General features: G+C 53.4%; 109 protein-coding genes and 2 pseudogenes (1 of these 111 cut by a window edge). 47 read left to right on the forward strand and 64 right to left on the reverse strand.

Annotated elements, in window-relative coordinates; all coding sequences use genetic code 11:
- Window positions 1-381 precede the first annotated feature (381 nt).
- Window positions 382-1,548: a ribonuclease D gene (rnd, locus tag AMM48_RS00325; RefSeq protein WP_102782469.1), complete on the forward strand. Its 1,167-nt coding sequence runs from the start codon at window positions 382-384 to the stop codon at window positions 1,546-1,548.
- A gap of 86 nt (window positions 1,549-1,634) precedes the next feature.
- Here rnd and AMM48_RS00330 read toward each other — a convergent pair whose 3' ends face one another.
- Window positions 1,635-2,213: a TetR/AcrR family transcriptional regulator gene (locus AMM48_RS00330; protein ID WP_102782470.1), complete on the reverse strand. Its 579-nt coding sequence runs from the start codon at window positions 2,211-2,213 to the stop codon at window positions 1,635-1,637.
- A 178-nt stretch (window positions 2,214-2,391) separates the two neighbouring features.
- On the opposite strand from AMM48_RS00330, the gene AMM48_RS00335 reads away from it, so the two are divergent.
- Entirely contained in the window at window positions 2,392-2,940 is a 549-nt protein-coding gene (locus tag AMM48_RS00335; RefSeq protein WP_102782471.1) for a carboxymuconolactone decarboxylase family protein, read from the forward strand.
- A 110-nt stretch (window positions 2,941-3,050) separates the two neighbouring features.
- Entirely contained in the window at window positions 3,051-3,515 is a 465-nt protein-coding gene (locus AMM48_RS00340; RefSeq protein WP_102782643.1) for a DUF1348 family protein, read from the forward strand.
- Window positions 3,516-3,704: 189 nt separating this feature from the next.
- Here AMM48_RS00340 and AMM48_RS00345 read toward each other — a convergent pair whose 3' ends face one another.
- Window positions 3,705-4,571: an SDR family oxidoreductase gene (locus AMM48_RS00345; RefSeq protein ID WP_102782472.1), complete on the reverse strand. Its 867-nt coding sequence runs from the start codon at window positions 4,569-4,571 to the stop codon at window positions 3,705-3,707.
- Window positions 4,572-4,676: 105 nt separating this feature from the next.
- On the opposite strand from AMM48_RS00345, the gene AMM48_RS00350 reads away from it, so the two are divergent.
- Entirely contained in the window at window positions 4,677-5,591 is a 915-nt protein-coding gene (locus AMM48_RS00350) for a LysR family transcriptional regulator (RefSeq protein WP_102782473.1), read from the forward strand.
- Window positions 5,592-5,763: 172 nt separating this feature from the next.
- Here the strand turns inward: AMM48_RS00350 and AMM48_RS22520 are convergent.
- From AMM48_RS22520 to AMM48_RS00400, 10 genes and pseudogenes are all read right to left on the reverse strand, one after another.
- A pseudogene (locus tag AMM48_RS22520) lies at window positions 5,764-5,967 on the reverse strand (CatB-related O-acetyltransferase); the annotation flags it as partial.
- A gap of 283 nt (window positions 5,968-6,250) precedes the next feature.
- Window positions 6,251-7,150: an NAD(P)-dependent oxidoreductase gene (locus tag AMM48_RS00360; RefSeq protein WP_102782475.1), complete on the reverse strand. Its 900-nt coding sequence runs from the start codon at window positions 7,148-7,150 to the stop codon at window positions 6,251-6,253.
- Window positions 7,147-7,683: a dTDP-4-dehydrorhamnose 3,5-epimerase gene (gene rfbC / locus AMM48_RS00365; RefSeq protein ID WP_102782476.1), complete on the reverse strand. Its 537-nt coding sequence runs from the start codon at window positions 7,681-7,683 to the stop codon at window positions 7,147-7,149. The genes AMM48_RS00360 and rfbC overlap by 4 nt, the downstream gene beginning before the upstream one ends.
- Window positions 7,680-8,912 carry a class I SAM-dependent methyltransferase gene (locus AMM48_RS00370; protein ID WP_102782477.1) on the reverse strand — a complete coding sequence of 411 codons (1,233 nt, stop codon included), beginning with the start codon at window positions 8,910-8,912 and terminating at the stop codon, window positions 7,680-7,682. The genes rfbC and AMM48_RS00370 overlap by 4 nt, the downstream gene beginning before the upstream one ends.
- The gene (rfbG, locus tag AMM48_RS00375; RefSeq protein WP_102782478.1) at window positions 8,909-9,994 is read right to left on the reverse strand and encodes a CDP-glucose 4,6-dehydratase; all 1,086 of its coding nucleotides are present in this window, start codon (window positions 9,992-9,994) and stop codon (window positions 8,909-8,911) included. Before rfbG ends, AMM48_RS00370 begins: the two co-directional genes overlap by 4 nt.
- Window positions 9,995-9,997: 3 nt before the next feature.
- Window positions 9,998-10,768, reverse strand: coding sequence for a glucose-1-phosphate cytidylyltransferase (rfbF, locus tag AMM48_RS00380; protein WP_028791857.1), 771 nt, complete (start codon window positions 10,766-10,768; stop codon window positions 9,998-10,000).
- A gap of 43 nt (window positions 10,769-10,811) precedes the next feature.
- Window positions 10,812-11,705, reverse strand: a complete 894-nt coding sequence (locus AMM48_RS00385; RefSeq protein ID WP_102782479.1) for a glycosyltransferase family 2 protein — start codon at window positions 11,703-11,705, stop codon at window positions 10,812-10,814.
- Window positions 11,706-11,855: 150 nt separating this feature from the next.
- Complete coding sequence (locus AMM48_RS00390; RefSeq protein WP_102782480.1) at window positions 11,856-13,133, reverse strand: DUF1835 domain-containing protein; 1,278 nt, start codon at window positions 13,131-13,133, stop codon at window positions 11,856-11,858.
- Window positions 13,134-13,314: 181 nt separating this feature from the next.
- Entirely contained in the window at window positions 13,315-14,793 is a 1,479-nt protein-coding gene (gene ppx, locus AMM48_RS00395) for an exopolyphosphatase (RefSeq protein WP_102782481.1), read from the reverse strand.
- A gap of 45 nt (window positions 14,794-14,838) precedes the next feature.
- On the reverse strand, window positions 14,839-16,986 hold the full coding sequence (locus AMM48_RS00400; RefSeq protein WP_022733394.1) for an RNA degradosome polyphosphate kinase: 2,148 nt from the start codon (window positions 16,984-16,986) through the stop codon (window positions 14,839-14,841).
- A 200-nt stretch (window positions 16,987-17,186) separates the two neighbouring features.
- On the opposite strand from AMM48_RS00400, the gene AMM48_RS00405 reads away from it, so the two are divergent.
- From AMM48_RS00405 to AMM48_RS00420, 4 genes are all read left to right on the forward strand, one after another.
- Window positions 17,187-17,723: a histidine phosphatase family protein gene (locus tag AMM48_RS00405; RefSeq protein WP_102782482.1), complete on the forward strand. Its 537-nt coding sequence runs from the start codon at window positions 17,187-17,189 to the stop codon at window positions 17,721-17,723.
- Between the two features lie 226 nt (window positions 17,724-17,949).
- Window positions 17,950-19,737 carry an aspartate--tRNA ligase gene (gene aspS, locus AMM48_RS00410; RefSeq protein ID WP_102782644.1) on the forward strand — a complete coding sequence of 596 codons (1,788 nt, stop codon included), beginning with the start codon at window positions 17,950-17,952 and terminating at the stop codon, window positions 19,735-19,737.
- Between the two features lie 173 nt (window positions 19,738-19,910).
- A complete protein-coding gene (locus AMM48_RS00415; RefSeq protein WP_102782645.1) occupies window positions 19,911-20,873 on the forward strand; it encodes an SPOR domain-containing protein in 963 nt (320 codons plus the stop codon).
- Window positions 20,874-20,875: 2 nt separating this feature from the next.
- Entirely contained in the window at window positions 20,876-21,724 is an 849-nt protein-coding gene (locus tag AMM48_RS00420; RefSeq protein WP_102782483.1) for a DUF1849 family protein, read from the forward strand.
- A 111-nt stretch (window positions 21,725-21,835) separates the two neighbouring features.
- Here AMM48_RS00420 and AMM48_RS00425 read toward each other — a convergent pair whose 3' ends face one another.
- A complete protein-coding gene (locus AMM48_RS00425) occupies window positions 21,836-22,150 on the reverse strand; it encodes a metalloregulator ArsR/SmtB family transcription factor (RefSeq protein WP_022733399.1) in 315 nt (104 codons plus the stop codon).
- A gap of 721 nt (window positions 22,151-22,871) precedes the next feature.
- Between AMM48_RS00425 and AMM48_RS00430 the strand changes: the two genes are divergently transcribed.
- The 5 genes from AMM48_RS00430 to dxs all read left to right on the forward strand — a co-directional run bounded on the left by AMM48_RS00430 (window position 22,872) and on the right by dxs (window position 28,101).
- The gene (locus tag AMM48_RS00430; protein WP_102782646.1) at window positions 22,872-23,801 is read left to right on the forward strand and encodes a histone deacetylase family protein; all 930 of its coding nucleotides are present in this window, start codon (window positions 22,872-22,874) and stop codon (window positions 23,799-23,801) included.
- Window positions 23,802-23,928: 127 nt separating this feature from the next.
- A complete protein-coding gene (locus AMM48_RS00435) occupies window positions 23,929-24,192 on the forward strand; it encodes an exodeoxyribonuclease VII small subunit (RefSeq protein ID WP_022733402.1) in 264 nt (87 codons plus the stop codon).
- Window positions 24,193-24,203: 11 nt separating this feature from the next.
- Complete coding sequence (locus AMM48_RS00440) at window positions 24,204-25,100, forward strand: polyprenyl synthetase family protein (protein ID WP_244271064.1); 897 nt, start codon at window positions 24,204-24,206, stop codon at window positions 25,098-25,100.
- A gap of 11 nt (window positions 25,101-25,111) precedes the next feature.
- Complete coding sequence (locus AMM48_RS00445; protein WP_102782484.1) at window positions 25,112-26,080, forward strand: alpha/beta fold hydrolase; 969 nt, start codon at window positions 25,112-25,114, stop codon at window positions 26,078-26,080.
- Between the two features lie 101 nt (window positions 26,081-26,181).
- Window positions 26,182-28,101 carry a 1-deoxy-D-xylulose-5-phosphate synthase gene (gene dxs / locus AMM48_RS00450; protein ID WP_102782485.1) on the forward strand — a complete coding sequence of 640 codons (1,920 nt, stop codon included), beginning with the start codon at window positions 26,182-26,184 and terminating at the stop codon, window positions 28,099-28,101.
- 58 nt (window positions 28,102-28,159) lie between these two features.
- On the opposite strand, the gene AMM48_RS00455 is transcribed toward dxs, so the two are convergent.
- The 7 genes from AMM48_RS00455 to dctP all read right to left on the reverse strand — a co-directional run bounded on the left by AMM48_RS00455 (window position 28,160) and on the right by dctP (window position 35,090).
- Window positions 28,160-28,942 carry a glucose 1-dehydrogenase gene (locus AMM48_RS00455; RefSeq protein ID WP_102782486.1) on the reverse strand — a complete coding sequence of 261 codons (783 nt, stop codon included), beginning with the start codon at window positions 28,940-28,942 and terminating at the stop codon, window positions 28,160-28,162.
- A 158-nt stretch (window positions 28,943-29,100) separates the two neighbouring features.
- Window positions 29,101-30,627 (reverse strand): malonyl-CoA synthase, encoded by a 1,527-nt coding sequence (locus AMM48_RS00460; RefSeq protein ID WP_102782487.1) that lies wholly within the window; start codon window positions 30,625-30,627, stop codon window positions 29,101-29,103.
- Between the two features lie 11 nt (window positions 30,628-30,638).
- Window positions 30,639-31,955, reverse strand: coding sequence for a malonyl-CoA decarboxylase (locus tag AMM48_RS00465; RefSeq protein ID WP_102782488.1), 1,317 nt, complete (start codon window positions 31,953-31,955; stop codon window positions 30,639-30,641).
- A complete protein-coding gene (locus AMM48_RS22445; RefSeq protein WP_279627464.1) occupies window positions 31,955-32,758 on the reverse strand; it encodes a TRAP transporter large permease in 804 nt (267 codons plus the stop codon). Before AMM48_RS22445 ends, AMM48_RS00465 begins: the two co-directional genes overlap by 1 nt.
- Entirely contained in the window at window positions 32,646-33,269 is a 624-nt protein-coding gene (locus AMM48_RS22450; protein WP_279627460.1) for a TRAP transporter large permease subunit, read from the reverse strand. The genes AMM48_RS22445 and AMM48_RS22450 overlap by 113 nt, the downstream gene beginning before the upstream one ends.
- A 12-nt stretch (window positions 33,270-33,281) precedes the next feature.
- On the reverse strand, window positions 33,282-33,971 hold the full coding sequence (locus tag AMM48_RS00475; protein WP_102782489.1) for a TRAP transporter small permease: 690 nt from the start codon (window positions 33,969-33,971) through the stop codon (window positions 33,282-33,284).
- 111 nt (window positions 33,972-34,082) lie between these two features.
- On the reverse strand, window positions 34,083-35,090 hold the full coding sequence (gene dctP, locus AMM48_RS00480; protein ID WP_101303564.1) for a TRAP transporter substrate-binding protein DctP: 1,008 nt from the start codon (window positions 35,088-35,090) through the stop codon (window positions 34,083-34,085).
- Window positions 35,091-35,408: 318 nt separating this feature from the next.
- Here dctP and AMM48_RS00485 point away from each other — a divergent pair, with 318 nt between their 5' ends.
- Together AMM48_RS00485 and AMM48_RS00490 are read left to right on the forward strand one after the other, a co-directional pair.
- Window positions 35,409-36,086, forward strand: coding sequence for a GntR family transcriptional regulator (locus AMM48_RS00485; RefSeq protein ID WP_022733412.1), 678 nt, complete (start codon window positions 35,409-35,411; stop codon window positions 36,084-36,086).
- Window positions 36,087-36,141: 55 nt separating this feature from the next.
- A complete protein-coding gene (locus AMM48_RS00490) occupies window positions 36,142-36,882 on the forward strand; it encodes a TlyA family RNA methyltransferase (RefSeq protein ID WP_102782490.1) in 741 nt (246 codons plus the stop codon).
- 43 nt (window positions 36,883-36,925) lie between these two features.
- On the opposite strand, the gene AMM48_RS00495 is transcribed toward AMM48_RS00490, so the two are convergent.
- The 3 genes from AMM48_RS00495 to AMM48_RS00505 all read right to left on the reverse strand — a co-directional run bounded on the left by AMM48_RS00495 (window position 36,926) and on the right by AMM48_RS00505 (window position 38,650).
- Complete coding sequence (locus AMM48_RS00495; RefSeq protein WP_101303568.1) at window positions 36,926-37,354, reverse strand: heme-binding protein; 429 nt, start codon at window positions 37,352-37,354, stop codon at window positions 36,926-36,928.
- A gap of 150 nt (window positions 37,355-37,504) precedes the next feature.
- Window positions 37,505-37,972: a DUF2269 family protein gene (locus AMM48_RS00500; RefSeq protein ID WP_102782491.1), complete on the reverse strand. Its 468-nt coding sequence runs from the start codon at window positions 37,970-37,972 to the stop codon at window positions 37,505-37,507.
- A gap of 72 nt (window positions 37,973-38,044) precedes the next feature.
- Window positions 38,045-38,650 (reverse strand): TetR/AcrR family transcriptional regulator, encoded by a 606-nt coding sequence (locus AMM48_RS00505; RefSeq protein WP_102782492.1) that lies wholly within the window; start codon window positions 38,648-38,650, stop codon window positions 38,045-38,047.
- Window positions 38,651-38,833: 183 nt separating this feature from the next.
- Between AMM48_RS00505 and AMM48_RS00510 the strand changes: the two genes are divergently transcribed.
- The gene (locus AMM48_RS00510; RefSeq protein WP_102782493.1) at window positions 38,834-39,340 is read left to right on the forward strand and encodes a hypothetical protein; all 507 of its coding nucleotides are present in this window, start codon (window positions 38,834-38,836) and stop codon (window positions 39,338-39,340) included.
- A 259-nt stretch (window positions 39,341-39,599) separates the two neighbouring features.
- On the opposite strand, the gene AMM48_RS00515 is transcribed toward AMM48_RS00510, so the two are convergent.
- The 3 genes from AMM48_RS00515 to fabI all read right to left on the reverse strand — a co-directional run bounded on the left by AMM48_RS00515 (window position 39,600) and on the right by fabI (window position 42,859).
- Window positions 39,600-40,724: a hypothetical protein gene (locus AMM48_RS00515; RefSeq protein ID WP_102782494.1), complete on the reverse strand. Its 1,125-nt coding sequence runs from the start codon at window positions 40,722-40,724 to the stop codon at window positions 39,600-39,602.
- Between the two features lie 103 nt (window positions 40,725-40,827).
- Window positions 40,828-41,931 (reverse strand): chorismate synthase, encoded by a 1,104-nt coding sequence (gene aroC, locus AMM48_RS00520; RefSeq protein WP_102782495.1) that lies wholly within the window; start codon window positions 41,929-41,931, stop codon window positions 40,828-40,830.
- A 97-nt stretch (window positions 41,932-42,028) separates the two neighbouring features.
- Window positions 42,029-42,859 (reverse strand): enoyl-ACP reductase FabI, encoded by an 831-nt coding sequence (fabI, locus tag AMM48_RS00525; RefSeq protein WP_102782496.1) that lies wholly within the window; start codon window positions 42,857-42,859, stop codon window positions 42,029-42,031.
- A 203-nt stretch (window positions 42,860-43,062) separates the two neighbouring features.
- Between fabI and AMM48_RS00530 the strand changes: the two genes are divergently transcribed.
- A complete protein-coding gene (locus tag AMM48_RS00530) occupies window positions 43,063-44,421 on the forward strand; it encodes a YihY family inner membrane protein (RefSeq protein WP_102782497.1) in 1,359 nt (452 codons plus the stop codon).
- Window positions 44,422-44,472: 51 nt separating this feature from the next.
- Here the strand turns inward: AMM48_RS00530 and AMM48_RS00535 are convergent, their stop codons facing one another.
- The 3 genes from AMM48_RS00535 to AMM48_RS00550 all read right to left on the reverse strand — a co-directional run bounded on the left by AMM48_RS00535 (window position 44,473) and on the right by AMM48_RS00550 (window position 47,817).
- Window positions 44,473-45,819 carry a mechanosensitive ion channel domain-containing protein gene (locus AMM48_RS00535; RefSeq protein ID WP_102782498.1) on the reverse strand — a complete coding sequence of 449 codons (1,347 nt, stop codon included), beginning with the start codon at window positions 45,817-45,819 and terminating at the stop codon, window positions 44,473-44,475.
- Window positions 45,820-46,023: 204 nt separating this feature from the next.
- Window positions 46,024-46,965 carry a J domain-containing protein gene (locus AMM48_RS00540; RefSeq protein ID WP_102782499.1) on the reverse strand — a complete coding sequence of 314 codons (942 nt, stop codon included), beginning with the start codon at window positions 46,963-46,965 and terminating at the stop codon, window positions 46,024-46,026.
- Window positions 46,966-47,325: 360 nt separating this feature from the next.
- Window positions 47,326-47,817, reverse strand: a complete 492-nt coding sequence (locus tag AMM48_RS00550) for an RT0821/Lpp0805 family surface protein (protein WP_244271065.1) — start codon at window positions 47,815-47,817, stop codon at window positions 47,326-47,328.
- A gap of 129 nt (window positions 47,818-47,946) precedes the next feature.
- Here AMM48_RS00550 and pdxH point away from each other — a divergent pair, with 129 nt between their 5' ends.
- Window positions 47,947-48,567: a pyridoxamine 5'-phosphate oxidase gene (pdxH, locus tag AMM48_RS00555; protein WP_102782501.1), complete on the forward strand. Its 621-nt coding sequence runs from the start codon at window positions 47,947-47,949 to the stop codon at window positions 48,565-48,567.
- 98 nt (window positions 48,568-48,665) lie between these two features.
- On the opposite strand, the gene AMM48_RS00560 is transcribed toward pdxH, so the two are convergent.
- Entirely contained in the window at window positions 48,666-48,974 is a 309-nt protein-coding gene (locus AMM48_RS00560; RefSeq protein ID WP_101303594.1) for a metalloregulator ArsR/SmtB family transcription factor, read from the reverse strand.
- 343 nt (window positions 48,975-49,317) lie between these two features.
- On the opposite strand from AMM48_RS00560, the gene AMM48_RS00565 reads away from it, so the two are divergent.
- The gene (locus AMM48_RS00565) at window positions 49,318-50,175 is read left to right on the forward strand and encodes a universal stress protein (protein ID WP_102782502.1); all 858 of its coding nucleotides are present in this window, start codon (window positions 49,318-49,320) and stop codon (window positions 50,173-50,175) included.
- Window positions 50,176-50,389: 214 nt separating this feature from the next.
- Window positions 50,390-50,578, forward strand: coding sequence for a hypothetical protein (locus tag AMM48_RS00570; RefSeq protein ID WP_102782503.1), 189 nt, complete (start codon window positions 50,390-50,392; stop codon window positions 50,576-50,578).
- A 99-nt stretch (window positions 50,579-50,677) separates the two neighbouring features.
- On the opposite strand, the gene AMM48_RS00575 is transcribed toward AMM48_RS00570, so the two are convergent.
- A complete protein-coding gene (locus AMM48_RS00575; RefSeq protein ID WP_102782504.1) occupies window positions 50,678-51,373 on the reverse strand; it encodes an SOS response-associated peptidase in 696 nt (231 codons plus the stop codon).
- A gap of 213 nt (window positions 51,374-51,586) precedes the next feature.
- Here AMM48_RS00575 and AMM48_RS00580 point away from each other — a divergent pair, with 213 nt between their 5' ends.
- On the forward strand, window positions 51,587-52,330 hold the full coding sequence (locus AMM48_RS00580) for an SDR family oxidoreductase (protein ID WP_022733429.1): 744 nt from the start codon (window positions 51,587-51,589) through the stop codon (window positions 52,328-52,330).
- A gap of 86 nt (window positions 52,331-52,416) precedes the next feature.
- Here the strand turns inward: AMM48_RS00580 and AMM48_RS00585 are convergent, their stop codons facing one another.
- The 8 genes from AMM48_RS00585 to AMM48_RS00620 form a co-directional block, all read right to left on the reverse strand.
- Window positions 52,417-52,923 (reverse strand): N-acetyltransferase, encoded by a 507-nt coding sequence (locus AMM48_RS00585; protein WP_102782505.1) that lies wholly within the window; start codon window positions 52,921-52,923, stop codon window positions 52,417-52,419.
- A gap of 87 nt (window positions 52,924-53,010) precedes the next feature.
- The gene (locus tag AMM48_RS00590) at window positions 53,011-53,550 is read right to left on the reverse strand and encodes a hypothetical protein (RefSeq protein WP_102782506.1); all 540 of its coding nucleotides are present in this window, start codon (window positions 53,548-53,550) and stop codon (window positions 53,011-53,013) included.
- Between the two features lie 241 nt (window positions 53,551-53,791).
- Window positions 53,792-55,009 carry a 5-aminolevulinate synthase gene (gene hemA / locus AMM48_RS00595; protein WP_101303605.1) on the reverse strand — a complete coding sequence of 406 codons (1,218 nt, stop codon included), beginning with the start codon at window positions 55,007-55,009 and terminating at the stop codon, window positions 53,792-53,794.
- A gap of 528 nt (window positions 55,010-55,537) precedes the next feature.
- A complete protein-coding gene (locus AMM48_RS00600; protein WP_102782507.1) occupies window positions 55,538-56,941 on the reverse strand; it encodes an aspartate aminotransferase family protein in 1,404 nt (467 codons plus the stop codon).
- A gap of 199 nt (window positions 56,942-57,140) precedes the next feature.
- A complete protein-coding gene (locus AMM48_RS00605; RefSeq protein ID WP_102782508.1) occupies window positions 57,141-57,983 on the reverse strand; it encodes a universal stress protein in 843 nt (280 codons plus the stop codon).
- Between the two features lie 161 nt (window positions 57,984-58,144).
- The gene (locus tag AMM48_RS00610) at window positions 58,145-59,215 is read right to left on the reverse strand and encodes a DUF4062 domain-containing protein (protein WP_102782509.1); all 1,071 of its coding nucleotides are present in this window, start codon (window positions 59,213-59,215) and stop codon (window positions 58,145-58,147) included.
- 27 nt (window positions 59,216-59,242) lie between these two features.
- A complete protein-coding gene (locus AMM48_RS00615; protein WP_102782510.1) occupies window positions 59,243-59,854 on the reverse strand; it encodes a hypothetical protein in 612 nt (203 codons plus the stop codon).
- Between the two features lie 178 nt (window positions 59,855-60,032).
- Window positions 60,033-60,899 (reverse strand): LysR family transcriptional regulator, encoded by an 867-nt coding sequence (locus AMM48_RS00620; RefSeq protein WP_244271066.1) that lies wholly within the window; start codon window positions 60,897-60,899, stop codon window positions 60,033-60,035.
- Window positions 60,900-61,031: 132 nt separating this feature from the next.
- Here AMM48_RS00620 and AMM48_RS00625 point away from each other — a divergent pair, with 132 nt between their 5' ends.
- Complete coding sequence (locus AMM48_RS00625) at window positions 61,032-61,403, forward strand: VOC family protein (RefSeq protein ID WP_102782511.1); 372 nt, start codon at window positions 61,032-61,034, stop codon at window positions 61,401-61,403.
- Between the two features lie 72 nt (window positions 61,404-61,475).
- Window positions 61,476-62,186, forward strand: coding sequence for a glutathione S-transferase family protein (locus tag AMM48_RS00630; protein WP_158246412.1), 711 nt, complete (start codon window positions 61,476-61,478; stop codon window positions 62,184-62,186).
- 18 nt (window positions 62,187-62,204) lie between these two features.
- Here AMM48_RS00630 and AMM48_RS00635 read toward each other — a convergent pair whose 3' ends face one another.
- Window positions 62,205-62,828, reverse strand: coding sequence for a TetR/AcrR family transcriptional regulator (locus tag AMM48_RS00635; protein ID WP_102782513.1), 624 nt, complete (start codon window positions 62,826-62,828; stop codon window positions 62,205-62,207).
- 93 nt (window positions 62,829-62,921) lie between these two features.
- Here AMM48_RS00635 and AMM48_RS00640 point away from each other — a divergent pair, with 93 nt between their 5' ends.
- Window positions 62,922-63,542, forward strand: a complete 621-nt coding sequence (locus AMM48_RS00640) for an NAD(P)H-dependent oxidoreductase (protein ID WP_102782514.1) — start codon at window positions 62,922-62,924, stop codon at window positions 63,540-63,542.
- 93 nt (window positions 63,543-63,635) lie between these two features.
- On the opposite strand, the gene AMM48_RS00645 is transcribed toward AMM48_RS00640, so the two are convergent.
- The gene (locus tag AMM48_RS00645) at window positions 63,636-64,325 is read right to left on the reverse strand and encodes an orotate phosphoribosyltransferase (protein WP_102782515.1); all 690 of its coding nucleotides are present in this window, start codon (window positions 64,323-64,325) and stop codon (window positions 63,636-63,638) included.
- Between the two features lie 258 nt (window positions 64,326-64,583).
- Here AMM48_RS00645 and AMM48_RS00650 point away from each other — a divergent pair, with 258 nt between their 5' ends.
- The 3 genes from AMM48_RS00650 (at window position 64,584) to AMM48_RS00660 (ending at window position 67,618) form a co-directional block, all read left to right on the forward strand.
- A complete protein-coding gene (locus tag AMM48_RS00650; RefSeq protein WP_101303621.1) occupies window positions 64,584-64,874 on the forward strand; it encodes a helix-turn-helix transcriptional regulator in 291 nt (96 codons plus the stop codon).
- 77 nt (window positions 64,875-64,951) lie between these two features.
- The gene (locus AMM48_RS00655) at window positions 64,952-66,658 is read left to right on the forward strand and encodes a SulP family inorganic anion transporter (protein ID WP_102782516.1); all 1,707 of its coding nucleotides are present in this window, start codon (window positions 64,952-64,954) and stop codon (window positions 66,656-66,658) included.
- Between the two features lie 174 nt (window positions 66,659-66,832).
- On the forward strand, window positions 66,833-67,618 hold the full coding sequence (locus AMM48_RS00660; RefSeq protein WP_102782517.1) for an enoyl-CoA hydratase-related protein: 786 nt from the start codon (window positions 66,833-66,835) through the stop codon (window positions 67,616-67,618).
- Between the two features lie 9 nt (window positions 67,619-67,627).
- Here the strand turns inward: AMM48_RS00660 and AMM48_RS00665 are convergent, their stop codons facing one another.
- From AMM48_RS00665 to AMM48_RS00695, 7 genes are all read right to left on the reverse strand, one after another.
- Window positions 67,628-68,137, reverse strand: coding sequence for a DinB family protein (locus AMM48_RS00665; RefSeq protein WP_102782518.1), 510 nt, complete (start codon window positions 68,135-68,137; stop codon window positions 67,628-67,630).
- A gap of 25 nt (window positions 68,138-68,162) precedes the next feature.
- Window positions 68,163-69,434, reverse strand: a complete 1,272-nt coding sequence (locus AMM48_RS00670; RefSeq protein ID WP_102782519.1) for a multidrug effflux MFS transporter — start codon at window positions 69,432-69,434, stop codon at window positions 68,163-68,165.
- Between the two features lie 361 nt (window positions 69,435-69,795).
- Window positions 69,796-71,205, reverse strand: coding sequence for a TRAP transporter large permease (locus tag AMM48_RS00675; protein ID WP_102782520.1), 1,410 nt, complete (start codon window positions 71,203-71,205; stop codon window positions 69,796-69,798).
- A gap of 21 nt (window positions 71,206-71,226) precedes the next feature.
- On the reverse strand, window positions 71,227-71,793 hold the full coding sequence (locus AMM48_RS00680; protein ID WP_102782521.1) for a TRAP transporter small permease: 567 nt from the start codon (window positions 71,791-71,793) through the stop codon (window positions 71,227-71,229).
- A 41-nt stretch (window positions 71,794-71,834) separates the two neighbouring features.
- Entirely contained in the window at window positions 71,835-72,827 is a 993-nt protein-coding gene (locus AMM48_RS00685) for a TRAP transporter substrate-binding protein (protein WP_102782522.1), read from the reverse strand.
- A gap of 316 nt (window positions 72,828-73,143) precedes the next feature.
- Window positions 73,144-74,520 (reverse strand): sigma-54 dependent transcriptional regulator, encoded by a 1,377-nt coding sequence (locus AMM48_RS00690; RefSeq protein ID WP_102782523.1) that lies wholly within the window; start codon window positions 74,518-74,520, stop codon window positions 73,144-73,146.
- Window positions 74,521-74,581: 61 nt separating this feature from the next.
- Window positions 74,582-76,576 carry an ATP-binding protein gene (locus AMM48_RS00695; RefSeq protein ID WP_102782649.1) on the reverse strand — a complete coding sequence of 665 codons (1,995 nt, stop codon included), beginning with the start codon at window positions 76,574-76,576 and terminating at the stop codon, window positions 74,582-74,584.
- Between the two features lie 241 nt (window positions 76,577-76,817).
- Here AMM48_RS00695 and AMM48_RS00700 point away from each other — a divergent pair, with 241 nt between their 5' ends.
- A complete protein-coding gene (locus tag AMM48_RS00700; RefSeq protein ID WP_102782524.1) occupies window positions 76,818-77,813 on the forward strand; it encodes a mitochondrial fission ELM1 family protein in 996 nt (331 codons plus the stop codon).
- Window positions 77,814-77,817: 4 nt separating this feature from the next.
- On the opposite strand, the gene AMM48_RS00705 is transcribed toward AMM48_RS00700, so the two are convergent.
- Window positions 77,818-78,744, reverse strand: coding sequence for a LysR family transcriptional regulator (locus tag AMM48_RS00705; protein WP_181951535.1), 927 nt, complete (start codon window positions 78,742-78,744; stop codon window positions 77,818-77,820).
- Between the two features lie 159 nt (window positions 78,745-78,903).
- Between AMM48_RS00705 and AMM48_RS00710 the strand changes: the two genes are divergently transcribed.
- Together AMM48_RS00710 and AMM48_RS00715 are read left to right on the forward strand one after the other, a co-directional pair.
- Window positions 78,904-80,085: an MFS transporter gene (locus tag AMM48_RS00710; protein WP_102782526.1), complete on the forward strand. Its 1,182-nt coding sequence runs from the start codon at window positions 78,904-78,906 to the stop codon at window positions 80,083-80,085.
- Between the two features lie 117 nt (window positions 80,086-80,202).
- Window positions 80,203-81,135: a DMT family transporter gene (locus AMM48_RS00715; RefSeq protein WP_102782650.1), complete on the forward strand. Its 933-nt coding sequence runs from the start codon at window positions 80,203-80,205 to the stop codon at window positions 81,133-81,135.
- A 74-nt stretch (window positions 81,136-81,209) separates the two neighbouring features.
- Here the strand turns inward: AMM48_RS00715 and hemN are convergent, their stop codons facing one another.
- The 4 genes from hemN to AMM48_RS00735 form a co-directional block, all read right to left on the reverse strand.
- Window positions 81,210-82,565, reverse strand: a complete 1,356-nt coding sequence (gene hemN, locus AMM48_RS00720) for an oxygen-independent coproporphyrinogen III oxidase (protein ID WP_102782527.1) — start codon at window positions 82,563-82,565, stop codon at window positions 81,210-81,212.
- 70 nt (window positions 82,566-82,635) lie between these two features.
- Window positions 82,636-82,992: a DUF3088 domain-containing protein gene (locus AMM48_RS00725; RefSeq protein ID WP_102782528.1), complete on the reverse strand. Its 357-nt coding sequence runs from the start codon at window positions 82,990-82,992 to the stop codon at window positions 82,636-82,638.
- 61 nt (window positions 82,993-83,053) lie between these two features.
- The gene (locus AMM48_RS00730) at window positions 83,054-83,482 is read right to left on the reverse strand and encodes an HIT family protein (RefSeq protein ID WP_102782529.1); all 429 of its coding nucleotides are present in this window, start codon (window positions 83,480-83,482) and stop codon (window positions 83,054-83,056) included.
- Between the two features lie 109 nt (window positions 83,483-83,591).
- The gene (locus AMM48_RS00735; protein WP_102782530.1) at window positions 83,592-84,635 is read right to left on the reverse strand and encodes an NAD-dependent epimerase/dehydratase family protein; all 1,044 of its coding nucleotides are present in this window, start codon (window positions 84,633-84,635) and stop codon (window positions 83,592-83,594) included.
- 101 nt (window positions 84,636-84,736) lie between these two features.
- Here AMM48_RS00735 and AMM48_RS00740 point away from each other — a divergent pair, with 101 nt between their 5' ends.
- Complete coding sequence (locus tag AMM48_RS00740; RefSeq protein WP_244271067.1) at window positions 84,737-85,681, forward strand: LysR family transcriptional regulator; 945 nt, start codon at window positions 84,737-84,739, stop codon at window positions 85,679-85,681.
- A gap of 163 nt (window positions 85,682-85,844) precedes the next feature.
- The gene (locus tag AMM48_RS00745; RefSeq protein ID WP_102782532.1) at window positions 85,845-87,134 is read left to right on the forward strand and encodes an NAD(P)/FAD-dependent oxidoreductase; all 1,290 of its coding nucleotides are present in this window, start codon (window positions 85,845-85,847) and stop codon (window positions 87,132-87,134) included.
- 23 nt (window positions 87,135-87,157) lie between these two features.
- On the opposite strand, the gene AMM48_RS00750 is transcribed toward AMM48_RS00745, so the two are convergent.
- Window positions 87,158-87,847: an NAD(P)H-dependent oxidoreductase gene (locus AMM48_RS00750; RefSeq protein WP_102782533.1), complete on the reverse strand. Its 690-nt coding sequence runs from the start codon at window positions 87,845-87,847 to the stop codon at window positions 87,158-87,160.
- Between the two features lie 123 nt (window positions 87,848-87,970).
- On the opposite strand from AMM48_RS00750, the gene gcvA reads away from it, so the two are divergent.
- Entirely contained in the window at window positions 87,971-88,879 is a 909-nt protein-coding gene (gene gcvA / locus AMM48_RS00755) for a transcriptional regulator GcvA (protein ID WP_102782534.1), read from the forward strand.
- Window positions 88,880-88,946: 67 nt separating this feature from the next.
- Complete coding sequence (gene otnI, locus AMM48_RS00760) at window positions 88,947-89,738, forward strand: 2-oxo-tetronate isomerase (protein WP_102782535.1); 792 nt, start codon at window positions 88,947-88,949, stop codon at window positions 89,736-89,738.
- 21 nt (window positions 89,739-89,759) lie between these two features.
- On the opposite strand, the gene AMM48_RS00765 is transcribed toward otnI, so the two are convergent.
- Both AMM48_RS00765 and AMM48_RS00770 read right to left on the reverse strand, forming a co-directional pair.
- Window positions 89,760-91,022, reverse strand: coding sequence for a glycerate kinase (locus tag AMM48_RS00765; RefSeq protein ID WP_102782536.1), 1,263 nt, complete (start codon window positions 91,020-91,022; stop codon window positions 89,760-89,762).
- A 60-nt stretch (window positions 91,023-91,082) separates the two neighbouring features.
- On the reverse strand, window positions 91,083-91,832 hold the full coding sequence (locus AMM48_RS00770) for a FadR/GntR family transcriptional regulator (RefSeq protein WP_102782537.1): 750 nt from the start codon (window positions 91,830-91,832) through the stop codon (window positions 91,083-91,085).
- A gap of 317 nt (window positions 91,833-92,149) precedes the next feature.
- Here AMM48_RS00770 and AMM48_RS00775 point away from each other — a divergent pair, with 317 nt between their 5' ends.
- The 4 genes from AMM48_RS00775 to AMM48_RS00790 all read left to right on the forward strand — a co-directional run bounded on the left by AMM48_RS00775 (window position 92,150) and on the right by AMM48_RS00790 (window position 94,991).
- Window positions 92,150-92,950 carry an N-formylglutamate amidohydrolase gene (locus tag AMM48_RS00775; RefSeq protein ID WP_102782538.1) on the forward strand — a complete coding sequence of 267 codons (801 nt, stop codon included), beginning with the start codon at window positions 92,150-92,152 and terminating at the stop codon, window positions 92,948-92,950.
- 1 nt (window position 92,951) lies between these two features.
- Complete coding sequence (locus AMM48_RS00780; protein WP_244271068.1) at window positions 92,952-94,121, forward strand: carboxylate-amine ligase; 1,170 nt, start codon at window positions 92,952-92,954, stop codon at window positions 94,119-94,121.
- Window positions 94,122-94,222: 101 nt separating this feature from the next.
- Window positions 94,223-94,468 carry a DUF2312 domain-containing protein gene (locus AMM48_RS00785; RefSeq protein ID WP_022733469.1) on the forward strand — a complete coding sequence of 82 codons (246 nt, stop codon included), beginning with the start codon at window positions 94,223-94,225 and terminating at the stop codon, window positions 94,466-94,468.
- 76 nt (window positions 94,469-94,544) lie between these two features.
- The gene (locus AMM48_RS00790) at window positions 94,545-94,991 is read left to right on the forward strand and encodes an MmcB family DNA repair protein (RefSeq protein ID WP_102782540.1); all 447 of its coding nucleotides are present in this window, start codon (window positions 94,545-94,547) and stop codon (window positions 94,989-94,991) included.
- Between the two features lie 54 nt (window positions 94,992-95,045).
- Here the strand turns inward: AMM48_RS00790 and AMM48_RS00795 are convergent, their stop codons facing one another.
- A complete protein-coding gene (locus tag AMM48_RS00795; RefSeq protein ID WP_102782541.1) occupies window positions 95,046-98,528 on the reverse strand; it encodes an indolepyruvate ferredoxin oxidoreductase family protein in 3,483 nt (1,160 codons plus the stop codon).
- Between the two features lie 391 nt (window positions 98,529-98,919).
- Here AMM48_RS00795 and AMM48_RS00800 point away from each other — a divergent pair, with 391 nt between their 5' ends.
- From AMM48_RS00800 to sulP, 6 genes are all read left to right on the forward strand, one after another.
- The gene (locus AMM48_RS00800) at window positions 98,920-99,366 is read left to right on the forward strand and encodes a VOC family protein (RefSeq protein ID WP_102782542.1); all 447 of its coding nucleotides are present in this window, start codon (window positions 98,920-98,922) and stop codon (window positions 99,364-99,366) included.
- 119 nt (window positions 99,367-99,485) lie between these two features.
- Window positions 99,486-100,139: a Crp/Fnr family transcriptional regulator gene (locus AMM48_RS00805; RefSeq protein WP_102782543.1), complete on the forward strand. Its 654-nt coding sequence runs from the start codon at window positions 99,486-99,488 to the stop codon at window positions 100,137-100,139.
- Window positions 100,140-100,389: 250 nt separating this feature from the next.
- Window positions 100,390-100,821: an MBL fold metallo-hydrolase gene (locus AMM48_RS22455; protein ID WP_279627461.1), complete on the forward strand. Its 432-nt coding sequence runs from the start codon at window positions 100,390-100,392 to the stop codon at window positions 100,819-100,821.
- Window positions 100,818-101,273: an MBL fold metallo-hydrolase gene (locus AMM48_RS22460; RefSeq protein WP_279627462.1), complete on the forward strand. Its 456-nt coding sequence runs from the start codon at window positions 100,818-100,820 to the stop codon at window positions 101,271-101,273. The genes AMM48_RS22455 and AMM48_RS22460 overlap by 4 nt, the downstream gene beginning before the upstream one ends.
- Window positions 101,274-101,291: 18 nt before the next feature.
- Window positions 101,292-102,965: a bifunctional protein tyrosine phosphatase family protein/NAD(P)/FAD-dependent oxidoreductase gene (locus AMM48_RS00815; RefSeq protein ID WP_102782544.1), complete on the forward strand. Its 1,674-nt coding sequence runs from the start codon at window positions 101,292-101,294 to the stop codon at window positions 102,963-102,965.
- Between the two features lie 62 nt (window positions 102,966-103,027).
- On the forward strand, window positions 103,028-104,812 hold the full coding sequence (sulP, locus tag AMM48_RS00820) for a sulfate permease (protein WP_102782545.1): 1,785 nt from the start codon (window positions 103,028-103,030) through the stop codon (window positions 104,810-104,812).
- Between the two features lie 52 nt (window positions 104,813-104,864).
- Here the strand turns inward: sulP and AMM48_RS00825 are convergent, their stop codons facing one another.
- Both AMM48_RS00825 and AMM48_RS00830 read right to left on the reverse strand, forming a co-directional pair.
- Window positions 104,865-106,040: a benzoate/H(+) symporter BenE family transporter gene (locus AMM48_RS00825; RefSeq protein WP_102782546.1), complete on the reverse strand. Its 1,176-nt coding sequence runs from the start codon at window positions 106,038-106,040 to the stop codon at window positions 104,865-104,867.
- A 115-nt stretch (window positions 106,041-106,155) separates the two neighbouring features.
- Window positions 106,156-107,310 (reverse strand): GNAT family N-acetyltransferase, encoded by a 1,155-nt coding sequence (locus AMM48_RS00830; protein WP_102782547.1) that lies wholly within the window; start codon window positions 107,308-107,310, stop codon window positions 106,156-106,158.
- Between the two features lie 227 nt (window positions 107,311-107,537).
- Here AMM48_RS00830 and serA point away from each other — a divergent pair, with 227 nt between their 5' ends.
- Complete coding sequence (serA, locus tag AMM48_RS00835) at window positions 107,538-108,779, forward strand: phosphoglycerate dehydrogenase (RefSeq protein ID WP_102782548.1); 1,242 nt, start codon at window positions 107,538-107,540, stop codon at window positions 108,777-108,779.
- Window positions 108,780-108,862: 83 nt separating this feature from the next.
- Here serA and AMM48_RS00840 read toward each other — a convergent pair whose 3' ends face one another.
- From AMM48_RS00840 to AMM48_RS22525, 5 genes and pseudogenes are all read right to left on the reverse strand, one after another.
- On the reverse strand, window positions 108,863-109,345 hold the full coding sequence (locus AMM48_RS00840; protein WP_102782549.1) for an N-acetyltransferase: 483 nt from the start codon (window positions 109,343-109,345) through the stop codon (window positions 108,863-108,865).
- A 42-nt stretch (window positions 109,346-109,387) separates the two neighbouring features.
- On the reverse strand, window positions 109,388-110,035 hold the full coding sequence (gene aat, locus AMM48_RS00845; RefSeq protein ID WP_102782550.1) for a leucyl/phenylalanyl-tRNA--protein transferase: 648 nt from the start codon (window positions 110,033-110,035) through the stop codon (window positions 109,388-109,390).
- A gap of 256 nt (window positions 110,036-110,291) precedes the next feature.
- Window positions 110,292-111,632, reverse strand: a complete 1,341-nt coding sequence (accC, locus tag AMM48_RS00850; protein WP_022733479.1) for an acetyl-CoA carboxylase biotin carboxylase subunit — start codon at window positions 111,630-111,632, stop codon at window positions 110,292-110,294.
- Between the two features lie 17 nt (window positions 111,633-111,649).
- Window positions 111,650-112,093, reverse strand: coding sequence for an acetyl-CoA carboxylase biotin carboxyl carrier protein (gene accB / locus AMM48_RS00855; protein WP_022733480.1), 444 nt, complete (start codon window positions 112,091-112,093; stop codon window positions 111,650-111,652).
- Window positions 112,094-112,104: 11 nt separating this feature from the next.
- A pseudogene (locus tag AMM48_RS22525) lies at window positions 112,105-112,322 on the reverse strand (type II 3-dehydroquinate dehydratase); the annotation flags it as partial.
- Between the two features lie 342 nt (window positions 112,323-112,664).
- Between AMM48_RS22525 and AMM48_RS00865 the strand changes: the two are divergent.
- Both AMM48_RS00865 and thiS read left to right on the forward strand, forming a co-directional pair.
- Window positions 112,665-113,486, forward strand: a complete 822-nt coding sequence (locus AMM48_RS00865; protein WP_102782551.1) for a hypothetical protein — start codon at window positions 112,665-112,667, stop codon at window positions 113,484-113,486.
- A 14-nt stretch (window positions 113,487-113,500) separates the two neighbouring features.
- Window positions 113,501-114,217, forward strand: the 5' portion of a protein-coding gene (gene thiS, locus AMM48_RS00870) for a sulfur carrier protein ThiS (RefSeq protein ID WP_102782552.1). It continues 282 nt past the right edge of the window; only the first 717 of its 999 coding nucleotides appear in the window; its start codon is at window positions 113,501-113,503; the stop codon falls past the right edge of the window.

A 114,217-nucleotide genomic window follows, 5' to 3' on the forward strand; every position in this document is an offset into this window, starting at 1 on the left:
CCTAGTTATCTATAGTTTTGAGTTTAAGAATAAGGCCTCATTTTGCAAAGCTAAGATGAGTTGCCTGATGAGAATGGTATACTCAGAGTAGCACCGCGCGGGTGGATTGCAACACTATCAGGAGTGTGAAATCCATTTTCCCCCAACGGCGTGTCCGATCAATAAGGCCTTTATGATCAACTGCTGCAGGTGTCAGAACATCAAGTGACCCTCTGTTTGTCACATATCCTGATTCAGTGCCGAATTTCTGTCGTAGTTTTGGTGGCGAATGGCGTTTGATTTACGCCGTTTTGGTGGTTGTGCGTGCCGTAGATCAGACCTGCGCTGCGGCACTGCATTGCCCACTGGCGATTTGCGGCGTGCAATGCTATAGAAAATCTTATGGAACCAATTACAACTACAGAAGAACTTCGCGTACTTTGCGAAAAGCTGCGGACGTTCGAATATGTCACGGTCGATACCGAATTTATGCGGGACTCGACCTATTGGCCGCAACTGTGTCTTGTGCAGCTTGCCAGTCCCGAACCGGGTGATAACGGTGCGGCGGTTGATCCGCTGGCCGAGGGTATTGACCTTACCCCGATGTTTGATCTGATGCAGGACGAAAGCGTGATCAAGGTGTTTCACGCTGCCCGTCAGGACATCGAAATTTTTGTCCATCTGTCGGGCAAGGTCCCCCATCCGGTGTTTGATACCCAGGTGGCGGCGATGGTGCTGGGCTATGGCGATCAGGTTGGCTATGAAACGCTGGTCAATAAGGTCACGCGCAAAAGTGTCGATAAATCCATGCGGTTTACCGATTGGTCGCGCCGGCCGTTATCAACCAAGCAAATCAGTTACGCGCTTTCGGATGTTACCCATTTGCGGGTGATCTTCGAAGAATTCCATGAGCGGCTTGAAGCCAATGGACGTGCGATCTGGCTGCGTGAGGAAATGGACCGTCTGACCGATCCATCGATCTATTCAATTGATCCGGCAGAGGCGTGGAAGCGGCTTAAAACCCGATCCAACAGCCCGAAATTCCTGGCGGTCGCCCGTGCGCTTGGCGAATGGCGCGAAACTGAAGCCCAGCGCAAAAATCAGCCACGCAATCGCATTTTGCGCGATGATACGTTGCTTGATATTGCCGCACGTCAGCCCATGACCGAAGGCGATCTTGATAAGACGCGCGGTGTGGGACGCAACTTTGGCAGTTCCAAACCCGGTCAGGCGATTATCGATGCCATCAAGGCCGCCCTTGATAGCCCGCAAGATCAGTGGCCCACCCCAAAGCAGCGGACCGAACTGCCTGCCGGTATTGGCCCGACGGTTGAGCTGCTTAAGGTTTTGCTGAAACTCTGTGCCGAGGAAAAGGGCGTTGCCCAACGTCTTGTCGCATCGAGCGATGATTTGCAAAACATTGCCGCGGATGATGAAGCCGATGTGCCGGCCATGCGGGGTTGGCGCCGTGATTTGTATGGTCAATATGCCCTGCGGCTTAAACACGGGCAGCTTGGCCTTAAGCTTGAAAAGGGTGAAGTGACGCTGGTTGAGCTTGGCGACAATTAAGGCCAAAAACCGACATTCTGACGGAACGCAAAAACGGGGCCCCTTTGGCCCCGTTTTGTGATTCTGGTTGTCGTTCTGTTGTTGCTTTAAGCGGGGAGGGCCGCGTCAAGCAGTCCGGTGGCAATTGTTTTCGCCAGTCTGGCCGCTTCGGGCATCCCGCGGACATGTGCCGTGACGATTGCACCTTCCTTAAGCAGGGCGAGTTGTTCGGCCAAGGTTTCAGGATCAGTAGCCCCCGCCTTGGTGCAAAGCTTGGCAAGATGGTCGACGATCTCTTGCTTATGCTGTTTGGCGATGCGGTGGGCGGGGTGGTCGGGATCGGTAAACTCACCAGAAGCATTGATAAACGCACAGCCCGCAAATCCCAAATCCTTGAATGCCTGCCCCCGAAACCATTTTTCCAGAGCGTCAAACAGGGACAGGAGCTGTGCGCGGGGATCGGGTGATGCTGTTTCCATCGCATTTGTCAGCCAGTCGCGAAATTGTTCATCACGCCGGGTAAGGGCGGCCAAAATCAATTCGTCTTTCGAGCCGAAATGCTTATAGAGCGTCATTTTGGCGACGCCGGATTCGGACAGGATTTTGTCGATTCCAGTCGCGTTAAAGCCCTGTTTGTAGAACAAACGCAGGGCTGTATCGACAAGTTCGTCGCGGCGCGATTTCAATTTTATATCTCCAGTAGTCAGACCGTTCTGTATATATATGTGCTATAGGGCACAGAAAATCAACGATTTTCCAGTGATGGAATGACCGTTCAAAAATTAATTTGACAAATAGACAGATCGGTCTGTATATATATTTCCATAGTTGAGAGTTCTTCTCCACACACAAAGGAAAATGACCATGACCCGTATTTCACTTCCTGCTTCTATCGATGCTGCTCCGGCAGGTGCCCAGCCGCTTCTTGAAGCTGTAAAAAAGCAGATTGGATCTGTGCCGAACCTGTTTCGTCTGACGGCAAACAGCCCGGCCGGCCTTGAAGGCTATCTTGGTTTGAGTGGTGCGCTGGCAAAGGGGGCGCTTGATGCCCAGACGCGTGAGCGTATTGCCCTTGCGGTTGCCCAGATCAATGGCTGTGACTACTGCCTGTCGGCGCATACCTATATTGGTAAAAACCTTGCCAAGCTTGATGATGCCGAGATCGCGGCAAACCGGAATGGTCGTTCGACCGACGAGAAGGCGGATGCTGCTGTGCGTTTTGCCGTTGCGCTTGTACAGAACCGCGGACAGGTCAGCGAAGACGATGTCAAGGCGGTTAAGGCGGCAGGCTACGGCGATGCTGAGCTTGTCGAGATTGTTGCCCATGTCGCCTTGAGCACCCTGACCAACTACCTAAACGAAGCATTTGATACGCCGATTGACTTCCCTGCGGTGCATGCCGCTGCTGCGTAGGGGTGACCCTGCGTTCGGGAATGCCCCGGTCGATGGTTCCCCCCAACCGCATTATTGCCCAAAATCGACCGGGGTATCTTTTTTCGCTTCAGCATCAAGGAAACCAAACAATGTCACGACCACCGTTGCCTCCATTCACCGAAGAAACGGCCAAGCAGAAGGTCCGCATGGCCGAAGATGGCTGGAACAGCCGCGATCCTGAAAAGGTTTCTTTGGCCTATACGCCCGACAGCAAGTGGCGCAACCGCGCAGAGATTTTTGAAGGGCGTGAGAATATTGTCTCCTTCCTGACCCGTAAGTGGCAGAAAGAAATCGAGTATCGCCTGATCAAGGAACTTTGGGCATTTCATGAAAACCGCATCGCGGTGCGGTTTGCCTATGAATACAGCGACGATAGCGGCAACTGGTTCCGGGCCTATGGCAATGAGAACTGGGAATTTGATGAGGACGGTCTGATGCGCTATCGCGTCGCATCGATCAATGACAAGCCGATCACCAACGCGGAACGCTTGTTCCACTGGCCGCTTGGCCGTCGCCCCGATGATCATTCGGGACTTTCCGAGCTTGGTTTGTAGTCCCCAACGGTCTCCCTTCGCCACGTATTGATGCCCGACAAGCTAAGTAAAACCTTTTCTACACCGGCATGCATTGCAGCGCGCCCCTTACGTCGTGAGGGCAGTTTCGAATGCCTCCCTGAAAAACGCGAACGGGGCCGTGATGGCCCCGTTTCTTTGTTGCTCTGTCACGAACTATTCCGCAATTGATCAGGAGGCCAAAGCCCTTTTCAGGAAGGCTTCAACTGACTCTGCCGGACGTCCAAGCAGGCGTTCGATATCCTTGCTGACAGTTTCGTAATCGCCTTTTTTCGCACCGACATAAAGACCGGCCAGAGCTTCGACCAGATGGCCGGGCAGGCCGAGGCTGGTGAGAATGCCACTGTGGATTTCTGCGGGCAGGTCGACATGACTGACCGGTTTGCCGGTTGCCGCGGCGATGTAGCTTGCGATTTCGGCGTGGGTGACTGCCTTGCCACCGGTCAGGTCATAGGTCGCATTGATGTGATTTTCTGGGGTGGCAAGCACGACGGCGGCGGCTTCTGCCAGATCATTGCGTGGGATGTAGGTGATTTTTGCATCGCCTGCCGGGGCGCCAAAATCACCGGTTTCAAGCGCATGCGGCACACCGGCCATCAACAGATCGGCATAGAAGCTGTTGCGTAAAAGCGTATAACGCAGCCCGCTTTGCTTGATGTAATTTTCGGTATCAAGGTGAATGGCCGAATAGGTGAAATCGGCATCGGCTTTGGGGTCGATGATGCTGGTATAGACCAGATGTTTGACCCCGGCGGCCTTGGCGGCATCAACCGCAGTGCGGTGTTGGGCAATGCGCGTGGCATTGTCGGCTTCACCCGAAATGATCAGGGCGGTGTCGATATCCTTGAAGGCCGCGGTCATCAAAGCAAGGTCATCAAAGTCGCCATGGCGGACGTCAATGCCTTTGGTCGCCAGATCATCGGCCTTGGATGGTGTGCGGACACTGACCGCGATGTCGCTTGCGGGGATGCGGTTAAGCAGGTGCGCGACAACGAGGCTGCCGAGCTGGCCGGTGGCGCCGGTAATCAATGTTTTCATTTTGTATTCTCCGATGTGTGGTGGTCAGGCTATCGCCTGTTCATGGGAGAAATCTGGACCGAATAACGCATATGATCAATTCGATGGGTGTGATAATATGTATGTATGAAAATCGATGAATTGGACCTTGATTACCGGTTGCTGCGTTTGTTTCTGACGATCTATGACGAAGGATCGGTGACAGGGGCGGCAAACCGTCTTGGTGTTGGGCAACCCACGGTCAGTCATGGGCTGGACCGGTTGCGTCAGATTATTGGTGATCCATTGTTTGTGCGGTCGGGGCGGAACATTTCACCAACCGCACATGCCGATGAAATGGCGGTGCGGGTCCGCGCCTTATTGCAAGACATGCGTAATTTGACGCGGGTGGGGGCATTTGATCCACAGAACCCTGATCATGGCGCACGGTTTGTTTTGGGCACCAATGATTATGAGGTGGCGGTTATCTTACCGGCCTTAATAAAGCGCATTCGATCCTGTGCAGCGGACATAAGGCTTAAGGTCGTGCCGGTGACGGGGGGCGAGCAGGTTGTTGAGCTGTTGCGCGAGGGCAAGCTTGATCATGCGATTTGCCTTCAGCTTGCGGGTAAGTTTGGCGATATTGCTCAACAAGCCCTGTTGAGCGAGCACATGAGCTGTTTTTATGATGCGGCGTTTCATCCAGTACCACCTGATACGGCTGACCGTTTTTGTGCTGCTGCCCATGCCCGCGTGATGCTGGGAAATAATGATACGTCGGCGGTGGATGAAGTGTTGCACGCCCAAGGCCGATCACGCCGCACAGTGTTGCAGGTGTCAAACTTTGCCAGTGTCGCCAGTTTGATGCGCGGCACGGATGTGATTGCGACCTTGCCGTCGCGTCTGGCCGGGGGCGTTATGCAGGGATTTGGCCAGTGCGATTTCCCGTTTGATTTCGCGGCCTATAAATTCAGCCAGATATGGCACGTACGCAATGCGGAAAATGCCGCGCATAAATGGTTGCGCGGCGAGATTTTCAGAGCGACACGCAATTTGCCGTAGCAGGACTTGGGCGATGATCTGCTCTTTGACAGTGCAGTCCAGTCATCTTGGCAGTATCGATGGGGCGTCACGAACACTTAGTCGATGGTTACTTATCTTGAAATGCGTCGAGAAAATTTTGAACATTGCCGTAAAGCAAGGTTTCTTTTTCCTTTAAATCTTCGTCATTTAGCTCCCACCAACGAGTTTCCAGAAGTTTTTCGATTTTGTCATCGTCAAAACGCTTTCGGATCAATCGAGCGGGGTTTCCTCCTACAATAGCGTATGGTGGCACATCTTTCGTGACTATGGCGCCAGCAGCGACAACAGCACCTGTACCGATTTTTACGCCAGATAGAACGATGGCTCTCGCGCCAATCCACACATCGTGACCAAGACTGATTGAACCCTTGGTAATAGCGTCCTTGTTGCCCTTATCGGTATTCCACAACAGCGTTTTGAAGGGAAATGTGCTTGGGAAATCCAGAGGATGATCCACCTTACACAAAAAAAGCACGTCAGGACCGATAGAGCAATAAGACCCAACGTTGAGCTGGGCGTCTATAGATGCCCCAGCGACCATATTCTTTTTCAGTCCGTATGAATGTCGACCGACCGATACATGATCCGGGAGTTTTGACGATTTAGGCGAAACGCCGAAAATCTTTCGCAAACGATCTTTAAATTTCATGGGCTTGCCACCAATCAACGCAGGTTTTTAGTGCAGCTTTCAGATCATACTTTGGACGAAAACCAATTTTTTGTTCAAGGAGGGTTGTGTCGGCGACGAGAAAAGGCGGTTCATCCGGGCGGTCGGGCATACTGCCCGGGGCGAGCGTTCCCTGGCCAATAATTGCTCTGAGCAAATTTGCAACTGACAGTAGGCTGTAGCCTTCGCCACTTGCGATATTGACAATTCCTTTGAAATCGTTGTGTTCAAAGACTTGTGCAAATGCCTCACCAGCATCCGCGACATGCATGAAATCACGGACTTGGTTTCCCGAACTCATCTTTGCTGATTGATCATCAAGGAGGGCATTGGTGATCGCCGGCACAAAACGACCGGGGTTCTCATGCGGGCCACACAACAGGAACAGTCGGCCCCACGCGATAGAGGCCCCTTCTTGTGTGTTCAGGTCGAGACAGTGATGGGCAAGACGGAGCTTTTCTTGCCCATATAATGTAGCGGGCAGGCAATTAGCACTTTCACCGAGCTTTTCGGTGCAGTTTTGCCAATCGTATTCGGCGCAGCTGCCCGCGATGGTCGCTCTTTTGCCGCCGTGATCATGAAAGCGGTTTAACAAGTCGATGCTTGCATCCCGCCAGTCCGGATTGTCTTTCGCATTCCAGAAATGGCCGTGCGTGGTTTGCCAAGCCAGATGAAGAAGGCCATCGGGTTGTTCTGTGCGAATAATTGTCTTGCGAAATTCTGCGTCAAGAAGATCACCGACGATGTGGTGACTGGCTTTTGCATTTATTTCTGAACGGCTACAGGTGATCACATCATGACCGGCGGAGGTCAAAGCCGCGCAGGCATGCGGTCCAATGAGGCCGCTGGCACCGGTGACAAGAACCTTCATTTTTGCGGCTCGTAGTCGGGATAATTTGCGTCGCGATCATTGATGATCGTCGGATTTTCCGGCCACGTGATGGCAAATGCCGGATCATTCCATCGAACGCCTGCAGCAAGTTCGGGAACGAATGGTGCACCCATGAGATACAGCACCTCGGTATCTGGTTCCAGCGTCAGGAAACCATGTGCGCAGCCCTGGGGAATGATGAATGATTTACGGTTGGTCGCAGACAGTTCTTCTGCCGTCCATTTGCAGTATGTAGGCGAGTCTTTACGCAGATCGATCACAATATCGATAATCCGGCCGGCAATGCAGCGAACGATTTTGGGATCGCCTACGGGGGATTTTTGATAATGCATGCCGCGCAATGTTCCTGCCTTGTAGTTGAAGGACAGGTTGGCCTGCTTTATTTCGAAATCATGGCCGTTTTGGGATAATTCTTCTGCACAAAATGTACGTGCAAAGAACCCCCGATCGTCCTCGTGTTTTTCGAGATTGATCAGTTCGACACCAGGGATTTCTGTCTTGGTGATTTTCATCCCACAACTTCTACTTCTGGAACCGCCACAAGAAACTGTCCGCCCCAGTCCTTAACATAGGAGACGTCTTTCATGATTTCGTTCTGAAGGTTCCATGGCAGGATCAGAACGTAATCCGGTTTGGACGCTTTAAGTTTGTCCGGGGCATGGACAGGAATATGGCTTCCCGGCAAAAGGGTGTTCTGTTTGTGGGGATTCGCATCGACAACGAAATCGATTAGGCCGTTATCAATGGCGCAGTAATTCAAAAGTGTGTTGCCCTTTGCCGCCGCACCGTATGCCGCAACGGTTTTCCCCGCAGTCTTTGCCTTTTGAAGGAAGTCCAGAAGGTTCCTGCGGATCGCGCGCACCTTGGTGTCAAAGCCGTCGTAGCACGCAAGCGTGGCAATACCTGCCTTGGTTTCCTTCGCGCGAAGGTCTCGCAAGTTCTGAGTTTCAGAACGTGTGCCCGCTGCTTTTTGAGCCCAAACACGCAGGCTGCCGCCATGTGTTGGCAGTTCTTCGACATCAAAGACCTTAAGGCCATTCAGCTCAAAACATTTTTCAACAGCATAGAGCGAAAGATAAGAGAAATGTTCGTGGTAGATCGTATCAAACTGCGTTTTCTCAAGCAGGTTCAAAAGGTGTGGGAACTCAAAGGTCGCAACACCGTCATCCTTGAGAACGGTTGCAAAACCCGACACGAAATCGTTGATGTCAGGAACATGCGCGAGAACGTTGTTGGCGGCTGTCAGGTCAGCATGGCCGTATTCTGCGACAACCCTTTGCGCAGTTTCCGTGCCAAAGAACGCAACGAGGCTGCGGACACCTTTTTTCTCTGCTTCTGCGGCAACATTTGCAGCAGGCTCGACCCCAAGAACGGGCACGGACTTCTGAATGAAATGCTGCAATAGGTATCCGTCATTTGAGGCAACCTCGACGACGAAAGATTGGCCATTCAAGTCTAGTCTTTCTGCCGCTTTTTGGCAGTATTGGCGGGCGTGTTCAACCCAGCTTGTCGAGTAGCTTGAGAAGTAAGCATAGTGACTGAAAATTTCTGACGGCGGAACCACGTCGTCAACTTGAACCAGAAAGCACGTGTCGCAAACACGAGCGTGCAACGGATATCGTGGGTCTTCTGTGTCTGCGCGGTCATGGGAAACATATGAGTTGGCAAGAGGGCTCAGCCCAAGATCGACGAGGGTATGCTTAAGGTCAGTTCCGCATGCGCGGCAAGTTGGCGTTGTCATTTTATATCCATCATCGATTCAAACGAGGTGACTTGTGCCTCGGTTATTTCGCGCATATTCTGCCCGTCTACGTGTGCTTTATGCCAGTCAATAATCCATTGGACGCATGAGGGCAAATCAAGGCGTGGTTGCCAAGACAATGTTGACGCTGCCAGGCTTGAGTCCAATGCAAGGGTAAGCGCCTCTTTGCGGGCATTTGTCGTATCCTGCTGCGCAGTTCCCATGCGGCTGCCCCATGCAGTGAGTAGCAAACGTGTCACATGCTCAACTGTATGCGAGCCGTTCGGGCCGAAGTTCAATGCGGGCAGAGATGTTTTGCCTTCGACAGCAGCCTGCAAATACATCAAATAGCCTGAAACAGGTTCAATTACATGCTGCCAAGGGCGGGTTGTCGCGGGGTTTCTGAGTTCAACGGCCTGATCATTTATGGCGGCCGCGATGATATCGGTCATTAACCGATCTTCAGACCAGTCTCCGCCGCCGACGACGTTGCCTGCACGTGCCGTAACCACAGGAATATGTCGTTCACGGAAATAGCTTTGCGCAAAGCTGCGCGCGACAATTTCCTGACACCCTTTCGACGCGCTGTAGGGATCACGTCCGCCAAGTGGGTCGTCTTCGCGGAAAATGATCTCGCCTTTGGCCTGATCATAACTGTCGTTGTCATAGGCCTTGTCGCTTGTAACAACCAAAACGCCTGCCAGATTTTTACAGTCGCGTAAAGCGTCGAGCAAGTGTGCCGTTCCCATGATATTGGTCGCCATGGTCTCGACCGGCTCTCGGTAGGCGCGGCGTACGAGTGGCTGTGCTGCCATATGCAAAACAAGTTCCGGTTCAACTTTGTCGACCATCTTTTTGACAGCAGCGTGGTCTCGAAGATCGGCAATCGTCTCCGAGGCATATGATAGGTCAAGCAAATCGTGAAGATTTGGGGTTGTTTCGGGAGCAAGCGCAAAGCCGTGAACCTCGGCCCCCATCTGCATCAGCCACGTTGCGGTCCAACTGCCCTTAAAACCAGTATGGCCGGTCAGCAAAACACGTTTTCCGGACCAAAACTGACGAAGGTTTTTACTTGGCAGCATCTTTTACCAGACCTTCCAAGGTGCGTTGCCCGCAGACCAGAGCTTTTCCAGCAACTGTTTTTCGCGCAGGGTATCCATTGGCTGCCAGAAACCATCATGGCGCCAAGCGGAAAGTTCATCACGCTCAGACAGGTTGCGCAGGGGATCTGCTTCCCAGACAGTTTTGTCTTCAGTGATTTCGTTCAGAACCGATTTTTCGCAGACAAAGAATCCGGCGTTGATTCGTGCGCCATCCCCAAGCGGTTTTTCCTGAAATGCGGAAACCCTGTCGCCGTCAAGGACAGTTGCACCAAAACGACCTGGCGGGGAGACAACCGTCATTGTTGCTTTTCGACCCTGCTTCTTGTGGAACTCGATGCTGGCAGAGATGTCGACATTTCCAAGGCCGTCGCCATAGGTCAGACAGAAAGGTTTGTCGTCATCCAGGTAATCACCAACGCGTTTGATACGCCCGCCTGTCATACTGTCTAAGCCTGTGTCGACCAAGGTGATCTTCCAAGGTTCGGCAGTGGCATTGTGATACTCAAGACTGTTTGAGGCCATATCAATCGTGAGGTCGGCGTGATGCAGGAAGTAATTGGCAAAATATTCCTTGATCACATAGCCCTTATAGCCAAGGCATATGATGAATTCGTTCACACCATGTGCGGAATAGATTTTCATCAGATGCCATAAAACCGGTTTTCCGCCGATCTCGACCATCGGTTTTGGCTTAATCGACGTTTCTTCGCTGAGCCGACTGCCGTAACCGCCTGCTAGAATTACTGCCTTCATAAGAAAAGGGTTCCACTCATTCAGTTTTATGCGCCAAATGCTGCTATCGAATATTTGCCGGGGGCAGCTTGGATGCTCTTACACCGATCACGGCTGCTAGCGAACCGGCGGACCTTGCCAAATCACGCCAGCCTTTTTTACGTTGCAAAGTTAGTCCATGCAGTAGTGCCTTACCTGCAAAGCGGGCGCAATATGTTACGCCAAGGTAAGCGCCTGCCGGACGTCCTTTGTACTTGGTTTCAAAGTATATTCTTGACCAAGCAATGTTCCAGAACTTTTCCCAGTAGTACGCTCGGTTCGGTCGTACGGACCCACCGTTCAAATGTGTTACAACCGATGCTGAGACGAGTATAAGGCTGTGGCCTGCCTTGCGTAAACGCATGCACATATCGTCATCTTCAAAGTAAAGATATATCTCGGGATCATAGAAGCCAACCGTCGATAAAACGTTCATACGGACGAGGTTGACGGCACCCGAAAGAAATTCGACACAAGCAGGGCCTTCTGGTGCGCATTCATAGGCCAACTTGCCATGTGACCTTCGCTTCCACAGTTCTACATCGTGGCTGAGTTCAAGGTCGCCATTTGCATCCTTGTGGATCGGTCCAAACATCGCAGCTTCGCGGTAGGTGTCTGCGGCATCGACAAGTGCATCAATGGCGCCTTCGGCCATCACGGCATCTGGATTGGCCAAAAGGGCAAATTCAGTATCAACCTTTGCAAGTCCCTGGCTGGCGGCAGCACCGTAGCCAAGCCCTTTGCTGTTTCGAATGATCAGCGCATCTGGCCGAATTTCGGAAACAATATCAAGGCTATCATCAGTTGATGCGTTATCAACAACGATCAATGGAATTTCTTTGGGCAACGACTTCAAAAGGCCACCAATGACAAGGCCGCCGTTATGGGTAATCGTAACTACTGTTGTTCTCGCTGCCATCAATATTCCCTGCAAAATGCGTATTTCTTGCCAATGGCGGTGAACATATTCAATCTAACAATAATGTCCAATGAGAGATTGCAGTCTGCTCCATAAATTGCAGCATTCCTTTGGTCATTCTAGGGTTTTCGATGTTTTTCCGGCATAAAATTATATGGAACTGCGCCCAACAACCGAAATACCGCCGACCCAGCGTGTGCCGGTGAAGTTATCGAGGTAGTTGCGTTGTCCGGCCAATGTTTGGTGCCCGGTGTCGGTTAGGGTGACGGTGCGTTCTGCCCAGTTCGCATCCCTGTCATCGGATGTGATGGTGAAAAGGGGATCGACGCAGGTCATCATCCGTTGCACATCGGCCCAGAACATCAAATCACCGAGATAAGGTAATGGATCATAGGTGCGCATCAGGTGGCCAAAGGTTTTGCTGACCGTGATGGAACCATGGTCCGCAATGATTTTCAGGGTCAGTTTCTGTGTCAGGCCAAGTCCGGTTTTGGGATCGGGTAGTTCGGCATGGTGGCGTTGGAGTGCCGTGATCATATGAGGCAGGGGGCCGGGACCCGATGTGATGAAGTCGGTCAAAAGATCGGGGGTTGGGGATCGCACCGCCTGCCAGGCTTTGCTGCCAAAGGTCAGCATGGCATCGGTGACGGGGGCCCGATGATTTTCCCAGCACCAGATCAGAAGTTCGGGGGAGAGTTGCCCCAAGCCGATGAAGCGTTCAACGCCGGGGACAGCACCGACGGATATTACCTCAAGCTGTGTCTCCGGCCGGGTGGTTTTGATGAAATCGATCAGGAAGGCCAAGATCAACTGGTCGTAACTGTCATGTTCGAACCACAGGACCACATGGTCATACTCGCCGAGCGTTGCCAGTGCGCCATATTCGCGTTTGGCCCGTGCCAGCGCATCTTTGGGGACGATATCGTAAGCTTTGGCGATAAAATCCGCGCGGGTTTGAACGAACTGATCAAGGGGAAGGTCCGGGACCGGTCCCTGACAGAACGGATCGGAAAACTCGAGGAAGGCCCCTTTGAATCCGACAATCTGAAGGCCGTGGCGGATGTCTGATCCGCAGCGCAGATGCAGGGTTTTATCTGTATCCAGTGTTGCCGGGGTGCCATTTTTGATCTGGCGGTTGCGTTCGGCAATCTGATCGATATGCGCCTTCATTTTCGGCCAGCTGGCAAAGCCGTTCTCGCGTGCGATGACCCATTGGGCATCGGCCAGTTTGATGTCAGAAATTGTCTGGGGCGTCGGGGTGAAACCGGTCTTTTCAAACCGTGCGACGGCATCGCCGGTTTTGGCGCCAAGCGCGCGCAACAGTTCTTTGGCGCGTTTGCGTTGTTGTTCAAGGTTAAGCCGACCATCAAAGATCGGACTTTTGGCAGGTTGGGTGGTTTTGGATTTCGATGTGCGTGACGCAGACATACGATTCCCCTGTTTAAATCGCCTGTGTCCGCCAGACAGGCAAGGAAACCGTGTGTTTCGTAATGTCGAACCGGGCGCAGCCCTTTCCGCGGACGGGGTGCTTGGAAAGCCCGGTTAATTTAGCGGTTTTGAAACCGGTTGCAAAGACTTATCAGCTTAACCGGGCGGGTGGATAACAGGGTTATGACTGTCGAACTTCGCTGTCGCGGTTCATCAGTTTGGCCAATTTTGACAGGCGTTGTTCAACCACTTCGCCGTAAAGGGTGGCGATGTTTTTGTTGAATTCCAGAACCACCTTGTTGTCTTCGATCTTAAGCGATGTTTCCGGCAGGATGCCTTCGACCCCGCCCGAAAGCGTATGACCCAGACGGATAACATGGCCGATCAGACGCCCTGTCAGGCGGGTTTCGTCGTCCAGAATGCGGTCGCTGGAGGCATCACCTTTGAAGTTTCCAGTGTAGCGCGACCCGATGGTATAGGCCAGAAACACCCGATCATGATGGTTCAGGTCAAGGTATGGGTGGCGCAAAATTCGGTTGTAGCTTTGGATGGCGCGGTAATCGGGATGTTCGTTCCAGCCGATATCACCGATGATGCAGGCCGCAAGCCGCAGGCGTTCAAGGTTGTTTGGCAAGTCTGCAAAAAGCGGAGCACACCAGCGAAACAGTTCTTCGCCATGCTGATGAAAGCGTTCGCCGTCCTCGGCAAAGCTTAAGCAGGCATCAAGCAGCGGATCACGTTGACGCAGGTCTTCGGGCAGGACTTCATACATCCAGCCTTCGCGCAGGCCATGGCCGGAAAAGACGACTTCGCGGGGCTTCATGCGCGCCATTAACATGTTCATGACCAAGGCCGCATGGGGCAGGCTGTCGATACGGCGTTTTGATACACCGCCAACTTTTTCAAGCGATACGCGGCTTTGTTGGGAGATGATATGGGTCAACTCGTCCATTTCACTGCACGGCATTGCCAGATTGTGGACAACGGAAATCGGGTAATCTTCCTGGGCGATGAACAGTTTGGCAATTGAGCGCCATGAGCCGCCAACGGCAAAAAGCTGTTGGCCGCTGGCGTTTTGTAGCCAATCCACACTATCAAGATGGCGGGTGATTTCGGCGGTTAGACGGGCCCGGTCAGAGCCAAAGACGGCCTGCAAACGCATCGCACCGAGCGGCAGGCTGACGCGTTCCTTGATTTCGCCCTGATCAAGTAAAACCAGTTCAAGCGACCCGCCGCCGATATCGCCCATGACGCCACTTGCACGCGGGTCACCGGAAATAACGCCAAGGGCGGAAAGGCGGGCTTCTTCAAGCCCGTCAATCACTTTGACGACAAGGCCTGTTTCAGCCTCGATACGGTCACAGAATTCCTTGCCATCGGTTGCGGCACGAACGGCCGCGGTGGCCAAAACATCGACATGCGACACTTTCATGGCGCGCAAAAGCGTGGCAAAGCGCTGCATGGCGACAACGGCAAGTTCAACCCCCTCCGGGTTGAGCTTGCCGGTATCTTCGGGGTCGCGACCCAGCCCACACATGACTTTCTCGTTGAAAATCGGGGCCGGGGCACGGGTCATACCATCGAAAATTACAAGGCGTACCGAGTTGGAGCCAACATCAATAATCGCAATGCGGTTGGAAGCTCTTTGGTCAGTCAGCATACTTTTGATGGCACCTGTTGGTCGTCTGTCTGCGGCGTGTTGATGTTAGTCATCAAGCTGCAATACGGGGACATTCGGGTCCGCCTCGTTCAGAGCGCTTCCACGGCCTGACAGAGACGGGTTGGTCATGAAGTATTTATGTGACGAAAACGCTTTTTCACCGCCTTCGCAACGTTCGTATGAACCATCCGCCTGCAAATACCAAGCCTGCGCTGTATCTTTAAGGTTTGCAATCATGATCTGTTCGATGATCTGGCGCTGACAGGTCGGGTTCTCAACCGGCACCAGCGTTTCAACCCGGCGGTTCAGGTTCCGTGGCATCCAGTCGGCCGACGAGATAAACGCCTTGGCCTTGCGCGAGGGCAGCTTTGCCCCATTGGCAAAGACAACAATGCGCGAATGTTCAAGGAACCGTCCGACAATCGATTTAACCCGGATGTTTTCCGAAAGTCCCGGGACACCCGGACGCAGACAGCAAATGCCGCGAATAATCAGTTCAATGTGAACCCCGGCTTCGCTGGCGCGATAAAGTGCATCAATCACCACAGGATCGACCAGACTGTTCATCTTGGCCCAGATGCCGCATGGCTTTCCAGCCTTGCTGTTTTCGATTTCCTGATCGATGTGGGCCAGAAGGGTCGGGCGCATGGTGTGTGGGGCGATGGCGATTTTTTCAAGCGAGCGCGGTGTCGCGTAGCCGGTCATGAAATTAAAGATGCTGGCGGCATCACGCCCAAGGGCCGGATCACACGAGAAGAACGAAATATCGGTATAGAATTTCGCCGTGATCGGGTGGTAGTTGCCCGTCCCAAAGTGAACGAATGTACGAAGCCCATGGGTTTCGCGGCGGACAACAAGCGATACCTTGGCGTGGGTTTTCCAATCAAGGAAGCCATAGACCACCTGACAACCCGCACGTTCAAGATCGGCCGCCCAGCGCAGGTTGGCTTCTTCGTCAAAGCGGGCTTTAAGTTCGACCATGGCGGTGACGGATTTTCCGGCCTCGGCCGCTGCAATCAGGGCTTTGACGATCGGGCTGTTTTCCGATGTGCGATAAAGCGTCTGTTTGATGGTGACCACGTCCGGATCACGCGCAGCCTGTAGCAGGAACTGCACGACAACGTCGAAATCCTCGAACGGGTGATGAACCACCAGATCCTTTTTGCTGATCGCGGCAAAACAATCGCCGCCAAAGTCACGTACCCGTTCAGGGTAACGCGGCGAGTAGGGGGCGAACAGCAAATCATGATGCAGATCAGAATCGATCAGTTGTTTGACGTCAACAACGCCAAGAAGGCCATCGACCTTAACGACTTCTTCAAGTGCGACGTCAAGTTCGTCGATGACGAAATCAAGCAGGTCTTCGGGGATGTGGGCGTTGACCTTAAGGCGGATGATGCTGCCGCGACGGCGGCGCTTTAGGGCTGTTTTAAAGACGCGGACCAAGTCTTCGGCTTCTTCTTCGATCTCAACATCCGAATCGCGGATGACGCGGAAGAACCCGTGTTCGATCATATCAAAACCCGGGAACAGCTTGTTGAGATACAGCAAGATGGCCTGTTCGACCGGCAGATATCGTTCATTACGGCCCGGAAGACGCAGGAACCGGCCAATTTTTTGCGGAACCGGGATCAGACCACGCATGTTATGCCCGTCAGCCGGGTCAAACAGCTGCATAACAATGGTAAAGCCAAGGTTCGGGATGAACGGGAACGGATGGGATGGGTCAATCGCAAGCGGGGTTAAGGTCGGGAAGATTTCACGCATGAAATAGCCATCGAGCCATTTGCGGTCGGTCTGGGTCAGATCGGATTGATCAATGACCGAAATGCCCTGTTGTTCCATTTCCCGGCTGAGCTGACGCCAGATGCGTTGCTGATCCTGCATCAACTGGTTGGCATCAAAGGTGATGGCGCGCAGCTGTTCAGACGGGCTCATGCCATCCTGACTGACCTTGGTCATGCCCGCGCGGAGCTGGCCGACGAGCCCTGCGACACGGACCATATAGAATTCATCCAGATTGCTGGCTGAAATCGACAGGAAACGCAGCCTTTCAAGCAGCGGATGACCACTGTTCTGGGCTTCTTCAAGCACGCGATTGTTAAAAGCCAGCCATGAAAGTTCGCGGTTGATGAAGCGAGTTTCCGAATCAATGGCGATCGCGCTTGATTGAACTGCAGCGGCGTGTGACACGCTATGCCTCCTGCGGATTGAGGGGATGTCTTTGAATTTATGCGACATGTCCCGGTTGCAAATGGAGTATAGGATAACTGCTTACGCCCGTGCAATTTTCTTAAAGTTATGTGTCAGTTTTTCTGATGGCATCCAAGGCCGCGATATGGCATGGAATAACACCGTTTGATCATCATTCGCGACGACAAAGAAACCAAGACATGAAGACGTTATTGCTTCTGAGGCATGCCAAATCGAGCTGGGCTGAACCGAGCCGGGTTGATCATGACCGTGAACTGAACCGTCGCGGGGAAAAGGCCGCCCCGTTTATGGGGCGCTTTTTACGCGAGCATGATCTGGTTCCAGACCTTATCTGGTGTTCGACAGCGGCCCGTGCGGTGCAGACACTTGGTCTGCTGGGGCGTGATTTTGCCGGGCATGCGGATGTTATCTATAGCGAAGATCTTTATATGGCCAGCGAACGCACGTTGCTTGAATGTTTGCATCACACCCATGACGAAGCAAAACGGGTGATGATCATTGGCCATAATCCCGGCATTGAGAATTTTGCCAAAGAATTGTACCGCGATGGGGATGAGGATGCGCGCGCGATGATGGAGCGCAAATATCCAACCTGTGCCTTGGCGCATTTCGAATTTGATGTGGAAAACTGGGCAGATAGTCAATTTGAGGCCGGGCGCCTGATGGGCTTTACCAAGGTCAAGGACTTGCAGGCGGCCAAAATCGGTGCGGATTGATTGCACCCAACGGCGAGACCGCACTTGACGCGGTGCCCCCAGAAGCGTTTTATACCGCTGAAATTTTGATGCCGTGCATGATCGGCTTTGAACACACCCTACACAAACGCCCCGGATTTACTGTGGCGCAGTTGTTGTGGTGCGTTTTTTGTTTGACAGCGCGGGACTGGCATGCACCTTTGCGGCCAAATTTGCGGCCCAAAATATAAAGCAACCTGGAATGACAATGCATCCTTTTCGCTCCCATAATTGTAATGCGCTGCGCGCGACCGACGCCGACGCGGAAATTCGCCTGTCTGGCTGGATCCACCGTAAACGTGATCACGGCAACCTGCTGTTTGTTGATCTGCGCGACCATTACGGCATCACCCAGGTCGTCATCGACATTTCAAGCCCGCTGTTTGAAGTGCTTGATAAGGCGCGCGCCGAAAGCGTGATCACGGTGGATGGCAAGGTGGTTAAACGGACCGCCGAGACCATCAACCCGAACCTGCCGACCGGCGAGATCGAAGTATACGCATCGAACATCGAAGTTCAGTCGTCGGCCGATGTTTTGCCGATGCCGGTATTTGGCGATGTTGAGTACGGCGAAGAAGTTCGCCTGCGTCACCGGTATCTTGATCTGCGTCGTGAAAGCGTTCATTCAAATATCGTTCTGCGCTCGAACGTGATTTCGGCAATGCGTCAGAAAATGACCGCGCAGGGCTTTCTGGAAATCCAGACCCCGATCCTGACGGCAAGTTCGCCGGAAGGGGCGCGCGACTTCCTCGTGCCGTCTCGTATGCATCCGGGTAAATTCTATGCCCTGCCGCAGGCACCCCAGCAGTTCAAGCAGCTTCTGATGGTGTCCGGGTTTGATAAATACTTCCAGATTGCACCGTGCTTCCGCGATGAAGATGCGCGTGCGGATCGGTCGCCGGGTGAGTTTTATCAGCTTGATTTCGAGATGGCTTTTGCCACTCAGGAAGACGTGTTTGCCGCGATTGAGCCGGTTTTGCATGACATCTTTGTCGAGTTCGGCGGTGATCGCGATGTTACGCCATTCCCGTTCCCGCGCATTCCGTTTGATGAAAGCATGGCGAAATACGGGTCGGATAAACCTGATCTGCGTAACCCGCTTTTGATCAGCGACGTTACCGAGCCGTTCCGTGGGTCGAGCTTTGGCATCTTTGCGTCGAACATCGAAAAAGGTTCGGTCGTGCGTGCCATTCAGGCAACCGGTGCCGCGAGCCGTCCACGTAGTTTCTTTGACAAGCTGAATAACTGGGCGCGCGACGAAGGGGCTGCTGGTCTTGGCTATATCGTCTTTGCCGAAGGTGGCGAAGCAAAAGGCCCGATTGCCAAAAATCTTGATGCCGAGCGCATCGCGCAGATTAAGGAAATCACCGGTGTTGCCGATGGCGATGCGGTGTTCTTTGTCTGTGACAAAGCACTGGCAGCGGCCAAATTTGCCGGTAGAGTCCGTGACAAGGTGTGTGACGAACTTGAGCTTCGCGAAGAAGGCATGTTCAAATTCTGCTGGATCGTTGATTTCCCGATGTTTGAGGAAGATGACGACGGCAAGATCGAATTTAGCCACAACCCGTTCTCGATGCCGCAGGGTGGACTTGACTCACTTGAGAACATGAACCCGCTTGATATCAAGGCGTGGCAGTATGACATCGTGTGTAACGGTATCGAACTGTCGTCGGGTGCCATTCGTAACCATCGTCCGGACATCATGTACCGTGCGTTCGAAATTGCCGGTTATGGTAAGGACGTGGTCGAAGAACAGTTTGGCGGTATGCTGAACGCGTTTAAATTCGGCGCCCCGCCGCACGGTGGTTCGGCCCCGGGTGTTGACCGTATTGTCATGTTGCTGGCCGATGAGCCGAACATTCGCGAAGTCATTGCCTTCCCGCTGAACCAGCAAGCGCAGGATTTGATGATGAATGCGCCGTCCGGTGTCGAAGACAAGCAGCTTAAAGAGCTTCATCTGCGTGTGCAGATGCCAGCGAAAGTCAAAAAAGACTGATTTTGGGCGTAACCCCAATCAGACTGCATCAAACGGCCCGGTTTTTACCGGGCCGTTTTGTTTTGAGGGCAATGTTTTCGGCAAATGTTTCGCCGGGTTGCTTACCTAATATTAACTGCCCTTGATCCACAGTGCGGGTTGAAAATAAAATCGATCCGTCGGGGGATGGCCTTGTGAAGAAGATACTTGTTGTCGCGGCACCGTTGTTGCTTTCTGCGTGTGGCGGGCCGGTGGAATTGACCGTTGCCAAATTGGCCGGTGATTTGATCAGCTATGTGACCACGGGGAAAAGCACAACCGATCACGCCGTTTCGGTGGTCGCAGATCGTGATTGTGCCTTGCATCGTCCGCTGTTTTCCGACGATGTCTGCAAGGATGATGACACAATCCTTGCCGAACAGGCATCCGCCCTTGCGGTGATGGGCGAGCCCGACATCAAACAGGAAATCCGCACGGCACGTCCGGAAATCTATGCGGTGAACGCCCCGGCCGAAGACTGGTCACGTCCGGCATCGCCAAGCAGCGTGTCCAAGACCGTCGTCAAAACAGATTTGCCCCCACGTGCCCCGGAAGCCAAAGCCGCAGAAGCCAAATCCGCAGAGACGGTATCTGCGTCGGTGTCTGAGGTGAAGGTCGCTGCTGCATCCGACGAGCTGCCGTCACGCACGATGGTGCAATATGCGCGCACCAATGATCCGCTTAATGTTGAGGCAGAAGCCAACGCCGCGATTGCCGGATATGTTCCGACCGAGAGCCCGGATGACGTGGCCGGTGAAACGCAAACGGCTGCCTTGGTTGATACCATCATCATGAGCGACACTGTCGAACGGGTGACAAAGCCGGTTGAAACCGATGCCAATGGCGATGCAATGGCAGGGGATGTGTTGTCCGTGCCGTTGCCCGGTGAGTATGTGGTGCTGGCAAGCTTTAGCAATCAAGCACGGGCGTATAGCGCACTGGAACTTTATCATGAATATCAACCGCGCCTGATCAGTGCTAAGGTCAAGGGGCGTGATTTTTTGCGTGTTGCGGTTGGTCCGCTGTCCGCCGAGCATGCAAATGATTTGCGCCTTCTTGCTGCCAAAAAGGGGGTTAAAGATCCCTGGATTGTTGGAATTGCTCCTACCGGAGAATAAGTTTGTCTGGGTTTCTTAAAAATATTGATCAACATCGGCGTTCCTTTGCAGGGACGCTGATCTTGTGTTTGGGTGTTTCGGGCTGTGCTGCACAGGCTGGAAACGTGACATCGGCGCAGTCTGCGCTGGTTTCCCATACGGCAGAATACAATTTCAAAATGTCCCGATCCGATCAGGGCAGTTCGATTGTCGATGCGACAGGTGCGCTTGGCTATCGGTTTGAAAAGGTCTGTGATGGCTGGATCACCGAGATGCAGCAAATCATGATCCTTCAGGGGACCGAAGGCACGCCGATCAATTCGGCATTTTCGATGACCCAGTGGGAAAACTTTGACGGCACCCGTTATCGTTTTCGCATGCGTGATTATCTGAACGGCACGAAGGTTGATGAGGTTGTCGGTGATGCGGTGCGTGAAAGCGAAGGCGTCAAGGTCACCTATGAACAGCCGGTTGAGGTGGTCGATGAACTGCCGGCCGATACGATGTTCCCGACACAACATTCGATCCAGTTGCTTGCACGCGCCGAAGAGGGCGAAAAATTTGCCAATGATCTGGTGTTTGATGGCAGCGGCGATGCCCCGACCAATCGGGTGGCGGTTGTTATTTCAGATGCCAAAACGGTAGATAGCAGTGCCAACGACCAAAGCGGTCTGACCAAGGTGCCATTCCATCGCATGAGCCTTGCGTATTACCCGCTTGGCGAGGCGGAAAATGGGCCGACAACCGAAATGGCGGTTGATCTGGCGCGCAATGGTGTGGCGCACGCATTGCGATTTGACTATGGCGATTTTGCCGTTCTTGGGACGCTTGATAAAGTCACTGAATTACCGGCACCTGATTGCGGTAAATAAGGATTGCTGTTCGTTGACTGAGCCGTTCAGGTTCAGGGCGAACCGAAGCCACAAAAAAAGCCTGCCATTTCTGGCAGGCTTTTTTTGTGGGGAGATCCCGCTATTCTGTCTTCAGGCTGCGGCAGCATTGCTTGTTTCGCAATACAGTCCATAAAGTGTTTTGATCACGCGCAGTGCGTCATCACCCTGAAGAGAATAATAGATGGTTTGTGCTTCGCGACGGGTTTTCACCAGTTTGTCGCGACGCAGGCGGGCCAGATGTTGTGAAAGTGCGGACTGGCTCAGTCCGACAATCCGTTCCAGCTCGCCGACCGATTTCTCGCCTTCGTTAAGTTGGCAAAGAATAAGCAGTCTGCTCTGATTGCTCATTGCCTTAAGCAGGGTGCTTGCCTGCTCGGCATTGTGTTCCAGATGGTTTAATTCCATTTGGCTTCCTTATAAACATGGCCTCAACGGGCCATTGTCCCAATGAAAATACCATATAGTTACCATTTACGCTGACGGCAACTTTTAAGAAGTATTTCCATGCTTTCTACAACCAATTATCCGGGAAGGTTTGGACAATTCAACCCGATTAAATCAGTATGCACCTTATTCTCAAGTATATGACGTTTCTGTCAAGATAGTGTTTTCACAGACGCTTGCGGAAAACCGCATTGCTTTGGTCATAAACTTGTTTTTGTTGTCCGTCTGTCGAATGCCGAACATGTATCCCGGCTTTCGCCCGGAAATGGAATTCTACAGACTTTCTAACGTATTACACTACTTTAGAAAGTTTTTGCGCCTATTTTAGGGCAATCTGTTGGTCGATTGATGGTGGCGTGGTTTTTCGATTTTGTTCATCATGATTATCGAATATCACACGTTCATTATGTAAGGCTGTGCGATCCGTCACACCCGATCATAAAACAGTTCCAATTCGCAGACTCGGTGGATGACGAAAAAGCCAGAGACCTATCAGCGCCGGTTAAAGAACTTGCGATGACCCGGTCTGATGTGCTGATTTAGAACAAAGTGGCGGTATATTTCTGCTGCTAAAACAAAACCCGTCACAAGAGCGCGAAGCATCCCGTGTCATCGCGCCGTTATGGCCGTTTATATGCCGCTGGCCATACAGGGAAACCAAAACAGGAAGGCGATCCAGACCGTGGCGACATTGTTTGTGACCCATCACAATTGCATCGAACATGACACCGGGCCGGGACACCCCGAAAGCCCCGATCGGTTACGCGTGATACAGCGTGTGCTTGAATCCGAGGAATTCATGTTCCTGCACCGTGAAGAAGCCCCGAAAGCAGACATCAATCTGATTAAGTCAGTCCATGACCCGGACTATGTCGATAGCGTCATGGCATCAATCCCGACTGAGGGCGTTGTCGCCCTTGATGGCGATACCTATGTGTCGCCGGGGTCAGGGGATGCCGCCCTTCGTGCGGTGGGTGGGGCATGTGTGGCGGTGGATGCGGTGATGGCTGGGCATGAACGCAATGCGTTTGTTGGCGTGCGCCCGCCCGGTCACCATGCGGAATATAACCGCGCGATGGGGTTCTGCCTGTTTAACAATGCCGCAGTTGCGGCCCGTCATGCGCGCAATACATACGGGATCAAGCGCGTGGCGGTGATGGATTTCGATGTGCATCATGGTAATGGCACGCAGGATTTGTTCTGGAACGATCCCGATCTGTTTTATTGTTCCACCCATCAATGGCCGCTTTATCCCGGCACGGGGGCGGAAACCGAACGCGGATGTGCCAATAATATCCTTAATGTCGGGTTGGAATCCGGATCAGGAACGGCAGAAATGCAGCATGCCTTTACGCAAACGGTATTGCCGGGCATTGCTGCGTTCAAGCCGGAACTTCTGATCATTTCGGCTGGGTTTGACGCCCATAAAAACGATCCGCTGGCCGGATTGACGTTTTCCGATGATGATTTTGTCTGGATGACACAGCAATTGATGGCACTTGCGGATGGGCAGTGTCAGGGGCGGGTGGTTTCGATCCTTGAGGGGGGCTATGACCTGCCGTCGCTGGCGAAATGCGTTCTGATGCATGTGCGGACACTCATGATGGGCTAACGGTCGGCTAAGGGTTTGTTATTGCGGTTCGCGCGAATGTTTCATGATGACGAAATTCCGTTCTGTCTGGTTGCCCTGAAACCGATCAGGGCGTAAACTCCGCGCCAATCAAATTAATGGAGCTTACATGTCCGAGGCCACTGCATCCCCCGCCATCCCCGAAGATATCGCCAAACTCAGCTTTGAAGAGGCACTGGGCCAGTTAGAGACCCTTGTGCGTCAGCTTGAGCAAGGTCAGGTCGGGCTTGATGACGCGATTGCATCCTACGAACGTGGTGCGGCGCTTAAACGCCATTGTGCGGACAAGCTGCGCACCGCCGAAGAGCGCATTGAGAAAATTACCCTGAATGCAGATGGCCGTCCGGCTGCTACACCCACTGAAATTGAATAATCGGAGACCGCGTGGTGAGTTATGACCTGCTTGCCGGCCTGAGTGTTGCTGCTGCCGATCTTGGCGAGACGCTCGATGATATTTTGCCACGTCCCAATGGGCAGATTGAGCAACGCCTGTATCAGGCGATGCGCTATTCAACCCTGGGCGATGGTAAACGCTTGCGCCCGTTTTTGGTGCTGAGCTCCGCATCCCTGTTCAAGGTATCGCGCCGTTCGGCCCTTCGGGTCGCGGCTGCTGTTGAAATGGTGCACAGCTATTCGCTGATCCATGACGATTTGCCAGCGATGGATGATGATGACCTGCGCCGCGGTAAGCCAAGCTGCCACAAGCAGTTTGACGAGGCGACGGCGATCTTGGCGGGCGACGCGCTTTTGACCCAAGCCTTTGAAGTGATCGCCGATGAGGATACCCATCCAGATCCGCGTGTTTGTACCGATCTTGTACGTGCCTTGGCACGTGCGGCCGGACCAAACGGCATGGTTGGCGGGCAGATGATTGATTTGGCGGGCGAGGGACAGTCGTTTGATCAGGCGCAAGTGACCCATTTGCATCTTTTGAAAACCGGACGGATGTTTGCCTTTGCCTGCGAAGCGGGCGCGATTTTGGGCAAGGCGCCAAAAAGTATTCGCATGGCATTGCGATCCTACGCCCATGACATGGGGCTGGCGTTTCAGATCAAGGATGACCTTCTTGATGTTGAAGCCAGCAGCGAGGAGCTTGGCAAGACTGCAGGCAAGGATATCGATCAGGATAAGTCGACGTTTGTTAAGTTGCTGGGGATCGATCAGGCCCGTGATCAGGCGCAAATGCTGTGTGATCAGGCCATCAATCATCTGGGCTGCTTTGACGATGAAGCCGAACCACTGCGCGCCGTGGCGCGGTTTGTGGTTGAGCGTGGTCGATAAGAAACCCGAATATGACGGATCAGCCGCAGTATACAGCCGGTTTTCGCGACCGGCTGTTTGACAAGGACCCGTTTCCCTTGGCGATCTGGTATCCAGCGGAGGCGCCCGAAAAGCCGGTTCGGCATATGGGCGTTGCGTCAACTGCGGCGCGCGGTGCGGCGTTTGCATCCGATGGGCCGTTTCCGATGGTGGTGTTTTCGCATGGGTCGGAAGGCCATCGGTTTAATCAATTCTGGCTGGCGGAGTACCTCGCACGGCGGGGATATATCGTTGCCGCCCCGCAGCATGCCGGGGACAATTACCTTGATCCATCCGATGCGCGGCAACTGACGATCATTGAACGCCGTCCGCGTGAAATGGAAATCGCCCTTGATCTGTTGCTGGATCACGGCGATATCGCACCGCATATCGATCAAGATAAAATCTATGCCCTTGGCCATTCGGCGGGTGGGGCGACGGTGCTTAAGATGGCCGGATGGAATTTTGATGCCAGGGCGTGGCAAAGCTATTGCGCGGTCAATGCGGATAAAGACCATGTGATTTGCCAATATGCGCCGCAAGATCATCACATTGAAGGGCTACAAGGTCGATATGGTGGGCCGGTGGTCTCGGTGCGCGATGACCGGATTTCGGCCGTGGTTGCGATTACGCCAGCCTTTGGGGTGGCGGCAACCGATGATGGATTGACCGATATCAATGTGCCGATGTTGTTTGTTGAGGCGGATACAGACGAAATCCTTCTGGATCACGTTAATGCGGCGCATTTTCGCAAGCTGTTGAAGAGCCGAGCAAAATTTGTTCGAATCAAGGGGGCCGGGCATTATTCATTTTTGCCCAAATGCACACCCTATATTGCCGAAAATTTCGGCTTTTTATGCCGGGATTTCGGGCGGGATCGCGATGCCATTCACCGCACGGTCGAACAGGTCATTCATCGCTTTCTCGAACACGTAAAAACAGGTGAAATTCAGGGTCGCTAAATCAGGTGAACCCCGCTATTTTACGCTGCTTGCAACATCGGGCTTAAAACGTCACCCTGTTGTAATAATCGTCTTATAAAAAATTGAAAATTGAGATCGGTATGAGCACGACCTCCAAGACCCCGCTCCTTGATACGGTGAACACTCCGGAAGACCTGCGCACGTTGCAGCCTGCCCAGATGAAGCAGATTGCCGATGAATTGCGTGCCGAGGTGATTGACGCCGTGTCCGTCACTGGCGGCCATCTTGGTGCTGGCCTTGGTGTGGTTGAGCTGACGGTTGCAATTCATTACCTGTTTGATACGCCTTATGATCGGGTGATCTGGGATGTCGGGCATCAATGCTATCCCCATAAAATCCTGACCGGGCGGCGTGATCGTATGCGCACGATCCGTCAGGGCGGCGGTTTGTCGGGCTTTACCAAACGATCCGAGTCTGAATATGACCCGTTTGGCGCGGGGCATAGCTCGACCTCGATCTCGGCAGGGCTTGGCATGGCGGTTGCCAATCAGCTTTCCGAAGATAAACGCAAAAACGTCATTGCCGTGATTGGCGATGGGTCGATGAGTGCGGGCATGGCCTATGAGGCGATGAACAATGCCGCCGCGACTGATCAGCGTTTGATTGTGATTTTGAATGACAACGACATGTCGATTGCCCCGCCGGTGGGTTCCATGTCGGGGTATTTGTCGCGCCTGATTTCCGGTAAGGGGTATCAGGGGCTTCGCAATGCGGCCAAGGGCCTGACCAAGCATTTGCCGCGTCAGATCGAAGAAGCCGCACGCAAGCTTGAAGAATATACCCGTGGCATGGTCACGGGCGGGACCCTGTTTGAAGAAATGGGTTTCTTCTATGTCGGGCCGATTGATGGTCACAATATGGATCATCTGTTGCCGGTTTTGAAAAACGTGCGCGATGCCAAGGTTGATGGCCCGATCCTGATCCATGCGGTGACGCAAAAGGGTAAGGGTTATGGTCCGGCGGAAAATGCGGCGGATAAATATCACGGTGTTGCCAAGTTTGACGTTGTGACCGGCAAACAGGCCAAGCCAACCCCGAACGCGCCCAGCTACACTAAGGTGTACGGCGAAACACTGGTCAAGCTGGCTGAAAAGGATGACAAGGTCACCGCGATTACCGCCGCCATGCCATCAGGCACCGGGGTGAACATCTTTGCCGATCATTTCCCCGATCGTGCCTTTGACGTCGGGATTGCCGAACAGCATGCGGTGACCTTTGCCGCCGGGATGGCGTGCGAAGGATATAAACCTTTCTGCACGCTCTATTCGACATTCTTGCAACGCGCCTATGATCAGGTTGTTCATGACGTCGCAATTCAGAATTTACCAGTGCGCTTTGCGATGGATCGGGCCGGATTGGTTGGCGCCGATGGGGCCACCCATGCCGGGGCCTATGACATTGCCTACCTTGGATGTTTGCCGAACTTTGTGTTGATGGCGGCGGCCGATGAGGCCGAACTTGTGCATATGACGACGACCGCATGGGCGATTGATGATCGCCCCAGTGCGTTCCGTTATCCGCGCGGCGAAGGGGTTGGCGTTGAAATGCCGACCGAGGGGCAAGTGCTTGAAATCGGGAAGGGCCGTATCCTGCGCGAAGGCGGCAAGATTGCCATCCTGTCGTATGGCACGCGTCTGGCCGAAGCATTGATTGCCGCCGAAGACCTTGCGGCACGCGGATTGCCCGCCACGGTGGCTGATGCGCGCTTTGCCAAGCCGCTGGATCATCAGTTGATTGCCGATTTGGCGCGCAATCACGAAGTCCTGATCACCATAGAAGAGGGATCAATCGGCGGGTTCGGTGCGATGGTGTTGCAGCATATGGCAGGCCAGGGATTGCTTGATAACGGGCTTAAAATCCGTACCATGGCCTTGCCAGATGTGTTGATGGATCATGACAAACCGGAAATCCAGTATGAAAAAGCCGGGCTTGATGCCAAGGCAATTGTTAAAACCGCCCTTGGTGCGCTGGGCTTGAGCGAAAGCAAGGCGCGGGCCTGATCAAACTGGTGATGAAGATTGTTGAGTGAAAACGCCGCCCGAAAAAGGGCGGCGTTTTTTATTCGGCATAGATCATTTTATGGGTCATGCCGCCATCAATCCGGATGGTTTCCCCGGTCATGAATCCCGATTGTGCAGGATCTAGCAGGAAGGAAACAGCCTGCGCGATGTCTTCTGGCGTGCCAACGCGCCCGACGGGATGTTGCGATTTGTCGGTTTCGCTGTGGTCGGGCGACGACTTGTTGGATTGTTTTTGCCAATCGCTAACCTCAATCCAGCCCGGAGCAATGGCATTGACCCGGACATCGCCCGATAGGCTGACCGCGAGAGCATGCGTGAGGGCGACGATGCCGCCCTTGGACGCGGCATAGGATTCTGTATCTGGTTCAGACTGAAATGCGCGGGTCGAGGTGATGTTGACGATGGCACCGCTGGTTTTGCGCAGGTGCTGAGTCGCGTGCTTGGTCGTTAGAAATACGCCGCCAAGATTGACATTGATCACCCGTTGCCAGTCGTCCCAGTCAAGATGTTCGACCGAGCCGGAATGCGGGTTGGCAATGCCGGCATTGTTGACAAGCCCGTCGATGCGGCCAAATCGGTCAATCGTGCGTTGCACGGCGATGGCGACATCCTTTTCGTTGGAAACATCGCCCGGGAAAAACAGGCATCGGGTCCGGGTTTCATCGTCGAGTGCGGCCATGACTTCATGCCCGGCTTCTTCATCACGGTCAAACATCATGACTTTCCACCAGGACTTCAGAAGGTGCTGGGCGATGCCAAGGCCAAGTCCCTGTGCGCCACCGGTGATAAACGCAACTTTGTGGTCGGGGTGATCAATCATGACGGGCCTTTGTCTGGAGTACGGGGATATGACGGAAGTGGACATGTCATAACTGGCTTAGGATGGGCGCACGCGCAAGGCCCAAAAAAAATCCGGCCAGAACGTTTCTGACCGGAAGTTGGGTGCTGCGTGTCCGGCAGCGGGAGATAGCGAGTGGCTTATTTAGGCCCTGTGGCAAACGTGTCTTCGTAGGCTTTGCGCAGTTGGGCTTTTTGAATTTTGCCCATGGTGTTGCGCGGCAGTTCATCCAAAATCCAAATGCGTTTGGGGACTTTGAATTTTGCCAGTTTGTCCTGTGTGCGTTTGATGATGGCATCGGTGTCAGGTGTGCTGCCGTTTGCGGGGACAATCACACCAGCGACGGCTTCGCCAAAATCGGGGTGGGGCAAGCCAAAGATCGCAACTTCATCAACTTCGTCATAATCGGCGATGATTTCTTCGACTTCTTTGGGATAGACGTTAAAGCCACCCGAAATGATCAGATCCTTGTCCCGACCAACGATAGTGATGTAACCGTCTTCGCCGATGGTGGCGAGATCGCCGGTGATAAAGAACCCATCAGAGCGAAACTCCGACGCGGTTTTTTCGGGCATCTGCCAGTATCCCTTAAACACATTCGGGCCACGGACTTCGAGAACACCAATTTCACCAGCGCCAAGAACCTTGCCGTCCTTGTCACAGACGCGCGCCTCGGTACCCGGTAATGTCGGGCCAACTGCACCGGGGCGGCGTTCACCGTCCAGCGGATTGGATGTGTTCATGCAGGTTTCGGTCATGCCATAGCGTTCAAGGATTTTATGCCCGGTCCGTTCAAAGAACGCATCATGGGTTTCGGCCAAAAGCGGGGCCGACCCCGAAACGAACAACCGCATGTTAGCGGTAACATCCTTGGTAAACTGCGGATGTGCGAGAAGACGGGTATAGAAGGTCGGAACCCCCATCAGAACGGTTGATTGCGGCAAACGTTCAATCACATCATCAGCATCGAATTTCGGCAGCAGGATGACCTTGCCACCATTCATCAGCATGATGTTGATGGCGACAAACAGCCCGTGGGTGTGGAAAAGCGGGAGGGCATGCAGCAATGTATCGCCGGGTTTGAAGCCCCATGCGGAATGAAGGGTCTTGGCGTTTGATCCCAGATTGTTGTGGGTCAGCATCGCGCCCTTGGACCGGCCGGTCGTGCCCGAGGTATAGAGGATGGCAGCAACGTCATCCTTGTTGGCATCAACCACATCAATAAGCGGGGTGACGTTTTGGGCCTGATCATTCAGGCTGCCATCCCCGGCACTGCCAAGCGACAGGACGGTGCCGACGTTGTTTTTGCCGCCAAGTTCCTGTGCGATATCGATATTTGCCGGGCGGCAGACAAAGACACGCGGGGCCGCATCACCAAGGAAATAGGCGATCTCGTCACCGGTGTAGGCGGTGTTGAGCGGCAGATGGATCGCCCCAAGTTGCAGGCAGGCCAGATACAGTGCGAGGACATCGGACGATTTATCGACCTGTGCGGCGACGCGGTCGCCCTTGATGACACCATGGGATGCCAAAACAGCGGCATAGCGCCCGGTCTGGTCAATCAGCCAGGCAAAGCTGCGTTCCGTGCCGTCGCGTTCGACCAAAAAGGTCTTTGATTTGTCTGCCGGGAAGCGGTCAAGGAAGGTTTGAAATAGATTATCTGACATGGTCTTGTTCCTTAGATACCGGCAAGCTGTGCAACGGATTTCGATGTGGCGATTTTTCCGTCATTCATCAGTGCTTCGTGATTTTTTTCAATATCGTTCAGATGATAGGCATAATTCACCATCATGCCGCCGGCCTGACGCAATCCTTTGTCCGACGTATCGCCGAGCCAGTTCAGTCGTTCAAGCTGTGCGCCATTGCCAAGATGGAAACGTGCGGTCGGATCAAGCGGCGATTTGCCGCGCTTACACGTCGCAAGATATGTCGCACATAAGGTAAGCGTTGGTTTGCGAAGTTTTTCGACCTGAACCGGATCATCCATCCAGTTATCCTGGCTTAAGCCATCAAGAACTTCGCCCGCCATATCCGCATCGGCGGCTTTGCTTTTTTGGCGGGTGCGCAGCCATCCGACAAAGCCTGGGATGGGCGACAGGGTGGCGAACTGTTTGAGTTTGGGGAATTCACGTTTGAGTTCTTCGACAACCTGTTTGATCAGGAAGTTGCCAAACGAAATACCCTTAAGCCCGGCCTGACAGTTGCTGATCGAATAGAAAATCGCTGTGTTGGCCGTTTCTGGTGCGGCTTTGTCGATTTCGGGTGCCAGAAGCGCCTGCACACTATCGGCAAGACCATGGACAAGGGCGACTTCAACAAAGATCAATGGATCATCGGGAATGGCCGGATGGAAAAAGGCAAAGCATTTGCGATCCGTTGCCAAACGGCGGCGCAGATCGTCCCATCCCTGAATTTCATGAACCGCCTCGTAGCGGATCAGTTTTTCAAGAATGGCGGCCGAGGTATCCCAATCAATATGGCGCAACTCAAGAAAGCCACGGTTAAACCAGCTGGTCAGAAGATGCTGCATGTCGGCATTGAGCGGTTCAAGATCGCGGTTGGTTTTAAGCAATCCGATCAGGGTTTCACGCATATCGACAATCGCGCGGGTGCCGCCCGGGGCCATGTTGATTTTGCGCAACAGGTCCTGACGGACGGGTTCGGATGCGTGGGTCAGGACCGCCAGATTGGGTTCTGACGGATCCTTGGCAAATGCTTCGGCGGCCTTGGTGACTTTGGCGCGGTCGGCACTGAAGTCATTTTGCATCATCTTGAAAAAACGCAAATTGTCTTCGTCGGGCAGGTTTTCCCACATGCGGACCACTTCGCGGGCGATGGCCGTGCCACGGGCCTCACCCTTTTGCGAAACGAGGTCCTTGCACATGGCGGTAAGCTGTGCGAACTGGTCTTGCGGTGTGGACAGCGGCAGGTCAAGAAGTTCCCGCCCACGGTCCGCAATGCTGGAAATCCAGCTTCTGACAGAAATGCCTGACATTAGCGTCCTCCAATAACCGTTTCTGGAAGCCAGGTGGCGATTTCCGGGATGAAGCACAGAATGATAATCGCTGCAATCATGCACAGAACGTATGGGAACGCGCCCTTAAGGATGCTTTGCAAGCGAATATCGGGGGCGATCCCGTTGATCACGTACAAATTCAAACCAACCGGCGGCGTGATCAGGCCGATTTCCATATTGATGGTCAGGATGACGGCAAACCAATAGGGATCAAAGCCGGCATTGATGATGACGGGCAGCAAGATCGGTGCACTCATCAGGATCACGGCAACCGGCGGCAGGAAGAAGCCACTGATCAGCAAGAACAGATTGATGAAGCCCATCAGGACCCAGCGATTGACATCAAGCATGGAGATCCACTGTGCAATCGACTGGGTAATGAACAGCGATGACAGCATGTAACTAAACAGGCCAGCCGCACCAATGATCAGAAGGATCATGACCGATTCTTTGGTGGTGTCGCGCATAACGTGCCACAGCTGTCCCGGCTTCCACATGCGATAGACAATCATCGCCGTGATCAGGCAGAACAGGGCACCAACGCCGGCTGTCTCAGACGGGGTTGCAACGCCGCCATAAAGGGCGAACAAAACCGCACCAATGATGACCAGGAATGGCAACACACGCGGAAGGATTTCAAATTTTTCCTTCCAGCTATATTTCACAGCACTAAGCGCGCCTTGCGCATTGCCCTGACGCCAGGTTGAATACAGCGACCAGGCCATAAACAGTGCCGTCAACATTAGCCCGGGCAACAGACCGGCAAGGAACAGACGTCCGATCGATGTTTCGGTTGAGATACCATAGACAATCATGGTGACACTTGGCGGTCAGAATGCCAAGTGTTCCGCCCGCCGCAATCGATCCGGCCGCAACCGTATCGGGGAAGCCGCGTTCACGCATCGCCGGGATGCCCATTTTACCAATGGCCGCACAGGTCGCAGGTGAGGAACCCGAAAGGGCAGAGAAAATTGCGCAGGCGCCAAGGTTGGAAATAACCAAACCACCCGGAACGCGGGTCAACCAGCGATCAAGCACGGAATAAAGATCACCACCCGCCCGGGAGGAGGCGACAACCGCCCCCATCAGGATGAACATCGGGATGGCGAGAACTTCAAAACTTTCAAGCTTACCAAACAGGATTTCTGGCAACAGCGGCAAGGAGCCGGTGCCATCAAAGACGATGATAAAGCCAAGGCTTACCAGTAGAAGGCCGATGCCAACAGGTATGCCGGAAAACAGAACAACAGTGGTTGCGATGCCAACGATGGCCGCAAGAAGCAAGGGATCCATAGTGCGGCCTCCTTAGAATGCGTCGTCACGCAGATCGAACGGTGTCGACCGGCGGGTGATCAGGGACAGGAAATCGGCAAGGAACTGTAAAAACAGCAAGCCAAACCCAATGGGCAAGGCGGCATATGGTTTCCACAAAGGCACAGCCCAGATGGTTTCAGAAAGCCAACCACCTTCAAATGCCTCGACAACCAATTCCAAACCATAGAAGGCAAACAGGGCGCTGATCCCCATGCCACACAGCAAGGTCACAACGGCAAGTGCCATGCGGGCCGTGCTTTTAAGATACAGCGGCAAAAGATCGACATTCACATGCCCGCGGATCAACTGGACATAGGGCAGGCCAACAAGTGTGGCGCCAATCATCATGAAAATAACGGCTTCGGTCTGCCAGACGGTGGAGGCATTCAGCACATAGCGCATGAAGACCAACTGACAAATGACCAGCATTGCCAAGGCAAACATGGCAGCAGCGGCAACACCGCAAACTCTTGACGCAAAATGAATGACGGCAATGAACGTATCAAGCGGCCCTTGGGGCGGTCGTCTACGATCTTCTGCCTGTGCATCTTGCGGATCGATCGGCTCGACATCCGGTGGCGGCGGCATATCGGATTTAACGGAATGCGACGCACTTGGTGTCTGCGCGAAATCATCGGGCAGATCAATCGGAAGTGTGTGCGGGGACATGGCGTTCGACACGCGCGTACTCCTCTGACGGAACCGTATTGTTCTGTTTGTTTATATTCTTTGGGAAATGATGGGGTGGTGCCGGAACGTCCGGCACCACCATCAAATCACATCACGGACGGATCACTTGACGGCAAGTGCCATATCAAGAAGTTCCTGACCGTTCGGGGTTTCTTCGACGAACTTCTTATAAGAAGTTTCCATGGCAAGTTTCTGCCATTCGGCGAAGTCCTCGTCGCTCAATTCTGCGATTTCAACACCGTTTTCTTTAAAGACTGCGATGCTGTCAGAATCCTGTTTGCTGCCTTCTGCGGTGTAATAGGCTTCTGCCTTTTTCGCAGCTGCTGCCAAGGCTTCTTTTTGTGCGTCGTTCAGCTTGTCGTAGCTCGCCTTCGACATCAGAACCGGCTGATACATGAACCAGAGCGCATTGCCTGCGGCCGGGGTATAGCATTTGACCTGTTCGTAGATGCGATAGGAAACGAAGCTTGATGAGCTTGTGTTGGTCGCATCAAGAACGCCGGTCTGCATGGCTGGATAGATTTCCGAGCTTGGCATTGCGGCGATTGACGCACCGGCACCTTCAAGCATCTGTTCAAAGGATTTACCTGCCGCACGAATCTGAAGGCCTTTTACGTCTGCAGGTTTGCGGATGCAGCCTTTGGTCGATGCAAAGCCACCAGCGAGCCAGCCTTTGGCAACCGTGACAACACCGTCTTCGTTCAGGAGTTCTTCAATTTTCTCCATGAACGGAGATTCGTTGATGCGGTTGGCATGGTCGTGGTTTTTAACCAGGGCCGGCATCAGGGTCAGGTTGGTTGCTGGAACGCGACCACCGGCATATGCCAGCGGGTAAACAATCATATCAAGCTGGCCACGTGTCATCGGGGTCCACTGTTCCTTCGCTTTAAACAGGGAGCCTGATGGGAAAATCTGGATTTCCAGATCAACGTTGGCTGCTTTGACTTCGTCGGCAACGATCTGTGCAACTTTGTGACGGATGTCGCTGGTGGACCACTGATGTGACAGCTTCAGGGTTTCAGCATCTGCTGATGCAGACATACCAAAAGCGGCAACAGACATTGTAATGGCGGCGACGGACGCCGAAAGGGTCTTCTTAAAAATCTTCATCTTTTCCTCCCGGATGAAGCATGCGTTCTAAATGCATTTGAATGGGCTTTTACGCGTCTTTTTATTGATGCGGTTTTCGCATTGAGAGAAAGCGTTACAGATTTCTGGCATCCTGTCCATGCAATTTTGTATACCAGAGATGCGTTTCGCAGTGCCACAAACTCGCGCCTGAGTGTTTGCGCTGGAATCCCGGAAAACTGGGAAATAACTTTTGCAGTGCAGCACAAAAACACGTTGGGTGGACGTCCAAAAGGTTTTGATTAGTGCCAGATTATGTGTTCTGGTATACCAGTGAATGGTTGTTAAATGAGGGCGTTGATGGCGCAGAACGGAAAACTTGCTACCGATTTGGTGCAGAAATTGGAGCGCGATATTGTCACCGGTGTTCTTAAACCGGGGGACAAACTTGATGAACGGTCGTTAAGCGAGCGGTTCGGAGTTTCGCGCACGCCGGTACGTGAAGCGCTGCAAACGCTTGCCGGATCGGGGCTTGTCGCAACCATGCCAAGGCGCGGCACGATTGTTGCCGCCATCACGGTCGGTGAACTAATCGAAATGTTCGAAGTCATGGCAGAACTTGAAGCCATGTGTACCCGTCTTGCCGCACGGCGCATGCCGCGGGTGGATATCGAAAACCTGATCAAGCTGGCGGCGGCGTGTGATGCACTTCAGGAGCACGCCGACGCGGATGCCTATTACGAGGCCAATGTCAGCTTCCATGAAGCAATCTATGCCGGGTGTCGCAACAGCTTCCTTGAACGCCAGACCAAGAATGTCCGTAACCGTTTGGCGCCCTATCGGCGCTTGCAGCTCCATCGTCCGGGCCGTGTCAAAAAATCAAATGCCGAGCACGAAGATATTCTGACCGCCATCTCGACCGGGGATGCGCAGACCGCCGGGAAGCTCATGCATCAGCATGTTGCCGTTCAGGGTGAAGCATTAAACGACCTGCTGGCGATTGTCCCGCGCGGGTATCTGGAGCCGTTGGCGAGCTGATCAAAATCTCAACACCGTGCGTGACCTTTTAAATCGTTTGCGCTAAAAACCGCTGATGGCAAAGAAACGTTTGGATCAGTTGCTTGTGGAACGTGGATTGGTGGAAAACCGATCCAAGGCGCAAGCGTTTATTATGGCAGGCAATGTCTTTAGCGGTGAGCAACGGCTTGATAAGCCGGGCATGCAGTGCAAGGAAGACATTGCGGTGACGCTACGCGGGCAACCGCACCCGTGGGTATCACGCGGTGGGCTCAAGCTTGAAAAGGGCTTGTCGCATTTTGAGCTTGATGTGACCGGTTTTATCGGCGTTGATGTTGGATCATCGACCGGTGGTTTTACCGATGTCTTGCTGCAAAATGGTGCGGCCAAGGTGTATTCCGTCGATGTCGGGCAGGGACAGCTTGACTGGAAGCTGCGCAATGACGACCGGGTGGTTGTCATGGAAAAAACCAATGCGCGACATTTGACCGAAGAACATATTCCCGACCCGATTGATATCGTTGTCTGCGATGCCAGCTTTATTGGCCTGCGCACCGTGCTTCCAGCCAGTCTGGAGCGGGTGAAGCCGGGTGGTTATGTGATTGCACTGATCAAGCCGCAATTTGAAGTTGGCAAGGAACGGGTGGGCAAAAAGGGCGTCGTGCGCGAGCCTGAGCTGCATCAGGAAGTCTGCGATACCATTTCCGAGTGGTTGGGCAATTTGCCGGGCTGGGATGTTTTGGGGATCGCGACAAGTCCGATCACCGGACCCGAAGGCAATGTTGAGTTTTTGATTGGCGGGCGGAAATCGGCGTAAACAACGCCGATCCCCGCCAGAGTTTCCGCTAAAATTCCGGGCCTTATTTGCCGATTTTTTTCAGGAAATGATCAATCCCGGCCTGTGCACAATCCTGATCCTGTGGCGGGGTGCCCGAGCTTACCCCGATGCCACCAACGCAATCGCCGTCAACCATGACAGGCAGGCCACCGGCAACAATTGAAAGCCGTCCGCCGATTTCCGAATCAATGCCGTAGGCCGGTTTGCCCGGCTGGGCGGCGGCGGCATATTCATGGGTTGCCTTGCGTGCGCCGGACGCAGTGAAGGATTTGTCCTGTGCAATTGTCGTGCTGGTGACCTTGCCGCCATCCATGCGTTCAAACGCGATCAAAACACCGGACTCATCGGTAATGGCGATGCACATCGGCACGCCGATTTCAGTGGCACGGGCGCGCGCACCTTCAATCAGGATATAGGCGTCTTCGATCGACAGGCGTTTGATGGTCAACATAACAGCGTCTCCGGTGGATTGAGGGTTCTTCAGTTGGCGGCATCTTATGGGCTGTGCTGAAGAGCGATCAATCACATAAAACGTCTTTCCGTATGGTGGAACTGCGCGAAGGTGGCTTTGATGCTGCCCGTCACAGCGTCACGAACCCCATCATCTAAAAATCATGAAATACAGCGCACCAAGCGGTAAGGCCGTGGCGATGAAGCCAACAAGGCCCCAGAGCTTGCGACATTTATCGTAAGCCGCAGGCATGACATCCTGCTCTTTCGCAACGGTTTGGGCCGCAATCCTGGACATATACAGCTGAAGAGGCAGTAACCCGACCAACCACAAAACTGCCGCCATACCAAACAGACTGATGCCAATCGTCAAATGCGGCGCATCGGAAATGTCAATGCCGGTGGCATGAAACAGGCCAATCCCGCCGACGATGATCAGGGCGGCACCAAATGCGGTAAAGGCTAGATCGGTCATATTTACCAGACGGCAGGCGAAGGCAATTACGACAGGATTTCCGGTCTTGTCAGCCTGGGTCTTCCAAAGGGCGGAAACAATGATGTTGCCCATAAACAGGATAACACCCAAAAGGTGCACGAGCTTAACAATGGAATATTCCATGGTGTGTCCCAAGGTCAAAAATGTGTGCTGTAACCAGCTACATGAGCATTACGAGAATTTTGCGTTGCACGATCAGGCGGCGTCTGTACGGTTTAAATCCTCGGCCAACAATCCCAGCACAAAATCATCAAGCTCGATATCTGCGGGGGGCGCAATCATGCCATCAATCACCAGAATGGCGATGCCATGTGCGCGGCTCCAGGCGGCAAGGGCGCGGTTATAGGCCGTCGCGGCCTCGGTCAGGGTCATTTCGGCCTTGCGGTCCACCGATGTCACCGCGCGTTGCAGTACATCAAAGGCATTGTCGGCTGCATCACGCAGTTCGGGATATTGATCCAGCGGCGGGCGTTCGCGGCCAAAGATCAGACGAAAATGTTGGGGGTGTTCGATGGCAAAGCCGACATAGGCCGCACCGAGTGCCATGATGCGATCTTCATGCGTGTCAATGCGCGCGGCGACATCTTCAAGCTTTTGCGCAAAGCGTTCAAAAGCCGAAATCGCCACTGCCGCCAAAATGCCATCCTTACCGTCAAAATGGCGATAGGGGGCGGCTTCCGACACGCCGGTCAGGCGGGCCAGACGGCGCAAGGAAAGCCCGGTGGGGCCTTCGTCGATCAGGATGTTCTCGGCTTTTTGCAGCAGGACATTGCGGACGTCACCGTGGTGGTATTTCCCCATAAGCTCGTATCTCTATTTTCTTATGTTAACTTTGTTAACATTAAGCTGTGACGAATGACATTGCAAGCAAGATATTCTCCTGCTTTTGTATGTTTAAAATTCAGTTTCTTTGGGATGTGGACGTAAAGTCTATTTTACGTATCGCCGATGTGTGCAACGTTCAAAATAGAAAAGGGGGGCTTGATGTTTGGTGAAACAAAGCAAGAGAAACGACGTTTTTGGATATTCATTTTCGTTGCGGCAGTGTTTTCGGGAAGCCTATCGCGCCTATGGCCTGTCTTCATCCCGGACGATCTCGCATATCAGGAGTTTAACAAACGCTGTCTGGATAATATGGCAGATCTCAAGAGACTTATCGATGATCGCGAAATAGCCCCTTATCGTGACGATACGAATAAGATGAAAAAGGCATTTACCGAACATGAAGCATATGTTTGGCAATACAATCACAAGACGTACGACGATGTTTTAATAACACTGGTCCTGCTCGGCACGCAGATGTGCACCGTCTCTCTCTCTGACGTTGACCCCTTGCCCAGCAAGGCTGTCCTCGAAAAGAATTTGAACCTAAGCGTAATATCGATACCTGAAGAAATACCGCAAAGCGTAAACTACCTACTTCGTGACGAGCGCGCGGAGACGGGTTTGGCAAGTGTTGGTTTTGGTGTTCGGCAGAGAGAGAGGGTATAGGCGACGAAATTATTTTGGTGCTTATGACGAATGCCGGTTTCCAAAAGCAGTTTGGGAAATCACTAGAAGAAGTTGCGTTAGAAATAGGACAGAATTGACTTCATCCAACGCTTAAGTGGGCGATTTCGTGATTAAGTCTCACTTCCTTCAACAAAAGAAAAAGTTACCCGACCAACTCATGCTCCTTTTTTAGTTGCGGGTAGCATTATGAGCTGCGCGCGCATGTTCTCGGTACAGATTGGAATTTGGCAGATTGGGCTTAGGTGTTAACCGGTTTCGGCTCTGACGGCGTTACGTCTGGCGTTGCCGGTTCTGGTTCTGGTTCTGGTTCTGGTGCTGGCGCTGGTGCATCCGGTGTCGCCGGGGCTGGCGTTGCGGTGCTGGTCGCAGGCGTTGCATCGGTTGTGGTCGTGGCTGCCGGAGGCGTCGTATCCGGGATTGCGGGCTGGTCTGCCGTAGTCGCTGGTGCCGGTTGCGATTCTGGTGTCGGTGTTGATGGAGGTGCATTGTTGGTTGGTGTTGTGGTATTGGGTGCTGGGGTATCCGCACCTTTGGCGTCGGAAGCTGTTTCCGGCATTTCAGGGCTGGTTGGTGGCGCATTATTGAGGGCGTCTGGTGCCGCAGCGGTTTGGTCGCTACTTGGTGTTGTCGCGGCCGGGGCTTTACCAGAGGCTGTTTCTGTTGCGTCCTTGTCATCCTTCGCATCCTCCGCAGGTGCGGGGGCTAAATTGACCGACGGTGATTTTGCTGTTTTTTCCGTTTTTGACCGATCCGGGCGGATCAGGAACTTGTCGCCAAGGGTATCCTGGCCAATCAAAAGCGGCTGTTCGATCCCGGCCATTTCCAGCAAACCGATTTCTACGTCGCGATCAATGCCGCGCAACTGCATGCAGGTGCGAATGACCGGCGTGCGGACGCTGTCGCTGTTGGCACTTGTTTTGATGTCCCGATAACCGGCGACCGGCATGGAAAGTTGCCAGGTGATTTGTCGTGCACTCAACCCGCTTTCCGTTTCAGGCGGGCTATCAAGGGCGAGCGAGAAAGATACCGTGTCAGAATCCGGCGTTGCGGTGCTGTCGTCAGTTGTACCGGGTGAAGCAGTTGATGTGGGGGATTTGGATGGTGTTGCCGGGCTATTCCTGCCGTCGGTATCTTGATCCGGCTTAGCGGGCATCACCGTAAGGTCCTTCACAAACAGGCAGGTTTGCGGCGCGGCCCCCAAGATCATCGAGGGCAGGGCGGAGATGCCCCAGCGCGGCAAGTCGACCGGTTCGTCCGGATAGAGGACGGTTCGGGTGCGCATTTGGGCATCCATGCCGTTTTTTTTGCTGCTGGCTGAAGCAGCAGCATTGGTGGACGCCAGCGAGAGCAATGTTTTGAGCAATATTGGGTTCATGCCATGTCGACGTGGCACAAACCCGTTTGTGACGGGAAATTAAGCGATCAAGGTGCGATACTCTTTAGGCAGACGCAAACTTCGGCAAGCCCTAGCTTGGGAAGTGCTTGTTGGCGTTCCAGCCGTCGCATTGGCCGCGATGACGCAAAAGGTGATCGGCCAGAACGATGGCGGCCATGGCTTCGCCCACCGGCACACCACGAATACCAACGCACGGGTCATGGCGACCCTTGGTGACGATATCGACTTCCTTGCCGTAAATATCGATGCTTTTGCGCGGCGTTAGGATCGAGCTGGTCGGTTTGACGGCAAAGCGAATGACAACATCCTGACCCGATGAAATGCCCCCCAGAATGCCACCGGCATGGTTGGAGCCAAATACCGGCTTGCCATCTTCGCCAAGGCGCATTTCGTCGGCATTTTCAATGCCGGTCAGCTCGGCGGCCTCAAAGCCATTGCCGATTTCAACGCCCTTGACCGCATTGATTGTCATCATGGCCTTGGCCAGATCGGCATCAAGCTTGTCATAGACCGGATCACCCAGCCCAACGGGAACGCCCGAACAGACAACTTCGATCACTGCGCCAACCGATGAACCATCCTTGCGCAGGCCATCAAGATATTCTTCGAATACCGGCACCGCTTCGGGGTCCGGGCAGAAAAACGGGTTGTTATCAACCTCGTCCCAGTCCCAGTTATCGCGGTTGATTTCCTTGGTGCCCATTTTGACCAAGGCGGCACGGATTTTGATATCGCCGCCAAGGATTTTACGGGCAATCGCACCGGCCGCAACGCGCATGGCGGTTTCACGTGCTGATGAGCGCCCGCCGCCGCGGTAATCACGCGTGCCGTATTTTTCCCAGTAGGTGTAATCGGCATGGCCGGGGCGGAACTGGTTTTTAATTTCGCCGTAATCCTTGGACCGCTGATCGACGTTTTCAATCAGAAGGCCGATCGGGGTGCCGGTGGTTTTGCCTTCGAACACGCCCGACAATATTTTGACCTGATCAGGTTCGCGGCGCTGGGTGGTAAAGCGCGACTGACCGGGTTTGCGTTTTTCAAGGAAGTCCTGAATGTCGGCTTCGGACAGGTCAAGAAGCGGTGGGACGCCATCAACGACACAGCCAATGGCTGGCCCGTGGCTTTCGCCAAAGGTGGTGAAGCGAAAAAGCGTTCCAAAACTGTTGCCAGCCATAAGCCAAAATCCAGAATTCAAAGGGTACGGAAAAACGTATTAAAGTGACAAACGGGCCACCCCGAAAGGCGGCCCGTAAAATTATATCATGTTCAGATCAGGATTTCTGAACATTGATGTCAGGTGCATCGGCCTGTTTCATGCCAACGGTATGATACCCGCAATCGACGTGGTGGGTTTCACCCGTCACACCGGTTGACAGATCCGACAGGAAATACAGCCCCGACCCGCCAACATCATCAAGCGTGACATTGCGGCGCATCGGTGAGTTAAACTCGTTCCACTTCAGGATATAGCGGAAATCGCCAATCCCCGAAGCGGCAAGGGTTTTCATCGGACCTGCCGAAATGGCATTGACGCGGATGCGATCCGGGCCAAGGTCATTGGCAAGATATTTGACACTGGCTTCAAGGGCCGCCTTGGCAACACCCATCACGTTATAATGCGGCATGACTTTTTCTGCCCCGTAATAGGACAGGGTCAGAAGCGATCCACCATCAGTCATCAGTTTTTCCGCGCGCTGTGCAACAGCGGTAAAGGAATAGACCGAAATGTTCATCGACATCGTGAAGTTTTCAACCGACGTGTCGACATAGCGACCGCGCAGTTCGCTTTTATCGGAAAAACCGATGGCATGAACGACAAAGTCGAGTTTGCCCCATTTTTCCTTGAGCGTGTCGAAAACGGAATCGATGCTGGTCGCATCGGTCACGTCACATGGCAACACGATGTCGCTGCCAACTGAGCTTGCCAAAGGACGGACACGTTTTTCCAGTGCTTCACCCTGATAGGTAAAAGCAACTTCGGCGCCAGCAGCAGCGGCAGCGCGTGCAATGCCCCAAGCAATGGATTTGTCGTTCGCGACGCCCATAATCAGGCCACGCTTACCGGCCATCAGGCCCGAGATGTTATCGGTGGACAGGCTCATTTTTCCTCTCGTTCCCACGATCTCTCTCTGTCAGGTGGAGGCCCTTTAAATAAAGCCACGACCGGTACAGGAGCTATTGGTCATTGGGCGCATCCTACACAAAGCAAGGCCAAGGTCAATCTGGCCTGTTATAACGTGTGCGGGCACGCTATCCTGTTGATCAATTACAGTATAACCGGAAAATGCGTAGGGATAAGCGTTTAATGGTGGAAATTCAGAAATTGATCGAAGATCGAACAGCATTCTGGCGCTATGCGCTGATGCGGTTTGTTCATGATAAATCGGTGCAGCGCGCGGCTGGCCTGTCTTATACGACTCTTTTGGCGATGGTTCCGTTTCTGGCTGTCGCGCTGACGGTGCTTTCTGCTTTTCCGGTATTTGATCAATTCAAAGATCAAATCATGAGCGTTGTTTTAAATAACTTCCTGCCAGAAACCGGTGAGCAGGTGACCGACTACCTTGGAAACTTCTTGCAAAACACCGGCCAGATGACCGCTGTTGGCACCATGGTGCTTGGTCTGACGGCGGTGATGTTGCTTGGCGCGATTGAAGGGGCGATGAATGACGTCTTTCGCGTTACAAGCCCGCGCAAGTTGCTGTCGCGTCTTGTGGTGTTCTGGGCGCTTCTGACCGTCGGGCCGATGTTGTTGGGGTTGAGCCTGTCGTTGGCGTCCTATCTGTTTGCCATGCGCCATATGGTCGGCGGTGATCTGATCGGCGGGCAACTTGGTCAGCTTACCTTCATCGCACCGTTCCTGTTATCGGCAATAGCTTTTTCGTTGTTGTTCATTGGTATGCCCAACCGTTCAGTTGAAATCATTGATGGGTTTCTGGGCGGCCTTGTTGCGGCGGGATTGTTTGAGGCGCTTAAAAAAGGGTTCGGATTTTATGTTACCAATTTCCCGACCTATCAGACGATTTACGGCGCGGTTGCCATTGTGCCGATTTTTCTGTTGTGGATGTATCTGACGTGGATTGTGATCCTGCTGGGCGCACAGGTTGCCGCTGCACGGTCTGAATGGCGTGCGGCCCGGGCTGCGGGCCTTATTCCCGATCCGCGCGGGGCGGTGCCGGGCCACATGGAACGCATTATCGCGGTTCTACGGGTGCTGGAATATCTGCAAAACGGTTTCCATAAGGCATCCAAACCGCCGACCTATCGCCGCATGATGCGTGAGGTCAAGCTTGGCGGGCGCGACTTGAACTGGGCATTGGCCGCCCTTCGGCGGGAAAAGCTGATTGATCGGTCCGAAAGTCATCGCTGGTTGCTATCGGGTAATTTATCGCGACTGACACTGAACGATTTGATGGGCCGTCTGGGATTGTTTCTTGATTATGATCGGCTGCTGGTGGTTCAGTCGGATGGTGGCTGGCCCGGTAAAATGCGTGAGCGGCTTGTCGAGCTTGAAAAAACCAGAGGTTCGGTTCTTGATGTTGAAGTCGGCGCCTTGCTTGATACACCAAAGCCCGAAGACAAAGTCCCTGAGCAAATCAAGCCAAACCCGGATCATCCGCGGCAGGAAGAAATCAGTCAAAATGATATGGCCCAATCGGTGGATTAAGCCATGCCGGGAAATCGAAAGCCCTGTGAAGAATAGAAAATTCGGGCAACGTTATGTGTCCGGATTTTCTGGATGGCCAGAGGATTCCATTTGAACCCGTATCGGTGCATCACTGCTTCGCAAATGCAGATCGCGTTGCGGGAACGGGATTTCGATATCGTTGTCCTTAAAGGCATCCCAGACGTTGAGCAGAACTTCGCTGATGATGTTGCCGCGCCCGTTTTGCGGGTCGGTGATCCAGAAGCGGATTTCAAGATCGACCGAATTGTCGCCAAAGCCCCGCAACAATGTGTTGGGACCGGGGGTGTCTTGTACACGCGCGCATTTTCCTGCGGCCTCATTGCACAGTTTGATCGCGAAATGCGGATCACAGTTGTAGGAAATGCCAACCGGGATTTTCAGGCGCAGCTTGACGTCTGAGTGGCTCCAGTTTTCGACCTGTGTGGTGATGAGGTCTTCGTTGGGGATCAGGAATTCTGTGCCGTCCCGGGTGCGAACGGCGGTGTAGCGTGCACCAAGGGACTGTATCCAGCCAAATGTTTCGCCAATGGCAATGACATCCCCCGGTTTGATCGACCGGTCAAGCAGCAGGATCACGCCACTGATCAGGTTGGCAACAATGCGTTGCAGGCCAAGACCAATGCCGACACCAACCGCACCGCCAAACACCGCAAGGGCGGTCAAATCAACGCCAATCGTTGACAGAGCAAACAGAACAGCAACGGACAGCAAAACCAGTTTAAGGAGTTTGGACATCAGCACCTGAACCGAGGGGGTCAGGCGGTGGACTTTTTTGATGCGTTGTTCAAATAGCCGGGATGAAAAGGATGCAACCCAAAGCAAAACCGCCAACGACAGGATAGCTTTTATAACGCCATAGACCGAAACGCGGAACGATCCGACTTGCATGGCAAGACTGTCGAGTGCTGCGATGGTTGGATCAAGCCAGCCAACGATATTAAGGGCTGCCAATCCCCACGCCACAGCCGCGATGGTGCGTGACCAGACCGGGTCATTCACCACGGCCGCTGCCAGGCGAATGACGATCCAGGCGTTGAGCAGACTTGCGACGAGGCGCAGGATGTTGTGGCGGTATCCGGTTTGAACAGCAATGGCCTCAAGGACCCAGACCAGTACAACCAGCAGCAGGGGAAACGCCAGATCAGGCAGAACAGAAAACAGTCGCCTGAAACCCGCATAGTGCAAAAGCGGTTTCCAGTTTTGCAGTCGGGCAAGCAGGGAGGTCAATGTCGGGCGCAGCAAAAGGGCCGGCAGCATCGCCAGCAGGCAGGCGGCAATTTGTATGAGGATTGGGCCAAGAAGAATATTGGCCTGTATCCAGTCTATGGCTTGGTCAATCCAGAGCAGATATTGATCCGGGTTGGTAAACTGTTCCATTGGTGCCCTGATGTCTTCCTGATTTTCTGTTTTGGGGCTTTATGACAAGACGCTTTAAATCATATGGTAACACGAGAACGGATTTTCAGGCAGGGCGTTGCATTTAAAAGAAAATTGTAACTGTAACCTGCCACGGTGAGTGCGGGTGTTTTGGCAATTTGGGCAATAAAAAAGCCGGCGAGAAGCCGGCTTTTAAGCGGGGTACTATCGGGTGCTGTAGGGGTGTTTTTCCGACCAGTCACGGATAAACTCGATCAATTCATCATCGCGTTCATCGGGCAGCTTGACCGTCAGATGGACATATTGATCGCCGTGTTTGGTGTTGCGGTCATAGGGTGCACCCTTGCCGCGCAGGCGCAATTTCGTACCGCTGTTTGCGTTGGCGGGCAATTTCATATTGACCTTGCCATTGACAGTCGGGACTTCGATGGACCCGCCAAGGACTGCCTCGGCCAGTGTGATCGCCAATTCACAATGCAGATCATTGCCTTCGCGACGGAATGTTTTGTCGGGATGGACATGCAGCTTGATCAAGGCATCGCCTGCCTCACCACCATTCATCCCCGCCATGCCCTGACCTTTCAGGCGCAGGGTTTGTTCGTTTTCACTTCCCGGAGGGATGCGAACTTCAAGGCTTTTGCCGCTGGCAAGGTTGATCCGCTTGGTCGTGCCAATGATGGCCTCGGAAAAATCAAGGCTCAGCTCATAGGAGATGTTCGGGCCTTTGACCTTTTGCGGTTTGCGTTCACCGCCAAAACCACCAAATCCGCCGCCACCGCGACCACCCCGACCGCCTTTGCCGAAAATTTCGTCAAAGATATCTTCGGGGTTCGAGCCGGAAAAGCCGAATGGGTCATTCTGACCAAATCCGCCGCCCGCACGCGATTGACCACCGCCGCCACCGCGACCAAAAGGCCCGGTTTCACGACCATCGGCATCAATCAGACCATTGTCGAATTTCTTGCGACGTTCGGGATCGCCAAGCAGGTGATAGGCGCTTGAAACTTTTTTAAAGCGTTCTTCAATCTTGGTATCGCCGGGATTGACGTCGGGATGGAGTTCACGCGCCAGTTTGCGATAGACTTTTTTGATTTCGTCCTGAGTGGCGTTTTTTGCAACGCCGAGTATTTTGTAGGGATCCTGCATGAATTAACCGGTTGGATGAACAAAATGGGCGGTGGCACAATTTAAGTGCATGATGCGCGCAATCAGAACCATTTCGTCACGATTTCGTCCGGCACGTTTTATATCAAGCAAGGATAAGTCCAATGACCGTAGCTGGGCCACGATCAAGGGCTTCGTCACATTGCTCTGCCGCGCTGTATTTTGCCAAACGGCATGCCAAAACAAACAAAATGGCGCTGATTGCGCGCTCCGTACTCTAGCCCGTCTTGGCGAAAACAAGAAAGGCTATTTATTGCTGTGCCCGGATATAAAAAAAGCGGTGCAGATCGCAAGAACCGCACCGCTTTTTTGAAAATCTGGTTTCAGATCAGACGGGTCTGATCAATTCACGACCTGCCAGCTGCCATCAGGTTTGCGGCACGCTGTGCCATAGGCGGTTTCTTCCTGCCCACCAATCATGACAGTCTGCTGGTATTCGCGGCAATATTCCTGCGTTTCGGGTTTCTGATAGGTCCGTGTTGGTGTCACGGTGCCCTGAACGCCGGTATCTGGGTTCTGCCAGCTTGATGTTTTGCCTGTTGGCGCGCTTTCAAGGGTTTTCTGCGTGCTTTGGGCCATGATTGCGCGGTCCGCGTTATCAAGTGAACGGCCGACTTCGCTGCCAAGAAACGCGCCAGCCATGGTGCCAAGTGCAACCCCGACCAACTGGCCTTTGCCTTTGCCAAACTGTGCGCCAGCAACCGCGCCGCCAACCGCACCCAGCAAGGTGCCAGCGGTTTGTTTCTGGCCCTGATCCTGAGCACAGCCTGCGATGAAGGCGGTCATGATCAATGGTATGACGATATGACGGAATTTCATGTTGTTTCTGCCCATCTTGTTTTTCCTGTCCCAACCGATATGCTCTGAATATACGAACGATGATCCTGTGTTGCCACCCCGTGTTCGTCATCCGCTGTCACTTAAGCCAGCCGATTTTGGATAATCAGAGGAACTTTGACCCCAATGGACGAAAAAAATACGCCAAAAATGGGGCATGAACCCCACGTTGCCCCGTTTGAGATGTTTGACGACTGGTTCAAAGACGCCAAAAGCAACGAAGATGCCTATCCTGACGCGATGACATTGGCCACCGCGGACAAGGATGGCCGTCCATCAGCGCGGATCGTCCTGCTTAAGGGGTTTGATGATCGCGGCTTTGTCTTTTACACCAATTATGAAAGCCGCAAGGGCAGCCAGCTTGCGCAAAACAGCTATGCGGCATTGTGTTTTCATTGGAAAACGGTCGAGAAATGCGTGCGAATCGAAGGTAAGGTCGCCAAGGTCGATGGTGCTGAATCCGATGAGTATTTTGCATCGCGCCCACGTGGTAGCCAGCTTGGCGCCTGGGCATCGATACAGTCACGTCCGATGACCGGTCGGTTTGATCTGGAAAAGCGGGTGGCGGAATTTACCGCCAAGTTTGGTTTGGGCAAGGTCGCACGCCCGGACCACTGGGGTGGTTTCCGTCTGGTGCCTGACCGGATTGAATTCTGGGCCGAGGGGAAATTCCGTTTGCATGATCGCAAACTGTTTACCCGTGATGCCGATGATGCGGGCTGGAACACGCAAAAGCTGTTCCCGTAAGGATTTGGCTTTATGCCTTGAACGATAGAACGCGCAAAAGAATTGATCTTTTGCGCGTTTTTGATTGGGGGGCCTGTTTCTCGGTCCGGTTCGTCTGACTATTTGGTCTGTTCGGGCGGGCAGAATGTTTCCTGCAAGACGGCAATGATTTTCATGATGTTCTGATCTGCCAGCGAATAATAAATCGTCTGGGCTTCGCGCCGGGTTTTGACCAACCTGTCGCGCCGCAGCCGTGCGAGATGCTGTGACAGGGCGGATTGTTTAATGCCCAGTTCATTCTCAAGCGTGCCAACCGATTTTTCGGCATCGCCAAGGGAACAAAGAATCATCAGCCGCCATTCATTGCCCAGCGTTTTGAGAAATTCTGCTGCTTCGCGTGCATTTTGATGAAGCGCTTCGTAATCCATCCGCCAGAAAACCCATTTCCAAATTACATACCAATCTACATCTACGGTCTGACCTTGGTTGGTATCGGTCGGGGTCAGCGTATTTTCGGTCTTGTCGTCAAACAGCCATCGTAATCGGAGCCATAAATGATACAATACACCTTGTAAGCTATTCTATCGGGCAGGTTTACGAAAAGCTGATCTTGTTTCTATACAGCGTTGAAAGAACAATTACAGCCGCAATATTTTTGATCTTGAACAAGGAATAGAGTGATCAAAAGTAGCAACATAATGGCGATCCTGCGTGATGATGACCCATCGGACGCGGGCACTGTTCACAAGATGACAGGCGGGAGTGAGTGCAATGGCAATAAGAACAATTCTGGCACCAGTAGCCGGTTCGGAAATTGATCGCCGTGTTATGGATATGGCGTTCCGTACTGCAAAGCGGTTCGATGCGCATCTTGAGGCGCTTTTTGTCGCCGCCGAACCACAGGATGCCATTCCAATTGTTGGCGAAGGCATGTCGGGCCTGATCATTGAAGAAATGATCCGGGCGGCGGAAACCGAAACAGGAAAACGCGAAGCCAACGGCAAGGCCGCGTTTGAGGCCGCTGTCACCGCGGCCGGGATCGATATCGCAGAGGCGCCGACGACCCAGTCCAAAGCAACCTGTGCGTGGCGCAAGGACAATGGCCGCGAAGACGAAACCGTTGCGCGCCGGGGGCGCCTGTTTGATCTGGTGGTGGTTGGGCGTGATCCCAAAGAAGCTTCTGCGTCGCTGACCTTTGATGCCGCATTGATGGAAACCGGGCGTCCGATCTTTGTCGCCCCGCTAGACCCACCTGCGACGATTGGTGAAAAGGTCATGATTGCGTGGAACGGCGGGGTCGAAGCCGCGCGTGCCGTGACGTCGGCCATGCCGCTTTTGCGCACGGCAAAGACCGTCACGATCGTCAGTGTCGGAGATGTTCCTTATGGCCGGGCTAGTGCCAGAGAATTGGCAGAACAATTCCGCTGGCACGGAGTCGAGGCGGCGGTTGTCGAACATACCGAAGGCGGAAATGTTGCTAACACCTTGATGTCAGAGGCAGAAAAATGTGGGGCCGATAGCATCGTTCTTGGTGCCTATAGCCATTCACGGTTCAAGGAAATGATCCTTGGCGGTGTGACGCAAGATATGCTGGCAAAATGTACGTTGCCACTTTGGATCATGCACTGAGTGTTCCGCTGAACGGGCGTCATCATAACCATATGATTTCGCGAAATTAAATTACCTATTCTTTTGAATGGGTCAGAAAGGCGCATTTGTTTGCGCCTTTTTTTGTTGCATCCGCGAACAAATAGAGGGAGGGTTACGGAAATCTTACAAAGACGGAACCCCGAAAAACGAGGCGTTCCGCATTAAGGAAGAAACGTCTGCTAGGGGAATTGCGATGTTATCACTTCGCGACATCATTGATTTTGCAGCCATGTCCGAGGATTTGGCTGACGAATTAAACAGTCTTAAAATTGGTTTGCCCGATCTTGGTGCAGCGGTCGTTGGCCAAGGTGGTGGTGGCGACAATTCCATTCGCGGCTGCGAAGCAACTCCCTGTGCGGCCAACAAATGTGACGGCAAGTAATCAGATGAAACGAGGGCGCAGTGATATTGATATATCGCCCCGACCTGATTGTTTGTCTCATGCCGGAAGCTTGCCTGCGCGGGCAGCAGGCCCATTTCCCTATTTCGAGAACAGACTGATCTGATCCTCATCGCGTTTGGGTTTTTGCGCGGTGGGTGGTTCTTCGTGCCATGACAAGACATGGTCAGGAAGCGGGGCCAGCATATGGGCAACCTGTGTGAAGTTTTCTGTAGGATCAAGCCACGCATTGAGGTGATTTGGTCCGATCACCACGGGCATGCGATCATGAATATGGGCAATCACACCCGATGGTGCACAGGTGATAATGGTTGCCTCTGATCCGTTTTCCAGTCCGGCAAACAGAAACGGTTGATGATCGGGAAGCGTTATCTGGTTTTTACGCTTGGACGTGCCGTCTTTGCGCCATTCATACCAACTTGTGGCCGGGATCAGACACCGCCGGGCAAGCAGGGGGCGAAATGTGGGTTTCTGGTCAAGTGTTTCGGCCCGCGCATTGATCAGCGGCGTGTTCAGGCCCGGAACCGTAAGCCCCCAGTGACGGATTGCGGCTTTGCGTTCGGGCAGGATGACGGCAATCGGATCGGTCGGGCGGCGCGTGCCGGTCAGGCCTTCAAACGCGGCATCAAGGTCGTTCTGGTTTTCGGCGGTTTGATGGGCAAGCTGAGCGTCGTCAAACCCGTTGTGCAAAATGCTGCGCCGGATGTCTTCCATCTCCAGTCCCAGTTGCGCCTGAAGGGCGTGGACGTTGCTGTTAAGATCAAATCGGCTGCACATGTATTTGCCTGCTTTGTTGTGCCATCAAGATAATAGCTGCTGCGGGCTTTGCCAAATCCTGCGATGCGTACTACCTAAAACGAGGTCATGCCCCAAGGCCGATAGAAATTTTACCGAAAACAGGGCATTTCCTTCAATGGTTTGACGGGGGATGTTATAACAATGCGATCACATGCAGTCACGCATGCGCACGCCACATAAAGAGCCCGAATAATGAATAACCCAGCCCCGAAAACAGTCGTCCTGACAGGTGCCAGCCGTGGTATCGGTCACGTTACGGTTGGTTACTTTGCCCGGCGTGGTTGGCGGGTGATTTGCTGTTCACGTGAAGCACCGCCGCCCAGTTGCCCGCGTGACCCGTCACTTGGCATTCATATCCGTGCTGATCTTTCCAAACCCGAAGACGTGGAGTCTTTCATCGCACAGGCCAATGAGGTGCTGGGCGATGATCCGCTGCATGCCTTGGTCAATAATGCCGGTGTGTCGCCCAAGACGCCCTATAAAGAACGGCTTGGCTGTTTGAACGGCGATATTGATGCGTGGCGCGATGTGTTTGAGCTTAATTTCTTTACCCCGCTGACACTGGCGCGCGGGTTTGCGTCGGCCTTGCACCGTGGCAAGGGGGCAATTTGCAACATCACATCGATTGCCGGGCACTATGTGCATCCGTTTGCCGGGTCGGCCTATTCCACGTCAAAAGCGGCCCTTTCCGGGCTGACGCGTGAAATGGCGGTGGAGTTTGCCGAACTGGGCGTGCGGGTCAATGCCGTTGCCCCGGGCGAGATTAAAACCGACATGATTTCACCGGAATATGAAGCACTGGTACCGCGCATTCCGATGAACCGGATGGGAACCCCCGAAGATGTTGCGGCCGCGGTGCATTATCTGGTGGGTGACGACAGTAGCTATGTCACAGGCACGGAAATCTTTGTTACTGGCGGGCAGCATCTTTATTGATCACAGATCGCCGCGATTGGTGGTGATGATGCTGTGGTTCTGAGACGATATGCTTTAAAGGCCAAAGGCAGCCAAGCTTGGTTGCTTTATGCGTTCTGGCTGATGTGAAAGGCCGGGTCGTAATCAACTTTTCCAGCCGGGATTTCATCGATCAGCGGGCGGGCCATGAAATATTCATCAGGCACACCTTCAAGCTTGAGGTCGGGCAGGGGCGCAAAGCCAAACCGGCTGTAATAGTTGGGCTCCCCCAGGACAACACACCCGGCGGCATCATTGGCACGCAAATGACGGATGCCGCTTTGGATTAGTTCGGACCCAACGCCAAACCCTTGACGGTCGGGCAGGACGGCAACCGGGCCAAGCCCGTACCAGCCACATTCCAGATTATTGATTTTAATTGGGGAAAAGGCAATGCAGCCAATGAGTTCGTCATCTTGTTGAGCAATCAGTGAAAGGGTGAGCTTCCCTTTTTGACGCAAGGCATCAACAATAAGGTGTTCTGTCTGCTGGCTATGGGGTGCTGTTTCAAATGCACCTGCCAGAAGCGCGTGAATCGCCGCGATGTCATGTTCGGTTTCTTCACGAATAAGCATTTTCGTCCCTGCCTGTGACGTAGGGTCTGCTTCCTGCGGACCGTCACCCACGACTATAACGGGAAAATGCGGTAGGGCAAGGTTGTGTTAAACCAGCAGACTTTTCAGCCAGTCGTTTTTTTGTTCAAGGCGTTTGACTTCCATTTCAAGCCAGCCGGTGAAGTTTGATGCTTCGTTGGCGTGCTCTTCGCGCAGGGCCAAAACACGTTCAAGATCAAGCTCGCACACATCCTGAAGGATTTCGAGCTGCTCACGGCGGATGTCATCATCAAGCAAATGCAGATAGCGCATCTTAAGCGCCATGATCAGGCGCGATAGTTCACCCGATGTATCGCGCAGGTTGCCCTGCATCAGTTCGATGAATTTATCGTGGCCTTGTTGGGTCAGGATAAGCTGCCCGTCGGAAAATGCGAGGCTTCCACTGTCTTCCTTGACCAGTCCTTCAAGTTTTAAAAGCTGTAATGAACTTCCCATCATATCAAGCGACGGCCCCATCATATGGGACATGAAATGACGCACGGAATTGGCCAGATCAGCATAACTGATTGGTTTATCCGAAAGGGCAAGTGTGCCGAGTGCGCACAGGCGCAGACATTCTTTGGGGAGCAAGGTTCTATCCGAATACATGGGCGGCCCCTGTTTGATGACAGGGTCGACGTTAACGCGAACGGTTATTAATTGCAATATGTGATCTTAAGGGCACTTTAAGTGTCCGCGATCATCATCAGCATGAATATAGGCCGCCCTATGGCGAAAGCAAACATTCGGGTCCGATTTGAAGATGTTAGATCAGAACTGTTTCGGGGGCTGATCAAAAAAGGCCAGGGCATCTGCCACTGGCCTTCGTTTTCTGATCCCTGACGCCCGATCAGGCGGCCTTGGAAATGCCCAACTGGCTCCAGACGGCCAGCAGCGAGTCGATCAGGTGATCCATTAATTCGTCATTATGCAACGGACCGGGGGTGAAGCGCAGGCGTTCGGTGCCGCGCGGCACGGTTGGATAGTTGATTGGCTGCACGTAGATATCATGTTCAAACAGCAGGCGGTCGCTGGCTTCCTTACACATCGCGGCATTGCCAACCATCAGTGGGACAATGTGGGATGGGGCGTCCATAACCGGCAGGCCTGCCGCACGCATGCGTTCACGCAGCGTTTCAGCGCGTTCTTTTTGTGCAACGCGCTCGGCGTTGCTTTCCTTAAGGTGGCGCACAGATGCCAGCGCACCGGCCGCAATGCTGGGCGGGTGGGAACTTGTGAAGATGAACCCGTTGCCAAAGCTGCGTACGAAATCGACGATTTCCGGTTTGGCCGCGATATAACCGCCAATGACGCCAAATGCCTTGGCCAGTGTGCCTTGAACGATATCAACGCGGTGCATAACGCCATCGCGTTCGGCAACACCGCCGCCGCGCGGGCCGTACATGCCCACCGCATGGACTTCATCAAGGTATGAAATCGCGTTGTATTTTTCGCAAAGATCAAGAATCTGGCCAATCGGGGCGATATCGCCATCCATCGAATAGACCGACTCGAACGCGACGATTTTGGCGCGCTCCGGGCCGAGGTCCTTGAGGATAGCTTCGAGATGTTCGACGTCGTTGTGGTTCCAGATGCGGCGTTCGGCCTTGGAATGGCGCATGCCTTCGATCATGGAATTGTGGTTCTGGGAGTCGGAAATGATCACGCAATCGGGCAATTTGGAGCCAAGGGTCGACAGCGTGGTCCAGTTGGCGACATAGCCAGACGTCATCAGAAGGGCGGCTTCCTTGCCATGCAAATCGGCGAGCTCTTGCTCAAGCGCGACGTGCAGATGGTTGGAGCCAGAAATATTGCGTGTGCCACCCGCACCGCCACCCTGGCCGGAAACGGCTTTATCCATGGCTTCAAGTACCTTGGGGTGCTGGCCCATGCCAAGATAATCGTTGGAACACCAGACAGTGATTTCGCGCGGCGCTTCCCCGTTTTCCGGATGATAGAGGGACTTGGGGAATTTGCCGACAATGCGTTCAAGATTGGCGAACACGCGATATCGGCCCTCAGCCTTAAGGCCAGAGATCGCGTCTTTGAAGAAGTTGTTATAATTCATCTTTGTTACTTTCGCCTGTCTCTTTGCGACGGAACAGTTTCGCACATCACAAAGCTCTGGTCTTGTCCTGATCAGCGATCTGATCTGGACACGTCGTCCGGCTTGACCGGGTCTTGATGTTTCCCTTATCGGACATGGCGTCCGACACGGCATTGACCCTTGTCAAAAATTAAAGCGATTCCAGTTTGTTTTGAACCGCACGGTCAGAGAAGGCGTTCCATCTTTCATTTGTCGATCTCGCCGCAGGGTTGGTCCTGTTTCAAGGACTTGGCGTACCCCGTCTCAATTCAGTAGTCAATTTGGGGCCATTGGCGGCATTTGGCAAGGATTTGAACGCATTTCACCCCACAATTATATCAATTCAGTCCATAGTTTTAATCAATCGATTTGGTGTAATTTGGCATTTAAGGCTATTAGTCGCGATTTTAGGCGGTGTTTTGCGGGATCAGACGTGTGGTTTTAGAAAAAAAGGCCCGGCGCAAAACGGATTTGAGCCGGGCCTTTTGATGTTTTGATCTGTGTCGCGACTTAAAGGCTGCTGTGCCACTCGGTCAGGGCGGCCTCGACCGCGTCGAACATCGTATGAATCTGATCTTCGGTGATGATCAGCGGCGGGCAGAAGGCAACAGTATCACCAAGCGCACGTAGGATCACACCATGTTCAAGGCATTTGGCTGCAACGGCTTTGCCCGCAGCACCATAGGGATCAAACGGTGTTTTCGCACACTTATCAGAAACCAGTTCAAACGCCCCGATCAGGCCGTGGCCCCGGGTTTCGCCGACATGATCGAACTTGTTTAGGTCTTTGAGGCGTTTCTGGAACGGCGACATGACACTACGGACATGCTCGATAATCCCGTCATCCTCATAGATTTTAAGGGTTTCAAGTGCGACGGCGGCTGCTACCGGGTGCCCGGAATAGGTAAAGCCATGGCCGAATGTCCCGACTTCGTCCGATCCCTTTTTGACGGCCTGATAAATCGCCTCATTGATAAACAGGGCGGAAATCGGCAGGTACGCCGATGACAGCTGTTTGGCGACTGTGATCATATCGGGTTTAAGCCGGAAGGTTTCACTGGCAAACATCCGACCGGTCCGGCCAAAGCCGCAAATCACTTCATCGGCAATAAACAGGATGTCATAGCGTTTGAGCACTTCCTGAATTTTCTCAAAATAGGTGCGCGGCGGGACAATCACGCCACCGGCCCCCATGATCGGTTCGGCGATAAACGCACCGACGGTTTCGGGGCCTTCGGCCTGGATCAGGTCTTCAAGCTGTTCGGCCAAGCGGGTGGCGAAATCTTCTTCTTCCTCACCTGGCAGGGCATCGCGCCAGTAATGCGGTGTTTCGGTATGAAGAATGCGATCAATCGGCAGATCAAACAGTTTATGATTGCCCGGAAGGCCAGTCATCGAGGCCGCTGCCACAGTAACCCCGTGATAGCCCTTCTTGCGCGAGATGATCTTCTTCTTTTCCGGCTGGCCAATAGCATTATGATAATACCAAACCATTTTGACTGCGGAATCAGTGGCTTCTGAGCCGCTGTTGGCAAAGAAGACCTTCGACATCGGCACCGGTGCGATTTCCAGCAGCTTTTCCGCCAGATCAATCGCCGGATTTGTGCTTTTGGATGCAAAGGTATGATAATAGGGAAGGATGTTGAGCTGCTTGGTGGCGGCATCCACCAGTCGCTTTTCGCTAAAGCCAAGCGACGTACACCAAAGACCAGCCATGCCTTCGATCAGTTTATGTCCGCTGTCATCGGTGACATAAATGCCGTCACCGCCGGTAATGATGTGCGGGCCGGTTTGTTCGTGGGTGGCATGATTGGTATAGGGATGCAAGTAGCTCGCGACATCGCGGCTGGCATCTGAATTGCCCGGAACAGTTGGGGCGAAGGCTGGATTGACGTTGGTGGCGTCGATGGTCATGGCGAACCTCGTTTTGATGTGGGGCCCTGAAACCCGTAAATGCTTTTAAGGCACTTTAATCCCACTTTGATCGGGCGCAACCCATTCCTTTGCACTGCGATAACTTTGCAATGGATTAACCCTTGATGACGAAAAACCGGCCGGAATGATCCGACCGGTTTTGATATGGGGTTTTGATGCGGGTACGCGCGATATTGGCTTAGTGTGACATCAGGACCGGAACGGTCATGTGGCGCAAAAGATGCTGTGTCACACCGCCCATCATCAATTCGCGCAGGCGCGGGCGGCCATAGGCTCCGCAGACAATCAGATCAGAACTTTCATCCGCGGCCCGCGACAACAGCAAGTCACCAACACTGATGCCCGATGCGTTCATGCTTTCCTTGGTGGCACTAATGCCGTGGCGTTTGAGACGGTCCGCGATGTCGATGCCCGGTACGGGCAAGGTATCACGTGCGCCCTTGTTCGGATCGGCACACAGAACCACGGCTTTCTTGGCGGCTTCAAGGAACGGCATGCTGTCGTTTACTGCGCGAACGGCTTCGCGGTATGGTTTCCAGGCAATCAGAACCCGCTCGCCGACCGTGGCAAACTTTCCGACATAGGGCACGATCAGAACAGGTGTGCCAGACGTCAGAACAACCTTATCTGGCATCTCAGAGACAGAGCACGGATCACCGCTTTCCGGGTCGTGCTGTCCTAAAATCGTCAGGTCATGGTGGCGGGCATACATTGCTGCCGTATCGGCAAGTTCGGTGGCGGCACAGGTTGTTTGTTGCCAGCTAAATTCAATACCGGCATCTGTGCAGGCGGTTTCAAATACGCCTTGCGCCACTTTGCCCTGATCGGCCATTGCCTGACGTTGCTGAGCGATGATTTCTTGTGGAATTTGGACTTCCATAAAGCGCGGAATATCAGTCACAGGCAGCAGGAACAGACCTGTCAGATGGGCCTTCTGCGCCTTGGCCACCTTCAGCGCGACGGCAAGGCGTTCTGTGCAGGCAGGCGAATTGTCGATGTGAACAAGAATATCCCGATACATGAGACTGTCTCCATTGTACGGCCCGTCATCTTCACCAGAAGGGTGAGGATCACACGCGGGTCCTTTCGATATGGAATAAGCATAATCTCGGGTGTTTTGGGCGTCTTTGCTCTATCTCAAATTGAAGAATTCAAAACGACTTTATGGGGCGTTTTTAGAACCTAAAATGGTACCTCGTCGTCAATGTTAGGAGCTTGTCCATTTACAGTAATATTTCCTGATATTAATTCAATATCTGATAATGTGCTCCCAACCACATTATACCTGCGAGCTAGTTTCTTTGAGATATCAGTGAATGGCTGTTCATAATCATCAGTATTCATCCACCCGGCTTCAATATAGAAACTTATGATTCGTTTTAGAAAAATTTCGACAACCTTAAAGCCCTGTTTTGGATCAATTGGAGATACTATTCCTGCTAAGTTTGAGCCAAGTCGGATACTGGTGAGTTCTTCATTTATGTAGTAGCCTTCGTCATGCGAATTCCACACGAGGCTATTTTGGAAAATTGGAAAGATCGACAGCCAGCTTGCTCTCAATCTTGCGTTACTTCCTGTATCCCACCCGGCCGTGTTGGGAAGCAAGTCGATAAATATTTTCTTATCTGGCTTAGGTAACGCGGGTAGAGGAAGTGCTATTTCAGCCCTCCATTCACCGAGTGTTTCTTCGTAGTCTGCTATTTGTTTCCTCAGTTTATTGATCTCGGATAGTGCATCGACGTTGGCTAATGAGTCGCCTCGTACCCATCCAGCTCTCGATTTAGTTGCTTTGGCATTATCCAATGCTTCACGTACAGCTAGCTTTAGATCTCCGATTGACGTCCATGTCTTGCGAAGCCTATTGAATTCGGCTTCAGCTACAAATTCAACTAGCTTGCTCTTACCAATTTCAGTTTCTTCCGATTTTCCCAAGGCTATTTTGTCTCGGGCACCGTGCAACATAACCAGTACCGGAATTTCTTTTGATACAGCATAGCGAAACTCTTTATGCGTGTAGCTGATTCCCTCTTCGTCGATAGCCCCATATCGACCTGCTATAATCAGGACATAATAATCGCATTGGCTAATTAGTGTTTTAATGAACTCAAACTGATTCTCATCTGCTGCAGGAAAAGATTCCATCTGCACTGGGAAATCACCGGTGCTTATAACGACATCTTGTACTGCTCTTCGTTCCTCTTGAAGGTCCTCAAACGTAGAACTTATAAAAACCTGATATCGTTTGCTATGCAAGAGAGGCTCCTAAGCTAGAGTTACTTGCTAACCATCCGTGCCCGGCTGGGTCATCGGGATGACTTTTTCCATTTCCGGGGTGTCGGTGCCAGTTGACGGCACCATCCCTTGTGGTGCTGGCGGTGTTTGGGGTGCCATTTGGCCGCCCATGTTGCTGCCGGGCATATTGCTCATGGTTGGGTCGGACATCGGGATGTTCATCGCATCGCCCGACAACATCGACAGACTTTTATGCAGTTGCTGTGATAGTGGGGCCCAGTTTTTCTGCAAGGTGGCGCAGGACGCGGCATCGCCTTGCTGAACACAGCGTTGCGCCATGCGATCCAGAATGCCGAGCGCAATGCGGGCCTCGTCAATTTGCTGTTTCTGCATTTGATCGAGCATTTTTTGATTTTGGTCTTCCATCATCACCAGATTATCGGACTGTGTTGCGACCGATCCGGCGGTTGTGCCGGTTGGGCGTGCCATGGATTTGGGTGCGCTATTGGCTTGCGCGTTGGACGGCGGACCCCATGGGGTGACGATGGTCTGGCTATCATTGGCGACGGTGACGGGATCTTCGACCGCTGCCATGCAGGCAGACAGAGCACATGTCAGTGCAATCATGGTCAGAGTCTTGGCTGTTGTATGCATCGACATGTCGTGCTCCTTGGACCTATGGCATTTTGCCGTGGTCACGCGATCGCGTTGTCCCTAAAACCGGTCGTATTGGATGCTACGACTTTGCTTTTATTATGGAACATATTGGACTGACTTATCGCGCCTGTCCAGATATGGGCCGATGAAAGCTTTTTGACCGACCGGCGATCTCTGGGCATTACGCTGTGTGTATGTCGGGCGTTGATAATTTCGGTTCGTTTTTTAAGGTGTTGGCGATCCAGCGCATCGTTAGTTTTATCCGTTCGATGTGTCTCAGATCAGGATGGGTCAAGACCCACAATCTGTTTGGCGCGATATCTTTCAGCACGGTGATCCGTTTCAAACCGGGGATGGCAAGATCGGTCGGCAAGCAGGCAAAGCCGCATCCCGAAAGCGCAAGTTGTGCCATTGCAATCAGGTCATCGGACTGCTGATGAATTTTACCCCGGTGGCATTTTTCCAACCATGTGAAAACGGGATGACTGCGAAGTGTTCCGCACGCGCCGATAAAGTTCTGCTGCAACAGAAAGTTCAGATCGTCAGTCGCAACGTCATCAGAGGTGCCGTAAATGGCCCAACTGATTTTTCGGACCTCGCGACCGACCAGATGTTCGGGTGGATGGCTGGCGACCCGAATTGCGATGTCGGCATAGCGTTGTGTCATGTTGAATTCCTGATTGCTCGTCAGCAGTTCAAGCTGAATGTCAGGATGTTCGGCACGAAATCGCGCAAAGCAATCAGGCAAAAGGAAGTATGAAAAGCTTGTCGGGGCGGTAATGCGCACCAACCCGGACGGCGACACATCACGCCCGGAAATGTTCAGGTTTATCGCATCGAAGCTGTTCATGATCTGTCGGGCAGGGTGCAGCATATCTGCCCCGGCTTCGGTCAATTGATAATCACCCCGAACCCGGTCAAACAGCCTCGCACCGGTTTCTTTTTCCAGAGCGTGAATATGACGAAACACGGTCGTGCTGCTGACACGTAGTTTCTGGGAGGCCTGTTCGAGCGATCCTGTCTCTGCGATGGCGAGAAAGGACTTCATGTAATTCCAGTCCATCTGCATAAATTCCAAATTTGCAATGTTGCATTTCAAAATCGCGTATGTATTGCAAATTTGCAATTCTCTATTTCTGTTCCTGCGAAATGTTGAACGCACATAACAAAGGGAACTGTGATGATTGGCTACACATCCGTTGGAACGAATGACCTGACGCGCTCTGGCGCATTTTATGACGCATTGTTTGAGTGTTTTGGGGCAGGCGGCGTCATGGTTGTTTCCGATTTTATTGTCTGGGGACAGAGTACCGATAGCCCATGTTTTTCTGTCCATGTTCCGTTTGACGGCAAACCGGCAACCGTCGGAAATGGCACAATGATCGCCTTGGCCGCACAGTCGCGCCAGCAGGTTGACGAGGTCTATCAAAAGGCGCTGGCGTTGGGCGGTACATCAGAAGGCACACCCGGTCCACGCACCGACGACGGATTTTATGCCGCATATTTCCGTGATCTGGATGGCAATAAACTGAACGTGCATTTCATGGGATAGTGCGGCGTCATGATTTCCGTTGGCTGTTCGTCAGAATGGTTTTTAGAATTTTCCAAATTTCGGGGATGTGTGATGTACCCTCATTTTCGTCTGGTGGGACATCGATTATGTCCCTATGTGCAGCGTGTTTCCATGGTCATGGCCGCATGTTCAATTGATCACGAACGGGTTGATATTTCACTTGAGGATAAGCCGGACTGGCTTTTTGACATCAGCCCGACGGGCAAAGTGCCTGTCTTGGTTGTTGATCACGGGCGGGTCCTGTTTGAGGCCGCTGCGATCTGTGAGTATCTTGATGATTTAACCGGCAAAACGTTGTTGCCACGCGATCTTTATGAACGTGGCCTGCACCGTGGGCTGATTGCACTTGGCGAACAGATATTGTCGTTGACGGCAATGCTGATTTATCAGGCGCCAACGGAGGATACGGTTGATGCAACGGTGGCACAGATAACCCAACGGCTTGAAATACTTGCCAGCCATGTTGAGACAAAACCTTTGCAGGCGCAGGGGCGCCTTAGCCTGCTTGATTTTGTTTTCGCAACGGCTTTTCGACCGTTTCCGTTGCTTTCGCTTGGACTGAACCGGGATCTTTATGCCGGAATGGATCGTCTGAAAGACTGGTCGATCAAGCTTTCGGGGCACGACATTATCCAAAATGCCGTGCCCCGAAGCTACTTTGCGGAAATGCAGAAATTCATTGCGACGAAGGAAGGGTATCTTGCCCGTCGGTTGGCGGTGCTGCCGCCTGTGTATTTGGCTCATAGACAAGACGCTAGTTAGAGACTGTGCCTGTTTATGTCAGTCAGATACGTGTCGTGCCACCATGGCGACAATGGTGTCAAAAAGTTCGTTTTTCGCCTGTTCCGGTGTGATTTCACCGGTTGCCGCCGCGTAGGACAGGGCCTCTGCCGCGCCAAGGAACCCCCACAGGCTGACCGTTGATACGGTGCCGCTGGCACAAAAAGGGGCAAGAATATTGCGGCATTTTTCAAGGAACAGAAGGTTGTAGTCGCGTTTTACCTGCTCAAGCTCTGGCGACCCGGCAAGTGCGGAAATGACACCCGATATTTCACGCCCCTGAGACAATACGCAATCAACATAAGATGATGCAATCACCCACGCCTTGTCGTTCAGGGTGGGCGCACTTGCCTGAAGAGCGGCGTCAAGCACGGCGGACTGGCGCATATCGTAATCCTGATACAGGGCGATCAACAATCCCGACCTGGTGCCAAAATGATCATAGACAACCGGCTTGGTCACACCGGCCTGATCGGCAAGGGAACCAAGGCTAAGTGCCTCGGTTCCTTGCCCACGCACCATTTGCCACGCGACATCAACAAGTTGACGATACCGATCCTCCCGCGAGAGCCGTTTGCGCGGTTTGTGGCGGGTTGGAGAATTATTTGCGCTGGTGCTTGACATCTCTATATACCAAACGTAACTTACGGAAAGTAACTTACTAAAAGTATATAGTGATTGCCGCCTTGAGGCAATCGGTTAAGAAGGAGATCTGTCATGCACGCACTTGTGGTTGTTGCACATCCAAATACCGGTTCGTTTACCCATGCTGTTGCCAATCATATCGGCAAGGGTATCGAAGATGCCGGATCGGACCACAGTTTCGAACTTGCCGACCTTACGGCAGAGGGATTTGATCCGCGTTTCAGTTTGGGCGATGTCGCGGGGTTTGACCTTGTCACGCCGTACCCCGATGACGTCATCGCCGAACAACAGAGGATCGACCGTGCCGATACGCTGGTGCTGGTTTTTCCGATCTATTGGTGGTCGATGCCCGCCATCATGAAAGGGTGGATTGACCGGGTATTTACCAATGGCTGGGCCTATGAGGACATAGACGGCGAAAAGGTCATTAAAAAGCTGACCCATTTGAAGGTCCATCTTGTCGCGATTGGTGGTGCCGGTTTGGGCACATTTGCCCGGCATGGGTATTTCGGCGCGATGAAGCTGCAAATCCATCAGGGTATTTTTGATTATTGCGGCGTTGAGGTCGCGTCATCCGAATTGATGTTGCTGGCCGATGGTAACGATCCGGTCGCACACCTGAAAACCGCGCATGACCTGGGGGCGACGATTCCGGCCAAGGTTGTTCAATCTGATCTGGATATGGCGGGATAAATCCCGGTTCTTCCACCCCGGCCATCACAAGGTGAAAAACAAAACGCCCGCCAAAATCTGGCGGGCGTTTGAGTGTGTGCTGTTTGGCTTCGCTTAGTCGTGCTTGCCGCCATGTGCCTTGGACCAGCCAATCGGATCGGCAAGGAACGAACGCACCCCTTCGATGGCGTCTTGGCTGAAATATTCGCCTTCTTCGGCAACGGCCAGAACGTCCGCCCAGGTGGCAAGATAATGCATTTCGATGTCGTCTTTACGCAGTTCTTCAAGCGCACCTTCGAAGATGTCATAGAAGAACACGACAAAGGCGTGTTTGCATTCGCCGCCAGCATCGCGGATGGCATTGACGAAATTGACTTTCGAGGCACCATCGGTAGCCAGATCTTCGACCAGAAGAACGCGCTGACCTTCGTGGATGTCGCCTTCGATGCGGGCCTTGCGACCGAACCCTTTGGGTTTTTTGCGAACATACTGCATCGGCAGGTCCATCACATCGGCCAGCCACGCGGAATAAGGGATACCCGCTGTTTCACCACCGGCGACGGCATCAAATGCCTCGTAACCTGCAGCATCGGACACCTGACGGGCGGCAAGCTCAATCACCTTGCGGCGTGCGCGCGGGAATGAAATGAGTTTGCGGCAGTCGATATAGACCGGGCTGGCCCAGCCAGACGTCAGGATATAGGCTTCTTCCGGGCGGAAATTAACCGCTCCGATGTCCAGCAAAATCTTGGCAACGGTTTTGGCAGCATAGGAACAATGCGCGGTCGGTGATGGGGTGGTCATGGCAGCTTTACCCTCTTTGGCTCGAAGATTTGCCGACCTCATAACGCTTTTGACAAAAAAGCGCAAAGAAAAGCCGCTGTCCGGGTGGTCAGGATTGGGGCTGTGGCACGGTCAAAAAGAGAATTGGCAAAGAATGAGCGCGGCGTGAATTGTGAAATGAAGGTGTAAGGTATCATAAATGATATCTGAGATATCATAATTGAAGTTTTAGATGGACTTTGCTAGGCTTCGATCAACTTGCACTAAAGGGTTTGCTTTATGATTACCGCAGGACAAATGCGCGCGGCGCGGGCTCTGTTGGGCATTGATCAAAAAACACTGGCTGAAATGGCCGGGGTTTCGGTGCCGACCATTCAGCGAATGGAGGCCAGCAAGGGCAATGTGCGCGGTGTGGTCGATACGCTGGCTAAGGTTGTCGAGGCGCTTGATCGTGCCGGGATCGAGCTGATCGGGGATAATGTGCAAAGTATCTCGACGGGCCGAGGTGTGCGCCTGAAGGATCCTGCAATACGTCCCGCCGAAAACACGACCAAACAGGACGAAGAATAAACCGCAACATCATTGCGACGGAGACCGCCGACACTTGCCGACGATCCCGCCGCCTTTTCACAAGGCCGCCGGACAAAATGAAAACTGAAACGACCAGAACCAAGACGATTTCCGACCCCGGATATGTTGATCTTTTTACCCCGAAGCTTGTTACCGTCCTGCGCGAGGGATATGGGCTTGCGCAATTGCGGGCAGATGCGATTGCCGGACTGACGGTGGCGATTGTCGCCCTGCCGCTGTCTATGGCGATTGCGATTGCATCGGGGGTATCCCCGGCACAGGGGCTTTATACTGCCGTCGTTGGTGGAATTCTGGTGTCGCTGCTTGGTGGGAGCCGGTTTCAGATTGGTGGACCGGCAGGGGCCTTTATCGTTTTGGTGGCTGGCACTGTTCAGGTGCATGGCATTGACGGGCTGATTATCGCGACGATCATGTCGGGCTTCATCCTGATGGGAGTCGGCGGATTGAAGCTCGGCACCTATATCAAGTTCATTCCCTATCCGGTGACGGTTGGCTTTACCGCTGGCATTGCTGTGATCATTTTCTCCAGCCAGATCAAGGATTTGCTGGGCTTGACCCTGTTTGGGCCAGAGCCGGGGCCGTTGCTTGAAAAACTGCCGGTGATCTGGGCGGCACTGCCGAGCATTGATCCGATCACGGTGATGCTGTCAGGCGGAACGATTGTTGTGATTGTTGGACTAAAACGGTTGCGGCCGCATTGGCCGGGCATGCTGATTGCGGTGGCTGGCACAGCCATTGTGACCATCGCGTTTGACTTTCAGGTCTCGACGATTGGCAGCATGTTTGGTGGTATTCCAAGTGAATTTCCACTTCCGTCTTTGCCGGCATTTTCAATCGATAAGGTCCAGGCGGTGATCCCCAATGCGATTGCTTTTGCGTTGCTTGGCGCGATTGAATCGCTGCTGTCGGCCGTTGTGGCCGATGGCATGACCGGACGGCGACATCGTTCCAACTGCGAATTGGTGGCCCAAGGGGTTGCCAATATTGCGTCAGGCCTGTTTGGCGGGATTTGCGTGACCGGCACGATTGCGCGCACGGCAACCAATATTCGCGCAGGCGCCCATGGACCGATTGCCGGAATACTTCATGCGCTGTTTTTGTTGATGTTCATTTTGATTGCCGCACCGCTGGCAAGTTTCATCCCGCTGGCCTGTTTGGCCGGGGTGCTGGCGGTTGTGGCGTGGAACATGATTGAAAGACATGCCTTTGCCACGCTTTTGCGGGCCTCGCGCGGGGATGCGGCGGTCCTGATGGCGACATTCCTTTTGACGATCTTCCGCGATCTGATGGAGGCCATCGTGGTTGGCTTTGCACTGGGTGCTGTGCTGTTTATCCAACGCATGTCAAAAACCACCGCCGTTGCAAGCCATACGCCGTTCGTTACCGAAGATCAGGCTGACCGAAAGAATGGGAATCAGACATCATCCGATATCGCGCCCGTGATTGATCCCAGTATTATTGTGTACCGGATTTCAGGCGTGTTCTTTTTCGGGGCCGCGGCCTCAATCGGGTCAGTGCTTGACCAGATTGGCGATAGTCATCGGGCCTTGATCATTGATTTCGCCGCCGTGCCGTTTCTGGACTCTACAGCGGCCAATACGCTGGCCAGTCTGGCCAGTAAGGCCGGTGGGCGCGGTGTGCAGGTAATATTGACCGGAACATCCCATGACGTGCAGCGGGAACTGTTTGCCCATGGCATCAAGCCGCCATTGGTGCAGTACGAACACACGATTGAAGAGGCTGTGGGCAGTGTACGGGGGTAACGGGTGGCGTCTCACATTCAATATTGCCGTCCATGTGACTGCATAGCCGACACAAACAAGGTCAGCCAGATTTGTCGCGTTTGCTGGGAGCTTTATGCCTAAGGTATTGGCAAATAGGGGTTTGGGCGTTATTTGGTATATGAATACCGATTTGTTGATTTGAAAGGCAGGACGATGGCGCAGGAAACCGGACTTGTTGTGGATACCAATGGCGGTGTTGCGACCATCACCATTTGCCAACCGGAACGCAAAAATGCCCTGACCAAACCGATGTGGGGCACATTGGCGCGCATTGCACAGGAATTGTCTGATGATATGGACTTGCGCTGTGTGGTCATTCGCGGTGGCGACGGGGTTGGGTTTGGCGCCGGGGCAGACATTCATGAGTTTGTGCGCGAACGGGCTGGGTTTGAAAAGGCGCGCGATTACGGAATGCTGCATGCCGAAGCTCTGCAAGCCATTCAGTCCTGCACGCATCCAGTGGTTGCCGCGATTGACGGGCCGTGCATGGGGGCATCGTTTGTTTTGGCCGCCGTGTGTGATTTGCGCATTGCCGCCGACAACGCCAAATTTGCTGTGCCGCCGATGAAACTGGGCGCAACACTTGGGTATCCGGAATTGCAAATCATGCTGGATTTGCTGGGCGAGGCAGCCCTGTTTGAAATCCTGCTTGAAGGACAGATGTTTGGTGCCGAACGCGCACGTGAAATCGGCTTTGTTGCCCGCCATGTGCCGATTGCTGATTTTAACGGCGAAGTGGCGACAACCGCCAGTCGGATTGCCGGTGGGGCACCGATCACGCAACGCCTGCACAAAAAAATGATCAACCGCCTGCGTCAAGGCGGGGCGATTGATGCGCGTGAATTTGACGATGGATACCGCGCCTTTGACAGTGCGGATTTCAAGGAAGGCTACACCGCGTTCCTTGAAAAGCGCAAAGCGGTGTTTGTTGGAAAGTAAGCGTTAAGCTTATAGCGGAAGGTCCGGCGTCAGCGGCACATCGGTGATGCCGTAATCAAGGCCCATCTTATGCAGTTCGCTGGTGATCTGGGATCTGTGGTGGGTTTGGTGATTGAAAAACTGGATCAGAAACAGTGGGCGGGGCAAATTGCGGGTAATGCCATCAACCCCGGTGAATTCGCGAAACCCGTCCTGCCAGTCGTGATCATCGGATGTGACAAATGCCTCGATCTCTGCATCAAGGTCGCGGCGTGCTTGGCGCAGGGTATCGAAATCATCGGACACGGTGCCATGCGCATCATAGACCGGGGCCTCACCGGTTTTCATGATGCCCAGAATGCGAATGTCGATGTGGACCAGATGATTCAGGGTTGCATGGATTGATTTGAAAAACATGCCACGGTCGCGACGGCGTTCGTCATCCCCGATCTGATCACAGAGGTTAAACAGAACGTCGTTCTGCCATCTGTTGTAGCGGGCCATCACACGGCCGTAATCATCGAACGTCAATTTCGCCATGTGTATGGGGCTCCTTTGGGACGGGTTATTCTGCGGATACCGGTTTGGCTTCGGTTTCTGGGGTGTTTGGCGCGTTAAAGTCATAGGCAACTTCGGGCAGCTTTGCCTCGGCCACGAAATGAACCATCAGATTGGCAAAAATCGCAAAGCAGAGCATTGAAATGGTGACAGGCAAGAGCGTGCCGTCATGAAAATGCCCAATCATCATCCCGGCGACCGCACCGGTGGCAAACTGGATGGTGCCCATCAGGGCCGTGGCCGTACCACCAATGTGAGGGAAATACTGCATGAAGGATGCGGTGGCATTGGGAGCCGTCAACCCGATCATGCCGACTGACAGCATCACCAATGGTACGACACTATAAAGGGTCGGCTCAAACACGTTGATTGCAAAGAATAATCCAATGACGCTGGCAAGCTGGATGCCAGCACCAATCATCAGAATTTGATGACATTCAAGACGGCGCAGCAATGGATTGTTCAGCCGGTTGCAGATCACGATCACAACAACATTGCAGCCAAACAGATAGGGGAAGACCGCCGGGGATACGCCGAAAAAGTCGATATACATGAATGGGCTGTCGGTCAGGAAGCTAAACATCACCGCACTCGCACCTGTGTGGGTCAGCATAAAACCAACCGCCTTGCGCGTGCGCAAAACCCCAAGATATGTCCACCAGATACGGCGCGCCGGTCCGGCATAACGGGGCCGGTATTTGGTGGTTTCGGGCATTTTGAACCAGACGACAAACAGCATCACGCTGCCATAGATCACCAATAAAACAAAGATCGCCTGCCAGTTAAACCAGACCAGAAGCACCGATCCGACAGTCGGGGCGACAAGCGGGGCAATCATCATGATTACGGCAATCAGCGCGAACATGCGCGCGGCTTCCTTGCCATCATAAAGATCACGCACCGAGGCGCCGACTACCACAAGGGCAAAGCCGCCACCAATAGCCTGAATAAACCGCATGACATTCAGGGCGGTGGAACTTTCAACGCTGGTGATGATGGCACTGGTGATGATGTAAATGATAAGGCCGGTCAGTGCGATGGGACGACGGCCAATACGGTCCGATATCGGACCGCCAATCAACTGGCCCAAGGCAAACCCGATGAGAAACGTACTGATGGAGACCTCAACCGCGTGGGTTGTCGCGCCAAAATCATCCGCCATGGCGGGGATGGCTGGCAGATAGGTGTCAATTGCGAACGGGGCCGTCGCAATCAACGCTGCCAGCAACAATGCCAGACGTTTTGGGTTTAACTCGGTGTTTGGCGCGTTGGTGGCCATATCATTACATTCCGTTTCATGAGGTGGCAGGTGGGGAGCAGGTTTCCCGATGTCCAGATCAGAGCATGATTTCAACTTGCCAACGGAGGACGTTTGCGGATGCCGTCAGCGTGAGGCAGGCAGGATGAAGGTGGCCGTGGTATGGGGCTCTGGAAATTATCGGGTAACAGCAACCTGAAACGATTCAAGCTGTTCATTATCCACAAAAAATCCGTTCTTTCCAGAGATGGTAGATATGAACAGCAGTATGGCAGCCATGCAGGCCATTGATCGTAAACGCACAAAGGGCGGCATCCGTTGGAATGCCGCCCTTTGCGTTACAATGTATTTGGCAATTTGAATTGCAGATCAGGTCACCCGATCAATGGGTCATGATCCGTTCAGGGCCCATCAATGTATTTGGCAACCAGGTCGAGATGACCGGAACATAGGTGATCAGGATCAGGAAGCCGAGAAGGATCATCAGCCACGGCAATGCCGCCTTTACGACTTTGAGCAACGGCATGCCCGTGATCCCGGATGTAACAAACAGGTTCAACCCAACCGGCGGGGTGATCATGCCGATTTCCATATTGACCACCATGATGATGCCCAGATGGATTGGATCGATGCCAAGCTGCATGGCAATCGGGAACAGGATCGGTGCCATGATCAAAAGGATCGCCGAGGGTTCCATAAAGTTGCCAGCAATCAGCAGCACGATATTGACAACAATCAGGAAGCCCCATGCCGGAAGTCCCCAGTCGATAATGGTTCCGGCAATCGTATGAGGAATACGTTCCGAGGTCAGGACATGGGCAAACAGCATCGCATTGGCGATGATGAACATCAGCATGATCGTGACTTTTCCAGCCTCAAGCAGGACCTGACGGATGTCCTTGTCAAACGGGATCAGTGCGAGTGCTTTGCCCATTTTCGGCAGGTTATAGGCAAGCAGGCTGCCAAAACCGGTGTTGCCGTTTTCAGGCACCCATGACTGTTCCTTGATCGGGCCCATGTCGCGGTAAAATACCACGGCAACGATCATGGCATAGAAGGCTGCAACAGCGGCGGCCTCGGTCGGGGTGAAAACACCACCGTAAATACCGCCCATGATCAGTACTACAAGGAAAAGTCCACCAGATGCCGACAGCAATGCACGGCCCCATTCGCCAAGGGTCGGGCGTGGCTGGCTTGGGAGTTTCTTGACGCGTGCGACGATGTAAATCGCAATCATCAACATCAGGCCGACCATGATGCCCGGGATCACCCCGGCAAGGAACATGCGGCCAACCGAAACCTCGGTCGCGGCGGCATAGACCACCATAACGATGGAGGGCGGGATCAGAATGCCAAGTGTTCCGGCATTACAAATCACACCAGCCGCAAAGCTTTGTGGATAGCCCGCGCGCACCATCCCGGCAATGACGATGGAACCGATGGCAACAACGGTGGCCGGGCTGGAGCCGGACACAGCGGCAAACAGCATGCAGGCCAGAACCGATGCCATAGCAAGGCCACCGGGGAACCAGCCGACCGTATCAATGGCAAAGCGAATCAGGCGTCGGGCAACGCCACCGGTTGATAGAAATGCCGATGCCAGAATGAAATAGGGAATGGCAAGAAGGGTGTAATGTTCCATCCCGCCAAACAGCTTTTCCGCCAGCGTGGCAAGGCTGTCATCGCCAAACAGCATAATGGTCGCAAGCGATGATACGCCAAGTGAAATGGCAATCGGTGCGCCCAATGCCATCAAGCCGAACAGCAGGATAAACAGGAATGCAATTGTCATGATTTTGTGTCCCTGCCTGACTTATGATTTAGGCGTGGCAGAAGCATTTTGATCATCGTCACTGCCGTTCGGGGCAATCTGATCAATCGCTTCGCGGGCTTCGTCAGCCAGATTGAAACCAACCTGCTTGCCGGTAATGATCCGCCAGCCAACCTGCGCCAGACGGAAGGCCAAAAGGGCGGCCCCAACCGGCATGATCAGATAGACGAACCACAGCATGACCGGGCTGTCTTCGGCCTCCATTTCAAGCATGTGGTTGAAACTGACGAGTTCCCACCCGCCAATGATCAGCCAGCTTGAATAAAGGAGGCCTGCGCCAACAACGATAAGTCCAATGACGCGCTGGATCCTTTGGGGGAACAGGCGCACAAGCGCATCCACCCCAATATGCGATCCAACCTTTACCCCATAGGACATGCCAAACAGGATCAGCCAGGCAAACAGGAATTCGGTGATTTCCAGAGCCCATGTCAGGCCGGAATTAAACACGTAGCGCATGACGACATTTACAAAGGTAAGTGACGTCATGGCGGCGAGCAGGAGGGCAATTAAGCCCTCCTCCAGCCGGGTAACGACCGCTGAAATCATCAGAAACGGCCCTTTTCCAAATGTAGGGAAAGAAGAACGGATCAGTTACACGCCGCAGCTGCGTCGATGATGTCCTGACCGATGTCGTCGGAGAATTCCGCCCAAACCGGTTTGACAGCATTCTGCCATGCGGAGAAATCGTCACCGGACAGTTGCTGAACTTCGGTTTCACCCGAATCAATGACGGCCTGACGCTGTTCGGCGGTCAGTTCAGCCGACAGGCTGTTGGCATAGTCGGATGCTTCGTTCATGGCCTGGGTCAGACCATCACGGATTTCCGGGTCCAGACCGTCCCACCATTTGGTTGAGGTGACGACCATGTAGTCCAGAAGACCATGGTTGGATTCGGTGATGTAATCCTGAACTTCGAAGAATTTCTTCGAATAGATGTTCGACCAGGTGTTTTCCTGACCATCAACAACACCCGTTTGCAGGGCGGAATAGGTTTCCGAGAATGCCATTTTCTGTGGCACCGCATCGACGGCTTCGAACTGTGCAGCGATTACGTCAGACGATTGAATACGGAATTTCAGGCCTTCGGCATCGGCAGGATTGTTGAGCGGCTTGTTGGCCGAAAGCTGTTTAAGGCCGTTGTGCCAATAGCCAACACCGGTCAAACCCTTGTCGGACATGGCGCCCAGAAGTTCCTGACCTTTTTCACCGTTCTGGAAGCAGGAAACAGCATCCATGTCTTTAAACAGGAACGGAAGGTCATAGACCTGAAGCTTTTTGGTCCATTTGCCAAATTTCGCCAGCGACGGCGCGCCGAACTGGACATCGCCACGCAGGATGGCGGCAAGAACCTTGCTGTCATCAAACAGCTGCGAGTTCGGGTAAATTTCAATTTTAACTTTGTCGCCAAGGAGTTCCTCGGCGCGTTTTTTAAAGAATTCCGCACCCTTGCCTTTGGGGGTGTTCGGCGCGACCACATGGGCAAACTTGATGACTTCCTGTGCGGATGCCATGCCGTTCATGCCAAGGATTGCGGCCGTTGCAACACTGGCTGCGAGGATTTTCTTGCTGATAAGACGCATCAAAATGTCTCCCTATAAGTTTTGTGCGTTTTCCCGGTAGCGCGCCTTTTGTCGGCGTCGTTTTGAAACGCCGTGCGGCGCTGGCCTCTTATCAGCAAGGCGCGGGCCAGTTTTTACGGGTGCCTATAAACTACATGAAAACAATCAGTTAGGGGCATTGATGCAAGTGTGCGATGCAGCATAAGTGACTGTTTTTGTTAGGGATTTCGCACATCAAATTTCACGAATGTGTGAAAATCCACACATGCAAGTGGGGAGATGATGTGTGCGTATTTCTGCGATGATGTGGATGGACTGGGATAAACAAAAACCCGCCTTATCGGGCGGGTTCTGCATCGGTGGAGCTGCGGGGTTTTCTGAAATCAGCGGGGGTAATGCCGTATTTGGTCAGCTTGTCATAGAACGTCTTGCGCGGCAGGCCCAGGGTCATGACCGTTGCAGTGACATTGCCGCCATGTTCACGCAGGGCTTCGCAAATCACACCTTTTTCAAAGGCATCGACCTGTTGGGGCAGGGATGCAATTTCTGTGTTGCTGTCGTCCTTGCCATTGGCCAGTGGATCAAGTCCCAGTACCCGGCGTTCAGCGGCATTGCGCAGTTCCCGCACATTTCCCGGCCAGTCATGGGCGTTAAATGTTGCCTGTTCGGCCGGGGTGATCGGTTTTGTCGGTCGGTCAAATCGGTGGGCGGCATCGCGGGCAAAATGTTCAAACAACAATGGAATGTCGTCCTTACGATCGCGAAGCGGCGGGATATGAAGTTGCACGACGTTCAGGCGGTAATAGAGGTCTTCGCGAAACTCCCCGCGTGAGGCGGCATCGCGCAGATCAATTTTGGTGGCGGCAACGACGCGCAGATCAATCGGCTGGACGCGGTTTGATCCCAACCGTTCAAGGGCGCGTTCCTGTAAAACCCGCAAAAGCTTGATCTGAAGGGCGAGCGGCATGCTTTCGATTTCATCAAGAAACATGGTGCCCTTGTCGGCAAATTCGAATTTTCCGATGCGTTTGTGATCCGCCCCGGTAAAAGCCCCGGCCTCGTGGCCAAACAGTTCAGATTCAATGAGTTGTTCGGGCATTGCCCCGCAATTCACGGCAACGAACGGACCGCTGCGCCCCGACATTTCATGCAGGTTGCGTGCGATGACTTCCTTGCCAGACCCGGTTTCACCATTGATCAGCACATGGGCATTGGTCGATGCGACATTGCCAATCAGGGTGCGCAGTTTTTCCATCGCCGGGTTTTGGCCGATGAAGCCCGATACATTTTTGCTGTGGCGGGCCAGTTCGACCTTAAGTGTTCTGTTTTCCAGCACCAGTTGCCGGTGGCTGATGGCGCGTTTGGTGATGTCGATAAAAAGATCGGGATCAAACGGTTTTTCAATGAAATCAAACGCCCCGTCATGCATGGCGCGGACAGCGGTTGCGATGTCACCATGTCCGGTGATCATGACAATGGGCATTTCGCCGTCAATTTTGCGGGCTTCGGTCAAAAACTCCAGACCGTCCATTTTCGGCATGCGGATGTCAGAAACGACAACCCCCGACCAGCCTTTGCGCAGGCGGGCAAGGGCGGATAGCGCATCGGCAAAGACCTCAACCCGGATATCTGCCAGTTCGAGTGTTTGCTGTGCGGCTTCTCGCACATCGGCATCATCATCAACAAACAGAACGCAATGGGCGGTGGTTTGCACTGGCTTTCCTTCGATCCGTTTCAAAGATCACGCGGCCAAGGCATATCCAATGCGTGATCTGTTATGAACTCTCCGATTGATGCGGAGTTTCGATCTGTTTATCAGTCGAAGCGTTTTGCGTCGAGTGCCAGTTATCGCCACTGTCGGCGGTGACCGCATCGTAACGAAGTTCGATGATAAAGGATGCGCCGCCATTTGGGCGGTTTTTCGCACGAATGGTGCCGCCAAAGCTTCGGATGATGCCATAGCAGATCGACAACCCCAGCCCCAACCCGTCGCCGAATGGCTTGGTGGTGAAGAACGGATCAAACAGTTTGGGCAGATTTTCGGGCAGGATGCCGTGCCCATTGTCCTTGATGCTGACCAGCAGGCGGTCGTCGCCCTTGGTGATGTGGACTTCGATTTTTGCGTCTTCATCACTCGGGCAGGCATCAGCGGCATTATTGAGGATGTTGGTAAAGACCTGAATGAGCTGGTTTGGTTCTGCAATGACGGGTTTTAAGTCCGGGGCGTAGCTGAGCACGATGTTTGATGCGCCGGTGCGACCGGTTTCAAGTATCAGGTCAATGGCCTTTTGCATTTGTTCATGGACATCAACCGGCTGATTGTCCTGTTCGGGACGGCGGGCAAAGGTTTTAAGGTTGCTTGTGATCCGGCCCATGCGGTCGGTCAGTTCGGAAATGCGTTGCAGGTTTCGGTTGGCGGTGTCGCTGTTGCCGCGTGATATGAATTTAAGCGCATTTTCGGCATAACTGCGAATGGCAGTCAGCGGTTGATTGATTTCATGGGCGATGCCCGCCGACATCTGGCCAAGGGCGGCCAGTTTGCTGGTCTGGACCAATTCGGTTTGGGCGGATCGCAGGGCGTCTTCGGTACGTGACCGTTCATTGATTTCCTGTGCCAGACGCAAGTTGGTGCTCATAAGGTCGGCGGTGCGAAGGCGGACCTGACGTTCAAGTTCGCGTTGTGACCAGTCACGGATTTCAAGTTGTTCAAGCATCGTGCGACGGCGCTGCAAGATGATGAAAACCAGCCCGGCAAAGATGACGTGGGCGGCCCCGGCCATCAATCCGGCACTAAGGGTTGAGCGATCCAGAACCGACTTGTCGGTCAAAAGAAACATCCGCCATCCTTGCTTGGGAAGGGAGCTGCTGGTCGCGAGATATGTCGTCTTGCCTAGGTTGGTCTTTGTTGACGATGGTTCTGCTTTTTCCGCACGCTCCGTCGGTGGCAGGTCAGACAGGTCTTTGGAAATGGTCGACAACGTCAGAACAGAAAGCTCATCACCCTTGGGCCATTGCCCGTCGGTCAGAGGCATCAGGTCAAGTGGAGAATCACCATATTTACGCGATGCAATGATGCGCGGGCGATTTTTGGCGGGCAGGTCTTCGAGGGTGCGAAAGCGCCATTCCGGACGGGCAGATATGATGACGACGCCGTTTTCATCCGTGACAAGCACGCTTTCTCCACCCTTGGTCCAGCGTTGCAGCAATGTATCAAGGTGGGTTTTAACAACCATCGCCCCGTCAAACGTTACACCATCGGAGCGCACCGGATGGGAAATATAGTAGCCCGGAACGTTCGATGTGATACCAAAGGCAAAGTAATGGCCGGTTTCGCCACGGCGTGCTTGCTGAAAATAGGGCCGGAAGGAGAAATTCCGCCCGATAAAGGACGCGTCACTGTTCCAGTTGCTGGCCGCAATGGTCGTGCCATCACGATCCATGAAATAAATGTCGGATGCGCCACTGTCGGCAGCAAGTTTTTCCAAATAGACATTTACCTGTGCGGCATTGGCGGGATCGGCAAAGGTGGCAAGGTTGAGGATGCGGTTATCAGAAGCCAACGTGATCGGCAGATATTCGTGTTCCTTGATCGCGCCTTGAAGGTTGGAGCGATATAGTTCCAGTTTGTTGCGGCCATCCTGCGCGATATCGACAAGGCGGGTTTCGCGCCAGAACTCTGTCACAGTCCAAACCGTTACAGGCAGCAACAGTAGCAATATGCAAAGAACAGCACGCGATGTGCGTTTGACCGAGACTGATGTTCTTAGCATTTCCACCCATTCATTTTTACGATCATCCACCACTTAAGGATAGGTGTTTCCAGGGGATTAAATTACAAATTCATTTCAATTCCCAGATGAAATTTCACAAGTTCGGCCTGACGCTTGATAATCGCTTGATCAGATTGTACCTATCAAGGACGCGACTATGCCAGTCGGCACGGTTTGAAAGCAGGTTTGGCATGCGCCAAGATCAAAAAGCCGTTTACCGTATCAAGAAAGTTCCCCTTGAATGAGCGAACAAGACACACACCTGATTTGGGTTCTGGCCGATGATCGGGCCGGAAACATCAATCAGGCAATCGGCGTTGCCGAAGCGCTGGCACAGCCATTCAAGCGGGTTGATATCGAATATACCAAGCTGGCCCGGCTGCCCAACATCCTGCGTGGTGCGAGTTTGCTTGGTGTCGATGATGGAACGCGTGCGCGTTTGACCACACCTTGGCCCGATCTTGTCATTGCGGCCGGGCGCCGAACGGCCCCTGTTGCCCGCTGGATCAAAAAGCAAAGCCGCGGTCACACCCGAATTTGTCAGATCATGCGCCCGGACAGTGGGGAAAAGGACTTCGATCTGATTGCCGTTCCGGCCCATGACCAGATGCCTGCGCGTGAAAACGTTTTGGAAATCCCCGGTGCGCCGCATCGGATCACGGAAACGCGTCTTTTGATCGAAGCCGATAATTGGCGCAGCCATTTCAAAGGTTTGCCCGGTCCCCAGTTTGCCGTGATTGTTGGCGGCAGTTCAAAGAAAACGACGTTTACCGTAGACATGGCCGATGATCTGATCTCGCACGCAATTGATGCGGCGAAGGCTGTTGACGGTAGTCTTCTGGTGACGACAAGCCGACGCACCGGGCGCGAAAACGAACAACTGATTGCCGACCGGTTGGCGCAGTCGGGGATTTCGTATCATTTGCATGACTGGACATCGGATGCAGAAAATCCGTATTTCGGGTATCTCGCACTGGCCGATGTCTTGATCGTAACGGGTGATTCGGTTTCGATGTGTTGCGAAGCTGCGGCAGCACCGGGGGGCGTTTATATCTATGCGCCGCAAGGACTGGCGGCGATACGGCATCAACGGCTGCATCAGGCGTTATATGACGGGCAATATGCCCGACCGTTGCTTGATAGTACCGAACTCGTTCCGTTCAAACATCCATCGTTGCAGCCCGCACGCGCGGTTGCCCAGCGGTGTCTTGAATTGCTAAGTGCGCCGGTATCCTGATCCGTTAATCGGGTTGGCGCAGGCTGTTTCCCATCGGGTCGATGTGATCGACCAGAAAGTCGATAAAGGCGCGGATGCGCGTGGCAAGATGTTCGTGGCCGGCAAACATCGCATGAATGAGTTGTTCGTCCTGTGGCGTCCAGTCTGACAGGATTTCGACCAAATTCCCGGCCTTAATATCAGCCTGAATGTGGAAACGCCCCAGTCTGGCCAAGCCAAGCCCGGAAAGGCACATGCGCCGCATTGTCGGGCCGTTATCGCACATGAAATTCCCCGATATGGTGCGCTTGAGCCTGTCGCCTGTTTCGGGGCTGCGAAATGCCCATTCATTCAAGGGCAGGGGGAAGTTAAACCGCAGACAATTATGGTTCACAAGGTCGTCGGGATGATGTGGCAAACCGTGCTTGGCAATATAGTCGGGGGATGCCACGACCATGCGGTGGCTTTCGATCAGTTTGCGGGCCTTAAGCGATGAGTCGGGCAGTGCCCCTGACCGGATGGCGATATCGGCCCGTTCTTCGAGCAAATCAATAATTCCGTCGGTCAGTGAAAAATCCAGTTCGACGTTTGGATAGCGTTCCAGAAAGGCCGGGATCAGTGGCTGCACATACATCAGCCCGAAGGCAATCGACGCATTGACGCGCAAACGGCCACTTGGTGCGGCCTTGCCGCCACTGGCAACCGCACGTTCGGCATCGTCAATTTCATCAAGAACACGGCGCGCCCGCACCAGATACATGTCGCCTTCTGGCGTGAGTTGCAGACCCCGGGTGGACCGCACGATCAAGCGGGTCGACAATCGGTCTTCGATGCGGGTGACAAGCTTACTGACGGCGGATGGCGACAGATGCAGTTTGCGCCCGGCTTCGGAAAAGCTTTTGAGTTCAGCCACCCGGATGAAGGCTTCCATTTCCCCTGCGCGATTATCCAACTGATCCTCCATCTTTGAATTCAATTCAAAGGCATTTGTCGCGCATTCCCGATTATCGCGCAACCATTCCATCGTCATATTGGGCGGCAATGGACGGGGCCGAATGCCCCATCACTTTTTTAAGCCCGTAGCGTAGTGCGCGCGGGCCGGAGAATGAAAATGCCGCTTGCTTTATTTGCGTTGACGATTGCGGCCTATGCAATCGGGACAACGGAGTTTGTCGTTGTTGGTTTGTTGCCGACCGTGGCAAATGATCTTTCCATTACACTACCAATGGCCGGACTGATCGTCAGTGTTTATGCCCTTGGCGTGACGTTTGGCGCCCCTGTTTTAACCGCACTTACCGGACGGTTGCCGCGCAAAACCCTGATGCTTGGTCTGATGGGGGTGTTTGTTTTGGGCAATTGTGCCGCCGCACTCAGCCCGACTTATGAAATGCTGTTGGTGGCGCGGGTTGTTTCGGCCTTTGCCCATGGTGTGTTTTTCTCAATCGGCGCGACGATTGCCGCCGATCTGGTGCCGGAAAACCGACGTGCATCGGCAATTGCCATGATGTTCATGGGGTTAACGGTTGCGATTGTCACCGGCGTGCCATTGGGCACATTCATCGGTCAGTTGTTTGGCTGGCGTGCGACGTTCTGGGGGGTTGCATCGCTTGGCGTGATTTCCTTTGCCGCGATTGCCGTTTTGTTGCCATCCAACCTGACCCGTGCGGAACCTGCACGTTTGCTTGATCAGGTGCGTGTTTTGGGCAGTGGTCGTTTGTTGCTGGTGTTTGGCATGACGGCGTTTGGCTATGGCGGGACGTTTGTGACCTTTACTTATCTGTCCGCGGTTTTGCAGGACATTACCGGATTTAGCGAGGCATCGGTCAGTATGATACTGGTGTTTTACGGACTGGCGATTGCGGTGGGGAACCTTACGGGGGGTCGTATTGCAGACCGCAATCCGGTGCGTGCCTTAAGCGTGCTGTTTGCGTTGCAAGCGGCAACATTGGTTGTCTTTACCTTTACCGCCGTCTCGCCGGTTCTGGCTTTGGTGACTTTGGCGGCCCTTGGTTTCTTGCAATTTGCCAGTGTGCCGGGGCTTCAGGTTTATGTTGTGCAATTGGCAAAATTGCATCGTCCGGGCGGGGTTGATGTGGCATCGGCGCTAAACATTGCGGCGTTCAATCTTGGCATTGCCATCGGTGCATGGGTTGGCGGGCTGGTGGTTTCATCGTCGCTTGGCTTGTCGGCAACGCCGTGGGTGGCGGCCATTCTTGTTACCTTTGCAGTCGGGTTGACACGGATTAGTGGTGCGCTGGATCGTCGCGCTAGTTCGGTTCTGCAGGCCACATGATCGTTTTTCATCCCGCCCCATCTGGTGCACCAGATGGGGCGGGTGCCAGAAAGGCTTGTTTTAATTGCCGTTTTGGCGTTGTTTGTTCACGTGCCCCACAAAACAGGTTTTGTCCCGATGTCTGCGACCAATGGTGTGATGACTGCACCTGATCTTTTCCCACGCAAAACGGCGATCCTGCTGTTGGCGACTGTGGCGTGCTGTTTTGCCGCCAACCACGTTGCCGCGCGTCTTGCCTTTGAAAACGGGACGGGGTTGCTGTTGGCAGTCTTGTGCCGGTCCGGGGTGGCGTTACTGATCCTGATCGCAATTGTTGTTGGACAACGCCATTCCATTCGTCTGCCGAAAAGTTCGGTGCGCTGGCAGCTTCTTTTGGGTTTGATGATCACGATTCAAAGTCTGTGCCTATATTCGGCGGTTGCGCGCATTCCTGTTGCACTGGCGTTGCTGACGGCCAACAGTTTCCCTATCATTCTGGCCCTTCTGACGTGGGGTTTAGGGGGCGCGCGGCCAACACTGAAATCAACTGCGCTGATGCTGTTTATTCTGTCGGGGCTGGTCTTGGCACTTGATGTGCCCGGTAAACTCGATGGTGACGTTTCGGTCGGTGAAACCTGGTGGCAGGGGATTGCCTTTGCTCTGACGGCGGCGACCGCCTTGTCCGTGGCGTTTTGGGTGACCGATCATAAACTTGCGGCCTTGAACGGGTCTGTTCGGTCAATGTTCACCATGGTCGTTGTTTTCATTTCCATGATCATTGCTGGTCTTGGCGATGTTTTACCCGGTGGCATGGCGTTGCCTGATGCAAGCCCGGGCTGGTTCGGATTGGCGGCCTTGGTTTTGCTCTATGGCGGGGCGTTTTCGGTGTTGTTCATCACTGTGCCGCGTCTTGATATGGCGCGCAACGCGCCGGTGATGAATATGGAGCCGATTGCGACATTGCTGTTTGCCTGGGTGGTTCTTGGTCAAATGATCAGCCCGATCCAGATGGCAGGTGGCCTTGTCGTGATCAGCGGGATCGTGATCCTGAGTTTGCGCAAATCAGCCTGATTGTCGAGCATAGGTCAAAATGCAAAAAGAAAGAGGCCAGATGGCCCCTTTTGCAATGCTTATGAGTGGAAAACTCAGACCGCTTGTGAATGCCTGCTATGGGCATGATTGAGATAGGTATCAAACACGGCACAGACCGCACGGACCAGCGGGCGTCCCGTATTGGTCAGTTTAATGTGTGTACTGTTAACTTCCACGATGCAATCATTGGTCATTGCACGAATGCGATTGAGTTCTGGTGCAAATCTGTCGGCGGATGTGCCGTGTGCGCTACAGATTTTTGCGACATCCACTGACAGATTACACATCAGATCGTTGATGATGTCACGGCGCAGGCGGTCTTCGTTTGAAACGGCAACGCCTTTTTCAACCGCACACTCGCCGCCCTCAACCGCGCGCTGCCAGCGGGCCAGTGCCGGATCATTCTGAGCATAGCCTTGCGGCAGGGACGAAATGGCCGACGGACCAAACCCGATCAGGGCCTCGGCACGGTCAGTGGTATATCCTTGGAAATTACGGTGCAGTTTGCCTTTGTAAAGTGCGGTTGCCATCGGGTCGGCCTGATGGGCGAAATGGTCCAGACCGATTGCGACATAGCGGTGATAGGCCAGCCTGTTCTGGATTTCTTCATACTGTGCCCAGCGTTCCTGCGTATCTGGTAGGGTTTCGGTCGGGATCAGGTTTTGGTGCTTTTTCATCCATGGTACGTGGGCATAGCCAAATACCGACAGACGATCCGGGCAGAGTGTGGCGGTCTGATCGACGGTCTGGCGGATGGATTGAACGGTTTGATTGGGCAGGCCATACATCAGATCGACGTTGATGCCGCGAAGGCCGCGATGGCGCAATCCGGAAATGACGTCACGGACCAGATCATAACTTTGGACGCGGTTAACCGCACGCTGGACGTCGGCGTTGAAATCCTGAATGCCAATGCTTGCGCGGTTAAAACCGCATTCGATCATGGCATCCATTAAATCATCATTTGCCGTGCGCGGGTCCATTTCAATAGCGACTTCGGCCGTGGGTAGGATATCAACCTTTTTGCGGATAGCACCCATGATGGTCCGAAGATCATCGGCCTTAAGGATGGTCGGGCTGCCGCCGCCAAAATGAATGTGCGAGACCGTGAACCTGTGTGTCGGATCAAGCTTGCCCAGCGTGTTTTTGATCTCGGTCAGAAGGGCCGCGACGTAGGTGCCAACGGGTTTGTAATGCTTGGTGATTTTGGTGTTGCAGCCGCAGAACCAGCACATTTCCTCACAATAGGGGACATGCAGATATAGCGACAGCGGCTGAAGCGGATTTAACTCGCCAAGCCAGTTTGCAAACACTTTACCGTTTATGGCGTCATGAAAATGCGGTGCCGTTGGATAGCTGGTGTAGCGCGGCAGGCGCAGGTCGTATTTTTCATAAAGGGCAAGCTGCATAACGGACATCCCGGTTGGTGCGTTCTGTCCGTCTTTTGCATCATTCCAATGACGCGCGCCTTGATGTGCGTCAAGGATGGGGAACTGGAAAACCGTGCCGTTCGCTCAAGGCCTGCAAGATGGTGTCTTTGTCATCAATAAAAGCATGGCCATTGGCAACGCCGGTTTGCAGATCAGACGCATCACCCGACTTCAGGATCATCACCGGAAGAGATTGGTGGTCTTCCCCCAGAAGGTCGACAATTTCCGCGCGCGGACGCGGCCACGCAATGCGATGAACATCAAGGTCGCCGCACAGATCGGGAAAAGACGCCAGAACACCCTCGATCAGCGTGCAGTGCCAGCAATAAAATCGCTGTCCGGGCCATGCCGGGTCTTCAAAATCGGGTTTCAGGACAAAAATCGTATCACGCTCGATAACAGGCATGGGGCAGCGCCTTTTGATAGGGCGAGATGGTGCTTCGCCGCGTGGATATCGCAGCACTTTATCAGAGGTGCTTGAACGCCGAAATCAGATCGGCCCTAAGGGTGGCCAATCGTTCGCGGCCTTCGTCTTCTTCATAGGGTTTTGATTGTCCAACACCCCAGATCGGGCCAGGCCAGGCGGCATCATCCTTAAAGCGGGCAACCACATGGCAGTGGAGTTGTGGCACCATATTACCCAGCATAGCGACATTGGTTTTATGGGCATCAAACCGGCTTTTTAGAGCGGCTGAAACGGTGGCGGCTTCGTCGCCCAGCGTTTTGCGATCTTCCGGGCTGAGATCATCATAATCAACAAGATCAGGACGTTTAGGAACAAGAATGAGCCAAGGATAACGCGCATCATTCATCAACAAAACATGTGATAGCGGGCCATCTGTGACCAAGGTCGTATCAGCAGCAAGTTGGGGATGAAGCGAAAAGGCGTTGTTCATGTGGGGACCTCAATCTTAAGTCAAAAGGATGTGTTGTTATAACCTGCTCGGCCGGAAGTGTCTTCTCTTGCGTGGTGATATTTGGAAAGTGACCGGCATCAGGTCACTTTCATCCGACCATTCGAAGATGGGGTGATGTCGCGACCGTCTGATCGGGTCGCGTATTGTGCTCTTGATGGTCTTGCAGTGCCAGACAGCCCAAGGCATCAAGTGTCCGATGAACGGCGACATCAAGCGACGTATGGGGTTCGTTACCAAACAGTGCACGCAAACGATCATTGTGCATGCGGGCCGGGTTGCGCCAAAGGTAACGAATTTCCCAGGCTTCGCGGAAGAACGGAACAAATGGGCGCAGCAGGCCAATCATCGTCCATGGAAGGGATTTGACTGGAATATCGGGATTTCCAACCGCGCGTTTGATCGCAGCGATCATTTGTGTCCCGTCGTTGTCCCAATGTCCTTGCAGGTGAAATTGCACGAAGGATCCTAAGACATCGGATTGATCAAGAAGCCGGACAATCGTTTCGGCGACGTCGGGCAAATACGCCCATTGATGGCCCACGCCCGCGTTGCCCGGATAGGTGATTTCACGAACAGGTTGACCGGCCTTGACCAGACATTGGGAAAACCAGTTGTTGTTTGCGCCCGGTCCAAAAAAATCACCTGCGCGAACAATCAATCCTGTTGCGCCTGAATGAACAGCTCGGCGCATCCGCCGTTCCATTTCGACCCGAATAGCGCCTTTGCGGGTGTTCGGGAGCTGCGGGCTGGTTTCGGTCAGATTGGAAAGTTGGTCTTCATTGAAATTGTAAACCGTTCCGGGCAGGACAATGCGTGCCTTGTTTACGATGGCGGCCGCAATCGTGTTGTCAAGCATGGGCAAAACCAACTTGGACCAATTGCGGTAGCCCGGCGGATTAACGGCATGAATGATGACATCAACACCTCGGCTTGCATTTAACACGTCATCGCGGCACATGGCATTGCCGACGCGCCAGTCAATATCATCTGCATTGGATTGATCAGCCTTGGGGGGCGTTCGCACCAGTGCACGGACCTTCCATCCATGGTCATGAAGTGCGGTGGTAATGGCCGATCCGATGCCACCATTGGCACCAATGACAAGGGCGATACGGTTTGAAGTTCGGGTCATGATTTTGTCCTCCGTTAAGTGGGATGGACAAAGGGTACTGGTCATGTCGGTAAAACGGTATTCTATAAACTGGCATTTATGATATACATAAATGTATGGTAATGCATGAACCCAACTGGGACCTTTATCGGACGTTTCTTGCGGTGTTAGAGCATGGGTCTCTTTCGGCGGCGGCACGCGCGCTCGGCTTAACACAGCCGACGGTTGGACGACACATTGATGAATTGCAAGAGCAGTTGGGGATTGTGCTTTTCACCCGGTCGCAATCTGGTTTGGTGCCAACAGATACCGCCATTGGGTTACGTCCACACGCAGAAGCACTAAGATCAACGGCAAAGGCACTTCAACGTGCCGCAAGTGCCGAGAGAGGTGCCGTTCAAGGTACTGTGCGCATCACCGCAGCTGAGGTGGTCGGCATAGAGGTCTTGCCGCCCATCCTGACGGGTATTCGCAATTCATTTCCTGATCTTGAATTTGAGCTTGTGTTGTCAAACCGGGTGGAAAATTTGCTGCGACGCGATGCCGATATTGCGGTGCGTATGGTTGCACCAAATCAGGATGCCCTCATCGCGCAGAAGACCGGGACCGTTGAGATCGGGTTTTATGCGACGAGGGGATATCTTGCGCAATCTGGCTGGGCGGATTGTCATGATAAAATTGACTGGTCGGAGCTTATCAAACTTGATCTGATCGGTTTTGACACCAAGACAGCTGATATTCGATCAATTATTGAAAGAAATCAGCACCTTGGTAATGTGGAATTTGACATGCGTGTTGATAGCAATACCGCGCAGTTGGCGATGATGCGGGCGGGTTTCGGTGTTGCTCTTTGCCAGTCGCATCTGGCTGCACGAAGTGGCGATTGTGTACGTTTGATTCCAGAGTTTTCGGTCGGACTGGACACTTGGATAACCATGCATGAAGGCCTGCGCGATACATTGCGCTGCCGGATGGTGTTCGATGCCCTGGTTAGGGGAATGAAATCTTATGTGCGCGGTGGCTTAAAAGGTCTTTCAGTGCCGCCTGTTGGATCCTCGTACGACTGACAGGTGACGCATATGGTTTCATGCGAAGTTCAGGCGGCCTTATCCTTTTGCGGCAGTGGCTTGTGGTGCTGATCACACTGGTTTGCTTGCGATTTGATTGGTTTGCTCCTAGCTAACCACTGGGTTGGCTTTCATGCCTTACGCAGCAAAAGGAAACCTCAGTATGTCGGATCGAAAGCGCGTCGTTATCGTTGGGGCCGGATTTGGTGGCATGAGTGCGGCCAAAAAACTTGCTGGTAAAGATGTCGACGTCATTCTGATCGACAAACGCAATCATCACCTGTTTCAACCGTTGCTGTATCAGGTGGCAACGGCGGATTTGTCGCCGGCTGAAATTGCCTGGCCGATCCGCAGCATGTTCAGTAAATCGCCAAATGTTTCCGTTTTCATGGGTGAAGTTACCGGGATTGATTTGCCAAACCAGCGTGTTCTTTCCGGAGAACATGTTCTGGAATATGATTGCCTTGTCTTGGCGACCGGGGCGGTAACGTCCTATTTCGGCAATGATGACTGGGCGTCGGTGGCACCGGGTTTGAAGAATATTACCGAGGCGACCAACATCCGCAAAAGCCTTTTGATGGCGTTTGAGCGGGCGGAAAACAGTCAGGATGAGGATCAAAAACGCCGACTTTTGAATTTTATCGTTGTCGGTGGTGGTCCGACCGGTGTCGAAATGGCCGGGGCAATTGCCGAACTTGCCAAAAAGACACTGTCTGATGATTTTCGCCGAATTGATCCGCGTGACGCGCGCATCATTCTTGCCGAAGGTGGGCCAAGGTTGCTGGCTGCATTCCCCGAAGATTTGTCTGACTATACGCAAAAGTCGCTTGAAAGCATTGGGGTTGAAGTGCGCGTTGGGCAGGCTGTCACCGAGATTACCTCGCAAGGTGCGAAAATCGGCGATGAATTTATTCCCAGTGCCAATGTCATCTGGGGGGCCGGGGTCCAGGTTCCTGATTTGCAAGACTGGACGCAAAAACCTGCAGATCGTGGCGGGCGGATCATGGTTGAGGGGGACCTTTCGGTTCCGGGCCATTCACATGTTTTTGTCATCGGGGATGCTGCCCATGTTGCGTGGCGCGATGGTTTAACCGTGCCGGGCATTGCACCGGCGGCCAAGCAACAGGGAAAATACGTCGGGCAGCGTATTCTTGATCTGATGAACGGGCGGCAAACATCGCCGTTTAAATACAGTCACGCAGGCAACCTTGCGACGATTGGCCGACATCGCGCTGTTATGGACCTTAATGGCATCAAGCTAAGAGGATGGCTGGCCTGGTGGTTCTGGGGGCTGGCGCATATTTATTTTCTGATCGGGTTGCGCGCCCCGGCACTTGTCATGGTGCAATGGATGTGGAGTTACCTGTTTCGTAAAAAAGGTGCGCGCCTGATTACCGGGCAGGACAGGGAAAATGCGACGGCGGTTGTGCCGCCGCCGCAAAAGGAAACCTGAATGATTGTGTTTGGTCGCAAACATCAGGCGGCGTTCTCTGTTCTGTGTTTTGCGATCAAACGATCAACGATGTTGGCAACCTCGCCCTCGGCATCGGCGATGGATTGACGGGTCCGGTCATCGGCAAACTCGTCATACTCGATGGCCGTGCCGTATTGATCGGTGATCCCGATATATTCAAGCGGGGTGAAAAGAGCACCTTCGACAAAGTTCAGGTGCGCAATCCGGCCATCCGGGCCATAGCCGTAATCACCGCGCGATGACAGGGCAACGATGGATTTATTGCCCGTTACCATTGGCCAATAAGGAACACCGTCGCGCGTCCGGTCAAACCCAAAGGTACGACCCACCCGGACGATGTTATCAAGCCAGGCCTTCATCTGGGCGGGCATGCCGAAATTATACATTGGAACACCGGCAACAATAACGTCGGCACGCAGCAGTTCATCGACCAGTGTGTCGCTTTGGGCCAAGGCATCATGCATCCAGTCTTCGCGTTGTTCGGGTTTGGTGAATGCCGCATGGACCCAATCACCGGTGACGGGTTTGGGCGGGGATGCGCCAACATCGCGGTAAATAATTTCATCATCGGGGCGTTGGGTGCGCCACAGTTCGATGAATTTGGCACTCAGGCGGCGGCTGTGGGAACCGTGTTGCTTTTGGTCGGACCGGCCGGGGCGGGCGCTGCTGTCGATGTGCAAGATTGTGGTCATGATATCCTCCTAAGGATGATACTTGTTCATCCGTTTTTTTGTTCGATGACCAAGACTTGCCTTGTTTTGGATGTTTCGGCAAAATCGAATTCCTCAGTTCATGGATGAATTAGGTTCACCTATATGTCGTTGCCACCGCTTGCAGCACTGCGCGCCTTTGAGGCTGCCGCCCGTCATCAGAGTTTTAAAAAGGCTGCTGCTGAAATTGCCGTAACGCCAACAGCAATCAGTCATCAGATACGTCTGCTTGAGGAAACGCTTGGCATTCGTCTGTTTGATCGCAAGCCAAGGCAGGTTGTTTTGACCCCGGCGGGGCATGAGCTTTTTCCTGTTCTGCGTGATGGGTTTGCATCCTTTGCCTTGGCGATTGATCGTGTTGGGCAGCGCACGACGACCAGTAGTCTGACGGTGTCGGTTTTGCCGTCTTTTGCTGCCAAATGGCTGTTGCCGCGACTTCCGCGCTTTCAGGCCGAACATCCTGATATTCATTTGCGCTTGCATACCTCGCCCGAGGTGGCTGATCTGGCAAGCGGGGTTGTCGATGCTGCAATCCGTTATGGTGCCGGGCCGTACCGCGGACTTGTGGCGCAAACCATGTTTCAAGAACGTTTCGTGCCACTTTGCAGTCCGATGCTGGGTCTGAAACATCCCGAAGACCTGAAGGACTGTGCGCTTTTGCATCTCGATTGGCTAAGACCCGATGATCAGACTCCGACATGGGAACGCTGGGCCTTGGCAGCAGGGATCGGTGGCTTGAAGCTTTCGGGGGGATTTACATTTTCCGATGATGCCCATGCCATTCAGGCCGCCATCGCCGGTCAGGGCGTGGTTCTGGCCAGCCGTGAACTGGCACGCGCCGAACTAGACAGCGGGCTGCTCGTGCAGCCGTTTGGGCCGGTGATCGAAGGTCATACTTACAATCTGGTGCATACCGGACGTGGCGATCATCGGGCCGAAGTCGAGGTGTTTGGAACCTGGATTGCGGGCGAAATTGCCAGATCACGAGAACATTCAAACCCCGCAGGCGATTGATGATTGACCTAAAGGGTCGCATGCGAAACGATACAGTCTTGATATATAAAGCCATTAAAGGTGCGCTATGCCACGTTTCGCTGCCAATCTGTCGTTCTTGTTTGCTGATCTGCCGTTTGAGAAGCGATTTGCGGCGGCGGCGGCGGCGGGATTTGTCGGCGTGGAATATATCGGGGCTTATGATGTGCCGATGGCAACGGCAAAATCGCTTCTGACCGATAATGGCCTTGAACAGGTTTTATTTAATATGCCACTTGGCGACTGGGATGCCGGGGATCGTGGGCTGGCGTGCCGACCGGGCCGTGAAGATGAATTTCGTGACTCTGTGGTCAAGGGGCTTGATTATGCGGCTGCGACCAATTGCAAGATGCTTCATTGCATGGCCGGTGTCATGGGCAAGGACGAAGATGCCGGTGAAATTGCCCGGCTTTATTGCGACAACCTGCTCTATGCCGCCGATCTGGCCGATCAGGCCGGTGTTGACATCCTGATCGAACCGATCAATCCGATGGATATGCCGGGCTATTTGCTTAATTCGGTGGAGCAGGCGGCAGTTATTCTCAAACAGCTCGACCATCCACGTCTGGCATTGCAGTTTGATATCTATCACGCACAAATTGTCGGCGGGAACATCGCCGCCCGTCTTGACCAGTATTTTGAAATCACCCGTCATGTGCAGGTGGCTGGCGCGCCGGGCCGTCATGAACCCGACAGTGGGGAACTGAATTACCCGTTCCTGTTGTATCTATTGGATCGGATCGGGTATGACGGCTGGATCGGCTGCGAATACAAGCCACATGGCAAGACCGAAGACGGGCTGGGTTGGCTTCGGCCATGGATGCCAAAGCCGGGGATTTGATCGTTCTATTGGTCGCGGTGGTTACTCAATCAAAATAGCGCGGAAATCATTCACATTGGTCAGGGTCGGGCCGGTGACCAGCAGGTCGTCAATCTTGGCAAAGGCGCTATAGGCGTCGTTGTTGGCCAGATATTCGCGTAGATCAATTCCGGCATCTTGGCCCTTCTGCCAGCTTGTCGGATCAATGATCGCACCGGCGTTGTCTTCGCTGCCGTCAATACCATCGGTATCAATCGCAAGCGCGCTAAGGCCAGCTTGATCGCGAAACTGAATAAGCAGGGATAGCAAAAACTCACTGTTGCGTCCGCCGCGTCCACCTTTGCCGCGCACGGTGACCGTGGTCTCCCCACCCGAAAGCAGAACACAGGGCTTGGCGGCTGGTTGGCCGTGGTTGGCGACCTGATGGGCAATGCCCGCATGCATGATGGCGACTTCACGGGCTTCGCCTTCGATGGCGTCCCCAAGGATGACCGGGTTGAGGCCCAATTCGCGGGCGATCTTGGCGGCGGCCTCAAGACTGTCTTGCGGGCGGGCCAGCATCACGGTTTCATGCCCGTCAAAGCAGGCATCACCGGGCTTGACAGTTTCATGGGTGCTATTAGTCAGAAGATCCTTGGCAGCCGTTGGAATATCGATCTGATAATGGCGCAGGATATCAAGCGCATCCTTACCCGTTGTCGGGTCGGCAACCGTTGGGCCCGATGCAATGATCGCCGGATCATCACCGGGAACATCAGACACAAGATATGTCACCATGCGCGCCGGGGCGGATGCCTGTGCTAGTCTGCCGCCCTTGATCGCGGACAGATGTTTGCGCACGCAGTTCATTTCTGAAATGGTCGCACCACTGCGCAAAAGTGCCTTGCTGATCGATTGTTTGTCTTCGAGTGTCAAGCCCGGACCGGGCAGGGCCAGCAGGGCCGACCCGCCACCTGAAATCATGCAGACCACCAGATCATCTGGGCCAGCTTTTTTGACAATCTCAAGTATGCGTTCGGCGGCCTTTTGACCCGCCGCATCGGGGACCGGGTGGGATGCCTCAACAATTTCGATTTTCTCGCAGGCAACCGCGTGTCCATAGCGGGTGACAACCAATCCCTCAAGCGGGCCCTCCCACGCCTTTTCAAACGCGCGGGCCATATTGGCCGATGCCTTGCCGGCCCCAATGACAATGGTTTTGCCTTTTGGCTTTGCAGGCATGTTCAATGGGATTTGAACGGCTGGATCGGCTGCCTTTAACGCAGCGTCCATCATGGCCAAAAGTTTTTCGCGCGCGGTTGTCATGGTTTGGTTCCCTGAGTGGAGTTTTGGTCTGACCGTCTTTGGGCGGCGGTTTGAATATTGTCAGGTCGATTGTTTGTCTGATGCTGTTTTAAAGAAATCAAGGACCGCTTGCAGATGATTTGACATCGCCTTTTCCGCTGCATCAGGATCGCGTGCGGCAATGGCTTCGATGATGTCATGATGATGTTCCTGCACCATCCGGTCAAACGAGGGACCTGTCAGATTGTTAAACCGGATTTCCATCAAGGCAGCCTGCAACACATCGTGCAGCATTTTCATCACGTGATAATAAATGATCGACCCTGTGGCCCGACCGATCATCATATGCAAACGATGATCGTCATCGGCACGGTATTTGGGCGCACGGCGCGGATCATGGGCCTGGCGGTAGGCTATACGCAGCAACTTGATGTCTTCGTCACTGGCATTGACCGCAGCCCGCCTAGCCGCCCATGTTTCCAGCGTGCAGCGTATTTCTTGCAGATCACGCAGGTTGCTGATGGAATCGCGCACAAGATCGGTCATGGCGGTATCCATGTCGATCCCGGTCGATGACAGGATTTCCGTGCCGCCGCCTTGAACCGCGCGCAGATAGCCACGGGTTTTCAGCTTTTGCAGGGCCGCACGCACCGAAACGCGACTGACTTTCATGGTTTCAGCCAGTTGGCGTTCACCCGGAAGCCGGTCACCGGGCAGGAAAATACCGTCTGAAATCTTTTCAAGCAGCTGGTCTGCGACCTGATCGGCAATCCGTTTGGGGCGTTTCGTTTCCTGATCGTCCGGGGCCGGGGGCATTTTGGCAGACGGCATTTTGAGGTTTCTCCAGTCGCGATTTATCAGCCGATGCTGTCACGAAATCTTATCGTATTTTTATAAATGGTCATACCACTTTAGGGGATGTTTAGGGCGGACGCAAAGCACGATACGCTCAAGACGCATTGTTGTGCCAAGGCTCATTGATAATGACCCTTGGTCGTCATGACAGATCGGCTTGCATGAGCTTGTCTGAGCGTCGATAAATTGATACTTCAACAGGTGCAAACCGACACAACATGCCTGCCCCATGACAGGCATGTTTGACGATGTCCCGGTTTGCTGTTCCGTTACTGACTTTCAGGAGAATACGCGTGCGTCACCATGCAGGGCCTCTTTTGGGCCAAGATGATCCAGCCCCGTTTGAAATTTTGAACGCAAACGGAAAAGGACATTCGCTTTTTGTCTGCGACCATGCATCGCGTGAAATTCCACAAAGTCTTGGTACGCTTGGCTTGCCGGAAGAGGAACGCAAACGTCATATCGGATGGGACATCGGGGCACGAAAAGTAACCGAAATTCTGATCGGCCGGTTTGATTGCCCGGCTGTTCTGGGGGGATATTCGCGGTTGGTGATTGATTGTAATCGCCAACTTTGGGATCCGACCGGGATGCCTGAAATTGCTGATCAGACCGTGGTGCCGGGCAACAAAAACGTGTCACCCACAGAACATATGAAACGGATCCGCGAGATTTTCCTGCCGTATCATTGGGCGATTGAAGAACAGATTGCCAATTTCCACGCCCATAAAATTGTTCCAGCTTTGATCGCAATCCACAGTTTCACACCGGTGTTTCAAGAGTTTGAACGCCCTTGGGAGCTTGGCATTCTTTGGGATCAGGATGATCGTATTCCAGTTCCGCTACTGGCCAAGCTGCGCGAACAGAATCCGGGTCTGACCATCGGTGACAATGAACCCTATTCCGGGCAGCAAATGGCCGATTATACCATTGATCATCATGGTGAAGCCGGTGGTTTGCCCTGTGTGTCGATTGAAATCCGTCAGGATCTGATTGATACTGATGAAGGATGCGACAAATGGGCAAAAATTCTTGGCGACGCGTTTGTCGATATTCTTGCCGATCCGAACCTTTATAAGATCAGGAGAGACTGATTTGGCGGCGTTCCAGACGCAAGAACCGGGGTTTTCGATTGGTATCGAAGAGGAATTCTGGCTTGTTGATCGCCAAAGCCGCGATCTTGCAAATGATCCGCCAGCGGACTTTTTAAAGGATGCCAAGGCAAAGCTGGGTGATCAGGTTTCCAGCGAGTTTATGCGCTGCCAGGTCGAAACCGGTACCAAGGTTTGCAACAGTGCAAAGGACGCGCGCGAACAACTGATCCATATGCGGTCAACTCTGGCCGAAATTGCCAGCAAATATGATATGGCATTGCTGGCGGCATCGACCCACCCATTTGCCCAATGGGACAGCCAGAAACACACCGAAGGCGAACGCTACAGCACCATCGCGCGTGATTTGCGCACGGTTGTTGACCGATTGCTGATCTGTGGCATGCATGTGCATGTCGGAATTGAGGATGATGACCTTCGGATCGAATTGATGGCGCAGGCCAGTTACTTTTTGCCGCATCTTCTGGCGCTGACCACCAGTTCACCGTTCTGGCGGGGCCGTGATACCGGGCTTCAGACCTTCCGGCTTTCGGTGTTTGATAACCTGCCACGTACGGGACTGCCCGAAGTGTTTGGGTCGTGGGCGGAATATCGCCGCCATGTTGATATGCTGATCCAGGCCGGTGTGATTGAGGACGGTACCAAGCTTTGGTGGGACTTGCGCCCATCGGACCGGTGGCCGACACTTGAGATGCGGATTGCCGATGTTTGTACCGATCTTGAAGATGCGGTGTGTGTTGCGTCAATTACGCGATGCCTGATGCGGATGCTGTATCGATTGCGGCGTAATAATCAGCGGTGGCGGATTTATTCGCACATGCTGGTGCGTGAAAACCGTTGGCGGGCATGCCGTTATGGCAGTGATCCCGGCGAGAAAACCGGATTGATTGATTTTGGCCGGGCTGAAATTGTGCCGTATGTCGATCTGGTCGAGGAAATCCTTGAACTGATCCGCCCGGATGCGGAATTTTTTGGCTGTGTTGCGGAAATCGAACATGCGCGCGTGATCGTGCAACGTGGCACAAGTGCGCGTCGCCAGCGCGAGGTCTTTGACGCTGCGATTGAAAAGGGGATCAGCCCGCGTGATGCGCTTGTCGCGGTGGCGGATCACTTGATTGAACAGACAGTGCCGGGATCGCAATCGGTCGTCTAACGCCCCTTGTCAGCGCGCAACGCATTGAGTATCGTCGCGCCGCATTAAAAGTTTTCGCGCACCGGGTATCCGCTGTGCAGCCCATCATCGGAGAAGAATGAATGACCGAAGTCGGTGGTATCGCAGCTGATCAGCTTGCGAGTTATGTTGAGCGTATTGAACGTCTTGAAGAAGAAAAAGCCAACCTTATGGCTGATATCAAGGAAGTTTACGGCGAAGCCAAAGCACTTGGCTATGACGTGAAAATCCTGCGTCAGATTATTCGCCTGCGTAAAATCGAAGATCATGAGCGCAGCGAGCAGGAACAGATTCTTGAAGTGTACAAGCGCGCGCTTGGCATGAGCTGACACCTTGTGTCAGCAGACTGCAACCTGAATTCAAAGCCCGCTTTCGAGCGGGCTTTTGTTTTTGTATCCTGATCCAATGAACACGCAAACCCGTCCCAAAATTACAGCCGAAGTCACAGATGGTGTCTGTCGGCTTTTGTATCACCATCAGATGTCGTGCCTGACCGAGCTTCGGTTGGGCAATGGGCGGCGGCTGGATGTGTTGGCGCTTGGGGCCAAGGGGGAACTTTGGGCGGTTGAAGTCAAATCATCGGTCGCGGATTTTAAAACCGATCAGAAATGGGAAAGCTATGTCGAGTATTGCGACAGGTTGTTTTTTGCCGTGCCGATGGATTTTCCCAAGGAACTGATCCCCGAGAGTGTGGGACTAATTGTCGCCGACCGGTTTGAAGCAGCGATCCTTCGCATGCCCGAAGAACAGAAACTTTCAGCAGCACGGCGCAAGAAGCTGTTGATTTCATTTGGGCAAACGGCGGCAGGACGATTGGGTAACACGATTGGCGACAACGTGTTTATGCCCTGAAATACAAAGGCCCCGCACATTTGTCGGGGCCTTTGCTTTGGGGAATCTGTGGGATTATTCCGCGGCCTTAAGGTGTTCTGGCGGGTTGCGGAACTGGTCGATCAGCTCGGCCTCACGCGTTTTGACCTTTTCAATATTGCCATCTTTGACGTGACCATATCCGCGAATTTGTTCGGGCAAGGCCAGAAGCGCGTTGGCAATGCGCACATTGTCATGGGTCAACCCGCCAATGATTTCGGCAACCAGCATTTCGTAATCGGTAATCAACTGGCGTTCGGCTTTGCGTTCATGGGTGCGGCCAAACGGATCAAGGGCGGTCCCGCGCAGGAATTTGAATTTCGCCAGAACGCGGAAGGCATTCATCATCCATGGACCATAGGTCGATTTTGTCAGCTGACCATTTTCCGGGTTCTTATCGGCAATTGCCGGTGGGGCAAGGTGGAACTTGATTTTGTAATCACCCGTGAAGTTCTTGGCCAACTTCTTAAGGAACGCTGGATCGGTATAAAGCCGTGCGACTTCGTACTCGTCCTTATAGGCCAGCAGTTTGAAGTAGTATTTCGCCACCGTCCGGGTCAATTCATCCCCACCATCAAGGCGTTTTTCGGCCGCTGCGACCTGATCAACAAGTGCCGTGAAGCGTTTGGCGTAGGCGGCATTCTGATAACCGGTCAGGAAATCGACACGTTTGGCAATGATGTCGGAAAGTTCGGTGGCAACCGGGTGAGCTTCGGTTTCGTTGGGGCCGACAACCTCAAGAACGCGTTTGGGTTCATGGGCATATAACCGGCCCCAGTAGAACGATTGTTTGTTCATATCAACAGCCACACCATTAAGCTCAATCGCTTGCATCAGGGCTTCTTCGGTGATCGGGATCAGGCCGCGCTGCCATGCAACGCCCAGCATAAACAGGTTGGTCGCAATCGAATTGCCCATTAAGCGGGTGGCAATGTCACTGCCTTCGACAAAATTGACCGCGTCCGCACCACAGGTGTCGGAGATGACTTTCATATGCTCGTTGGTTTTAAGCTCAAAGTCCGGGTTGCTGGTAAAGGCACCGGTCACGGTTTCATGGGTGTTGATGACGGCTTGGGTAAAGTTGCGCCGCATCTTGGCCAAGCCTTCGTAACTTGCCGCGACTAAAAGGTCACAGCCCAGCACGACATTGGCTTCGCCCGCAGGAATGCGCGCAGCATGCAGTTTACTTTGTTCATTGGCAAAGCGGATGTGGCTGACCACAGCCCCGCCTTTTTGTGCAAGGCCCGCCATATCAAGTCCGACGATGCCTTTGCCCTCGATATGGGCGGCCATGCCCAGCAATGCGCCGATCGTAACCACACCGGTTCCGCCAACACCCGTGATCAGAACGGACCATGGTTCGTTGATATCAGGTAGGGTCGGGCGCGGCAGGCTGGCAAAGATAGCATCGCCGTGATTGTCGCCCTTGGCGGCGGCATCAGGCTTACGCAGCGATCCACCTTCAATCGTTACAAAGCTTGGGCAGAAGCCATTCAGGCATGAGAAATCCTTGTTACAGGCCGATTGGTCAATGGCACGTTTACGGCCAAATTCGGTTTCAACCGGAACAACTGCGAGGCAGTTGGATTTTTCACCGCAATCGCCACAGCCTTCACAGACAAGATCATTAATGAAAACGCGCTTGGGCGGATCGACCATCAGTTTGCGTTTGCGACGACGGCGTTTTTCGGCTGCACAGGTCTGATCAAACACAAGGATGGTAACACCTTCGATCTCGCGCAGTTCTTTTTGCGTGGCATCCAGTTCATCACGATGGCGGATATCAACACCGGGGGCAAAATCAGACCCCATCGGATATTTATCGGGCTCGTCAGACAGAACGATGATGCGCTTGGCACCTTCGTCAAACATTTGACGGGTGACCTGTGGCACGGTCAGGGGACCATCAACCGGCTGGCCACCGGTCATGGCAACCGCATCATTAAACAGGATTTTATAGGTGATGTTGACACCCGACGCGACGGCAGCGCGCACGGCCAAAGACCCGGAATGGTAATAGGTCCCATCGCCAAGGTTTTGGAAAACGTGCTTTTCGTTGGTAAAGGGCGCCTGACCGATCCAGGTCGCACCTTCGCCGCCCATATGGGTAAAGGTTTCGGTCGAACGGTCCATCCAGTTAACCATGTAATGGCACCCGATCCCGGCCATGGCACGGCTGCCGTCGGGGACCTTGGTTGAACTGTTGTGCGGGCAGCCCGGACAGAACCACGGAATGCGCGCCACATCCGGGCGCGGTTCGGCGATTTCCTTTTCCTTTTCAGCCAGCCAGTCGATGCGTTCATGAATGGCCGGGCTGTCATAGAACCGTTTGATCCGCTCGGCCAAGACAACCGCGATGCGGGCCGGGGTCAGCTCATCCATCGATGGCAGGATCCACTCGCCCTTTTCATCGAACTTGCCAATAACCTGCGGGCGGACATCTTCGCGCCAGTTATAAAGCTGTTCCTTGACCTGATTTTCCATCACCGCGCGTTTTTCTTCGACGACGATGATTTCCTCTAAGCCCATAGCAAATTCGCGCACATCGTCACGGTTGAGCGGCCAGCTCATCCCGACTTTCAGAACCCGAATGCCGATCTGTGCAGCGTCTTGCTCGGAAATGCCAAGGTCATCAAACGCCTGCATGACGTCAAGGTATGCCTTACCCGTCGTGATGATACCAAGCCGCGCATTCGGGCTGTCGATCACGGTTTTATTGAGTTTATTGACCCGCGCATATGCCAATGCGGCATAGAGCTTGTATTTCATCAGTCGATGTTCTTGCTCCTTGGGGGTATCGGGCCAGCGGATATGCAGGCCGCCCTCGGGCATGGCGAAATCAGCGGGGATGATCGGGGTAATACGGTCCGGTGCGACATCGGCTGCAGCCGAGCTTTCGACCGTTTCGGCAATGGTTTTCATCGCCACCCAGCAACCGGAATAACGGCTCATGGCCCAGCCATGCAGACCGAAATCAAGGATATCCTGAACACCGGATGGGTTTAAAACCGGGATTTGCGCATCAATAAAGGCATATTCGGTCTGATGGGGCAGGGTGGATGATTTACAAGAATGGTCATCCCCGGCAAGGACAAGGACACCGCCATTTTTGGATGTGCCAGCATAGTTGGCGTGTTTGAAAACATCGCCGGACCGGTCAACGCCCGGTCCCTTGCCGTACCACATGCCAAAGACGCCGTCATATTTGGCATCCGGGTACATATTGACCTGTTGACTACCCCAAACGACCGTTGCAGCAAGGTCTTCGTTGACCCCGGCCTGAAATTCGATCTGTTGCTTGGACAGAAACTTTTGGGCCCGCCACAGTTGTTGATCCAGACCACCAAGCGGCGACCCGCGATAGCCGGAAATACAGCCCGCAGTATTAAGGCCTGCGCGCGCATCGAGCTGGCGCTGCATCAGAGGCAATCGAACAAGTGCCTGAATGCCTGTCAGATAAACCCGGCCTTCTTCAAGCGTATATTTATCATCAAGGCTAATTGCCGCCAATTGTGCCATGACCAGTCTCCCTCGGAATCTCTCTGATGTGCCGGACCTTTTACACACTGCTTATAGGGATATGGGCGTTGGTGCAGTGTTTCGGTATGGCCCGTGTGTAAATCCATCTCACACGGTTTGCGGGACCAATGCGAGATGTCGTAATGGTAATGAATGCTGACCTTTTTTCAAAGCGAACTCGCAGTGCACAGCCCAAAACGCCCGATTGTATGGATTGACGTTACGTCAACTTAATATTTACTTATTCCGGTACCGATTTACGCGCAATATAATTGCGTTGCTGCTGCGGTGCGATATTTCACATGGGGCGGAGTCTCTGCTCGGAACAGCAAAAAACGCATGGTATCGTTTGTTTGGTATTTGTGCAGAGGGTCAGGAAAGGATCATATAGATGGACCAACGTGTTTCACTGATCACACTTGGCGTGGCTGATCTGGATAGATCGCGGCGTTTCTACGAAAACGGCCTTGGCTGGAAAATGACTGAAATGGTCGAAGGACAGGTTGTGTTCTATCAACTGTCCAATGGGCTCGCACTTGGTCTGTTTGGCCGGACGGATCTGATCAAGGATGGGAAATTTGACGATGATACCGGGGCGACATTTGGCGGACTGACATTGGCGTTTAATACGCGCAGCGAGGCCGAGGTTGACACGGTGATGCTTGAGGCCCAAAAAGCCGGGGCCAAAATCCAGAAACCGGCGGAGAAAGTATTCTGGGGCGGCTATTCCGGTTATTTTCGCGATCCTGATGGCCATGCGTGGGAAGTGGCGTTCAACCCATTCTGGGAACTTGATGACGCCGGAAACCTGCATATTCCGCCAATGGCGTCATCGTGACGGACCGATTTTAATTTATTGAAACGTCACCTGAATGTTTTAACATTTCAAACGGTGGGCTTTTATCTGCCGAAATGTCTTCGGCGATTTGCAGAAGATGAAACAGGAAGGTTTTGACCGTGAGTTGGATTGACCAGTTTCCGGGCCTGTCACGATTACCAGAAGAAATTCGAAACTATCTTCTAAGCGAAAGCAATATTGTCACCGTTCCAGCAAATACTGTCATTTTTGGTCCGGGAAAATCGCCAGAGAACCTTTTGCTGTTGCTTGAGGGGACGGTTAGAGTGCAGCAAACGTCCGATACCGGGCGGGAAATCGTGCTGTACCGGGTTCATGCCGGGGAAAGCTGCGTTCTGACGACCGCCTGTCTTCTGGCCTATGAGGATTATTCCGCCGAGGGCATTGCAGAAACCCAAACCCGTGCGGTCGCGATCCCGCGGGCTGCATTTGACAAGCTGGTCTCGGACTCTGTCGCGTTTCGGCAGTTTGTCTTTACCGCCTATTCGAAACGGATCACGGACCTGTTTCTTGTGATCGAAGAAATCGCGTTTCGCCGATTGGACATCAGACTGGCACACAAGTTAATCGAGCTTGCCGGGGACGGTGATACTGTTTCGTCAACACACCAGAAACTGGCGGTGGAGCTTGGCTCGGCGCGCGAAGTCATTTCGCGGCAATTGCAGGAATTCCAGCGTCGCGGCTGGATTGAACAATCACGCGGCACCATTCGTCTGATAGATCGGGATCGACTTTCGGGGTTGGCACAAAGCTGATTGATTCCGCCCATAAACATTGATGCCGAATGCCGACCTGCCCCTGAATACAGACCTCAAACATTAAAAAATCAATATGTTTTAATGTTTGGTGACAAGGTCACCGAAAACCGGTTCCCGAACTCTTATAATTCCAGATTGAAATACAGGCTGCGTGCCAAAGCGCGGCATATAACCAACCCCGTCCGTAGCATGCCATCCAAAGGTTCTAATGGATCAAGTGAATGGCATGGACCCTGAGGAGGAACATATGTCTGACTACCCGGTGAATATGACCATAAAACCAGAAGTCACGGCCTTTTTTGATCCCGATACCAACACGATCAGCTATGTGGTCAAGGACCCCGAAAGCGCTGCGTGTGCTGTTGTCGATTCCGTCATGGATATTGATTACGCGGCAGGACGCATCAGCTTTGGCCATGCGGACCGGATGATTGCCTTCATTCAGGAACATGACCTGAAACTGGAATGGATCATCGAAACCCATGTTCATGCCGACCATTTATCAGCCGCCCCCTACATTCAGGAAAAGCTGGGCGGCAAGCTTGGCATTGGTGCGAAGATCAAGGTGGTTCAGGAAACCTTTGGCAAGGTGTTTAACGAAGGGACTGATTTCCAGCGCGATGGCAGCCAGTTCGACAAGCTGTTTGAGGATGGTGACACCTATCAGGTTGGTGCATGACGTGTTTTGCCATCTATACCCCCGGTCATACGCCCGCCTGCATGGTGCATGTGATGGGTGATGCGGCCTTTGTTGGTGATACGTTGTTTATGCCAGATGGCGGTTCGGCGCGTGCCGACTTCCCGGGCGGTGATGCCGGAACGCTGTATGACAGCATCCAGAAACTTCTCGCCCTTCCCGATGAGATGCGTTTGTTCATGTGCCACGATTACGGCCCTGACGGGCGCGATATTCGGTGGGAAACCACGGTTGGCGATGAGAAAAAGCACAACATCCATGTCGGCGGCAACAAAACCCGAGCGGAATTTATCGCCTTTCGCACAGAGCGTGACGCGACACTGGGCATGCCACGTCTGATTCTTCCATCTTTGCAGGTCAACATGCGCGCCGGACGTCTGCCGACGGATGATAGCGGCAAGCAAATGCTCAAAGTGCCGGTTAACGGCCTTTAATCATCAGGAGGAGCGTCTATGGAAGCGAAGAAAATCAGCGATGGCCTGTCGGTCAGTCCGCAAATTTCTGCTGATGACATCAAGGAGATCGCCCGTCTGGGGTTCCGTTCGATCATTTGTAACCGTCCGGACGGCGAAGGGTCAGATCAACCGACCTTTGACGAGATCACCAAGGCGGCATCTGATGCGGGGCTGGAAACGCGTTATCTGCCAATCGTATCTGGCAAGGTAACGGATCAGAACGCCGACGAATTTGGTAGCTTGCTTGGCGCATTGCCCGGACCGGTTTTTGCCTATTGCCGGACCGGAACGCGTTCGGCAACTTTATGGTCGCTTAGTCAGGCGTCGCGTCTTGCCACAAGCGAAATCCTGCGTGCGACCAAGGCGGCAGGTTATGACATGGGCGGGGTTGTGCGCCGGATCGTGAATGGCGGTAAAACGCCGACCGATCAGGCGGACGCAAAATATGATGTTGTCATTGTCGGCGGCGGGGCGGCGGGTATTTCGATTGCGTCGAGCCTTCAGGCCAGAAGTGCCGGACTTCAGATTGCCGTCATTGATCCGGCAGATATCCATTATTATCAGCCTGGCTGGACCATGGTGGGAGGCGGTATCTTTGATGCCAGCACGACCGCCAAAACAATGGGCTCGCTGATCCCCAAGGGGGTGCATTGGATCAAGTCTGCTGTGGCGGCGTTCGAGCCAAAAGATGACGCCATCGTTCTTGATGGCTGCCGGGTTGTGAAATACGGTCGCCTGATTGTGTGTCCGGGGCTTAAACTGGACTGGAACGCTGTTGACGGGCTTGTTGATACGCTGGGCCGAAATGGTGTGACGTCGAACTATCGCTATGACCTTGCCCCTTATACGTGGGAACTGGTGTCCTCCTTGCGTGAGGGTACGGCCTTGTTTACCCAACCACCCATGCCAATCAAATGTGCTGGCGCACCGCAAAAGGCAATGTATCTGTCAGCAGATCATTGGCAGCGAAGCGACGTTCTTAACCGTATCACTATCGAGTTCTGTAACGCTGGCGGTGTTCTGTTCGGGGTGAAGGACTATGTTCCGGCCCTTGAGAAATATATCGACCGTTATGGCGTGGGGTTGAACTTTTTCCATAACCTTGTTGCGATTGATGGTACGGCCAAAAAGGCGTGGTTTGATGTCATCAAACCGGGCGAGGACGTACAGCGGATCGAAAAGTCCTTTGACATGATCCATGTTTGTCCGCCGCAGGTGGCCCCGGACTTTATCCGGGTATCGCCATTGGCCGATGCGGCAGGCTGGGTCGATGTTGATCAGGCAACGTTGCGCCACAAGACCTATGCCAACATCTGGTCGCTTGGCGATGTGATGAATGCGCCAAATGCAAAAACCGCGGCGGCGGCACGCAAACAGGCGCCGGTTGTTGCCGAAAACGTCATTGCGGACATCGACGGAAAATCAGCCGTTGCCCAATATGACGGATACGGGTCCTGCCCCCTGACGGTGGAGCGCGGCCGTATTGTTTTGGCCGAGTTCGGTTATGGCGGCACGCTTTTGCCATCGTTCCCGAAATGGCTGATTGATGGTACAAAACCGTCGCGATTGGCTTGGTTTCTTAAGGAAAAACTGCTGCCGCCGATTTACTGGAAAGCCATGCTGCGCGGCAAGGAATGGCTGGCAAAACCCGAAAAGGTTTCGGTTAAATAATCACCGCTTGCGGGGTGGGCATGTGTCTGCCTTGGGCCAATTCTGATCAAAGAGATCAATTGATGCAGTTGAAGTCGATTTCAAAATACATCCCGGTTCTTGATTGGGGCCGTCGCTATGATTGCACGGCATTTGGCAATGACATGGTTGCCGCCATCATCGTGACGATCATGTTGATCCCCCAATCACTGGCCTATGCGCTTTTGGCCGGGTTGCCGCCCGAAGCTGGGCTTTATGCCTCGATTGCACCGATTATCCTGTATGCGATTTTCGGGACAAGCAGCACCTTGGCGGTCGGTCCGGTTGCGGTTGTTTCATTGATGACGGCGGCAGCGATTGGCAATGTCGCAGCGGTCGGCACGATTGGTTACGCGGTGGCAGCCCTGACACTGGCAGCCCTTTCCGGTACGATCCTTTTGATGATGGGGGTGTTTAAGCTCGGATTTCTGGCAAACTTCCTGTCGCATCCGGTGATTGCCGGTTTCATCACGGCATCGGGGATATTGATTGCCGCAAGTCAGCTTAAACACATCCTTGGTGTTGATGCGGGCGGGCACAACCTTTGGGAAATTGTTTCAGCCCTTTTTGTGAAAATGCCTGAAACGAATATGACAACGGTGTTGATCGGCATTCCGACGACGGTATTTTTGTTTTGGGTGCGTCGGGGGCTCAAACCCGCCTTGATCAAACTGGGGCTTGGATCAAGGATGGCCGATGTCATCACCAAGGCCGGCCCCGTGATGGCTGTTTTCGCGACAACCTTGGTGGTGTGGTATTTCCATCTTGTTGACGCCGGGGTCAAAGTTGTCGGCGATGTGCCGCAAAGCTTGCCGCCGCTGACCATGCCGGATTTCTCGGTTGGGCTAATGGCGGATTTGCTGGTACCTGCGGTGCTGATTTCGCTGATCGGGTTTGTTGAATCAATTTCGGTCGCCCAGACGTTGGCCGCCAAACGCCGTCAGCGTATCAATCCAAATCAGGAATTGATTGGGCTTGGTGCGGCCAATATCGGCGCGGCTTTTACCGGCGGATATCCGGTGACCGGTGGGTTTGCCAGGTCGGTTGTCAATTTTGATGCCGGGGCGCAAACACCCGCCGCAGGGGCCTTTACGGCGGTGGGGCTGGCGATTGCGGCGGTTGCCTTAACGCCCTTGGTTTATTTTCTGCCCAAGGCCACACTTGCGGCCACGATCATTGTCGCGGTGCTGTCGCTGGTGGATTTCAGCATTTTAAAAACCAGTTGGCGCTACTCAAAATCGGACTTTGTCGCGGTGTTGGCGACAGTACTTTTAACACTTGGCTTTGGGGTTGAGGTCGGGGTGACGTCGGGCGTTGTACTCTCAATCGGGTTGTTTTTATACAAAACGTCGCGCCCGCACATCGCCGAGGTTGGCCTTGTGCCGGATACGCAGCATTTTCGCAATATCAACCGTCATCAGGTGATCACGGACCCGCACGTCCTGACCATCCGGATTGATGAAAGCCTGTATTTTGCCAATGCCCGCTATCTTGAGGATTATCTTCTTGATCGGGTGGTCGGTGAAGACACGCTCAAGCACGTGATCTTGATGTGCTCGGCGATTAACGAGATTGATCTCAGCGCGGTTGAATCGCTTGAGGCGATCAATCACCGCCTTGATGAGATGGGTATCACGTTACATCTCTCAGAAGTCAAAGGTCCGGTGATGGACCGTTTGAAGTGCGGTTCTTTCCTTGATGAGCTTACGGGCAAGGTTTTCATGTCGCAATATGAGGCGATCACTGATCTCGGCACAGAGCCACCTATGTCCAAGTCCAAGGTCGTGGATGCAAAACCTAACCCGGGCAAAACAGCCAAGGCCAGTTGACATGCGTTATCTGATCAACAGCGTGGACATCAACTATTTACTTGATTGCCGCCTAGCGGTTTTTAATATGCGTCACTAGGTAAATTAGCCCGCCTGTCAGCAATCCCCAGAACGCGCCCGAAACCCCATAAAATGTGAGACCCGCCGCGGTAACGATGAATGTTACTGCGGCGGCTTCACGGGCATCTTCTTGCCTGAAGGCCGTGACAGCCGATCCGGCAAACGCGCCGATCAAGGCAAGACCCGCGACGGCTTCGATCAGGATGCTTGGTGCAAGGCTGATGAAGGCGGTGACAAGTCCGGCGAGCAATCCGAACGCGATATAAAACACCCCGCCAAACACAGCAGCCCAGTAGCGCTTGGCTGGATCGGGGTGGGCATCCTTGCCTGCGCACAATGCAGCCGTAATGGCGGCAAGGTTGACCGCATGTCCGCCAAACGGGGCCGAAAGCAATGAAAAGATGCCGGTCACGGTAAAAAGAGGACCCGGCGGCGTGTCATAATCATTGGCGCGCAGAACCGCCGTGCCCGGAATGTTTTGCGATGCCATGGTGACGATGAAAAGTGGCAAGGCAATGCCAACCAGCCCGGCAAGGGTAAAGTCCGGCATGATGAATTCCACTGGTGGGGCGATGGAGTTGCCAAGGTTCGCCAAGGCATTTGGCGGAAAATCGATCCCGAAAATCATCACGCCAATAAACGCCAAAAGGGCCGCAGGCACTGCAAGCAGACGGTTAATCCGCCCGACCACCAGCCACGCAATCACGATGGGGAGGCCCAACAGCGGATCAAAGGCAACCGCCTTGACCGGAGCAAGGCAAAGGCCAAGCAACACCCCGGCCAGCATAGCATTGGCAAGCGGGGCAGGGATGCCCGCAACCGCACGGCCCAAGGGTTTCCAAACACCGCTGATGATGATCAGGATGGCACAGATGATAAAGGCCCCAACCGCCACGGCAAAGCCGCCGTCAATCGCCCCGGACGTTGCCAGAAGTGCCGCCCCCGGAGTTGACCAGGCAATGCTGATTGGAAGCTTTGTCTTAAGCGATAAAACAATCGCACATAACCCCATGGAAAGGGACAGTGCCATCAACCCCGATGCGGCTTGATCGGGCGTAGCACCAACTGCCGTTAACCCCTGTAGTACAACGGCAAACGAACTGGCCGATCCAACAAACCCGGTCAGTAGGCCCATGAAAATACTCTGGGGCGAAATATCACGCAGCATGGTGGCTCCGGCAGGTTGATCAAAGGTTAGTGGCGCATGGAGAAGCCGTTAGCCACAGGGTTTTCGACCCTAGCGGGAACTTTTTAAACAAACCAGTTTTTCTTGGTCCGCTGAATTACCCTTGATCCTGCCGGTACGGGCTGTGTTCGGATTTAATGAATTCTTGGTCCTGTGCGATGTGATCTTTTTCCTGAGCCAGGAATTGGGCGACCGCACGACGTAGGCCGGGGTCGGCGATCAGGTGGGCGGAATGGGTGATGACCGGTTCATAGCCACGCTGAATTTTATGTTCGCCCTGTGCGCCAGCTTCGACCGTTTTCAGGCCATGTTCAATCGCGATATCAATTGCCTGATAATAACAGGTTTCAAAATGTAAAAGCGGGGCACGGTCCATTGTGCCCCAGTTGCGCCCATAAAGGGTTTCGGAGCCGATCAGGTTCAGCGCGCCGGCGACCATTTCGTCATCATGGAACGCCGCCACCAAAACCGTTCTGTCGCGCAACCGTTCATGCAGCAATTCAAAGAACTGCCGGGTCAGGTAAGCCTGACCCCATTTGCGGTCCGATGTATCGCGATAAAAATGGTAAAACCTGTCCCAATGTTCGGGCTTTAGGTCATCACCACGCAGGGCCTTGAACGTATATCCGGCTTCAAGAACCTGTTTGCGTTCCTTGCGCAGGTTTTTGCGTTTGCGCGAATTTAGTGCGCCTAAGAAATCATCAAAGGTCTGATACCCCCGATTATGCCAGTGATATTGCAAACCGGTGCGTGTCAGAAACCCGGCGTCGCGCATCTGTTTGCTTTCGTCACCACTGCAAAAGGTGACGTGCAACGTCGCCATGCCCAGCTTTTCGGGCAGCATCGAAAGGCCTTCAATCAGCATGCGCCGCACACTGTCGGGATCGGGATGATCGTTTGTCACCAGCAATCTGGGGCCGGGAACCGGTGAGAAGGGGACGGCTGATTGCAGTTTTGGGTAATATTGACCGCCGGCACGTTCATAGGCCTCGGCCCACGCCCAATCAAAAACATACTCCCCATAGGAGTGTGCCTTGACATAGAGCGGAACGATTCCGATCACCAGACCATCTTCGCTTTTAAGTACAAGGTGAAAAGGTTGCCAGCCATTTTCAGCGCAGGTTGAGGCGCTGTCTTCCATGGCCGATAAAAATGCAAAGCTGACAAAGGGATTGTCAGAGCCAGCACATTTGTCCCATTGGGCTTGCCCGATTTCATGGATATCGGTGACGGTCTTGATTTCGGCGGGCAAGTTGCAGTCCCCTGACTTGTATTCTGATTGCAACGGGTGGCCATTTTTATACGCAGTAGCCGGTATATGCGTTCAGAAGATAGGCGCATTGCGTATTTACGCAAGGGAAAGCCTTTGACGCAGATGTCTCAAAGTCCTATTCCATTGGGCCATGATTGTCCTGTGACGATCACTGACGGCTCGGGATTCTCCCGTGTCGCCCTCGCTTAAGAAAAGGATGGTGCGCCGTGAACAGCAAACTTTCGTTGGAGAAGGACAAGATCAAGATCGTCCTGCTCGAAGGTATCCATGAAAACGCTGTAAAGATGTTCAAACAGGCCGGCTACTCTAATGTCGACCATTACCCTGCTGCGCTCGACGCGGATGAATTGAAATCCGTTGTCTCCGAAGCGCATTTTCTGGGCATCCGTTCTCGCACCAAACTGACCGAAGAAGTAATCGACGCAGCAGGCAAGCTGACCTCAATCGGTTGTTTCTGTATTGGCACCAATCAGGTCGATCTGAAGGCTGCTGCCATGCGCGGTATTCCGGTCTTTAACGCGCCTTATTCAAACACCCGTTCGGTGGCTGAATTGGTTCTGGGCCAGATCATCATGTTGATGCGCGGTATTCCGCAGCGTAATGCTGCTGCCCATGTTGGCGACTGGCTGAAGAATGCCAAAGGGTCCTATGAGGCACGCGGCAAGACGCTTGGCATTATTGGCTACGGTCATATTGGTTCGCAGCTGTCGGTTCTGGCCGAATCGCTTGGTATGAATGTCATTTACTATGACGTGATCAACAAGCTTGCCATGGGCAATGCAACCACGTGCACATCGATGGATGAATTGCTGGGGCAATCGGATGTGGTGTCATTGCATGTTCCAGCCAACGATCAGACCAAAAACATGATCACGGCAGTTGAGATCGGCAAAATGAAGCCTGGCGCACATCTGATCAATGCGGCACGCGGCAATGTCATTGTGATCGAAGACTTGGCTGCTGCGCTTGAAAGTGGTCACTTGGCCGGTGCGGCGCTTGACGTGTTCCCGGTTGAGCCGGCAGGCAAGGATGAGCAGTTCGAAAGCCCGCTTCGGGGCATGAGTAACGTCATCCTGACCCCGCATATCGGCGGGTCTACTCAGGAAGCACAGGAAAATATCGGTTTTGAAGTTGCGGACAAGCTGATCACATATTCCGACAATGGTTCGACATTGGGTGCTGTAAACTTCCCGGAAGTCTCTCTTCCGGTCAAGGACCGCACTCATACCCGTTTCATGCATATTCACCGCAACGTTCCGGGTGTTCTGTCGAAAATCAACGACGTGTTTTCAACGCGCGGCATGAACATCAGTGGCCAGTACTTGCGGTCCGAAGGTGGTGTTGGGTATGTCGTCGTCGAAGTCGACGAGGAAATCAAACCGGGTCTTGGCGTTCGCAAAGAACTTGCCAATATTGAAGGTACATTGCGTGTTCGGTTCCTGTTCTGATCACAACAGCCTGATACACATAAATTAAAAAGGGGCGGGGACCACATTGGTGCCCGCCCCTTTTTCTGTTTAACACGACGTATTTATAGCTTGCGATACATCACCAGCGCGTCTGTTTCGCCCAGTATTGGGTGCATGAAGGCACCGGGGAGGCGGCCGACAACCTCAAAGCCGAGTTTTGGCCACAGGTGAATGGCGGCGGCGTTGCTAGCGATGACGAAATTGAACTGCATCGCGCGATAGCCAAGGTTCTTGGCCCGAACAAGCGAGTCTTCACACATCTTGCGTGCAAGGCCTTGCCCGCTGGCGTTTGGGGCGACCATATAGCCGCAATTACACACATGTGCGCCACCACCGGGCTGATTGGTCCGGATGTAATAGGTACCAAGAATTTGACCGTCTTGCTCTGCGACCAGTGTGGTCTTGTCAGCGCCCAGCCAGTAATCGGCGATCTGGTCGCGTGTCAGGTTGGGATCAATCGCATAGGTATCACCCGCGCGCAGGATCGGTTCGACAATGGCAAGGATGGCATCCTTGTCACGTGGGGCGGCTTCTCGGATGTGCATAGAATGGCAAACTTCTAAACTGTGAGACACGATAATGTGTTTCTATTTATCGCCGCCCGACAGTGTGAGTTCAAGAAATTCCGGTTCGACCTCAAACGGAAGGTTCGCCCGCCCGGCAAGCGCCTGTGCGAGTTCATTGCGATAGCGTTCACGTGGTATTTCGAGAACGCCAAACTGTTTTAAGTGATCATTGACGAACTGAGTATCCAGCAGGCTGTAGCCGCCTTGGCGCATTAACGCGACAAGATGGACCAAGGCGATTTTCGATGCGTTGGTCGCACGTGAAAACATGCTTTCGCCAAAGAAGGCCTTGCCAAGACTGACCCCGTAAAGGCCCCCGACAAGTTGTCCGTCTTTCCAGGCTTCGATCGAATGTGCACAGCCCATTTTGTGAAGCGCACAATAGGCATCCAGAATATTGTCATTGATCCATGTGTCATCACGGTCATCGGTTGGTTCCGCACAGGCGCGAATGACATCCGGGAAAGCCCGGTTGACATGGATTTTGAAATCACCCTTGCGCACGGCCTTTCGCAAGGAGCGCGGTACGTGAAATCCATCAAGGGGCAATATACCGCGCCATTCCGGATCAATCCAATAAAGGGTTGGATCATCATGGCTTTCGGCCATCGGGAAAAGTCCGACAGAATATGCCCGGATCAACAGATCAGGTGTCAGTTGGTTTGACATGATGGCAGTGATAATGGTTTCCGTCCTGTCTATCTGACGACACTGTACATATGTGGTGGTCGTTTGCCCTGACAAGACTGTTCAAGGCGTTTGATCACGATGTTTTTCCATCATAGGCGCGTTTGATTAAATATTTGATGCCAATCGTTGGCAAGACAAATGAAAGTTGCATGATCTGTCTGGGGGATGACGGCAGATCATAAAAAAAACGGGAACCTGAAAGGTCCCCGTTTTTTGTTGGCAATCAATTGATTGCTTATTTCATGCCCATGAACTTTTCCAGCCAGTGGATGTCGTAATCCCCTTTTTGGATATCCGGGTTGGCAAGAAGCTTTTGATGCAGTGGAATGGTGGTCTTAATCCCGCCAATCGCATATTCCGCCAGCGCACGGCGCAGGCGCATCATGCATTCTTCGCGGTCACGACCATGCACAATCAGTTTTGCAATCATGCTGTCATAATAGGGCGGGATCGAATAGCCGGTGTAAATTCCGCTATCGACACGCACGCCCAGACCACCTGGCGCATGGTATTCCTTGATCTTGCCCGGTGATGGAACGAAAGTTTCCGGGTCCTCGGCATTGATGCGGCATTCAATCGCATGGCCGTGAATTTCAAGGTCTTCCTGCTTGAACGACAGTTCAAGACCCGCTGCGACACGGATCTGTTCACGTACAAGGTCAACGCCGGAAATCATTTCTGTGACCGGGTGTTCGACCTGAAGGCGGGTGTTCATTTCAATGAAATAGAACTCGCCATTTTCATACAGGAACTCAATCGTGCCAGCATTGCGATAGCCCATGCCGATCATGGCATTGGCGACCGTGGTGCCGATACGCTGGCGTTCTTCGGGCGTTAAGGTCGGTGAAGGTGCTTCTTCCAGAACCTTCTGATGGCGACGCTGCAACGAACAGTCACGTTCGAACAGATGCACGGCATTACCATGCGTGTCGCCAATCACCTGCAGTTCGATGTGGCGCGGCTTGCCGAGATACTTTTCGATGTAAACGGCCGCATTGCCAAAGTTCTGCAATGCTTCCTTACGGGTCATGGAAAAGGCATCAACAAGGTCTTCGTCGCGCTCTACGACTTTCATGCCGCGGCCACCACCACCACCAGATGCCTTGATCAGCACCGGATAGCCGATTTCATTGGCACATTTACGCGCCTCTTCGACCGTCGTGATTTCGCCGTCGGACCCCGGAACAACCGGAATACCAAGCTTTTCCACAGTCTGTTTTGCGGTGATCTTGTCACCCATCGTGCGGATGTGTTCTGGCGTCGGACCGATAAAGGTAAAGCCGTGTTCTTCGACCATGGATGCAAAGTCTGCACTTTCCGACAGGAAACCATATCCCGGATGGATGGCGTTTGCCCCGGTGATTTCGGCGGCCGACAGGATGGCAGGAACGTTAAGATAGCTGTCTTTGGATGCAGGCGGTCCGATACAGACCGATTCGTCGGCCAAACGGACATGCATTGCGTCCGCATCGGCGGTCGAATGCACCGCGACAGTTTTGATGCCCATTTCGCGGCAGGCGCGCTGAATACGCAGCGCGATTTCACCACGGTTGGCAATCAGGATTTTGTCGAACATGCAGTTCTTACCCCGGCTTATTCAATAATGATCAGCGGTTCGTCATATTCGACCGGATGGCCGTCGGTGGCCAGAATCTGGGACACCTTGCCGGATTTCGGCGCACGGATCGGGTTGAACGTTTTCATTGCTTCGATCAGCATAAGAGTCTGACCTTCGGTAACGGACGAACCGACCGAAATGAAAGGTGCGGCACCCGGTTCCGGTGCAAAGTAGACCACGCCGACCATCGGTGATTTGACGGCGCCCGGATGGGCGCCTGCATCGGCCGGTGCAGCGGCGGCTGCAGGTACGCTTGCAGCAATCGGGGCTGCTGCCGGTGCGGCTGCAACCATGGTGCCCTGACGGGCAACGCGAATGCGGTTGTCACCAGCGGCAACTTCAATTTCGGTCAGCTTGGTGTCGTCAAGCAGCTCGGCGAGCTGGCGAATGGCGTCATTGTCGATGTTGAACTTGCTCATTTCGATATCTTTTATGATGGTGAGTGGATCAATCCGCGCATGGCATCCAGGGCGTGGATATAACGTGTATATAGCTCTGGGAGCCAAACCCGTAGATCATGCCGTTTGCAGCTTTCGAGACGTAAGAATGATGTCTGAAGGCATCCCGCTTTTAAAAATTGGACAGATGGACCTCAAAGATCGCAACCGATATGTGCGTATATGCCCCAGCATCGATAAGAATACCAGAATCTTCTTGTCGGGCGTGCTCATTCCGGTCAACCGAACCGCCTTTAGGTATCCCTGAACGACCAACAACACAAATACCACGGGATGTGCTGTCATTGTGACAGTCTCCCCGATCTATTGTGTGTTCTTGCGCCCAAGGAATCCTTACGGATGTACCCTGACAGGTTCAAATTCGGCTCATTTAGAATGTAGACGGGTTTCGTCATTCGTTCCCACATGCCCAACATTTAGTGTTGCGTTTATAACACTTTCACGTTGACAGGCAACGCTAGAACTAAATGCAACCTTTCTTCAGATAGTATATTATTGTTGTGAATATAACTTATTAACGTGAGACAGGGTTATGAGGCGTTTATTACCATCAAAGCGAAAAATCACGTTGGCAGCATGCACGTTTGTGGCAATTGGGTTTGTTACCTATGGAGCTTTGACCGTAAAGGATTGGTACGATGCGGATGAGGCGGAAAAGTTTGCAGAGCTCTCACGTCCACTGGTGCAGGCGTTAGCCAAAGAGCTGGATGTTCCTTATGTAGATGCAGCACGTGTCTTTGTTTTCCGCAATACCGATCACGACATGGAAAGTGACTGGTACAAAGCCCACGCGGAAGATCTGCCGTATGTATTGGAACATCTTTATAAGACGGCCATATCTGCATCAGATGCTGAACGACCTGATCTTGCGTGTGGATGGCGTGTAAAGGCAATGAAAAGTCTTCTCGCCGCTGACGGTATTTCGGCAGACACCGTTTATCTTTATAATGATACAGGAGCGGATCCCAATCAAAATAGTCATGTTGTGATTGAAGCATCCAACCCAGAGACGGGACGCCTTGAGGTTCATGATGTAGACTTCAATGTGAAATATCTACGATCAGACGGTGCGACGGCGTCTCTTAGTGATCTGATGAAGTCGACGGTTCCCAGCGATTTTAGAACTTGTGACGAAAGTGGATGCCTGACAGATCGCGTGCTCAAGACGACTGTAGGGAAAAACGATTTTTACAAAGGTGTATATTACCGAGACCGTGACGTTTTCCTTTTGAGTCGAAGCAAATTCGATATTGAGAAGACCTTCACAATTCATCGTATTAGGGGGGATGAGGTCATGGACGTCTATGACTATTTCAACTACATATACCCGAATGCACCAATCGTAGAATTTTAAAGCGTTGGACAAGAATGAATATCGAATTAAACGGTGAGACTTTCGTCCCGGAAGCCAATGTTTCCAATGTCTTGACCTTACTTGAATCGTTAGGGATCCCCTCGACCAAGGTTGCTGTCGAACGCAATCTGGAAATCGTACCAAAGACAGCTTATGGCGAGACCCCGCTGATTGATGGCGATAAATTCGAAATCGTTCATTTCATTGGCGGCGGCTCGCAGGAAGCTGATTTGGCAGCAGCCGATGACGCCGGGTTTGTTGTCGCGGGTAAAAAATTCTCGTCGCGTTTGTTGGTTGGCACCGGGAAATACAAGGATTTCGATGAAACCCGTGTCGCGATTGAGCAATCGGGTGCTGAAATTGTCACGGTTGCCGTGCGTCGCGTCAATCTGACCGACCCGAACCAGCCGATGCTGGTCGACTACGTTGATCCCAAGAAATACACCTACCTGCCCAATACTGCAGGCTGCTTTACCGCCGATGACGCCGTGCGGACCTTGCGTCTCGCGCGCGAAGCAGGCGGGTGGAATCTGGTGAAGCTTGAGGTTTTGGGCGATCAGGCAACGCTTTATCCGAACATGCCCGAAACACTCAAGGCGGCCGAAGCGCTGGTCAAGGATGGCTTCGATGTCATGGTATATTGCAGCGACGATCCTATTCAGGCCAAGATGCTCGAAGACATGGGATGCTGTGCGATTATGCCGCTTGGCTCTTTGATCGGGTCGGGTATG

The sequence above is a fragment of the Thalassospira sp. GB04J01 genome (assembly GCF_000751115.1).
GTDB lineage: Bacteria > Pseudomonadota > Alphaproteobacteria > Rhodospirillales > Thalassospiraceae > Thalassospira > Thalassospira lucentensis.

Excerpts from the sequence above, each read along its gene's own strand:
- rnd (WP_102782469.1), top strand. The coding sequence starts at position 382 with ATGGAACCAATTACAACTACAGAAGAACTTCGCGTACTTTGCGAAAAG.
- AMM48_RS00335 (WP_102782471.1), top strand. The coding sequence starts at position 2,392 with ATGACCCGTATTTCACTTCCTGCTTCTATCGATGCTGCTCCGGCAGGT.
- AMM48_RS00340 (WP_102782643.1), top strand. The coding sequence starts at position 3,051 with ATGTCACGACCACCGTTGCCTCCATTCACCGAAGAAACGGCCAAGCAG.
- AMM48_RS00345 (WP_102782472.1), bottom strand. The coding sequence starts at position 4,571 with ATGAAAACATTGATTACCGGCGCCACCGGCCAGCTCGGCAGCCTCGTT.
- AMM48_RS00350 (WP_102782473.1), top strand. The coding sequence starts at position 4,677 with ATGAAAATCGATGAATTGGACCTTGATTACCGGTTGCTGCGTTTGTTT.
- AMM48_RS00360 (WP_102782475.1), bottom strand. The coding sequence starts at position 7,150 with ATGAAGGTTCTTGTCACCGGTGCCAGCGGCCTCATTGGACCGCATGCC.
- rfbC (WP_102782476.1), bottom strand. The coding sequence starts at position 7,683 with ATGAAAATCACCAAGACAGAAATCCCTGGTGTCGAACTGATCAATCTC.
- AMM48_RS00370 (WP_102782477.1), bottom strand. The coding sequence starts at position 8,912 with ATGACAACGCCAACTTGCCGCGCATGCGGAACTGACCTTAAGCATACC.
- rfbG (WP_102782478.1), bottom strand. The coding sequence starts at position 9,994 with ATGCTGCCAAGTAAAAACCTTCGTCAGTTTTGGTCCGGAAAACGTGTT.
- rfbF (WP_028791857.1), bottom strand. The coding sequence starts at position 10,768 with ATGAAGGCAGTAATTCTAGCAGGCGGTTACGGCAGTCGGCTCAGCGAA.
- AMM48_RS00385 (WP_102782479.1), bottom strand. The coding sequence starts at position 11,705 with ATGGCAGCGAGAACAACAGTAGTTACGATTACCCATAACGGCGGCCTT.
- AMM48_RS00390 (WP_102782480.1), bottom strand. The coding sequence starts at position 13,133 with ATGTCTGCGTCACGCACATCGAAATCCAAAACCACCCAACCTGCCAAA.
- ppx (WP_102782481.1), bottom strand. The coding sequence starts at position 14,793 with ATGCTGACTGACCAAAGAGCTTCCAACCGCATTGCGATTATTGATGTT.
- AMM48_RS00405 (WP_102782482.1), top strand. The coding sequence starts at position 17,187 with ATGAAGACGTTATTGCTTCTGAGGCATGCCAAATCGAGCTGGGCTGAA.
- aspS (WP_102782644.1), top strand. The coding sequence starts at position 17,950 with ATGCATCCTTTTCGCTCCCATAATTGTAATGCGCTGCGCGCGACCGAC.
- AMM48_RS00425 (WP_022733399.1), bottom strand. The coding sequence starts at position 22,150 with ATGGAATTAAACCATCTGGAACACAATGCCGAGCAGGCAAGCACCCTG.
- AMM48_RS00435 (WP_022733402.1), top strand. The coding sequence starts at position 23,929 with ATGTCCGAGGCCACTGCATCCCCCGCCATCCCCGAAGATATCGCCAAA.
- AMM48_RS00445 (WP_102782484.1), top strand. The coding sequence starts at position 25,112 with ATGACGGATCAGCCGCAGTATACAGCCGGTTTTCGCGACCGGCTGTTT.
- dxs (WP_102782485.1), top strand. The coding sequence starts at position 26,182 with ATGAGCACGACCTCCAAGACCCCGCTCCTTGATACGGTGAACACTCCG.
- AMM48_RS00455 (WP_102782486.1), bottom strand. The coding sequence starts at position 28,942 with ATGATTGATCACCCCGACCACAAAGTTGCGTTTATCACCGGTGGCGCA.
- AMM48_RS00460 (WP_102782487.1), bottom strand. The coding sequence starts at position 30,627 with ATGTCAGATAATCTATTTCAAACCTTCCTTGACCGCTTCCCGGCAGAC.
- AMM48_RS00465 (WP_102782488.1), bottom strand. The coding sequence starts at position 31,955 with ATGTCAGGCATTTCTGTCAGAAGCTGGATTTCCAGCATTGCGGACCGT.
- AMM48_RS22450 (WP_279627460.1), bottom strand. The coding sequence starts at position 33,269 with ATGGATCCCTTGCTTCTTGCGGCCATCGTTGGCATCGCAACCACTGTT.
- dctP (WP_101303564.1), bottom strand. The coding sequence starts at position 35,090 with ATGAAGATTTTTAAGAAGACCCTTTCGGCGTCCGTCGCCGCCATTACA.
- AMM48_RS00485 (WP_022733412.1), top strand. The coding sequence starts at position 35,409 with ATGGCGCAGAACGGAAAACTTGCTACCGATTTGGTGCAGAAATTGGAG.
- AMM48_RS00490 (WP_102782490.1), top strand. The coding sequence starts at position 36,142 with ATGGCAAAGAAACGTTTGGATCAGTTGCTTGTGGAACGTGGATTGGTG.
- AMM48_RS00495 (WP_101303568.1), bottom strand. The coding sequence starts at position 37,354 with ATGTTGACCATCAAACGCCTGTCGATCGAAGACGCCTATATCCTGATT.
- AMM48_RS00500 (WP_102782491.1), bottom strand. The coding sequence starts at position 37,972 with ATGGAATATTCCATTGTTAAGCTCGTGCACCTTTTGGGTGTTATCCTG.
- AMM48_RS00505 (WP_102782492.1), bottom strand. The coding sequence starts at position 38,650 with ATGGGGAAATACCACCACGGTGACGTCCGCAATGTCCTGCTGCAAAAA.
- AMM48_RS00510 (WP_102782493.1), top strand. The coding sequence starts at position 38,834 with ATGTTTGGTGAAACAAAGCAAGAGAAACGACGTTTTTGGATATTCATT.
- aroC (WP_102782495.1), bottom strand. The coding sequence starts at position 41,931 with ATGGCTGGCAACAGTTTTGGAACGCTTTTTCGCTTCACCACCTTTGGC.
- fabI (WP_102782496.1), bottom strand. The coding sequence starts at position 42,859 with ATGAGCCTGTCCACCGATAACATCTCGGGCCTGATGGCCGGTAAGCGT.
- AMM48_RS00530 (WP_102782497.1), top strand. The coding sequence starts at position 43,063 with ATGGTGGAAATTCAGAAATTGATCGAAGATCGAACAGCATTCTGGCGC.
- AMM48_RS00535 (WP_102782498.1), bottom strand. The coding sequence starts at position 45,819 with ATGGAACAGTTTACCAACCCGGATCAATATCTGCTCTGGATTGACCAA.
- AMM48_RS00540 (WP_102782499.1), bottom strand. The coding sequence starts at position 46,965 with ATGCAGGATCCCTACAAAATACTCGGCGTTGCAAAAAACGCCACTCAG.
- AMM48_RS00550 (WP_244271065.1), bottom strand. The coding sequence starts at position 47,817 with ATGGGCAGAAACAACATGAAATTCCGTCATATCGTCATACCATTGATC.
- pdxH (WP_102782501.1), top strand. The coding sequence starts at position 47,947 with ATGGACGAAAAAAATACGCCAAAAATGGGGCATGAACCCCACGTTGCC.
- AMM48_RS00560 (WP_101303594.1), bottom strand. The coding sequence starts at position 48,974 with ATGGATTACGAAGCGCTTCATCAAAATGCACGCGAAGCAGCAGAATTT.
- AMM48_RS00565 (WP_102782502.1), top strand. The coding sequence starts at position 49,318 with ATGGCAATAAGAACAATTCTGGCACCAGTAGCCGGTTCGGAAATTGAT.
- AMM48_RS00570 (WP_102782503.1), top strand. The coding sequence starts at position 50,390 with ATGTTATCACTTCGCGACATCATTGATTTTGCAGCCATGTCCGAGGAT.
- AMM48_RS00575 (WP_102782504.1), bottom strand. The coding sequence starts at position 51,373 with ATGTGCAGCCGATTTGATCTTAACAGCAACGTCCACGCCCTTCAGGCG.
- AMM48_RS00580 (WP_022733429.1), top strand. The coding sequence starts at position 51,587 with ATGAATAACCCAGCCCCGAAAACAGTCGTCCTGACAGGTGCCAGCCGT.
- AMM48_RS00585 (WP_102782505.1), bottom strand. The coding sequence starts at position 52,923 with ATGCTTATTCGTGAAGAAACCGAACATGACATCGCGGCGATTCACGCG.
- AMM48_RS00590 (WP_102782506.1), bottom strand. The coding sequence starts at position 53,550 with ATGTATTCGGATAGAACCTTGCTCCCCAAAGAATGTCTGCGCCTGTGC.
- hemA (WP_101303605.1), bottom strand. The coding sequence starts at position 55,009 with ATGAATTATAACAACTTCTTCAAAGACGCGATCTCTGGCCTTAAGGCT.
- AMM48_RS00600 (WP_102782507.1), bottom strand. The coding sequence starts at position 56,941 with ATGACCATCGACGCCACCAACGTCAATCCAGCCTTCGCCCCAACTGTT.
- AMM48_RS00605 (WP_102782508.1), bottom strand. The coding sequence starts at position 57,983 with ATGTATCGGGATATTCTTGTTCACATCGACAATTCGCCTGCCTGCACA.
- AMM48_RS00615 (WP_102782510.1), bottom strand. The coding sequence starts at position 59,854 with ATGTCGATGCATACAACAGCCAAGACTCTGACCATGATTGCACTGACA.
- AMM48_RS00620 (WP_244271066.1), bottom strand. The coding sequence starts at position 60,899 with ATGAAGTCCTTTCTCGCCATCGCAGAGACAGGATCGCTCGAACAGGCC.
- AMM48_RS00625 (WP_102782511.1), top strand. The coding sequence starts at position 61,032 with ATGATTGGCTACACATCCGTTGGAACGAATGACCTGACGCGCTCTGGC.
- AMM48_RS00630 (WP_158246412.1), top strand. The coding sequence starts at position 61,476 with ATGTACCCTCATTTTCGTCTGGTGGGACATCGATTATGTCCCTATGTG.
- AMM48_RS00635 (WP_102782513.1), bottom strand. The coding sequence starts at position 62,828 with ATGTCAAGCACCAGCGCAAATAATTCTCCAACCCGCCACAAACCGCGC.
- AMM48_RS00640 (WP_102782514.1), top strand. The coding sequence starts at position 62,922 with ATGCACGCACTTGTGGTTGTTGCACATCCAAATACCGGTTCGTTTACC.
- AMM48_RS00645 (WP_102782515.1), bottom strand. The coding sequence starts at position 64,325 with ATGACCACCCCATCACCGACCGCGCATTGTTCCTATGCTGCCAAAACC.
- AMM48_RS00650 (WP_101303621.1), top strand. The coding sequence starts at position 64,584 with ATGATTACCGCAGGACAAATGCGCGCGGCGCGGGCTCTGTTGGGCATT.
- AMM48_RS00655 (WP_102782516.1), top strand. The coding sequence starts at position 64,952 with ATGAAAACTGAAACGACCAGAACCAAGACGATTTCCGACCCCGGATAT.
- AMM48_RS00660 (WP_102782517.1), top strand. The coding sequence starts at position 66,833 with ATGGCGCAGGAAACCGGACTTGTTGTGGATACCAATGGCGGTGTTGCG.
- AMM48_RS00665 (WP_102782518.1), bottom strand. The coding sequence starts at position 68,137 with ATGGCGAAATTGACGTTCGATGATTACGGCCGTGTGATGGCCCGCTAC.
- AMM48_RS00670 (WP_102782519.1), bottom strand. The coding sequence starts at position 69,434 with ATGGCCACCAACGCGCCAAACACCGAGTTAAACCCAAAACGTCTGGCA.
- AMM48_RS00675 (WP_102782520.1), bottom strand. The coding sequence starts at position 71,205 with ATGACAATTGCATTCCTGTTTATCCTGCTGTTCGGCTTGATGGCATTG.
- AMM48_RS00680 (WP_102782521.1), bottom strand. The coding sequence starts at position 71,793 with ATGATTTCAGCGGTCGTTACCCGGCTGGAGGAGGGCTTAATTGCCCTC.
- AMM48_RS00685 (WP_102782522.1), bottom strand. The coding sequence starts at position 72,827 with ATGCGTCTTATCAGCAAGAAAATCCTCGCAGCCAGTGTTGCAACGGCC.
- AMM48_RS00695 (WP_102782649.1), bottom strand. The coding sequence starts at position 76,576 with ATGCTAAGAACATCAGTCTCGGTCAAACGCACATCGCGTGCTGTTCTT.
- AMM48_RS00700 (WP_102782524.1), top strand. The coding sequence starts at position 76,818 with ATGAGCGAACAAGACACACACCTGATTTGGGTTCTGGCCGATGATCGG.
- AMM48_RS00710 (WP_102782526.1), top strand. The coding sequence starts at position 78,904 with ATGCCGCTTGCTTTATTTGCGTTGACGATTGCGGCCTATGCAATCGGG.
- AMM48_RS00715 (WP_102782650.1), top strand. The coding sequence starts at position 80,203 with ATGTCTGCGACCAATGGTGTGATGACTGCACCTGATCTTTTCCCACGC.
- hemN (WP_102782527.1), bottom strand. The coding sequence starts at position 82,565 with ATGCAGCTTGCCCTTTATGAAAAATACGACCTGCGCCTGCCGCGCTAC.
- AMM48_RS00725 (WP_102782528.1), bottom strand. The coding sequence starts at position 82,992 with ATGCCTGTTATCGAGCGTGATACGATTTTTGTCCTGAAACCCGATTTT.
- AMM48_RS00730 (WP_102782529.1), bottom strand. The coding sequence starts at position 83,482 with ATGAACAACGCCTTTTCGCTTCATCCCCAACTTGCTGCTGATACGACC.
- AMM48_RS00735 (WP_102782530.1), bottom strand. The coding sequence starts at position 84,635 with ATGACCCGAACTTCAAACCGTATCGCCCTTGTCATTGGTGCCAATGGT.
- AMM48_RS00740 (WP_244271067.1), top strand. The coding sequence starts at position 84,737 with ATGCATGAACCCAACTGGGACCTTTATCGGACGTTTCTTGCGGTGTTA.
- AMM48_RS00745 (WP_102782532.1), top strand. The coding sequence starts at position 85,845 with ATGTCGGATCGAAAGCGCGTCGTTATCGTTGGGGCCGGATTTGGTGGC.
- AMM48_RS00750 (WP_102782533.1), bottom strand. The coding sequence starts at position 87,847 with ATGACCACAATCTTGCACATCGACAGCAGCGCCCGCCCCGGCCGGTCC.
- gcvA (WP_102782534.1), top strand. The coding sequence starts at position 87,971 with ATGTCGTTGCCACCGCTTGCAGCACTGCGCGCCTTTGAGGCTGCCGCC.
- otnI (WP_102782535.1), top strand. The coding sequence starts at position 88,947 with ATGCCACGTTTCGCTGCCAATCTGTCGTTCTTGTTTGCTGATCTGCCG.
- AMM48_RS00765 (WP_102782536.1), bottom strand. The coding sequence starts at position 91,022 with ATGACAACCGCGCGCGAAAAACTTTTGGCCATGATGGACGCTGCGTTA.
- AMM48_RS00770 (WP_102782537.1), bottom strand. The coding sequence starts at position 91,832 with ATGCCGTCTGCCAAAATGCCCCCGGCCCCGGACGATCAGGAAACGAAA.
- AMM48_RS00785 (WP_022733469.1), top strand. The coding sequence starts at position 94,223 with ATGACCGAAGTCGGTGGTATCGCAGCTGATCAGCTTGCGAGTTATGTT.
- AMM48_RS00790 (WP_102782540.1), top strand. The coding sequence starts at position 94,545 with ATGAACACGCAAACCCGTCCCAAAATTACAGCCGAAGTCACAGATGGT.
- AMM48_RS00795 (WP_102782541.1), bottom strand. The coding sequence starts at position 98,528 with ATGGCACAATTGGCGGCAATTAGCCTTGATGATAAATATACGCTTGAA.
- AMM48_RS00800 (WP_102782542.1), top strand. The coding sequence starts at position 98,920 with ATGGACCAACGTGTTTCACTGATCACACTTGGCGTGGCTGATCTGGAT.
- AMM48_RS22455 (WP_279627461.1), top strand. The coding sequence starts at position 100,390 with ATGTCTGACTACCCGGTGAATATGACCATAAAACCAGAAGTCACGGCC.
- AMM48_RS22460 (WP_279627462.1), top strand. The coding sequence starts at position 100,818 with ATGACGTGTTTTGCCATCTATACCCCCGGTCATACGCCCGCCTGCATG.
- AMM48_RS00815 (WP_102782544.1), top strand. The coding sequence starts at position 101,292 with ATGGAAGCGAAGAAAATCAGCGATGGCCTGTCGGTCAGTCCGCAAATT.
- sulP (WP_102782545.1), top strand. The coding sequence starts at position 103,028 with ATGCAGTTGAAGTCGATTTCAAAATACATCCCGGTTCTTGATTGGGGC.
- AMM48_RS00825 (WP_102782546.1), bottom strand. The coding sequence starts at position 106,040 with ATGCTGCGTGATATTTCGCCCCAGAGTATTTTCATGGGCCTACTGACC.
- AMM48_RS00840 (WP_102782549.1), bottom strand. The coding sequence starts at position 109,345 with ATGCACATCCGAGAAGCCGCCCCACGTGACAAGGATGCCATCCTTGCC.
- aat (WP_102782550.1), bottom strand. The coding sequence starts at position 110,035 with ATGTCAAACCAACTGACACCTGATCTGTTGATCCGGGCATATTCTGTC.
- accC (WP_022733479.1), bottom strand. The coding sequence starts at position 111,632 with ATGTTCGACAAAATCCTGATTGCCAACCGTGGTGAAATCGCGCTGCGT.
- accB (WP_022733480.1), bottom strand. The coding sequence starts at position 112,093 with ATGAGCAAGTTCAACATCGACAATGACGCCATTCGCCAGCTCGCCGAG.
- AMM48_RS00865 (WP_102782551.1), top strand. The coding sequence starts at position 112,665 with ATGAGGCGTTTATTACCATCAAAGCGAAAAATCACGTTGGCAGCATGC.